Annotated in this window: 96 protein-coding genes, 1 tRNA gene and 5 pseudogenes (2 of these 102 only partly in view); 38 read left to right on the plus strand and 64 right to left on the minus strand. The window is 70.9% G+C overall.

The window, feature by feature from the left end; all coding sequences use genetic code 11:
- The 7 genes in view from tkt to QF037_RS09890 are tightly spaced (at most 19 nt apart) and all read left to right on the plus strand, a layout consistent with a single transcriptional unit that may run on beyond the window.
- On the plus strand, nt 1–1,567 hold the 3' portion of the coding sequence (gene tkt, locus QF037_RS09860; RefSeq protein ID WP_307023694.1) for a transketolase. 509 nt of this gene lie to the left of the window's left edge; the window shows 1,567 of its 2,076 coding nt (coding positions 510–2,076); its start codon lies off the left edge, out of view; it ends in the stop codon at nt 1,565–1,567.
- 19 nt (nt 1,568–1,586) lie between these two features.
- The gene (gene tal, locus QF037_RS09865; RefSeq protein WP_307023695.1) at nt 1,587–2,756 is read left to right on the plus strand and encodes a transaldolase; all 1,170 of its coding nucleotides are present in this window, start codon (nt 1,587–1,589) and stop codon (nt 2,754–2,756) included.
- Nucleotides 2,753–4,372: a glucose-6-phosphate dehydrogenase gene (zwf, locus tag QF037_RS09870; RefSeq protein ID WP_307023696.1), complete on the plus strand. Its 1,620-nt coding sequence runs from the start codon at nt 2,753–2,755 to the stop codon at nt 4,370–4,372. Before tal ends, zwf begins: the two co-directional genes overlap by 4 nt.
- The gene (gene opcA, locus QF037_RS09875) at nt 4,369–5,295 is read left to right on the plus strand and encodes a glucose-6-phosphate dehydrogenase assembly protein OpcA (protein ID WP_307023698.1); all 927 of its coding nucleotides are present in this window, start codon (nt 4,369–4,371) and stop codon (nt 5,293–5,295) included. Before zwf ends, opcA begins: the two co-directional genes overlap by 4 nt.
- Entirely contained in the window at nt 5,295–6,941 is a 1,647-nt protein-coding gene (pgi, locus tag QF037_RS09880) for a glucose-6-phosphate isomerase (protein ID WP_307023700.1), read from the plus strand. The genes opcA and pgi overlap by 1 nt, the downstream gene beginning before the upstream one ends.
- A gap of 10 nt (nt 6,942–6,951) precedes the next feature.
- On the plus strand, nt 6,952–7,830 hold the full coding sequence (gnd, locus tag QF037_RS09885; protein WP_307037080.1) for a phosphogluconate dehydrogenase (NAD(+)-dependent, decarboxylating): 879 nt from the start codon (nt 6,952–6,954) through the stop codon (nt 7,828–7,830).
- A gap of 6 nt (nt 7,831–7,836) precedes the next feature.
- Nucleotides 7,837–8,424, plus strand: a complete 588-nt coding sequence (locus QF037_RS09890) for a histidine phosphatase family protein (protein WP_307023702.1) — start codon at nt 7,837–7,839, stop codon at nt 8,422–8,424.
- Between the two features lie 89 nt (nt 8,425–8,513).
- Here the strand turns inward: QF037_RS09890 and QF037_RS09895 are convergent, their stop codons facing one another.
- Together QF037_RS09895 and QF037_RS09900 are read right to left on the minus strand one after the other, a co-directional pair.
- Nucleotides 8,514–10,307 carry a bifunctional sugar phosphate isomerase/epimerase/4-hydroxyphenylpyruvate dioxygenase family protein gene (locus QF037_RS09895; RefSeq protein ID WP_307023704.1) on the minus strand — a complete coding sequence of 598 codons (1,794 nt, stop codon included), beginning with the start codon at nt 10,305–10,307 and terminating at the stop codon, nt 8,514–8,516.
- Nucleotides 10,308–10,640: 333 nt separating this feature from the next.
- Entirely contained in the window at nt 10,641–11,519 is an 879-nt protein-coding gene (locus QF037_RS09900; protein WP_307023705.1) for a shikimate dehydrogenase, read from the minus strand.
- Between the two features lie 145 nt (nt 11,520–11,664).
- Here QF037_RS09900 and QF037_RS09905 point away from each other — a divergent pair, with 145 nt between their 5' ends.
- Entirely contained in the window at nt 11,665–12,330 is a 666-nt protein-coding gene (locus QF037_RS09905) for a TetR/AcrR family transcriptional regulator (RefSeq protein WP_307023707.1), read from the plus strand.
- Nucleotides 12,331–12,530: 200 nt separating this feature from the next.
- Nucleotides 12,531–13,871 (plus strand): MFS transporter, encoded by a 1,341-nt coding sequence (locus QF037_RS09910; RefSeq protein ID WP_307023708.1) that lies wholly within the window; start codon nt 12,531–12,533, stop codon nt 13,869–13,871.
- A gap of 68 nt (nt 13,872–13,939) precedes the next feature.
- Here the strand turns inward: QF037_RS09910 and QF037_RS09915 are convergent, their stop codons facing one another.
- A complete protein-coding gene (locus tag QF037_RS09915) occupies nt 13,940–14,281 on the minus strand; it encodes a VOC family protein (protein WP_307023710.1) in 342 nt (113 codons plus the stop codon).
- Nucleotides 14,282–14,390: 109 nt separating this feature from the next.
- Between QF037_RS09915 and QF037_RS09920 the strand changes: the two genes are divergently transcribed.
- Together QF037_RS09920 and QF037_RS09925 are read left to right on the plus strand one after the other, a co-directional pair.
- On the plus strand, nt 14,391–14,798 hold the full coding sequence (locus QF037_RS09920) for a VOC family protein (protein WP_307023712.1): 408 nt from the start codon (nt 14,391–14,393) through the stop codon (nt 14,796–14,798).
- Nucleotides 14,799–14,897: 99 nt separating this feature from the next.
- A complete protein-coding gene (locus QF037_RS09925) occupies nt 14,898–17,285 on the plus strand; it encodes an excinuclease ABC subunit UvrA (RefSeq protein ID WP_307023714.1) in 2,388 nt (795 codons plus the stop codon).
- Nucleotides 17,286–17,613: 328 nt separating this feature from the next.
- Here the strand turns inward: QF037_RS09925 and QF037_RS09930 are convergent, their stop codons facing one another.
- Together QF037_RS09930 and QF037_RS09935 are read right to left on the minus strand one after the other, a co-directional pair.
- The gene (locus QF037_RS09930) at nt 17,614–18,024 is read right to left on the minus strand and encodes a VOC family protein (protein WP_307037082.1); all 411 of its coding nucleotides are present in this window, start codon (nt 18,022–18,024) and stop codon (nt 17,614–17,616) included.
- Nucleotides 18,025–18,310: 286 nt separating this feature from the next.
- On the minus strand, nt 18,311–18,760 hold the full coding sequence (locus QF037_RS09935; RefSeq protein ID WP_307023716.1) for a PPOX class F420-dependent oxidoreductase: 450 nt from the start codon (nt 18,758–18,760) through the stop codon (nt 18,311–18,313).
- A gap of 86 nt (nt 18,761–18,846) precedes the next feature.
- On the opposite strand from QF037_RS09935, the gene QF037_RS09940 reads away from it, so the two are divergent.
- The 3 genes from QF037_RS09940 (at nt 18,847) to QF037_RS09950 (ending at nt 22,003) form a co-directional block, all read left to right on the plus strand.
- On the plus strand, nt 18,847–19,422 hold the full coding sequence (locus QF037_RS09940; RefSeq protein WP_307023718.1) for a TetR/AcrR family transcriptional regulator: 576 nt from the start codon (nt 18,847–18,849) through the stop codon (nt 19,420–19,422).
- The gene (locus QF037_RS09945) at nt 19,419–20,711 is read left to right on the plus strand and encodes an MFS transporter (RefSeq protein WP_307023720.1); all 1,293 of its coding nucleotides are present in this window, start codon (nt 19,419–19,421) and stop codon (nt 20,709–20,711) included. Before QF037_RS09940 ends, QF037_RS09945 begins: the two co-directional genes overlap by 4 nt.
- 65 nt (nt 20,712–20,776) lie before the next feature.
- Nucleotides 20,777–22,003: a serine hydrolase domain-containing protein gene (locus QF037_RS09950; RefSeq protein ID WP_307023722.1), complete on the plus strand. Its 1,227-nt coding sequence runs from the start codon at nt 20,777–20,779 to the stop codon at nt 22,001–22,003.
- On the opposite strand, the gene QF037_RS09955 is transcribed toward QF037_RS09950, so the two are convergent.
- The 4 genes from QF037_RS09955 to ribA form a co-directional block, all read right to left on the minus strand.
- On the minus strand, nt 22,004–23,158 hold the full coding sequence (locus QF037_RS09955) for a saccharopine dehydrogenase family protein (protein ID WP_307023724.1): 1,155 nt from the start codon (nt 23,156–23,158) through the stop codon (nt 22,004–22,006).
- Nucleotides 23,151–24,212: a saccharopine dehydrogenase gene (locus QF037_RS09960; protein ID WP_307023726.1), complete on the minus strand. Its 1,062-nt coding sequence runs from the start codon at nt 24,210–24,212 to the stop codon at nt 23,151–23,153. The genes QF037_RS09955 and QF037_RS09960 overlap by 8 nt, the downstream gene beginning before the upstream one ends.
- Nucleotides 24,209–25,354, minus strand: coding sequence for an NAD(P)/FAD-dependent oxidoreductase (locus QF037_RS09965; protein WP_307023728.1), 1,146 nt, complete (start codon nt 25,352–25,354; stop codon nt 24,209–24,211). Before QF037_RS09965 ends, QF037_RS09960 begins: the two co-directional genes overlap by 4 nt.
- Before the next feature lie 64 nt (nt 25,355–25,418).
- On the minus strand, nt 25,419–26,078 hold the full coding sequence (gene ribA, locus QF037_RS09970) for a GTP cyclohydrolase II (RefSeq protein ID WP_266820573.1): 660 nt from the start codon (nt 26,076–26,078) through the stop codon (nt 25,419–25,421).
- Between the two features lie 41 nt (nt 26,079–26,119).
- Between ribA and QF037_RS09975 the strand changes: the two genes are divergently transcribed.
- Nucleotides 26,120–26,890 carry a creatininase family protein gene (locus QF037_RS09975; RefSeq protein WP_307023732.1) on the plus strand — a complete coding sequence of 257 codons (771 nt, stop codon included), beginning with the start codon at nt 26,120–26,122 and terminating at the stop codon, nt 26,888–26,890.
- Nucleotides 26,891–26,928: 38 nt separating this feature from the next.
- Here the strand turns inward: QF037_RS09975 and QF037_RS09980 are convergent.
- The 5 genes and pseudogenes from QF037_RS09980 to QF037_RS10000 all read right to left on the minus strand — a co-directional run.
- Nucleotides 26,929–28,146 (minus strand): annotated as a pseudogene (locus QF037_RS09980) (lysylphosphatidylglycerol synthase transmembrane domain-containing protein); the annotation flags it as partial.
- Nucleotides 28,143–29,186 carry a class I SAM-dependent methyltransferase gene (locus QF037_RS09985; RefSeq protein WP_307023734.1) on the minus strand — a complete coding sequence of 348 codons (1,044 nt, stop codon included), beginning with the start codon at nt 29,184–29,186 and terminating at the stop codon, nt 28,143–28,145. The gene QF037_RS09985 and the pseudogene QF037_RS09980, both read right to left, overlap by 4 nt.
- Nucleotides 29,183–30,373, minus strand: coding sequence for a glycosyltransferase family 4 protein (locus QF037_RS09990; RefSeq protein ID WP_307023736.1), 1,191 nt, complete (start codon nt 30,371–30,373; stop codon nt 29,183–29,185). The genes QF037_RS09985 and QF037_RS09990 overlap by 4 nt, the downstream gene beginning before the upstream one ends.
- Nucleotides 30,370–30,768: a 6-pyruvoyl trahydropterin synthase family protein gene (locus QF037_RS09995; protein ID WP_307023738.1), complete on the minus strand. Its 399-nt coding sequence runs from the start codon at nt 30,766–30,768 to the stop codon at nt 30,370–30,372. Before QF037_RS09995 ends, QF037_RS09990 begins: the two co-directional genes overlap by 4 nt.
- A gap of 116 nt (nt 30,769–30,884) precedes the next feature.
- The gene (locus tag QF037_RS10000; protein ID WP_307023740.1) at nt 30,885–31,868 is read right to left on the minus strand and encodes a zinc-dependent alcohol dehydrogenase; all 984 of its coding nucleotides are present in this window, start codon (nt 31,866–31,868) and stop codon (nt 30,885–30,887) included.
- Between the two features lie 107 nt (nt 31,869–31,975).
- Between QF037_RS10000 and QF037_RS10005 the strand changes: the two genes are divergently transcribed.
- Entirely contained in the window at nt 31,976–32,734 is a 759-nt protein-coding gene (locus QF037_RS10005; protein WP_266885840.1) for a CDP-alcohol phosphatidyltransferase family protein, read from the plus strand.
- A gap of 1 nt (nt 32,735) precedes the next feature.
- Here QF037_RS10005 and QF037_RS10010 read toward each other — a convergent pair whose 3' ends face one another.
- The 4 genes from QF037_RS10010 to QF037_RS10025 are packed head-to-tail and all read right to left on the minus strand — an operon-like array spanning nt 32,736 to nt 37,824.
- Complete coding sequence (locus QF037_RS10010) at nt 32,736–33,965, minus strand: MDR family MFS transporter (protein ID WP_307023744.1); 1,230 nt, start codon at nt 33,963–33,965, stop codon at nt 32,736–32,738.
- Nucleotides 33,962–35,788, minus strand: a complete 1,827-nt coding sequence (locus QF037_RS10015) for an ABC transporter permease subunit (protein ID WP_307023746.1) — start codon at nt 35,786–35,788, stop codon at nt 33,962–33,964. The genes QF037_RS10010 and QF037_RS10015 overlap by 4 nt, the downstream gene beginning before the upstream one ends.
- Nucleotides 35,789–35,791: 3 nt before the next feature.
- Nucleotides 35,792–37,282 (minus strand): ABC transporter substrate-binding protein, encoded by a 1,491-nt coding sequence (locus QF037_RS10020; RefSeq protein ID WP_307023748.1) that lies wholly within the window; start codon nt 37,280–37,282, stop codon nt 35,792–35,794.
- Between the two features lie 5 nt (nt 37,283–37,287).
- Nucleotides 37,288–37,824, minus strand: coding sequence for a GNAT family N-acetyltransferase (locus tag QF037_RS10025; RefSeq protein ID WP_307023751.1), 537 nt, complete (start codon nt 37,822–37,824; stop codon nt 37,288–37,290).
- Between the two features lie 143 nt (nt 37,825–37,967).
- Between QF037_RS10025 and QF037_RS10030 the strand changes: the two genes are divergently transcribed.
- Entirely contained in the window at nt 37,968–38,912 is a 945-nt protein-coding gene (locus tag QF037_RS10030) for an ATP-binding protein (RefSeq protein WP_307023753.1), read from the plus strand.
- Between the two features lie 54 nt (nt 38,913–38,966).
- Nucleotides 38,967–39,359, plus strand: coding sequence for an SCO5389 family protein (locus QF037_RS10035; RefSeq protein WP_307023755.1), 393 nt, complete (start codon nt 38,967–38,969; stop codon nt 39,357–39,359).
- A gap of 47 nt (nt 39,360–39,406) precedes the next feature.
- On the opposite strand, the gene QF037_RS10040 is transcribed toward QF037_RS10035, so the two are convergent.
- The 7 genes from QF037_RS10040 to fusA all read right to left on the minus strand — a co-directional run bounded on the left by QF037_RS10040 (nt 39,407) and on the right by fusA (nt 49,520).
- Nucleotides 39,407–41,734 carry a DUF4132 domain-containing protein gene (locus tag QF037_RS10040; RefSeq protein ID WP_307023757.1) on the minus strand — a complete coding sequence of 776 codons (2,328 nt, stop codon included), beginning with the start codon at nt 41,732–41,734 and terminating at the stop codon, nt 39,407–39,409.
- Between the two features lie 36 nt (nt 41,735–41,770).
- Nucleotides 41,771–42,610: an alpha/beta fold hydrolase gene (locus tag QF037_RS10045; protein ID WP_307023759.1), complete on the minus strand. Its 840-nt coding sequence runs from the start codon at nt 42,608–42,610 to the stop codon at nt 41,771–41,773.
- A gap of 146 nt (nt 42,611–42,756) precedes the next feature.
- Complete coding sequence (locus QF037_RS10050; protein ID WP_307023761.1) at nt 42,757–44,115, minus strand: GH1 family beta-glucosidase; 1,359 nt, start codon at nt 44,113–44,115, stop codon at nt 42,757–42,759.
- A gap of 20 nt (nt 44,116–44,135) precedes the next feature.
- A complete protein-coding gene (locus QF037_RS10055) occupies nt 44,136–44,975 on the minus strand; it encodes a carbohydrate ABC transporter permease (RefSeq protein WP_307037086.1) in 840 nt (279 codons plus the stop codon).
- A 7-nt stretch (nt 44,976–44,982) separates the two neighbouring features.
- Nucleotides 44,983–45,960: a carbohydrate ABC transporter permease gene (locus tag QF037_RS10060; RefSeq protein ID WP_307023764.1), complete on the minus strand. Its 978-nt coding sequence runs from the start codon at nt 45,958–45,960 to the stop codon at nt 44,983–44,985.
- The gene (locus QF037_RS10065) at nt 45,960–47,276 is read right to left on the minus strand and encodes an ABC transporter substrate-binding protein (protein ID WP_307023766.1); all 1,317 of its coding nucleotides are present in this window, start codon (nt 47,274–47,276) and stop codon (nt 45,960–45,962) included. Before QF037_RS10065 ends, QF037_RS10060 begins: the two co-directional genes overlap by 1 nt.
- 192 nt (nt 47,277–47,468) lie before the next feature.
- Nucleotides 47,469–49,520 (minus strand): elongation factor G, encoded by a 2,052-nt coding sequence (gene fusA, locus QF037_RS10070; protein WP_307023768.1) that lies wholly within the window; start codon nt 49,518–49,520, stop codon nt 47,469–47,471.
- 707 nt (nt 49,521–50,227) lie between these two features.
- Between fusA and QF037_RS10075 the strand changes: the two genes are divergently transcribed.
- The 4 genes and pseudogenes from QF037_RS10075 to QF037_RS50925 form a co-directional block, all read left to right on the plus strand.
- Complete coding sequence (locus QF037_RS10075; RefSeq protein ID WP_307023770.1) at nt 50,228–51,280, plus strand: zinc-dependent alcohol dehydrogenase; 1,053 nt, start codon at nt 50,228–50,230, stop codon at nt 51,278–51,280.
- A 46-nt stretch (nt 51,281–51,326) separates the two neighbouring features.
- Nucleotides 51,327–52,292 carry a hypothetical protein gene (locus QF037_RS10080; protein ID WP_307023772.1) on the plus strand — a complete coding sequence of 322 codons (966 nt, stop codon included), beginning with the start codon at nt 51,327–51,329 and terminating at the stop codon, nt 52,290–52,292.
- Between the two features lie 4 nt (nt 52,293–52,296).
- Nucleotides 52,297–53,622, plus strand: coding sequence for a hypothetical protein (locus QF037_RS10085; protein ID WP_307023774.1), 1,326 nt, complete (start codon nt 52,297–52,299; stop codon nt 53,620–53,622).
- 62 nt (nt 53,623–53,684) lie between these two features.
- Nucleotides 53,685–54,386: pseudogene (locus tag QF037_RS50925) on the plus strand (EamA family transporter); the annotation flags it as partial.
- A gap of 157 nt (nt 54,387–54,543) precedes the next feature.
- On the opposite strand, the gene QF037_RS10095 reads toward QF037_RS50925, so the two are convergent.
- Nucleotides 54,544–54,631: transfer RNA gene (locus tag QF037_RS10095), tRNA-Leu, on the minus strand.
- Nucleotides 54,632–54,849: 218 nt separating this feature from the next.
- The gene (locus QF037_RS10100; protein ID WP_307023777.1) at nt 54,850–55,527 is read right to left on the minus strand and encodes a GntR family transcriptional regulator; all 678 of its coding nucleotides are present in this window, start codon (nt 55,525–55,527) and stop codon (nt 54,850–54,852) included.
- A 300-nt stretch (nt 55,528–55,827) separates the two neighbouring features.
- Here QF037_RS10100 and QF037_RS10105 point away from each other — a divergent pair, with 300 nt between their 5' ends.
- Nucleotides 55,828–56,799 (plus strand): 2-dehydropantoate 2-reductase, encoded by a 972-nt coding sequence (locus QF037_RS10105; protein ID WP_307023779.1) that lies wholly within the window; start codon nt 55,828–55,830, stop codon nt 56,797–56,799.
- A gap of 258 nt (nt 56,800–57,057) precedes the next feature.
- A complete protein-coding gene (locus QF037_RS10110) occupies nt 57,058–57,483 on the plus strand; it encodes a PAS domain S-box protein (RefSeq protein ID WP_307023781.1) in 426 nt (141 codons plus the stop codon).
- Between the two features lie 72 nt (nt 57,484–57,555).
- Here QF037_RS10110 and frc (QF037_RS10115) read toward each other — a convergent pair whose 3' ends face one another.
- Together frc (QF037_RS10115) and oxc are read right to left on the minus strand one after the other, a co-directional pair.
- Complete coding sequence (gene frc / locus QF037_RS10115) at nt 57,556–58,812, minus strand: formyl-CoA transferase (RefSeq protein ID WP_307023783.1); 1,257 nt, start codon at nt 58,810–58,812, stop codon at nt 57,556–57,558.
- Nucleotides 58,813–58,841: 29 nt separating this feature from the next.
- Nucleotides 58,842–60,590, minus strand: a complete 1,749-nt coding sequence (oxc, locus tag QF037_RS10120; protein ID WP_307023785.1) for an oxalyl-CoA decarboxylase — start codon at nt 60,588–60,590, stop codon at nt 58,842–58,844.
- A gap of 257 nt (nt 60,591–60,847) precedes the next feature.
- Here oxc and QF037_RS10125 point away from each other — a divergent pair, with 257 nt between their 5' ends.
- The gene (locus QF037_RS10125; protein ID WP_307023787.1) at nt 60,848–62,431 is read left to right on the plus strand and encodes a FadD7 family fatty acid--CoA ligase; all 1,584 of its coding nucleotides are present in this window, start codon (nt 60,848–60,850) and stop codon (nt 62,429–62,431) included.
- Between the two features lie 21 nt (nt 62,432–62,452).
- Here QF037_RS10125 and QF037_RS10130 read toward each other — a convergent pair whose 3' ends face one another.
- The 5 genes from QF037_RS10130 to QF037_RS10150 form a co-directional block, all read right to left on the minus strand.
- On the minus strand, nt 62,453–63,385 hold the full coding sequence (locus QF037_RS10130; protein WP_307023789.1) for a LysR family transcriptional regulator: 933 nt from the start codon (nt 63,383–63,385) through the stop codon (nt 62,453–62,455).
- Between the two features lie 168 nt (nt 63,386–63,553).
- Nucleotides 63,554–63,766: a formate dehydrogenase subunit delta gene (locus QF037_RS10135; protein WP_307023790.1), complete on the minus strand. Its 213-nt coding sequence runs from the start codon at nt 63,764–63,766 to the stop codon at nt 63,554–63,556.
- A gap of 1 nt (nt 63,767) precedes the next feature.
- Entirely contained in the window at nt 63,768–66,584 is a 2,817-nt protein-coding gene (fdhF, locus tag QF037_RS10140; protein ID WP_307023792.1) for a formate dehydrogenase subunit alpha, read from the minus strand.
- Nucleotides 66,581–68,260: a formate dehydrogenase beta subunit gene (locus QF037_RS10145; protein WP_307023793.1), complete on the minus strand. Its 1,680-nt coding sequence runs from the start codon at nt 68,258–68,260 to the stop codon at nt 66,581–66,583. The genes fdhF and QF037_RS10145 overlap by 4 nt, the downstream gene beginning before the upstream one ends.
- A 2-nt stretch (nt 68,261–68,262) precedes the next feature.
- Complete coding sequence (locus QF037_RS10150) at nt 68,263–68,736, minus strand: NAD(P)H-dependent oxidoreductase subunit E (protein ID WP_266820658.1); 474 nt, start codon at nt 68,734–68,736, stop codon at nt 68,263–68,265.
- 302 nt (nt 68,737–69,038) lie between these two features.
- Here QF037_RS10150 and QF037_RS10155 point away from each other — a divergent pair, with 302 nt between their 5' ends.
- Nucleotides 69,039–69,728 (plus strand): GntR family transcriptional regulator, encoded by a 690-nt coding sequence (locus QF037_RS10155; RefSeq protein ID WP_307023795.1) that lies wholly within the window; start codon nt 69,039–69,041, stop codon nt 69,726–69,728.
- A gap of 42 nt (nt 69,729–69,770) precedes the next feature.
- On the opposite strand, the gene QF037_RS10160 is transcribed toward QF037_RS10155, so the two are convergent.
- On the minus strand, nt 69,771–70,559 hold the full coding sequence (locus QF037_RS10160; protein WP_307023797.1) for an acyl-CoA dehydrogenase family protein: 789 nt from the start codon (nt 70,557–70,559) through the stop codon (nt 69,771–69,773).
- A gap of 217 nt (nt 70,560–70,776) precedes the next feature.
- Between QF037_RS10160 and QF037_RS10165 the strand changes: the two genes are divergently transcribed.
- Nucleotides 70,777–71,469 (plus strand): GntR family transcriptional regulator, encoded by a 693-nt coding sequence (locus tag QF037_RS10165; RefSeq protein ID WP_307023799.1) that lies wholly within the window; start codon nt 70,777–70,779, stop codon nt 71,467–71,469.
- Nucleotides 71,470–71,564: 95 nt separating this feature from the next.
- Here the strand turns inward: QF037_RS10165 and QF037_RS10170 are convergent, their stop codons facing one another.
- The 6 genes from QF037_RS10170 to sucC form a co-directional block, all read right to left on the minus strand.
- Complete coding sequence (locus QF037_RS10170; protein ID WP_307023802.1) at nt 71,565–71,798, minus strand: hypothetical protein; 234 nt, start codon at nt 71,796–71,798, stop codon at nt 71,565–71,567.
- A gap of 31 nt (nt 71,799–71,829) precedes the next feature.
- Entirely contained in the window at nt 71,830–72,366 is a 537-nt protein-coding gene (locus QF037_RS10175) for a beta-class carbonic anhydrase (RefSeq protein ID WP_307023804.1), read from the minus strand.
- Between the two features lie 101 nt (nt 72,367–72,467).
- Nucleotides 72,468–73,700, minus strand: coding sequence for a formyl-CoA transferase (gene frc, locus QF037_RS10180; protein WP_307037088.1), 1,233 nt, complete (start codon nt 73,698–73,700; stop codon nt 72,468–72,470).
- 82 nt (nt 73,701–73,782) lie between these two features.
- Entirely contained in the window at nt 73,783–75,339 is a 1,557-nt protein-coding gene (locus QF037_RS10185) for an aldehyde dehydrogenase family protein (RefSeq protein ID WP_307023806.1), read from the minus strand.
- A 136-nt stretch (nt 75,340–75,475) separates the two neighbouring features.
- A complete protein-coding gene (gene sucD, locus QF037_RS10190) occupies nt 75,476–76,378 on the minus strand; it encodes a succinate--CoA ligase subunit alpha (protein ID WP_307023808.1) in 903 nt (300 codons plus the stop codon).
- A gap of 11 nt (nt 76,379–76,389) precedes the next feature.
- Nucleotides 76,390–77,520: an ADP-forming succinate--CoA ligase subunit beta gene (gene sucC, locus QF037_RS10195; RefSeq protein ID WP_307023810.1), complete on the minus strand. Its 1,131-nt coding sequence runs from the start codon at nt 77,518–77,520 to the stop codon at nt 76,390–76,392.
- A 181-nt stretch (nt 77,521–77,701) separates the two neighbouring features.
- On the opposite strand from sucC, the gene frc (QF037_RS10200) reads away from it, so the two are divergent.
- The 3 genes from frc (QF037_RS10200) (at nt 77,702) to QF037_RS10210 (ending at nt 81,874) form a co-directional block, all read left to right on the plus strand.
- On the plus strand, nt 77,702–78,934 hold the full coding sequence (gene frc / locus QF037_RS10200) for a formyl-CoA transferase (RefSeq protein ID WP_307023812.1): 1,233 nt from the start codon (nt 77,702–77,704) through the stop codon (nt 78,932–78,934).
- A 128-nt stretch (nt 78,935–79,062) separates the two neighbouring features.
- Nucleotides 79,063–80,451 (plus strand): OFA family MFS transporter, encoded by a 1,389-nt coding sequence (locus QF037_RS10205; RefSeq protein ID WP_307023814.1) that lies wholly within the window; start codon nt 79,063–79,065, stop codon nt 80,449–80,451.
- Between the two features lie 34 nt (nt 80,452–80,485).
- Complete coding sequence (locus QF037_RS10210; protein WP_307023816.1) at nt 80,486–81,874, plus strand: OFA family MFS transporter; 1,389 nt, start codon at nt 80,486–80,488, stop codon at nt 81,872–81,874.
- Nucleotides 81,875–81,940: 66 nt separating this feature from the next.
- On the opposite strand, the gene QF037_RS10215 is transcribed toward QF037_RS10210, so the two are convergent.
- The 18 genes and pseudogenes from QF037_RS10215 to QF037_RS10300 form a co-directional block, all read right to left on the minus strand.
- Complete coding sequence (locus tag QF037_RS10215) at nt 81,941–82,981, minus strand: sugar phosphate isomerase/epimerase family protein (RefSeq protein ID WP_307023818.1); 1,041 nt, start codon at nt 82,979–82,981, stop codon at nt 81,941–81,943.
- Nucleotides 82,982–83,080: 99 nt separating this feature from the next.
- Complete coding sequence (locus QF037_RS10220) at nt 83,081–84,553, minus strand: nucleotide pyrophosphatase/phosphodiesterase family protein (protein WP_307023820.1); 1,473 nt, start codon at nt 84,551–84,553, stop codon at nt 83,081–83,083.
- A complete protein-coding gene (gene eboE, locus QF037_RS10225) occupies nt 84,550–85,749 on the minus strand; it encodes a metabolite traffic protein EboE (RefSeq protein ID WP_307023822.1) in 1,200 nt (399 codons plus the stop codon). Before eboE ends, QF037_RS10220 begins: the two co-directional genes overlap by 4 nt.
- Nucleotides 85,750–85,752: 3 nt before the next feature.
- Nucleotides 85,753–86,601, minus strand: a complete 849-nt coding sequence (locus QF037_RS10230; RefSeq protein WP_307023824.1) for a TatD family hydrolase — start codon at nt 86,599–86,601, stop codon at nt 85,753–85,755.
- Nucleotides 86,601–87,287 (minus strand): EboA domain-containing protein, encoded by a 687-nt coding sequence (locus QF037_RS10235; RefSeq protein WP_307023826.1) that lies wholly within the window; start codon nt 87,285–87,287, stop codon nt 86,601–86,603. Before QF037_RS10235 ends, QF037_RS10230 begins: the two co-directional genes overlap by 1 nt.
- Complete coding sequence (locus QF037_RS10240) at nt 87,284–88,168, minus strand: sugar phosphate isomerase/epimerase family protein (protein ID WP_307037090.1); 885 nt, start codon at nt 88,166–88,168, stop codon at nt 87,284–87,286. The genes QF037_RS10235 and QF037_RS10240 overlap by 4 nt, the downstream gene beginning before the upstream one ends.
- Nucleotides 88,169–88,350: 182 nt before the next feature.
- Nucleotides 88,351–88,587, minus strand: a pseudogene (locus QF037_RS10245) (inositol-3-phosphate synthase); the annotation flags it as partial.
- A gap of 111 nt (nt 88,588–88,698) precedes the next feature.
- The gene (locus QF037_RS10250; RefSeq protein ID WP_307023828.1) at nt 88,699–90,036 is read right to left on the minus strand and encodes a ThuA domain-containing protein; all 1,338 of its coding nucleotides are present in this window, start codon (nt 90,034–90,036) and stop codon (nt 88,699–88,701) included.
- 187 nt (nt 90,037–90,223) lie between these two features.
- A pseudogene (locus QF037_RS10255) lies at nt 90,224–91,223 on the minus strand (sugar phosphate isomerase/epimerase family protein).
- Between the two features lie 15 nt (nt 91,224–91,238).
- Nucleotides 91,239–92,441: a Gfo/Idh/MocA family protein gene (locus QF037_RS10260; RefSeq protein WP_307023830.1), complete on the minus strand. Its 1,203-nt coding sequence runs from the start codon at nt 92,439–92,441 to the stop codon at nt 91,239–91,241.
- An 82-nt stretch (nt 92,442–92,523) separates the two neighbouring features.
- On the minus strand, nt 92,524–93,561 hold the full coding sequence (locus QF037_RS10265; protein WP_307023831.1) for a substrate-binding domain-containing protein: 1,038 nt from the start codon (nt 93,559–93,561) through the stop codon (nt 92,524–92,526).
- Nucleotides 93,562–93,578: 17 nt separating this feature from the next.
- Nucleotides 93,579–94,598, minus strand: a complete 1,020-nt coding sequence (locus QF037_RS10270; RefSeq protein WP_307023833.1) for an ABC transporter permease — start codon at nt 94,596–94,598, stop codon at nt 93,579–93,581.
- A complete protein-coding gene (locus QF037_RS10275) occupies nt 94,595–96,112 on the minus strand; it encodes a sugar ABC transporter ATP-binding protein (RefSeq protein WP_307023835.1) in 1,518 nt (505 codons plus the stop codon). Before QF037_RS10275 ends, QF037_RS10270 begins: the two co-directional genes overlap by 4 nt.
- Nucleotides 96,113–96,249: 137 nt before the next feature.
- Nucleotides 96,250–97,431, minus strand: coding sequence for an ROK family transcriptional regulator (locus QF037_RS10280; protein ID WP_307037092.1), 1,182 nt, complete (start codon nt 97,429–97,431; stop codon nt 96,250–96,252).
- Nucleotides 97,432–97,645: 214 nt separating this feature from the next.
- The gene (locus QF037_RS10285) at nt 97,646–98,326 is read right to left on the minus strand and encodes a GntR family transcriptional regulator (protein ID WP_307023837.1); all 681 of its coding nucleotides are present in this window, start codon (nt 98,324–98,326) and stop codon (nt 97,646–97,648) included.
- Nucleotides 98,327–98,464: 138 nt separating this feature from the next.
- Nucleotides 98,465–99,412, minus strand: a complete 948-nt coding sequence (locus QF037_RS10290; protein ID WP_307023839.1) for a beta-ketoacyl-ACP synthase III — start codon at nt 99,410–99,412, stop codon at nt 98,465–98,467.
- 149 nt (nt 99,413–99,561) lie between these two features.
- Entirely contained in the window at nt 99,562–99,699 is a 138-nt protein-coding gene (locus tag QF037_RS10295) for an MFS transporter small subunit (protein WP_199924543.1), read from the minus strand.
- Entirely contained in the window at nt 99,665–101,002 is a 1,338-nt protein-coding gene (locus QF037_RS10300; protein ID WP_307023842.1) for an OFA family MFS transporter, read from the minus strand. The genes QF037_RS10295 and QF037_RS10300 overlap by 35 nt, the downstream gene beginning before the upstream one ends.
- 222 nt (nt 101,003–101,224) lie before the next feature.
- Between QF037_RS10300 and QF037_RS10305 the strand changes: the two are divergent.
- Both QF037_RS10305 and fdhD read left to right on the plus strand, forming a co-directional pair.
- Nucleotides 101,225–101,341 (plus strand): annotated as a pseudogene (locus QF037_RS10305) (2Fe-2S iron-sulfur cluster-binding protein); the annotation flags it as partial.
- A gap of 7 nt (nt 101,342–101,348) precedes the next feature.
- Nucleotides 101,349–102,197, plus strand: coding sequence for a formate dehydrogenase accessory sulfurtransferase FdhD (gene fdhD, locus QF037_RS10310; RefSeq protein ID WP_307023844.1), 849 nt, complete (start codon nt 101,349–101,351; stop codon nt 102,195–102,197).
- A 48-nt stretch (nt 102,198–102,245) separates the two neighbouring features.
- Here fdhD and QF037_RS10315 read toward each other — a convergent pair whose 3' ends face one another.
- A complete protein-coding gene (locus tag QF037_RS10315) occupies nt 102,246–102,773 on the minus strand; it encodes an isochorismatase family protein (RefSeq protein ID WP_307023848.1) in 528 nt (175 codons plus the stop codon).
- Between the two features lie 170 nt (nt 102,774–102,943).
- On the opposite strand from QF037_RS10315, the gene QF037_RS10320 reads away from it, so the two are divergent.
- The gene (locus tag QF037_RS10320; RefSeq protein ID WP_307023850.1) at nt 102,944–104,200 is read left to right on the plus strand and encodes a DUF4185 domain-containing protein; all 1,257 of its coding nucleotides are present in this window, start codon (nt 102,944–102,946) and stop codon (nt 104,198–104,200) included.
- On the opposite strand, the gene QF037_RS10325 is transcribed toward QF037_RS10320, so the two are convergent.
- Nucleotides 104,136–105,191 (minus strand): bile acid:sodium symporter family protein, encoded by a 1,056-nt coding sequence (locus QF037_RS10325; RefSeq protein ID WP_307037094.1) that lies wholly within the window; start codon nt 105,189–105,191, stop codon nt 104,136–104,138. The genes QF037_RS10320 and QF037_RS10325 overlap by 65 nt on opposite strands.
- 162 nt (nt 105,192–105,353) lie before the next feature.
- On the opposite strand from QF037_RS10325, the gene QF037_RS10330 reads away from it, so the two are divergent.
- Nucleotides 105,354–106,217, plus strand: a complete 864-nt coding sequence (locus QF037_RS10330; RefSeq protein WP_307023852.1) for a LysR substrate-binding domain-containing protein — start codon at nt 105,354–105,356, stop codon at nt 106,215–106,217.
- 28 nt (nt 106,218–106,245) lie between these two features.
- On the opposite strand, the gene QF037_RS10335 is transcribed toward QF037_RS10330, so the two are convergent.
- On the minus strand, nt 106,246–107,229 hold the full coding sequence (locus QF037_RS10335) for an Lrp/AsnC family transcriptional regulator (RefSeq protein WP_307023854.1): 984 nt from the start codon (nt 107,227–107,229) through the stop codon (nt 106,246–106,248).
- 109 nt (nt 107,230–107,338) lie between these two features.
- Between QF037_RS10335 and QF037_RS10340 the strand changes: the two genes are divergently transcribed.
- The 3 genes from QF037_RS10340 (at nt 107,339) to QF037_RS10350 (ending at nt 111,874) form a co-directional block, all read left to right on the plus strand.
- Nucleotides 107,339–108,838 (plus strand): MFS transporter, encoded by a 1,500-nt coding sequence (locus tag QF037_RS10340; RefSeq protein WP_307023856.1) that lies wholly within the window; start codon nt 107,339–107,341, stop codon nt 108,836–108,838.
- Between the two features lie 263 nt (nt 108,839–109,101).
- Nucleotides 109,102–110,928 (plus strand): AMP-dependent synthetase/ligase, encoded by a 1,827-nt coding sequence (locus tag QF037_RS10345; protein WP_307023858.1) that lies wholly within the window; start codon nt 109,102–109,104, stop codon nt 110,926–110,928.
- 109 nt (nt 110,929–111,037) lie between these two features.
- On the plus strand, nt 111,038–111,874 hold the full coding sequence (locus tag QF037_RS10350; RefSeq protein ID WP_307023860.1) for an aldo/keto reductase: 837 nt from the start codon (nt 111,038–111,040) through the stop codon (nt 111,872–111,874).
- Nucleotides 111,875–111,923: 49 nt separating this feature from the next.
- Here the strand turns inward: QF037_RS10350 and QF037_RS10355 are convergent, their stop codons facing one another.
- A complete protein-coding gene (locus QF037_RS10355) occupies nt 111,924–112,673 on the minus strand; it encodes a helix-turn-helix transcriptional regulator (RefSeq protein ID WP_307023861.1) in 750 nt (249 codons plus the stop codon).
- Nucleotides 112,674–112,817: 144 nt separating this feature from the next.
- On the opposite strand from QF037_RS10355, the gene QF037_RS10360 reads away from it, so the two are divergent.
- Nucleotides 112,818–113,438, plus strand: a complete 621-nt coding sequence (locus QF037_RS10360) for a calcium-binding protein (protein ID WP_307023862.1) — start codon at nt 112,818–112,820, stop codon at nt 113,436–113,438.
- Here QF037_RS10360 and QF037_RS10365 read toward each other — a convergent pair.
- A protein-coding gene (locus QF037_RS10365) for a DMT family transporter (protein WP_307023863.1) crosses the window boundary here: on the minus strand, nt 113,435–113,889 show its 3' end. Its footprint extends 493 nt past the window's final position; 455 of the gene's 948 nt are visible here — the last part of the coding sequence; its start codon lies off the right edge, out of view; it ends in the stop codon at nt 113,435–113,437. The genes QF037_RS10360 and QF037_RS10365 overlap by 4 nt on opposite strands.

A 113,889-nucleotide genomic window follows, 5' to 3' on the forward strand; every position in this document is an offset into this window, starting at 1 on the left:
CGACCTGGAGGAAGGCGTCTCCGCCGAGGCCTCCTCCCTCGCGGGCCACCAGAAGCTCGGCAACCTGGTCTTCCTCTACGACGACAACCACATCTCCATCGAGGGCGACACCGCGACCGCTTTCTCCGAGGACGTCCTGAAGCGGTACGAGGCCTACGGCTGGCACACCCAGCGCATCGAGCCCGCCGCCGACGGCGACATCGACGTGGCCGCCCTCCACGCGGCCCTCAAGGCCGCCCAGGGCGAGACCGAGCGGCCCTCCATCATCGCGATGCGCACGATCATCGCCTGGCCCGCCCCGAACGCGCGGAACACCGAGGCCTCCCACGGCTCCGCCCTCGGCGACGACGAGATCGCGGCCACCAAGCGTCTCCTCGGCTTCGACCCGGCGCGCTCTTTCGAGGTCGCCGACGAGGCCCTCGCCCACAGTCGCCGGGCCCTGGACCGGGGCGCCGAGGCGCACGCGGCCTGGGACAAGCAGCTCGACGAGTGGCGCGGCGCCCAGCCGGAGCGGGCCGAGCTCTTCGACCGCGTGGTCGCCGGCCAGCTCCCCGAGGGCTGGGAGTCCTCGGTCCCGGTCTTCGAGGAGGGCAAGGCCGTCGCCACCCGCGCCGCCTCCGGCAAGGTGCTCCAGTCCCTCGGCGCGGTCCTGCCCGAGCTGTGGGGCGGCTCCGCCGACCTGGCCGGCTCGAACAACACCACCATCGACAAGAGCTCCTCCTTCCTCCCCGAGGGCAACCCGCTGCCCGAGGCGGACCCGTACGGCCGTACGGTCCACTTCGGCATCCGCGAGTTCTCGATGGCCGCCGAGATGAACGGCATCGCGCTGCACGGCAACACGCGGATCTACGGCGGCACCTTCCTGGTGTTCTCCGACTACATGCGCAACGCCGTCCGGATGGCCGCGCTGATGCAGCTGCCCGTCACATACGTGTGGACGCACGACTCCATCGGCCTCGGCGAGGACGGCCCCACCCACCAGCCGGTCGAGCACCTCGCGTCGCTGCGGGCCATCCCGGGCCTGAACGTCGTCCGCCCGGCGGACGCCAACGAGACGGCCGTGGCCTGGGCCGAGATCCTGAAGAGGCACGCCACCAGCCCGGCCCCGCACGGCCTCGCGCTCACGCGTCAGGGTGTGCCGACCTACCCCGTGAACCCCGACGCGGCGAAGGGCGGGTATGTGCTGAAGGACTCCTCGTCCGCAGCCGTGGACGTCGTGCTGATCGCCACCGGCTCCGAGGTGCAGCTCGCCGTGGCCGCCCGGGAGCTGCTGGAGGCCGAGGGGCTCGGCACCCGCGTGGTGTCGATGCCGTCCGTGGAGTGGTTCGAGGAGCAGCCCCGCGCGTACCGCGAGAGCGTGCTGCCCCCGGCCGTGAAGGCGCGTGTCGCGGTCGAGGCCGGGATCGGACTGACCTGGTACCGGTACGTCGGTGACGCCGGACGCATCGTCTCCCTCGAGCACTTCGGCGCCTCCGCCGACGCCAAGACCCTCTTCGCCGAGTTCGGCTTCACCGCCGAGAACGTCGCCGCAGCAGCCAGGGAATCCCTCGCCGCCGCGCGCGGTTGATCCGATCGCCAGAAAGAAGATGATCACTGTGACCGAAGCAACCGCGACCGCGGGAGCACTCAAGCGCCTGTCCGACGAGGGCGTCTCCATCTGGCTGGACGACCTGTCACGGCGGCGGATCGAGTCCGGGAACCTCGCCGGGCTCGTCGAGAACAAGAACGTCGTGGGTGTCACCACCAACCCGTCCATCTTCCAGGCCGCCATCGGCTCCGGCGAGGGGTACGAGGAGCAGCTGACCGACCTCGCGCTGCGGGGCGTCACGGTCGAGGAGGCCGTCCGGATGATGACGACGGCCGATGTGCGTGCCGCCGCCGATATCCTGCATTCCGTATACACGGCGTCGAACGGCCGCGACGGCCGGGTCTCCATCGAGGTCGACCCCCGCCTCGCCCACAACACGCCGGCGACCATCGCCGAGGCCAAGCAGCTCGCCTGGCTCGTCGACCGCCCGGGCGTCATGGTCAAGATCCCGGCGACGAAGGCCGGTCTCCCCGCGATCACCGAGGTCATCGGCCTCGGCATCAGCGTCAACGTCACGCTGATCTTCTCGCTGGAGCGCTACCGCGAGGTCATGGACGCCTACCTGGCCGGTCTGGAGAAGGCCGCCGCGAACGGCGTCGACCTCTCGACCATCCACTCCGTCGCCTCCTTCTTCGTCTCCCGCGTCGACTCCGAGATCGACAAGCGGCTCACCGTGCTGGGCACGGACGAGGCGCTCGCCCTCAAGGGGAAGGCCGCGCTCGCCAACGCGCGGCTCGCCTACGAGGCGTACGAGGAGAGGTTCGGCTCTGCCGACAATTCGATACGCGGCGGGGAGCGCTTCACCGCCCTCGCCGGCGCCGGGGCCAACAGGCAGCGCCCGCTGTGGGCCTCGACCGGTGTGAAGGACCCCGCGTACAAGGACACCCTGTACGTCGACGAGCTGGTCGCGCCCGGCACCGTCAACACGATGCCGGAGGCGACGCTGAACGCCACCGCCGACCACGGCGAGATCACCGGCGACACCGTCACCGGCGGCTACGACCGGGCGCGCGCCGACCTGGCCGCCGTAGAGGCGCTCGGGATCTCCTACGACGAGGTCGTGCAGCAGCTGGAGGACGAGGGCGTCGCCAAGTTCGAGGCGGCCTGGAACGACCTGCTGGCCACCGTCACCAAGTCGCTGGACAGCAAGGGGGTGGACGCGGAATGACCGGGACTCCTGCCATCGAAACTTCTGCCATCGAGACTTCTGCCGCTGAGGCCCTCGCTGCGGCCACCGAGGCCGTCGCGGCCACCGAGGCCGCCGAGTGGGAGAACCCGCTCCGCCACCCCCAGGACCGGCGTCTGCCCCGGATCGCCGGTCCGTCCGGGCTCGTCATCTTCGGTGTCACCGGCGACCTGTCCCGCAAGAAGCTGATGCCGGCCGTGTACGACCTGGCCAACCGCGGCATGCTGCCGCCGGGCTTCTCGCTCGTCGGGTTCGCCCGGCGGGACTGGGAGGACCAGGACTTCGCGCAGGTCGTGCACGACTCGGTACGCGAGCACGCGCGGACGGAGTTCCGTGAGGAGGTCTGGCAGCAGCTCGCCGAGGGCATGCGGTTCATCCCCGGCGACTTCGACGACGACACCGCCTTCAAGCAACTGCGGTCCGCGGTCGACGAGTTGGACGCCTCCCGGGGCACCAGCGGCAACTACGCCTTCTATCTCTCCGTACCGCCGAAGTTCTTCCCGAAGGTCGTCCGGCAGCTGAAGAAGCACGGACTGGCGAAGGCCCCGGAGGGCTCCTGGCGGCGCGCGGTGATCGAGAAGCCGTTCGGCAGCGACCTGGCCAGCGCGCGGGATCTCAACGCGCTCGTGCACGACGTGTTCGACCCGGAGCAGGTGTTCCGGATCGACCACTACCTGGGCAAGGAGACCGTCCAGAACATCCTGGCGCTGCGCTTCGCCAACCAGATGTACGAGCCCGTCTGGAACCGGTCGTACGTGGACCACGTGCAGATCACGATGGCCGAGGACATCGGCATCGGCGGCCGGGCCGGCTACTACGACGGCATCGGCGCCGCCCGTGACGTCATCCAGAACCACCTCCTCCAGCTCATGGCCCTCACCGCCATGGAGGAGCCGATCGCCTTCGACGCCGAGTCGCTGCTCACCGAGAAGCTCAAGGTGCTGAAGTCGGTACGGCTGCCGGAGAAGATCGGCGAGCACACCGTGCTGGCGCAGTACGCGCAGGGCTGGCAGGGCGGCGCGAAGGTGCCCGGGTACCTCCAGGAGGAGGGCATCGACCCGCAGTCGAAGACCGACACGTACGCGGCCATCAGGCTGGAGGTCGACAACCGGCGCTGGGCGGGCATCCCGTTCTATCTGCGCACCGGCAAGCGCCTGGGCCGCCGGGTCACCGAGATCGCGGTCGTCTTCAAGCGCGCCCCGCACTCCCCCTTCGACTCCACGGCCACCGAGGAGCTCGGGCAGAACGCCATCGTCATCCGCGTCCAGCCGGACGAGGGCATGACGGTGCGGTTCGGCTCCAAGGTGCCGGGCACCTCGATGGAGATCCGGGACGTCTCGATGGACTTCGCCTACGGCGAGTCGTTCACCGAGTCCAGCCCGGAGGCGTACGAGCGACTCATCCTGGATGTCCTCCTGGGCGACGCCAACCTGTTCCCCCGTCACCAGGAAGTGGAAGAGTCCTGGAAGATCCTCGACCCGATCGAGGCGTACTGGGCACGGCACGGCAAGCCCGCGCAGTACGCGTCGGGCAGCTGGGGTCCGAAGGAAGCCGACGAGATGCTCGCACGAGACGGACGGAGCTGGCGCAGGCCATGAAGATCGACCTGACCGACACCACGGCAAGCAAAATCAACAAGGCGTTGGTGCAGGGACGCCGCGCCATCGGCACTCCTGCCGTGGGCATGGTCCTGACGATGGTCATCGTCACGGACGAGGAGAACGCCTACGACTCGATCAAGGCCGCCGAGGAGGCCTCGCACGAGCACCCCTCGCGCACCCTGGTCGTCATCAAGCGGCACGCCCGCACCCCGCGCGACCGCACCAGCTCGCGCCTGGACGCCGAGGTCCGGGTGGGCGCCGACGCCGGCACCGGCGAGACGGTGATCCTGCGGACCTACGGCGAGGTGTCCGACCACGCCGACTCCGTCGTACTGCCGCTGCTGCTGCCGGACGCGCCGGTCGTGGTGTGGTGGCCGGTGGAGGCCCCGGACAACCCGGCGAAGGACCCGCTGGGCGCGCTGGCACAGCGCCGGATCACCGACCTGTACGCCGTGGAGAACCCCCTGGACGTACTGAAGGCCCGGGTCCGCTCCTACGCGCCCGGCGACACCGACCTCGCCTGGACCCGGCTCACGCCGTGGCGTTCGATGCTGGCCGCCGCCCTCGACCAGGCCCGCGCGAAGATCACCTCGGCGGCCGTGGAGGCCGAGGAGGAGAACCCGGCCGCCGAGCTGCTGGCCCGCTGGCTGGAGGCCCGCCTCGGCGTCACGGTCGACCGCGTGGTCACCGACGGTCCGGTCGTCACGGCTGTCCGGCTGGGCACCGCGCACGGCGAGATCGTCATCGACCGCCCCGAGGGCCCGCTGGCCACGCTGTCGCTGCCCGGCCAGCCCTCGCGCACCCTCGCGCTGAAGGTCCGCACCACCTCCGAACTGATCGCCGAGGAGCTGCGGCGCCTCGACGCGGACGAGATGTACGCCGTCGCCCTGCGGGGCGAGGCCACCAAGGAGAACGGCTGATGTCCGACACCCCGAACCTCACCCGGCGGCCCGAGTGGACCGCCCTGGAGGACCACCGCGCCGAGGGGCTCGCGCAGCTGCGGGAGTTGTTCGCGACGGACCCGGGACGCGCGGAGCGCTACGTGGTACGCGTCGGCGATCTGCGAGTCGACTACTCCAAGCACCTGATCACGGACGAGACACTGGCCCTGCTCCAGGAACTGGCCACCGCCACCGACGTGTTCGGCCTGCGTGACGCCATGTTCCGCGGCGAGAAGATCAACCTCACCGAGGACCGGGCCGTCCTGCACACCGCGCTGCGCGCCCCGGCCGACGCGGTCGTCGAGGTCGACGGCGAGAACGTGGTGCCGCAGGTGCACGCCGTGCTCGACAAGATGGGCCGCTTCGCCGACCGGGTCCGCTCCGGCGAGTGGACCGGCCATACGGGCCGTCGTATCCGCAATGTCGTCAACATCGGCATCGGCGGCTCCGACCTGGGCCCGGCGATGGCGTACGAGGCGCTGCGCGCGTTCACGGACCGCTCGCTGACCCTCCGGTTCGTCTCCAACGTCGACGGTTCCGACCTTCACGAGGCCGTGCGCGACCTGGACCCGGCGGAGACGCTGTTCATCGTCGCGTCCAAGACGTTCACCACCATCGAGACGATCACCAACGCCACCTCGGCCCGCTCCTGGCTGCTCAACGGCCTGGGTGGCGAGGAGAAGGCGGTCGCCCGGCACTTCGTGGCGCTGTCGACGAACGGCGGCAAGGTCACCGAGTTCGGGATCGACCCGGACAACATGTTCGAGTTCTGGGACTGGGTCGGCGGCCGCTACTCGTACGACTCCGCGATCGGCCTCTCGCTGATGATCGCCATCGGCCCGGACCGCTTCCGGGAGATGCTCGACGGCTTCCGCATCGTCGACGAGCACTTCCGCACCGCCCCCGCCCAGGCCAACGCCCCGCTGCTCCTGGGCCTGTTGGGTATCTGGTACGGCAACTTCCTGGGCGCCCAGTCGCACGCGGTACTGCCGTACAGCCACTATCTGTCGAAGTTCACGGCGTACCTCCAGCAGCTCGACATGGAGTCCAACGGCAAGTCGGTGCAGCGCGACGGCCGGCCCGTCGAGTGGCAGACCGGACCGGTGGTGTGGGGCACGCCCGGCACCAACGGGCAGCACGCGTACTACCAGTTGATCCACCAGGGCACCAAGCTGATCCCGGCGGACTTCATCGGCTTCGCCAAGCCCGTGGCCGAGCTGAGCGACGAGCTCAAGGCGCAGCACGACCTGTTGATGGCCAACCTGTTCGCGCAGGGGCAGGCGCTGGCGTTCGGCAAGACGCCTGACGAGGTGCGCGCCGAGGGTGTCCCGGAGGAACTGGTCACCCACAAGACGTTCAAGGGCAACCACCCCACCACGACGATCCTGGCGAAGGAACTGACCCCGTCGGTCCTCGGTCAGCTGATCGCGCTGTACGAGCACAAGGTGTTCGTCCAGGGCGCCGTCTGGAACATCGACTCCTTCGACCAGTGGGGCGTCGAGCTGGGCAAGGTGCTCGCCAGGCGGGTCGAGCCCGCCCTCACCGAAGGCGCCGAGGTACCCGGCCTCGACGCGTCAACCGCCGCCCTCGTGGCCGCATACCGTGAACTGAAGGAAGTGCGCTGACATGACGTCGATGCAGCTCGGCCTCATCGGCCTCGGCAAAATGGGTGGCAACATGCGCGAGCGGATCCGCCGCGCAGGGCACACCGTCATCGGATACGACCGCAACCCCGAGGTCTCCGACGTGGCGAGCCTCGCCGAACTCGTCGAGAAGCTCGAAGCCCCCCGCGTGGTCTGGGTGATGGTGCCGGCCGGGGGCCCGACCCAGTCCGTCGTCGACGAGCTCGGCGACCTCCTCTCCCCCGGCGACACGGTCGTCGACGGCGGCAACTCCCGCTGGACGGACGACGAGAAGCACGCCGAGGAGCTCGCGGCCAAGGGCATCGGCTTCGTCGACGCCGGCGTCTCGGGCGGCGTGTGGGGTCTCACGAACGGCTACGCCCTCATGGTCGGCGGCGACGCCGAGCACGTCGCGAAGGTGCAGCCGGTCTTCGACGCGCTCAAGCCCGAGGGCGACTTCGGCTTCGTCCACGCGGGCAAGGTGGGCGCCGGGCACTTCGCGAAGATGGTCCACAACGGCATCGAGTACGCGATGATGCAGGCCTACGCCGAGGGCTGGGAGCTCCTGGAGAAGGTCGACTCCGTCACCGACGTGCGCGAGGTCTTCCGCTCCTGGCAGGAGGGCACCGTCATCCGTTCCTGGCTGCTGGACCTGGCGGTGAACGCCCTGGGCGAGGACGAGCACCTGGACAAGCTGCGCGGCTACGCGGAGGACTCCGGCGAGGGCCGCTGGACCGTCGAGGCGGCCATCGACAACGCCGTACCGCTGCCCGCGATCACCGCGTCCCTGTTCGCGCGGTTCGCGTCCCGCCAGGACGACTCGCCGCAGATGAAGATGATCGCGGCGCTGCGCAACCAGTTCGGCGGCCACGCCGTCGAGTCGAAGGAGTAGCGCACCGTGGGGGATCTCCTGCTGGTCCGCCACGGAGAGACGGAGTGGAGCGTGTCGGGCCAGCACACCAGCTGGACCGACCTGCCTCTCACCGCGCACGGTGAGGAACAGGCCAAGTCCCTCGCTCCGCTTCTCTCCGGGCGGACCTTCGCCTCCGCGCTCAGCAGTCCGCTGGACCGCGCGATACGCACCGCCGAACTCGCCGGTCTGTCAGGGGTGTTGCCCTATGACGACCTCCACGAGTGGGACTACGGCGGCTACGAGGGCGTCACCACCGTCGACATCCACCGGACCCGGCCCGACTGGTACCTGTGGACCGACGGCGTGCCGCCCGGCCCCGAAGGACACCCCGGCGAGTCGCCCGCCGAGGTCGGGGCACGCGCCGACCGGGTGCTGGCCCGGGTGGACGCGGCGCTCCCGGACGGGGACGTGGTCCTCGTGGCGCACGCCCACTTCCTGCGGGTCCTGACGGCCCGCCGGCTGGGCCTGGTGCCCGCCGACGGACGGCTCTTCCAGCTGGCGACGGGCACGGTCAGCCGGCTGTCCACGGAACACGGCCGACCGGTCATCGCCGAGTGGAACACCCGGCCGTAGCGGTCGGACGACGCGGCCCGGGCCACCACGTGGTGGCCCGGGCCGCGTCGTCGAAGGAGCGGCCGGAGTCCCGCTCTGTCACCGGTATGTCAGACGCCGGTGACGCCGTGCTGGGCGGCCAGCCGCACCGGGGCGTTCTGGGCGCCGTAGCCGCGGTAGCCGTCGCGCTGGACGAGTTCGAAGAAGACCCGGCCGACCGTGCGGGTGTAGCAGTGGCGGAACTCGCCGTACGCGTCCCGGTCGTAGAGGATGCCGAGCTCGCGGTACGTCTCCAGCTCACCGTCGGCGAACTCGAAGCGGGCGGCGAGGTCGTCGTAGTAGTTCGCGGGGATCGGCAGGACGCGACCGCCCGCGTCCCGGAACCGACGTGCCGTCATGACCACGTCGTCCGTGGCGAACGCGATGTGCTGGGCGTGCACCGTGTCGTCCGTGGGTGCCGCGCCGACGCTCAGGGCGATCCGGACGCTGCCGTCCGGGTTCGTCACCGCCCGGCTGCGCATCAGCCCGTACGGGTCGGCGACGTCCACGCTCTCCTGGGCCTGGAGCCCGAGCACGCTGCGGTGGAACAGGGCCGCCTCGTCGAACTGGTGCCAGGGCTGGACCAGGGCCAGATGGTCGATGCGCCGCACGCCCGCCGCCCCGGTTTCGTGCGCCACGTCCGCGAAGTCGGCCCGCCAGTCGGGCAGTTCGGGACGGCCGGTCGCGCAGAAGAAGAGTTCCGTGCCGTCGGGCGCCGCGACGGCGTCCAGCGGGGCGTCCTCCGCGGCGCGGCGGCGGGGCAGGACCGGGGCCAGCAGGGATTCGGCGCGCCGGGCCGCGCCCGCCGGGTCCGGGGACTCCAGGCCGATCGCGGCGAGGCCGGTGCCGTCACGGCGTCCGGCGGGCCCGGTGTTGACCAGCAGTCGGGCCTCGCCCTGCTGCCACAGGTCCACCGGCTTGCTGCGGTGGCGTGCGGTGCGGGCGAAGCCCAGCGCGCCGAGCACCGCCGCGACCGGTCCGGCATCGGGTGTGACCAGCTCGGCGAAGGCGACGCCGGTGGGGACGACGGGCTCGGGCAGGGGTGCGACGCCGACCGCCTCCTGGAGCGCCAGCAGCGAGCGGTGCGCGTCCACGGCCGTCGGTCCGGCGTCGGCCTGTCGGTAGACGTCGTTGAAGACTTCGAGAGAGAGCGGACCGTTGTAGCCGGTATGCAATACACGGCGTACAAGATCCGCCACATCGAATCCACCCTGCCCCGGGAAGCAGCGGTAGTGGCGGCTCCACTGCAGGACGTCCATCGCGAGCAGTGGGGCGTCGGCGAGCTGGAGGAAGAAGATCTTCTCGCCGGGGATGTCCGCGATGGCTTCGAGGCTCTTGGGTTCAGAGCCCCGCGAGAGGATGTGGAAGCTGTCCAGGCAGGTGCCGAGCGCCGGGTGGTCGGCCGCGCGGACGATCTGCCAGGCGTGGTCGTACGTGCTCACGTGGCGGCCCCACGCCAGCGCCTCGTAGGCGACCCGGACGCCGAACTGCTGGGCCAGGTCGGCCAGTCGGCCCAGCTGTTCGGCGGCGAGGGCGTCGTCGTCCACGGCAAGGGGGTGGACGCTGGAGCAGACGAGGACCGTGTCGGTGCCGAGCCGCCCCATCAGCTCGAACTTGTGCCGGGCCCGGCGCAGATTGTTCGCGAACTGCTCCTCGGGCACCGCCTCCATGTCCCGCATCGGCTGGTAGAGGTCGATGCCCAGACCGAGGTCGGCGCAGCGGGCGCGGATCTCCTCGGGGGTGAGGGGGCTGGCGAGGAGGTCGTTCTCGAAGATCTCCACGCCGTCGAAGCCGGCCCGGGCGGCGGCCGTGAGCTTCTCGGTGAGGGACCCGCTGAGGGAGACGGTGGCGATGGACGTACGCATGGGGCAAGCTCCTTCGACCTGCGGTCCTACAGCGCCCCGTCAGGGGCGCGGGGCTGTGTACATATGCGGCTCCGCCGCGGGGCGCGACCAGCCATTGACGGCCCGCAGCATCGATACGACCTAGTGCCGCGGCAGGCAACGTTTGCCCGTCAAGGAGCGGCGTCGTGGGGGTCCCTCCCGCCCGAGCCGTGCGAAGCGCGGTTCGAGGGTGGGGGAGCGTGCTCTCGGCGTGCCGGCCGGAAGCCCTCGTACTGGACGTACTTGGGCTTTCGGCCGGTGCGGCGAGAGTGCGTGCCGGGCGTCGCGACGGGGCAAACGTTGCCTGCCGCGGCACTAGCCCGCCGAGCTCTCGACAACCCCAGCCATCTCCGCGATGTCGGCCAGCATGCGAGCACTGTCGGGCTCCCGCCCGGTGAAGAGACGGAACGCGTCCGCGGCCTGGAACACGGCCATTCCGCCCCCGTCCAAGGTGGCGCAGCCCAACGCGCGGGCGGTGCGCAGGAGTTCCGTCTCGAGGGGGCGGTAGACGACCTCGGCGACCCACAGGCCGGGGTGCAGGAGTTCGGCGGCGAAGGGGAGGCCGGGGTGGGCGGCCATGCCGGTGGGGGTGGCATGGACGATTCCGTCGGCGCTCGCGAGCAGTTCCGGGAGCCGGTCCGGGGTCGCGTGGGCGGCCCGGCCTTCGCCGAAGTGGCGGTTCAGGGAGGCGGCGAGGCCGGCGGCCCGGTCGGTCAGCGCGTCCACGACCGTGACCCGCTCCGCGCCGAGGGTGAGCGTGGCGTGTGCGACGGCCGCTCCCGCGCCGCCCGCGCCCAGCTGGACGACCTTCTCCAGCGGCACGTCGGGCAGGCCGCGGGCGAAGGAGGCGGCGAAGCCGGTCACGTCGGTGTTGTGGCCGATGGCCCGGCCGTCCTCGAAGACGACGGTGTTGACCGCGCCGAGCGCCTCGGCCTGCGGGGAGAGCGCGTCGAGGTGCTCGATGACGAGCTGCTTGCAGGGGTGCGTGATGTTGAGCCCGTCGTAACCCGTGTCCCGGGCGGACCGCAGCAGATCGCCGACCGCCCCGGGGCCGACGCCGAGGACGTCGATGTCGATGAGCCGGTACAGATAGCGCAGACCCTGGCGGTCGGCCTCCCGCTCGTGCAGGCCCGGGCTGAGCGAGGGGCCGATGCCCGTACCGATCAGTCCGACGAGATACGAGTCCTTGGCCACGCGGACCTCCTGAGCGGCTCACTAATGTACGAACTAGTGAGTTAGTCATAGCACCCGGAAAGTGCGCTTGGGAAGCCCTGACCCGTCGCGGGGTGCGAGCGGGCTTCTAGAATCGCGGCACTGGCCGCACACCCGAAGGAACCCGATGACCAGCGTGGAAGAACCGGCACGACCCAACGGGCGCACCCGTGACGCCGCGCGCACCAAGGCCGAGATCCTGGACGTCGCGACCCACGAGTTCGCCCGGGTCGGTTTCGCGGGGGCCCGGGTCGACGACATCGCCGCCCTCACCAGCACCACGAAGCGGATGATCTACTACTACTTCGGCGGCAAGGAGCAGCTGTTCACGGCCGTCCTGGAGCGGGCGTACGGCGTGATCCGGGAGGCCGAGCAGGAGCTGGACGTCGAGCATCTGGACCCGGTCGCGGCCATTCGCAAGCTCGCCGAGGTCACCTTCGACCACCATGAGCAGCACCCCGACTTCATCCGCCTGGTCAGCATCGAGAACATCCACGAGGCCGAGCACATCGCCGCCTCCGAGAAGCTCGGCAAGATCGGCTCGCCCGCCCTGGACGTGATCCGCCGGATCCTGGAGACGGGCCAGAAGTCCGGCCTGTTCACGGCCGACGTGGACGCCGTCGACCTGCACGCGATGATCAGCTCCTTCTGCTTCTTCCGGGTCGCCAACCGGCACACCTTCGGCGCCCTGTTCGGCCGCGACCTCGTCGCCCCCGCACAGCGCGAGCACTACCGGAACATGCTGGGCGACATGGTGATCGCCTACCTGACGGCGGAGCGCACCGCCGACTGAAGATCCTTCGGCAGGGCCTCTTGACACGTGGGAAACGCGGGCGCAACATCCCTACCCAAGCGCTACTAACTACCTAGTGGGTTAATTAACCGCAGCCCTCGAGGATCTCAGCGCGGCCGACCCAGCACCCCAGGGCTCAGGCACCTTCTCCCCTGCCGCTCACTCCGCATACGTTGGAGTTCCCTCGAAGGAGCACGCTCGTGTCCGTCCCCGCCGAAGCCGTCGGGCAGCCGAAAAAGGCGGCCACTGCCGCTTGGATCGGCAGCGCGCTGGAGTACTACGACTTCTTCATCTACGGCAGCGCGGCCGCGCTGATCTTCCCGGAGATCTTCTTCGACAAGTCCGACCCGGCCACCGCGACCCTGCTGTCGCTGGCCACGTTCGGTGTGGCTTATGCCGCCAGGCCGATCGGCGCGCTCTTCCTGGGCCACTTCGGTGACAAGGTCGGCCGCAAGAAGATCATGGTCTTCACGCTGATCCTGATGGGCCTGTCGACCTTCCTCATCGGCTGTCTGCCCACCCGCGACCAGGTCGGCACGCTCGCACCCGTCCTGCTGGTGCTGTGCCGTGTCCTCCAGGGCATCTCCGCCGCCGGCGAGCAGGCGAGCGCCAACTCCATGACGCTGGAACACGCGCCGCCGAACCGGCGCGGCTTCTTCACCAGCTTCACCCTCAGCGGCACCCAGGGCGGCCAGCTCCTCGCCACGCTGGCCTTCATCCCGATCGCCGCGCTCCCCGAGGACCAGTTGCTGTCCTGGGGCTGGCGGATACCGTTCTTCCTGAGCATCGCGGTCGCCGTCGTCGGCTACGTCATCCGCCGCAAGCTGGAGGAGACCCCGGCCTTCGAGCAGCAGACCGCCTCCGAGGGCGTCGCGAAGATGCCGCTCGCGTTCCTGGCCCGCAACCACTGGGCGGATGTCCTGCGGGTGATCGCGGGTGCACTGATCGCCTCGGTCTCGACGATCTTCACGGTCTGGGCGCTGGCGTACGCCACCAGCGACTCGGTCGGGATGAGCCGCTCCTCGATGCTGTGGGTGGGCGCGCTGGCCAACCTCGTCGCCCTCGGCACGATCCCGGCGTGGGCCACGCTCTCGGACCGTATCGGCCGCCGCCCGGTCTACCTGATCGGCGCCGCGGGCAGCGCGGTCATGATGTTCGTGTACCTCTGGGCGATCTCCACGGGCAACTACCCGCTGACCCTGGTACTGGGCATCGTCACCTTCGGTGTCGTCTACAGCGCCGCGAACGGGGTGTGGCCCGCCTTCTACGGCGAGATGTTCTCGACCCGCGTCCGGCTGTCGGGCATGGCGATCGGTACCCAGATCGGCTTCGCCGTGGCCGGGTTCGCGGTCACCTTCGCCGCGCAGATCGCGGGCCCCGACGGCAGCGACTGGTCGGCGGTCGCGTTCTTCACCGCAGCGCTGTGCGTCCCGCCGGTCATCGCCGTCCTCACGGCCCGCGAGACCCACAGCATCCCGACGGAGCAGCTCGGCGAGCGCACGCCGAAGCCGGCGGCGGAGCGGGAGACCGTGACCGCCTGATCCCCGCTCGCAGGACGCACGGGTCCCCGGACGCCGTAACGGCTCCGGGGACTCGGGCTTTCGCCCGCCTAGGCGCGCGGATGACGCGGTTCGTACAGGCCGACCTCGGCGCCGCCCGGAAGCCGGAAGCCGGTCACCCGTCCCCAGGAGGCGTCCTGGAGCGGGCGGGTGAACCCGACGCCCCTGTTCTCGAGTTCGGCGGTCGTTGCCTCGATGTCGTCGCACATCAGCATCAGCTCGTACGCCGCCGCCCCCTCCGTGGGATGGCAGGCGACCTCCGTCGGAGGTGCCTTGAAGATCAGCCAGCCGTGCCCGGCGTCGACGTGGGACCAGCCCAGCACCTCCCGCAGGAAGTCACGGTCCGCCTCGGCGTCACGGCTGTGAATCACCACATGTGCCCCATTGATCACGCGCGGAGGCTAGTGAGGCGGGGCCCGGCAGGCAAGCACCGCCGCCTCCGCCACGGCCCGTCAGTTTTCGAGAAGCACCCGCCCCGGGGGCGCGCCTAGCGTGAGGTCCATGGACCTCACCCTTCACGCGAGCTTCCTCCCGCAGGACGACCCGGACGCCGCGCTGGCCTTCTACCGCGATCTCCTCGGATTCGAGGTGCGCGGTGATGTCGGCAAGGGCTCGATGCGCTGGATCACGGTCGGTCCCGTCGGTCAGCCCGGCACCTCGGTCGTGCTGCATCCGCCGGGCATCGACCCCGATGTCACCGAGGACGAGCGCCGCACGATCTTCGCGATGATGGCCAAGGGCACCTACGCGGGCATCGTGCTGGCCACCGCCGACCTCGACGCCGTGTTCGACCGGCTTCAGGCGAGGGCCGATGTGGTCCAGGAGCCGATCAAGCAGCCGTGGGGCGTGCGTGACTGTGCCTTCCGTGACCCCGCGGGCAATCTGGTCCGTATCCAGGAACGGAACTGACCAGGCGCGAAACGACGCGGAACGCTTTGTTCCCGCAGGGAAATCGGACCTAATGCTCGGAGCCGGTGAGATCGAGCCGAACGATGGAGAGCAGTCAGCATGGCCACCAAGAGGACGACCCCCCAGCCGACCACGCCGCACCCCGCCGACAGCCACGATCTGATCCGCGTGCACGGCGCGCGCGAGAACAATCTCAAGGACGTCAGCATCGAGATCCCCAAACGCAGGCTGACGGTGTTCACCGGTGTCTCCGGGTCGGGCAAGAGCTCGCTGGTGTTCGACACGATCGCGGCGGAGTCGCAGCGGCTGATCAACGAGACGTACAGCGCCTTCGTCCAGGGCTTCATGCCGACGCTGGCGCGGCCCGAGGTCGACGTACTGGACGGACTGACCACGGCGATCATCGTCGACCAGGAGCGGATGGGGGCCAACGCCCGCTCGACCGTCGGCACCGTGACCGACGTCAACGCGATGCTGCGCATCCTCTTCAGCCGGCTCGGCACGCCGCACATCGGCCCGCCCAACGCGTACTCGTTCAACGTGCCGTCGGTGTCGGCGAGCGGAGCGATCACCGTGGAGCGCGGTGGCAAGACCAAGGCGGAGAAGGCCACGTTCCATCGGCTCGGCGGCATGTGTCCGCGCTGCGAGGGCATGGGCTCGGTCAGTGACTTCGACCTGACGGCGCTGTACGACGACAGCCTCTCGCTCAACGAGGGCGCGCTGACGATCCCCGGCTACAGCATGGACGGCTGGTACGGCCGGATCTACCGGGGCTGCGGCCTCTTCGACCCGGACAAGCCGATCCGCAGGTTCACCAAGCGGGAGATGCACGACCTGCTCCACAAGGAGCCGACCAAGATCAAGGTCGAGGGCATCAACCTGACGTACGAAGGACTGATCCCGAAGATCCAGAAGTCCTTCCTGTCGAAGGACGTCGACGCCCTCCAGCCGCACATCCGTGCCTTCGTGGAGCGGGCGGTGACGTTCCAGACCTGTCCCGAGTGCGACGGCACCCGGCTCAGCGCGGAGGCCCTGGCCTCGAAGATCAAGGGCAGGAACATCGCCGACGTCTGCGCCATGCAGATCGACGATCTGGCCGACTGGGTCCGTGACCTGAAGGAGCCGTCGGTGGCGCCGCTGCTGGCCGCGCTGGGGCACTCGCTGGACTCGTTCGTCGAGATCGGGCTCGGCTACCTCAGCCTCGACCGCCCCTCGGGCACCCTCTCCGGCGGCGAGGCGCAGCGCACCAAGATGATCCGCCACCTCGGGTCCTCGCTCACGGATGTGACGTACGTCTTCGACGAGCCGACGATCGGGCTGCACCCGCACGACATCCGCCGGATGAACGAACTGCTGCTGCAACTGCGCGACAAGGGCAACACCGTGCTGGTCGTGGAGCACAAGCCGGAGGCGATCGAGATCGCCGACCATGTCGTGGACCTCGGCCCGCGCGCCGGCACCGCGGGTGGCGAGGTGGTCTTCGAGGGCACCGTCGAGGGGCTGCGGTCCAGCGACACGCTCACCGGACGGCACCTGGACGACCGGGCCTCGCTGAAGCCCACCGTACGCAAGCCGTCGGGGGCACTGAAGGTACGCGGCGCCGCTGCGAACAACCTCCAGGACGTCGACGTCGACATCCCTCTGGGCGCGCTGGTCGTCGTCACCGGGGTAGCCGGTTCCGGCAAGAGCTCGCTGATCCACGGATCTGTGTCCGGGCAGGACGGCGTGATCACGGTCGACCAGACGGGGATCCGCGGCTCGCGGCGCAGCAACCCGGCGACGTACACCGGCCTGTTGGAGCCGATCCGCAAGGCGTTCGCCAAGGCCAACGGCGTGAAGCCGGCCCTGTTCAGCGCCAACTCCGAGGGCGCCTGCCCGACCTGCAACGGCGCGGGCGTCATCTACACCGACCTGGCGATGATGGCCGGGGTGGCTTCCACCTGCGAGGAGTGCGAGGGCAAGCGGTTCCAGGCGGCGGTCCTCGAATACCACCTCGGTGGCCGTGACATCAGCGAGGTGCTCGCGATGCCGGTGTCCGAGGCGGAGGAGTTCTTCGGCGCGGGCGAGGCGCGTACGCCGGCCGCGCACAAGATCCTGGAGCGGCTCGCGGACGTCGGGCTGGGCTATCTCACCCTCGGGCAGCCGCTGACCACGCTGTCGGGCGGTGAGCGGCAGCGGCTGAAGCTGGCCACCCACATGGGCGAGAAGGGCGGGGTCTACATCCTCGACGAGCCGACGACCGGGCTCCATCTCGCGGACGTGGAGCAGCTGTTGGGCCTGCTGGACCGGCTGGTGGACTCCGGGAAGTCGGTCATCGTCATCGAGCACCACCAGGCGGTCATGGCGCACGCCGACTGGATCATCGACCTCGGCCCCGGCGCCGGCCACGACGGCGGCCGGATCGTCTTCGAGGGCACCCCGACGGAGCTGATCGCGGACCGCTCCACACTCACGGGCCAGCACCTGGCGGAGTACGTCGGGGCCTGAACGGGCGGGGAGTCGGGCCGGACGGCCGCGTGTCGGATCGGCTCGATTCCTGTCGGGCGTCCCCGCGTCGAACCGAGGCGGGGACGCCCACGAACCGGACTGGTCCACAGGCGAGTCGGGCCGGTGGTCGCGCAAGTCGATACGGTGAGACCACGAGTCGGACCGACGCTGCGCGAGCCGAGGCAGCGCGCCCACGAGCCGGGATACCCGGCGGCAAGGCGGTCCGGGGAGGCCTGGGCCGGGCCGCCCCTGAGCCAGGTCGGGCCCGGGCCACGCCGGACCCCCGGCCAAGTGGCCCGACGCCCTTCGCACAGCCGGGCCGGCTGCCCTACGAGTTGGACCACGCCCGCTCGCACAGCACCAGCCGGTATCCGTCCGGGTCCTCGATCGTCACGCCCCACTCGTTCCAGTAGGGGTTGGGCGAGGGGACCCGCTTGCCGCCGTGCTGTTCGAGTCGGGCGACCAGGTCCTGCGGCACGGGACCGTCGACGTAGACGACCAGGAGGTCCTCCTCCGTGGGCCGGGGTTCGACGGGGTGGGCCGGGTCGTGGACGAGTTCCAGGTGCCAGCCGGCGTCGGGCCAGCCGAGCATGAGCAGGTCGTGGTGGCCCGGTTCGGTGCCGCCCTCGGCCCGCCACACGACGGCCAGACCGAGCCCGTCGGCCCAGAAACGCTCGGCCGCGGCGAGGTCGCGGGACGGGCGGGCGATACGGATGTGACTGCGGCCGTGGACCGGCATCATGACCTCTTCCCGAGCGTGGCGTCTCCTCGGGCAGCCTAGGCAGCGCGTGATCGCGAAACCATCGGTCGTCCGCCCTGCGCCCCGGGTCCTAGGACCACGCGAACCGCTCCACCCCGTTGACAGTTGACGTTTTCGGCAAGAACATCGGCCGGAACGAGCAGAAAAGAACAGGCGCTCGTCGCGCGCAGCCGGTCCGGGGGGGGGAGGGCTCCGCGCGTACCGGCCGGATTCAGGGGCGGCCGGTACGCGCGGAGATGACGGCCCGACCGCGACGCCCAGTGCCTCAGCCCAGGTCGGCTCCCTTGGGGATCCCGTACGCCCGCTCCACCTTCAGCCGCAGCACCAGCCGCCGGTCGCGGACCATCGCGGCCCGGAAGTCTTCCCAGTCGGGGTGCTCGCCCACGACGTCGCGGTACAGCCGGACGAGCTCCTCGACGGTCTCGTCGTACGGGTCCCGCGCCACCGGCGTGAGCTCGGCCGTCCCCTCGGCGACCGTGTACGCCCACCGGTCCGCGGCGGTCACGTGGTAGGACGCCCTCGGATCGCGGCGCAGGTTGCGGGTCTTGGCGCGGTCGTCCGTGATCGAGACCCGGATGATCCGCTCGTCGGGGTAGTAGGCGTGACTGACGTTCGACAGCTGGGGCCGGCCGTCGCGCTTGAGGGTGACCAGCACCCCGCCGTGGCCCTCGGAGAGCAGCCCGAGCAGTGCGTTCTGCGTCGCGTCCTGAGTCATGCATGGGTCAACCGGCACAGGGGGTGCGCGCATTCCCGGCAAGGAAGCGGGTAGACACTGTCTACGGACCCTGGTAGACAGTGTCTATGCATGAACCGGAGAGCGGGCTGCGGGCCAGGCTTGTCGAGGTCGGAGTGGAGTTGGTGGCCCGGGAGGGCGTGCAGGCGCTGACCCTGCGGGAGATCGCCCGCCGGGCGGGCGTCTCGCACGGTGCGCCTCGCCGCTACTTCCCGACCCATCTGGAGCTGCTGTCGGCCATCGCGCGCCACGGCTTCGGCGAGCTGGCGCAGAGGGCGGGGGCGGCCGACGACGGCGCCGCGAGCCCGCGCGACCGGCTCACGGAGCTGGGGCGGGTCTATCTGCGGTTCGCGCTGGACAACCGCGGCATGTACGAGCTGATGTTCCGTCACGATCTGCTGGAGAGCGGTCATCTGGGCCTGCGGGACACCAGTCTGCCGCTCTTCGGCCGCCTGGTGGAGCTGGTCGCCCTGACCCGCCCGGACGCGGACGCCCGCCTCGTCGCCGGTGCGTTGTGGGCGAACCTGCACGGCATCGCCCAGCTGTGGGGCTGGGGCAGCCTCCAACTGGCCACAGGCGCCGACGACTTCGCGCCCCTCCTGCGCAACGCCCTGGACGCGCACCTCGGCCGGGAGGACGGGTGAACCCTCGTCTCGTCCTCGCGGGCAGCGTGACCGGAGCCGTGATCGTCGCCCTCGACGGCACGGTCCTCACCATCGCCCAGCCCACCCTGCAAAGGGACCTGGGCACCTCCTTCGCCCAGGTCCAGTGGACCAGCACCGGCTATCTCATCGCGGTGGCGAGTCTGCTGGTGTTCGCGGGACGGCTCGGCGACCGCTACGGGCACCGGCGGCTCTTCGGGATCGGCATGCTCGGCTTCGGGGTGGCGTCGGCGGGCATCGGACTGGCGCCCGGCGTCGGCTGGGTGATCGGACTGCGGGTCGTCCAAGGGGTGTTCGGGGCGCTGCTGCAACCCGCGACCCTCGGCATGCTGCGCGTCGCCTACCCGCCGGACCGGCTCCGGGGGCCCATCGCCGTGCGCACCGCGGCGATCGGGGTGGCCGCCGCGGTCGGCCCGCTGGTCGGCGGAGTACTGGTGGCCGGGTCCGGGTGGCGGGCGGTGTTCTTCGTCAACGTCGTGCCCGCGCTGGTGTTCGGCGTGCTCGCCCTGGCGGTGCGGGAACCGGAGCGGGCCACCGGGGTCCGTCTGGACCTGCCCGGTGCCGCGCTGCTCGCGGTGGCCCTGGGGTTCCTGGTCCACACGCTGGTCTCCCCGCACTGGCTCGGCCTGGTGGTGACCGCGGTGACCGGCGTCGCCTTCGTACGCCACGAGCGCCGCACCGCGAGCCCGCTGATACCGCGCACCGTCCCCGGCGCACCGCTCGGCGTCCTGGTCGCCGCGTCGGCCGCCCTGTCGGGCACGCTGTTCGTGAGCACCTACACCCTGCAGTACACGCTCGGCCTCGACCCCTTCCAAAGTGCCCTGCGCTGCCTCCCGCTGGCGGTGGCGATGGTGGCCGCCGCCGCGATGTGCCCCGTGCTGCTGCGCCGCGCGGGAGCCCGCCGCACGACGACGAGCGCGACGGCGGTTCTCGCCGCCGGGATCCTGCTGCTCTCCCACGCGTCCGGCGCGCTCGCGCTGGGCGCCGGATTCGCCCTGCTGGGGGCGGGGTTCGGGACCGTCATGGTGGCGGCCACCCATGTCGTCGTGCGGGAGAGTCCGCTCGGGTCGGCCGGGGTGGCGGGCGGGCTGCAGCAGACCGCGATGAACGTCGGGCCGACGCTCGGGGTGGCCCTCGCCGCCACGGAGGTGTCACTCGTCACGTTCGCGGCTGTCGCGCTGGCAGGCGTGGTGCCGACGGCGGGTTTCCGTGCCACGATCACCGATCGAGGTCGGCCGGGCAATCGTTCGGAGATTCCTGCGCGACGATGAGGTCTGAGGTCGTCGCGGCGGGGTATGCCGGATCGCACCTCGACGAACGCGAGCGGAGGAGAGCGATGGCACAGCTGCGGCAGGAAGTCGACCCGGGTGAGGCCGGACTGGACGCGAAGGCGCTGGACCGCCTCGACCAGCACCTCGCCCACTACGTCGACGAGGGACGCATGCCCGGCTTCCTCGTGGCCGTCGCCCGCGGCGGCCGCGTCGCCCACCTCACGGCGCACGGCCACCGCGATCTCGCCGCCGGACTGCCCGTCGAGCCGGACACCCTGTGGCGGATCTACTCCATGACCAAGCCCGTCACCGCGGTGGCCGCGCTGATCCTGGTGGAGGAGGGGAGGCTGTCGCTGGACGACCCGGTCGCCCGGTATCTGCCGGCCTTCGCCGACGCCCGGGTCCATGTCAGCGGCTCGGGCTCCGGCATGGTCACCCGGCCCGCCGGACAGCCCATGCTGATACGGCACTTGATGACCCACACGGCCGGTCTGACCTTCGCCTTCTACCACTCCCACCCGGTCGACGCCCTGTACCGCGAGGCCGGTCTGGAGTCGTCGGTGGTGCCGGGCACGACCCTGGCCGAGACGGTCGACGTGTACGCGAGCCTTCCGCTCCAGTTCGAGCCGGGCACGCAGTGGAACTACTCGGTCGCCTCCAATGTGCTCGGCCGGGTCATCGAGGTGGTCTCCGGGAAGCCGCTGGACACCTTCTTCGCCGAGCGGGTCTTCGGACCGCTCGGCATGACCGACGCGGGCCTGAGCGTCACGGACGAACAGGCGGTCAGGCTCTCCGAGTTGTACGGCGAGAAGGACGACGGCGGCATCGAGCCGGTCCCCGGGCTCCCGCTCCGCGGCCGGCCCCGGTTCCTCTCCGGCAGCGGCGGCATGGTGGCCTCCGCGCACGACATGCACCGCTTCATGGAGATGCTGCGCCGTCGCGGCGAACTCGACGGCACCCGCCTGCTCGCCCCCGAAACGGTGGACCTGATGGCCAGGAACCACCTTCCCGGCGGAGCCGACCTGCGCGCCTTCGGCAGCAGACCGGCCCACGACGAGCCCAACAACGACGGTGTCGGCTTCGGTCTCAGCGTCTCCGTGGTGATCGACCCCGCCCGGACCCTCGCGCCCACGAGCCCGGGCACGTTCGGCTGGAGCGGAGCCGCTTCCACGACCTTCTGGGTCGATCCCGGCCACGATCTGACCGTGCAGTTCTACACCCAGGTACGGCCGAAATCCCTGAAGCTCAACCCGGACCTCAGACGGCTGGTGCACGAAGCCGTGGTCGAGTGATCAGGCGTCCACCCGCAGCGTGAACTCCATGCCCTCCAGGGCGAGTTCCCGCAGCCACTCCTCCGACCGTGCCGCCGTCTCGGCGGCCCGGCTGAGGCCGGGCGGCAGCGAGCCGTCCAGGACGTGGCCCACGCCGAGGGCGAGGGTGCGGGAGACACAGCGGGCCATCGCGCTCTCCTCCTCGTCCCCCACCAGGTCCAGCAGATAGCTGCCCGACCACGCCTGCCCCGCCGGGCCCCGCACATCCAGCGACACGGCGAGCACGACCCGGTCCCGGTCGGTGTCCGTGGTCGGATAGGCCGCCGCCAACTCCCGTGCCAGCGCGGCGATCCGGGCGTCGTCACCGCCCTTGAGCTCCTCGAAGACGGCGTCCCAGGCCCGCAGCCACCCCTCCAGCCGCAGGGTGCCCCGCACGAAGGACCGCGCCTTCCAGGCGGGCGGCATCCCGTACTGCTCGACGAACGGCACGCTGTCGCGGTTCGGATAGACCTCGAAGCCCTCCCCGTCGACGACATGGCGCCGGGTCGCCTCCCACGGCCGCGCGGCGGTGGTCTCGGCACCGTCCTCGATGTACCGGGCGGGCGAGCGCAGGGCGCCCAGGACTCCGAGGGGCGCCCAGCTGAAGCGGTACCGGAAGTCGTTCGGCACCGCGGGGATACCGCCGCAGTAGGAGGTGAGGCGGTACGAGGCCGCCGTACCGTCGCCGATCGCGTCCCGGGCGCGGGCGACGAGGCTGTGCGCGAAGAGGTGGTCGATGCCCGGGTCGAGCCCGGCCTCGGTGAGGACGACGACCCCGGCGGCGAGGGCCGCGGGCACCTGTTCCAGCACGGCGTCCGACACATAGCTGGAGCAGGCGAAGTGCGCCTTCCGCGCGACGCACGCGGCCAGGATCCCGGCGTGCTCCGGTGCGGGCAGCATCGACACGACGACGTCCCCGGGCGCGAGCTGCGCCGTCAGCGCGGGAAGGGTGTACGCGCGGGGCTCGGCACGACCGGTGAGCCCCAGCCGTTCCAGGGCCTCGGCCGCGCGCTCCTCGGTGCGGTGCCACACCCGCACCCGCTCGGCCGCCTCGCACACCCGGGCCAGCCCGCTGCCCGTGGACAGTCCGGTGCCGATCCAGTGGACGGTGCCGCTCGCCGGAACCAGCTCAGACATGGCGCGACTCCCCTTCCACGATGCCGAGTTCCCGGCAGGCCGCACGGAACCGGTCCAGGCAGCGCCCCCACGGGCCACCGGTCCCGAAGTCCAGCAGCAGCGGCAGCAACTGTCCCGAGAAGCCCTCGCTGGACTCCTTCGGCAGCAGCGACGGCAGGTTGTCGATGGCGATGAGGTCCAGCGGCGGCTCCTTGCGGAGCCGGCGTACCGGCTCGTCCCACTCGGTGGTGCGGTCGTAGACCTGCAGGACGTTCAGGGGCGAACCGACGTCACAGGTGACATCGCAGAGGGTGCGCAGCCGGCGGGCGGGGTCGTCCAGGTCCGTCTCCCGGAGGAAGGGCGGGACCGGGGTGGTGGCGAGGACGCAGTTCACCATCGCGTCGTGCGCCAGCAGGGCCGCGCGGTCCAGGTCGCGGGTCTCCTCCAGGTCCCAGCAGGTGGGGTCGAGCCCGGCGGCCCGGAGGGCGACGTGGGCGCCGCGTCCGCTGCGGCCCAGGGCGCCGATGACGAGCGCGGTGAACTCCTCGTCCCCGGCAGCGGGCCGGAGGGTCTCGTCGAGCTCCTCCTTCGAGGTGGGCGTGAGCGGTGCGACGAGCCGGCCCCGATGCTGGAGCACCGCCAGGGCCGCGCCCAGATAGCCCGCCCAGTACCCGAAGGCGGCGAGCCGGCGCCCGTGGTCGTCGACCAGGTACTCCAGGTCGAGGAGCGCCCCTCCCCCGGCGGCGAACCGGCGGAGCAGGTCCGCGGCGCCCGGCTGCTGCTTGTAGGCGTGCCCGAAGAAGATGTGCCGGTGCGTCAACTCGGCCGGCGCGTCGGGGAGTTCCTTCAGACCGAGGACGACCGCCGCCGGCGGCGCCGCCACCCATGAGCCCGTGGGCGCGACCCGGGCGCCGACGGCCTCGTACTCCTCGATCGGGAAGATCCGCTGCGGGGACTCCTCGACGGTCAGGGTCCCCCCGCTCTCGACGAGCCTGCGTGCGTCGGACGGCACGATGGGTGTGCGCCGTTCGGTGGGACGGTCCTCGTGGCGCAGCCACAGATGGAGCTCGGTCATACGCAGTTGGCCTCCGGGCGCGGGGCGTCGGCCGCGAACCGGCCGGCGTTCAACGGGCTGACGTCCACGAAGGGTACGCGGCCCAGGCACAGGTCACGGACGACCTCGCCGACGGCCGGTCCCTGGAGGAAGCCATGCCCGGAGAAGCCGGTCGCATACAGAAATCGGGATACCGAAGTCGCCTCGCCGATCAGGGCGTTGTGGTCCGGGGTGACCTCGTACAGGCCCGCCCAGCCGCCGGTGCGGCGCAGGTCCAGGAGGGCGGGGGCGCGGTGCTCCATGGCGGCGGCGAGGCGGGGGATCCAGCGGTCGTGCGTGTCGGTGGCGAAGCCGGGGCGCTCGTCGGGGTCGGACATGCCCAGCAGGAGGCCGGGGCCCTCGCGGTGGAAGTAGAGGGTGCTGCTGAAGTCGATGGTCATCGGCAGGCCGGGCGGCAGACCCTGGACCGGCTCGGTGACCGCGATCTGGCGGCGCAGCGGCTCCACCGGCAGATCCACACCGACCATCCTCCCGATCGCGCGCGACCAGGCGCCGGCCGCGCAGACCACCGTGTCGGTGAAGATGGTGCCGAGCGTCGTCTCGACGGCCCTGATGGTGTCGCCCCGCACGGTGATGCCGGTGACCTCGGTGTGCCGCAGGACGCGGGCGCCCAGGGCGCGGGCGGCGGAGGCGTAGCCGTGGACGACGGCCTCGGGGGTGCAGTGGCCGTCGTCCGGCGAGAAGGCGGCGGCCAGCAGCCCGTCGGTGGTGATCAGCGGGGAGAGCTTGCGGGCCTCCTTCGGGGTGAGCATGCGGCTGGGCACGCCGAGGGAGTTCTGCAGGCGCGCCCCCGCCTCGAAGGAGGCCACGTCCTCGGGCGTCGACAGCAGGAACAGATAACCGACGCGGTGCAGGCCGATGTCGTGACCGATCTCGTGGTGGAACCGGCCGAACGCCTCCAGGCTGCGCGCGCCGAGCTGCACGTTGAGGGCGTCGGAGAACTGGGCCCGCACCCCTCCGGCCGCCTTCGAGGTGGACCCGGAGGCCAGTTCGTCGCGTTCGACGAGGACGACGTCGCGGACACCGGCGGCGGCGAGGTGGTAGGCGATGCTCGCGCCCATCACTCCGCCGCCGATCACCACGGCGTTTGCCTGCGTCCTCACGAGCGAGCCTCCCAGGGGTGTCGGGGCCGGTCCCCTCTTCCTGTCCGGACTCCGGTGCCCGTAATCAGGACAGGTGGGCCACCGCGTCCAGATGCGGCAGGTGGTGGTCCAGCCGTTCCCGCTTGGTGCGCAGGTAGGTGATGTTGCTCTCGCACGGCGCTATCAGCAGCGGGACGGTCTCGGCGACCTCGATGCCGTGGCGCACCAGCGCCGCGCGCTTGTCCGGGTTGTTGGACATCAGCCGCACCGAGCGCACGCCGAGGTCGTGCAGCATCCCGGCGGCGACACCGTAGTCACGGGCGTCCACCGGCAGGCCGAGGGCGAGGTTCGCCTCGACGGTGTCCAGTCCCTCCGCCTGCAGGGCCATGGCGCGCAGCTTGGCGAGCAGTCCGATGCCGCGGCCCTCGTGGCCCCGCAGATAGACGACGATGCCGCTGCCCTCGGCGACGACGGCCCGCAGCGCCGAGTCGAGTTGTTCGCCGCACTCGCAGTGCCGGGAGCCGAAGGCGTCACCGGTCAGGCATTCCGAGTGCAGCCGGGTCAGGACCTCGTCCGTGCCGATCTCGCCGTAGACCAGGGCCACTTGCTCGTCACCGCGATCGTGGTCGAGGTAACCGACCGCCCTGAATTCACCGTACACGGTGGGCAGCGGAGCATTCACGACGCGTTCCACGCCCGTACGCTGTGGAGTCTTCTTGCCGAGTACGCCAACTTTTTCTGTCATGATTCTCGAGTTCCTAAGCAGAGACGAAAGGCCGTGAAAGAATGAGTGGTTCGCAAACGCGGTCGGCGGAGCACGGTACGTTGCCGGCGGACACCACGGAAGACGTACGGGCGCGGGGCGAGGGTGTCTCACGACAGGTCGCCGTCCTTCCCGTCGGGAGCTTCGAACAGCACGGCCCGTACCTTCCGCTGGCGACCGACACGCTCGTCGCCTGCGCCGTCGCCCGGGAGATCGCCGCGGCATATCCGGTACACCTTCTCCCTCCCGTGACGATCTCCTGCTCGCACGAGCACGCGGCGTGGGCGGGAACCGTCAGCATCTCCTCGGTGACCCTTCACTCGGTGATACGGGACATAGCGTCTTCGCTCCGCCGGTCCGGCGTCGAGACCCTGGTCGTGGTCAACGGGCACGGCGGAAACTACGTACTGGGCAACGTCGTTCAGGAATCCTCCGCCCGCGGCGAGCGAATGGCGCTGTTCCCGGCCCCGGAGGACTGGGAGGCGGCCCGGGAGCAGGCGGGGGTGGTCACCTCGCTGCTCACCGACATGCATGCGGGGGAAATCGAGACCTCCATCCTTCTGCACGCTCATCCCGAATTCGTCCGACCCGGTTATGCGGCATCCGATTTCGTCGCCGACGACCGACGTCATCTGCTCACCCTCGGTATGTCCGCCTATACCGATTCCGGTGTCATCGGCCGTCCTTCGCTGGGTTCGGCGGAAAAGGGCAAAGCGCTCCTTGCGAGCCTGGCGGATTCCTTCGGCACGTATTTCTCACTGCTCACCTCCGACGGCGATTCGGCGCGCGGATAGCGGGCGAGCAGGACGATGACGCCGGGCAGGCTGGCCGCGAGCGAGAGCACCCCGTAGACGACGGCGACGGCCAGCCCGCTGCCGGCGCCCAGACCGGCGGCGCCGAACGCCCAGGCGGTGACGCCCTCGCGGGGGCCCCAGCCGCCGACGTTGAGCGGCAGGCCCATGGCGAGCAGGGCGAGCACGGCGATCGGCAGCAGGACGGCGACGGAGGCGGCGGAACCGGCGACGCGGGCGGCGAGCACGAACATTCCGAGGTGTCCGGCGAGGACGACGGCGGAGGACAGGGCCACTCCGGGCCCGTTCTGCCGCGACAGCAGCCCCTCGCGGGCCTCGCGCAGGGCCTTGCCGGCCCGTGAGGGCGCCCGGTTCATCCGCAGGGCGAGCACGACGGCCAGCGCGCCCAGCGTGGCGAACACGAGCAGCGGCGCGAGATGGCGGGCCTGGGCGAGCACCGGTGACGGCATGGTCAGCAGCACCGCGGCGCCGACGACCGCCAACGCGAGCTGCCCGGCGATCCGTTCGAGGACGACGGCCCGCACACAGCGCCCGAGTTCATGGGTGCTGCGTCCGTGCCGTACCGCCCGATGTACATCGCCGAGAACGCCGCCGGGCAGGGCGGCGTTGAGGAACAGGGCCCGGTAGTACGAGGCCACGGCCGCACCGAGCGGCAGCCGGATCTTCAGGCTCCGGGCGACCAGTTGCCAGCGCCAGGCGCTGAAGACGGTGGTGACCACGCCGATCCCGAGCGCGGCGAGCAGGGTCGCCCCGTCGATCCGGCGCAACCCGTCGAGGAAGACGCCGGTGCCGAGCCGCCACAGCAGAACGGCGAGGATGATCACGCCGACGGCGCTGCCGACGTGGGTGCGTACGGCGGGGGACTTGAGGCGGGCGAGAACGTTTCGCCACCAGGAGGCGCCGGGGGCGGCCTGGGCGGTGGCGGGCCGCGGGGCGGAGACGATCACGCCGATGCGGTCCCCGGAGACGGCGACGGGGGGTGGCGGGACGGCCTTGGCGGGCGGGAGGGCGACGGCGGCGGTACCGGCCTCGGGACGTGCCGCACCGGTAGCCGTGTCGGCGTACCGTTCCTCCACCGCCGTACGGGCCGGGAAGCCGGCCACGCCCAGCACCGACGCGGTCGCGTCCACCGGCGTCACCGCGACGCGGCCGCGCCCCCGTGTCACCCCGGCCCAGCGCCTGCGTCGGCCCGGCCCCCGCAGGCCCGCGTGGGCCGCCCGTACCGTCTCCACGCTCATGCCGCCCCGCCCGTCGGGCGGGACAGTGCCAGCAGGTCGGTGTGGTGGACGACCACGCTCAACTCGCCCGCCTCGCAGGCCTCCAGGCGGGCGCGGAGGTAACGGTCCGCGCGCTCGCGCAGCTCCGGGCGCTGTTCCACCGCGGCGCCGACCCAGCCGCGCAGCCACTGTGCCGTGAGCGCGGACTCGGCGGGGCCCAGCCGCCAGGGGCTCGGGTTCAGCCGTACCGTCGCGCCGAGTTCGGAGAAGGCCTCGCAGGCCACCGTGACCGCGTCCGGGCCGAGCAGGCCCGAGCGCCGCTGGTGGGCGTTGAACGCCTCGGCGATCTCGGTGTCCATCGGGTCGGACGGGGAGAAGTCGACGCGGCCGGCCACGGAGAGCGTGAGCAGGGCCGGGCAGCCGGCACCGGTGCAGGCGGCTGCCAGGGTCTCGATCTCCTCGCGGGTGAGGACGTCCAGAAGTGCGGAGGCCGTCACCAGGGAGGCGCCCGCGAGGGCGTCCGGGGTCAGCCGGCCGACGTCACCGCGCCGGGTCTCGACGGTGACCCGGCTGCCGTCCGCGGCGACCCGCGCGGAGGCGACGGCCGCGAAGTGCAGCAGGTAGGGGTCGCGGTCGTGCAACACCCAGTGCTGAGGGCCGTCGAGGCGGGGTGCGAGCCAGCGGCCCATCGACCCGGTACCGCACCCGAGGTCGTGCACGGTCACCCCGGCCTTGCCGGGCAGGTTGGCGAGCCGGATCCGCAGCGGGTCGAGCAGATCGATCGAGCGCGCGCCGGCATCGGCGGGCTCCCGCAACTCCAGCCACTCGGGCGCGTACCGGGGCTGCTCCTCGGGCCCGTCCTCGCGCAGCCGTACGGTGGGCCGCTCGCCGGGGCGGGCCGCGGGGCCGGCGCCGGGGATCACGGACTCCGCGTCGGTGCCGGGGCCCGCGGACGCCGATGACGTCGGGTTCCCCATCTCGGACTCCACTCCTGCCACGTCCCTCGGTCCCGCCTGCGCCGGAATCCTTCCCGCGCGCTGTGTCGTAGCCGTCTTCCTCATGCCGCCCTCCAGGGTTCGCTCGGCAGTCGGCCCAGTACTCCGGCCAGGCTGCGGGCCGTGGTCGCCCAGCCGTCCAGGGCGGCCCGCCGGCCCCGGGCAGCCGCCTTCAGCCGGCGTCGTACGTCCGCCTCGCCGAACCAGCCGCGCAGCTCCGCGGCGAGGGCGGCGGGGTCCTCCGGCGGGACGAGGATGCCGGGCACGCCGCCGTCGGGGGCGCGGCCGACCGCCTCGGGCAGCCCGCCGACGTCGGTGGCCAGCACCGGGATGCCGCGGGCGAGGGCCTCGGTGACCGCCATGCCGTAGGTCTCGGCGTAGGAGGTGAGGACCATCAGGTCGGCGGCGGCGTAGCTGGCGTCGAGTTCGGCGCCGGCCTGCGGTCCGGCCAGGTGCAGTCGGTGTTCCAGGCCGTACTTCGCGATCAGGGCCCGCAGGTCCGCCACGTACGCCGGGTCCTGGGCGAGGCCGCCCACGCACACGCAGCTCCACGGCAGGTCCCGGACCGTGGCCAGCGCCTCCACCAGGCGGTGCTGTCCCTTGCGGGGTGTCACCGCGGCGACGCACAGCAGCCGGGACAGGCCGTCGGTGCCGGAGGCGAGGGGGGCGATGTCGGCGCCGGGGGCGGCGACATGGACCCGGTCGGGGGCGAGGCCGTGGTGGGAGACGAGGCGGCGGACCGCCCAGTCGCTGGTGGCGACGACGGCGGGGACCGCGCGGAGCACCGCGCGCTCCTTCGCGTCCAGCTCGGCGGCCAGGACGGGATCGAGGCCGGTCTCGTCGCCGAGCGGAAGGTGGACAAGGACCGCGAGCCGCAGCCGCTCCGCCTCCGGTACGACGATCTCCGGGACTCCGCAGGCGACCAGGCCGTCCATCAGGACCACGGTGTCGTCCGGCAACCCCCGCAGCACACCGGCCAGTTCCGCTCGGGCCGAGGCACCCGGCCGGGGCCACTCGCCCGCCACCGCGTGCTTGTGGACCTGCCAGCCGAAGCCCGGCAGGTCCAGACTCACGCGCCGGTCATAGGCGTTGCCGCCGCTCGGCGCGGTCGGGTCGTCGACACCGCCGGGCATGACGAAGTGCACGGTGCGCAGAGCCATGGGGACGATGTCCGCGTTCCTGAGAGCCGAATGCTGCACGGGCACATAGCCCAGGGCCGCCTGCGGGGCCTTCTCCAGGGTCACGTCGGTCACAGCGCACGCTCGTAACTCGCCCACGCGACATGGGACTCGTGCAGGGTGACGGCGATCGCGGCGATGCCCCGGGCGCCCTCGCCCAGCCCGCCCTTCTCGATCCGCTCGGCGAGCCGGTCGGCGATGACCTTGGCCAGGAACTCCGTCGACGTGTTGATCCCGGCGAAGTCGGGCTCGTTGTCGAGGTTTCTGTAGTTCAGCTCGGCGGCGACGGCTCCGAGTTCCTGCGTGGCCAGTCCGATGTCGACGACGATGTTGTCGTCGTCCAACTGCTCCCGCCGGAAGGTGGCGTCCACGAGGAACGTCGCTCCGTGCAGGCGCTGCGCGGGTCCGAAGACCTCGCCGCGGAAGCTGTGGGCGATCATGATGTGATCGCGGACGGTGACACTGAACAACGGACGACCCTCCAGGTGCGGCACGTCTGATCCCCCCGGCTGATCGCCGGCGGGGATGCCGAGTAGTACGGCCCTTCGCTTCCCCGCGTTCAGCCGTCTCTCACTCTTTTCTCAGGTCAGGCGCTCTTGCCATACCTCACGCGGTGACAAAGAGCGGGAATTTCCCCGGAAGTGAGCCTGGGCATCACCTGCGGCAGCTCCTCGAACGCGCTTTCCCCTGTAATGAGCGCGTCAAGCGCCGGGTCGGCGAGCAGTTCCAGGGCGAGGGCCAGCCGGTCGGCATACGTGCGGCTGGAGCGGCGGGCCGGGGAGACGGTGCCGACCTGGCTGCTGCGGATGACGAGTCGCCGGGAGTGGAAGGCCTCACCGAGCGGAAGGCTGACCTTCCGGTCGCCGTACCAGCTGAGTTCGAGGACCGTGCCCTCGGGCGTCAGCAGCTCCAGGGAGCGGGCCAGACCCTGCTCGGTGGCGCTGGCGTGGACGACGAGGTCGCACTCCCCGAGCGCGTCCCGCGGCAGCGCGAAGTCGACGCCCAGGGCCTTCGCGACGTTCGCCCGCGCCGGGTCGGCGTCGACCAGCTGGATCCGTACGCCGGGGAAGCGGGCCAGCAGTGCGGCGACCGAGCAGCCGATCATGCCGCCGCCGACCACGGCGATCCGGTCACCGACGAGCGGCGCCGCGTCCCAGGCGGCGTTGACGGCGGTCTCCACCGTGCCGGCGAGGATCGCCCGTTCGGCGGGCACGTTCTCGGGCACCGGGGTCACGGCGGTCACCGGGACGACGTAGCGCGTCTGGTGCGGGTAGAGGCAGAAGACCGTACGGCCCACGAGGTCCGCCGGGCCCTCCTCGACCTCTCCGACGCTGAGGTAGCCGTACTTCACGGGTGCCGGGAAGTCGCCCTCCTGGAACGGCGCCCGCATGGCGGCGTGCTGGCTCTCGGGGACCCCGCCGCGGAAGACGAGCGTCTCCGTGCCGCGGCTGACGCCGGAGTACAGGGCGCGGACCAGCACGTCCCCCTCGGAGAGAGCCGGGAGGGTGACCTCACGTATCTCACCCGCACCGGGGCCGTTGAGCCAGAAAGCACTCGCGGTGCGCTTCATCGGCATCCTCCTGAACGCTTGGGAAGTGGTTCACGTACCGAGGTGTGCACAGGTCGCGCACAGTACGCGGCGTTGATCGACTCTGTCACACGGCCGGAGGATGTTCGGTGGCCCTGAACAACACTTACGACGCAAGGCTGGTCCAGCAGGAGACCGCTGTGGGAGCGGGTCTGCAGATCCTGTTGCTGGCTCTGCTCGGGACGGCGATCGGCATGGGACCGGCGGGCTGGCTGACCGGCCTCGTCTTCGCCGTCGCCACCTGGGCGGTGCTCTCCCGGGCCCTGCACCGCCACCGTCCGCGTTCCTTCGGCCCCGCCAACCGGGTCACGCTCGGCCGGGCCACTCTGGTCGGCGGGGTCACCGCCCTGGTCGCCGACTCCTTCCAGAGCTCACCGCCGGTCACTCTCTTCGTCGGTCTGACGGCCGTGGCCCTGATCCTCGACGGCGTCGACGGCAAGGTCGCCCGCCGCACCGGCACCTCCACCCCGCTCGGCGCCCGCTTCGACATGGAGGTCGACGCCTTCCTGATCCTGGTGCTCAGCGTCTACGTGTCCATGGCGCACGGCCCGTGGGTCCTGCTGATCGGCGGCATGCGCTACGCCTTCGTCGCCGCCGCCCGTGTCTGGCCGTGGCTGAACGCCCCGCTCCCGCCGAGCACGGCCCGCAAGACGGTGGCCGCCCTCCAGGGTGTGTTCCTGCTCCTGGCCGCCTCGGGCCTGCTGCCGTACGCCCTGGAGTTCGGGGTCGTCGCGACGGCGCTGGGCGCGCTGGTGTGGTCGTTCGGCCGGGACATCCTGTGGCTGCTGCGCACCTCCCGGATCGAGGAGGTCCTGCTGGAGGACGTGCGCGAGCTGGTCGCGGGATGACCTACGGACGGCGCGGCAGCAGCGTGATCGCCGCGGCCGGTACGGCGGCCAGCACCAGCCATGGCACGGCCGCCGGCAGCCCGCTGTCGAGGAGTGTGCCGGTCAGTGAGCTGCCGGCCAGCACGATCAGACCGGAGACCGAGGACAGCGCGCCGGTGTAGAGGCCGAGCCGCCCCTCCTCGGCGAGGTCGGGGACCCAGGCGCGGGCGACGGGGGCGACGAGCATCTGGCCGAGGGTGAGCAGCACGACGAACCCGGCCGCGGGCAGCAGCCCCGCCGTCCCGGTCCAGCCGGCCGGCCGGGCGAGCGCCACGACCGCGAACCCGGCGGCGATGAGCAGCAGTCCGGCCGCCATCGAGCGGCGCAGGGCGAGCCGGTCCCCCACCCAGCGGGTGACGGGCAGCTGGGCGGTCACCACCAGCAGCGAGGACAGGGCGAACAGCCAGGCCAGCGCGGACTGGGAACCGGTGGCCCGCTCCACCTCGGCGGGCAGCGCGAGATAGAGCTGGTTGTAGGCGAGCAGATAGGCGCCGTACGCGCAGCACAGCGCGAGGAAGCGCCGGTTGCGCACCAGCACCCGTATCCCGCCCTTGACGTGGACCCGCTGGCGTCCCGGAATGTGCTGCGGCAGCAGCCACGCGTGCCCGGCGAGGACGAGCACGAAGATCCCGGCACCGGCGAGGCACACGCTCCGGAAGTCCACCGACAGCAGCAGCGCGCCGAGCAGCGGCCCGACGAACGCCCCCGCCTGTCCGGCCACGGTGAACAGTGCGAGCACCCGGGTACGGGACCCGCCGCCCTGCTCCTCGTGGACGACGGCCTGCCGGGCCACCTCGGACTCGACCGCGGGCGAGAACAGCGCGGCGGCGAACCCGATCAGCAGCACGGCCCCGATGACCGCCCCGGTCGCCTCGGCGTACCCGAGCCAGGCGAACCCGGCGATCCGCAGCGCGCATCCCGCGAGCACGACCGGTCGGATCCCGTACCGGTCGGCGAGCGCCCCGCCCACCACGAACAGCCCCTGCTGGCTGAAGGTCCGCAGCCCCAGCACGAACCCGACCGTCCAGCCCGCCATGCCCATCGCCGTGCCGAGGTGCTCGGACAGGAACGGCAGCACCGCGAAGAAGCCGACGTTGAAGGCGAGTTGGGTGAGGATCAGCAGCCGCAGCAGGGGCGTGAGGCGGGTACGGTCCGGGGTCGCGCGCAGGGCGGTCGACAGCGAGCTGCTCATCGGGCTTCCACCAATTCCCTTGTACGAGGCTGCTGTTCGGGTTCGGTCACGGGTGGGCGCGGGGTGCGGCGCGGCCTGCGCGCTCCTCCCCCAGCCTTCGGCCGGGGGGACCCCCATCTCGCTCCGCTTCCCGCGGTGACCGCCAGCGCGCCGAGCAGGGCGAGTACGGCGGCCGGGGCGAGGACGGCCCAGGGGGCGCGCTCGGCGTAGGGCTGGTTCTCGGCGAGCAGCAGGCCCCATTCGGGGGAGGGCGGCTGGGAGCCCAGGCCGAGAAAGGCGAGGGAGGCCAGGGCGAGGGCGATGCCGGGGAGCCGTAGCAGGGCGTGGCGGGTGACGGGCGGCAGGACGGCGGGCAGGAGTTCGTGGCGCAGCAGGTGCCAGGGGCCGGCGCCCAGGCCGAGGGTGGCGGTGATGTGCAGGGCGGCGCGTTCCTGGCGGAGCAGTGCGGAGGTGTGGGCGGCGAGGGGTGCCCAGGCGACGGCGGTGACGGCGAGCGCGGGGGTGGCGGGGCCGCTGCCGGCGACGGCGGTGACGAGGAGGGCGACGAGGACCGGCGGCAGTGCGGTGACCGTGTCGACGAGCGGGCCGGACAGACGGGGCAGCAGTCCGAGCAGGACGCCGATGAGCAGTGCGGCCGTGCCGATCGCGAGGGCGAGCAGCAGGGTTTCCAGGGCGCCGTGGCCGACGCGGGCGAGGATGTCGCGGCCGAGCGCGTCGGTGCCGAAGGGGTGCGCGCGGGACGGGGCTTGGAGGCGCTGCTGCGTGTCGAGGGCGAGCGGGTCGCGGGGCAGACCGAGCGCGATGACCACCGCCGGCAGTCCACCGTAGGCGATCGGCTGTATACCGCGTACCGGCGGCTTCGGTCCGTGGAGTGACGGCAGGGCACCGTCCCGGAGGGCGGTGCCGATGAGCAGGCGGGTGGCGAGGGCGGCGAGGCCGGCGCAGGTCGCGGCGAGGAGGACGAGGGCGAGGGTGCCGGCCTGGAGGACGGGGAGGTCCTGGGCGAGGGCGGCCTGGAGGGTGGTGCGGCCGAGGCCCGGTATGTCGAAGATCTGCTCGACGGCGACCGAGCCGCCGGTGAGGCCGACCGCGAACAGGCCGGTGTTCGGCAGGAGTCCGGGCAGACAGCGGCGCAGTGCCTGGCGGGCGATGGCGCGGCCGGGCAGTCCGCGCGCGGCGGCGGCCGGCGCCCACGGTTCGGCGAAGGCTCCGGGCAGCAGGTCGTCGAGGAGGCGGCCGAGCACGGCCCCGGCGGGCAGGCCGAGGGCGAGGGCGGGCAGGATCGTCCACTGCGGCCCGTACCAGCCGAGGGCGGGCAGCCAGCCGAGCTGGACGCCGACGACGGTGGCGAGCACGGACGCGGTGAGGAACTCGGGCAGCGCGGCGAGGACCGCGGACCCGCTGCCGCCGGTCCCGCGGCCGGCGAGCCGGTGGTGCGCGCCGAGCCACAGGGTGCGGGCGCAGATCAGTGCGGCGGTGACGGTGGCGCACACGAGGGCCACCGCCATCAGCAGCAGGGACGCCCCCAGGGCGTTGAGCAGGGCGGGGGTGACCTCGGTGCCGGAGATCCACGACTGTCCGGCGTCCCCGCGCCACAGTCCGCCCAGCCACTGCCCGAGGAGGCGGAACGGGCCGTCGTCCAGGCCCAGTCGGGTCCGGATGTCGGCCAGCACCTGCGGATCGGGGTCGCGTTCGGCCGAGCGGGCCTTGAGCACGGTCAGTGCCGGGTCCGTGCGCGTGAGCCAGGGCAGCAGGCCGATGGCGCACACGAGGGTGGCGGCGATCCCGGCCCGCCACAGGAGCGTGGCCGCTTGCTGCCGCACGCGTCAGCGCCGGGTGCCGAGGCCGACGAGGGTGCGCTCGTACGGGTCGAGGAGAGCGCCGCCGACCTTGGGGCCGACGCCGGTGATGACGCGCTGGTGGACCAGCGGGACGACGGCGTCGGTGCCGAGGATCTTCGCCTCGGCCGCCATGGCGGCGTCCTGGCGCCCGGCGGTGTCGGTGACGCGCTCGGCCTTCCGCACCGCCTTGTCGACGTCCTTGTCGCACAGCAGCGCCAGGTTGTAGCTGCCGTCGCAGGTGAAGTCGCCGGCGAGGAGCGAGACGGGGTCGCCGGTGTCGAGGAGGCTGTTGCGGGCACCGACGAAGGCGTCGAATGTGCCCGCCAGCACATCGCTCTCCAGCCGCGAGTACTCGCGCACCTCCAGCTTCACCTCGAAGCCGGCCTTCTCCAGCTGCTGCTTCAGCACCTGGGCGGCCTCGGGGAGTTCGGGCCGGTTGTCGTACGTCGCGAGGGTGATCGTGGCCCCGTCCGGATCCGTGGCCTTCGCCCGGCCGGCCGGCTCGGTCCGCTTGCCCTCGGCCCAGGTCACGGCGGGTCCGTAGAGGCCGGTGCCGGCGTCGGCGTACCCCTCGTAGACGCCCTCGGCGAGTGCGGAGGTGTCGACCGCCTGCCGTGCCGCGGCCCGGAGGCCGACGTCCTGGAACACATCCGACTCGGTGTTGAGGAGCAGACTCGTGGTGCGGGTCGTGGCGGTGGCCTTGCGGATGCCCTTGTCGAGGGTGGCGGCCTGGGCGACGGGGATTGCCTCCGCGAGGTCGACCTGGTCGGTGCGGAGCGCGCTCGCACGGGCGGTGCCGTCGGCGACGAACTTCACGTCGATGCCCGGAGCCTGGGCGCGGCCTCCCCAGTAGTCGTCGTAGCGGTCGAGGGTGGCGGCGGTGGCGCCCATGACCTTGGTGAGCTCGAAGGGGCCGGTGGCGTGGCCGACCGGGTCGACGCGGTCCGTCCTGCCGTAGGCCTTCGCGGAGAGGACGGCGAGGCTGGGGCTGGACAGCCGCAGCGGCAGTACGGGGTCGGGGTCCTTCGTGGTGACCCGGACGCCGGTGGTGCCCTCGGTCTTCGCGGTGAGGGTCACGCCGGAGAGGGCGGCGGGGGCCGGCCGGGCCTCGGTGGCGTGGGTGAGGGCAGTGGCGACGGTGGCCGGGGTGACGTCGGTGCCGTCCTGGAAGACGGCCTCGCGCAGGGTGAACAGCCAGGTGCGGTCGTTCTCCCGGGTCCAGGACGCCGCTAGCGCGGGGGCCGCGGCGCCGTTGGCGTCCAGGGCGGTCAGGCCCTCGGTGACGCCGAGGCGGCTGAGGAGGGTGGCGTCGGCGCCGTACGGGGAGAGGTTCTCGGCGGGCGGGAAGGCGAGGGCGACCCGCAGCCGGGAGCCGTCACCGACGTCGTCGGACGAACCGCCCGAGCCCTCGGACGCGAAGCAGCCGGTGAGGGCTGGGGCGATGAGGAGGGCGAGGAGGAAGCGCGGTCGGGTCATTCGGGTCATCGCCCCATCGGGATCTCGAAGTGCAGGACGCCGGACGCGCCCTCGGGGTCCTCGCGCTCGTCGTGCACGAGCTTGCCGAGCGATCGCCAGAAGGCTTCGGCGCCCGGGACGGCCGGGTCGGTGTGCAGATACACGGAGCGGTAGCCGCCCTCGGCGACGGCGAACTCCGTCAGCTCCGCGACCAGCCGCCGGGCGAGACCGCGCCTGCGGTGCTCGGGTCGGACGTAGACGCGGCGCAGTTGTGCGGTCCGCCCCGAGGGGTAGCGCTCGGCGACATGGCGCGGATTCGGCGGGTGGGCCGGGCCCCGGGAGTCCAGGGCGCCGGTGGCGACGACCTCGCCGCTGTGCGGGTCGAGCGCCACGAGGAGGGTGTGGCGCTCCGGGACGAGGTAGGCGGTGGCCGGGTCGATGATGTCGCCGTGCCAGCGGGGCACATATCCGGAACCGAAGTCGCGGTAGACGGTGTCGAGCATCACGGCTCGCGCACCGTCGAGGTCGTCCGGGCCCGCGGCCCTGATGCTGTAGTCACGCACTTGCGCATCATATGCATTAAGCGGAGGGGCTTGATCACCGCCTCCCGGGGGTGGCGGTTTGACAGCGCCGCGGTGACGCCCTACAAATCTACCGACATGACATCCATTTTCAAAAAGCGCTTATCCGAAAGGGCGGGGTGCTGATGCGCATCGCTTTCGTCGGCAAAGGTGGCAGCGGCAAGACCACCCTGTCGGCACTCTTCTCCCGTCACCTCGCGCGGTCCGGCGCTCCCGTGCTCGCCGTGGACGGGGACATCAACCAGCATCTGGCCGAGGCGCTGGGCCACGACGGGGAACTGCCGGCCGCCCCTCCGCTGGGCGCACACCTGAACGCCGTCAAGGACCACCTGCGCGGCACCAACCCGCGCATCGCCTCCGCCGAGGCCATGATCAAGACCACTCCGCCGGGCCGCGGCTCCCGGCTGCTGACCCTGCTCGGCGACGACGAACTGCACACCCGGCACGTCCGGCACGTCGGCGACGTGCCGCTGATGGTGACCGGCGAGTTCGAGGAGAGCGACCTCGGGGTGGCCTGCTACCACTCCAAGCTCGGCGGGGTGGAGCTCTACCTCAACCATCTCGTCGACGGTCCCGGCGAGTATGTGGTGGTGGACATGACGGCGGGCGCGGACGCGTTCGCCTCCGGTCTCTTCACCCGCTTCGACCTCACGTTCCTGGTGGCGGAACCCACCCGCAAGGGCGTCTCGGTCTACCGCCAGTACCGCGACCACGCCCGTGAGTTCGGCATCCGGATCGCCGTCGTCGGCAACAAGGTGACCGGCGAGGACGATCTGCTCTTCCTCAAGGAGGAGGTGGGGGACGACCTGCTGACCCACCTGGTCCACTCACCGTTCGTACGGGCCGTCGAACAGGGCCGCGCACAGGGCGGCCCGGAGTCCCTGGAGCCGCACAACCGGCATGCCCTGAACATTCTGCGCGAGGCGGTGGACGCCTGTCCCCGCGACTGGGCGACGCTCCATCGCCACGCCGTCGAGTTCCATCTGCGCAACGCCCGGGCCTGGGCGGGCGAGGACCTGGCAGCCCAGGTCGACCCCGACTTCGTACCGGGTCCCGCTTCCCTCCTCTGACACCCCCTTCCCCCTCACCCCCCCACTCAACGCACAGACAGGACACGCACCTTCATGTCTCTCGACGTCTCCCCGAAGCTCCTCGCCGAAGCCGAGAACGGCGCCGTCCGCGAGGAGGACTTCGTGGACACCGTCCGCACGTCCCTCCCGTACGCCTACGACCTGATCGCCTCTCTCGCCGTCGAACTCCACGACGGCAAGGCCGAGTTCACCGACAACCAGACGCCCCCGCCGTCCGAGAAGGAGCGCGGTCAGCTGCTGCGGGCCCTGGCCAGCGACGCGATCCGCGGCAGCCTGGAGCGGCACTTCGGGGTGGCCCTGGCCTTCCAGAACTGCCACCGGGTGGCGGCGTTCCGGCCGGGCGCGCAGGACAGCGAGACCTACGCGCGCTTCACCTCGACGCGCTCACAGATCCTCAACCAGTCGCCGGAGTTCAGGGACTGCTGACCCGCCCGCGCGGAACCGTCGCCCCCCGACGGCGGTTCCGCGCCCCGTCAGCCCGCTCTCCCCTTCCCCACCTGCATGAGGATGGACGGGTCGGTGATCTCGGTGTCGGCGGCCAGCAGCAGGGCCTTGCTGAGGATCACGGTGAGCCGGTCGTCCTCGAACGGCAGGAAGACCTTGCCGGCGGCCTTGCCGCGTGAAGGGACGATGCACAGATAGGAGTTGTCGGGCTCCATCAGGATGTTCGCCGAGCCGAGATGGATGCGGTACGTGCGGAGGCCGCCGCGGACCACCAGGAAGCGGCCGTCGAGGGTGCACCGGTCGGCGATCTTCAGGCGCGGCAGGATCCGCGCGAGGGCGTCGCGGCGGGCCTCGGCGCTCTCGCTCAGCTCGGCGAACCCGGCCCGTTCCCAGTAGGCGCGGGCCGGTCCGTGCTCGGTCCAGTCGGGGTCGGCGGCGATCGAGGTCACGCCGACGAAGAGGTCCACGTCGCGCATCGCCTCGCTGAACACCAGCGGCGGCACCTCCGCGAGGGGCGCCTCCCGCCAGGCGCCGGCCACCCGGCGCTCGAAGCGAACCCGGTCGGTCGAGGCCACTCCGTCGCCGTCCGCCCAGTCCACGTAGGTGTGGAAGAAGGCGGCCCGCCACTCCCCCGCGCCCAGGGCCCGCAGGGCCGCGTCCCCGTCCCCGGCGTCCCACGGTCCGAGCAGCCGGCTCGTCCAGCCCCGGGCCCGGAACAGCGCGAACATCCGGCGGTAGTGCACGAGATGGGCGGCGAAGCGCAGGGAGTGGACGCGGGTCTCCTCCTCCGCCGGGGTGAGCCGGTAGATCTCCCGGAACGCCTGCTTGAACGGCTGTCTCAGCTGCCCGTCGACGAGCCGGTCCCGCCAGGCCCGTACGGTGTCGGCGTCGGAGCGGATCGGGTGCCACAGCCGGACGGAGGCGTCGTCGGGCGCGTCGGGGAGGTCCTCGGTCGACGGAAGGACCGCCCGCCACCGACCGGGCGCGACCTCGATCTCCCAGATCAGCCGGCGTACGACGGACCGGGCGAGCGGATGCCCGGCCAGTTCCGCGCGCCACCAGCCGTACGGGTGGACGGCGTCGACGGTGAACCCGCCCTCCAGCGCCCGGGCGAGGGTGCCGAGCTGGATGTCCACCCGCTTCACCAGGTCGCGCAGCTCCTTGACCAGGCCGGCGTGGTCGCGACGGACGGGCGCGGGGACGCTCTTCAGAGGGCGGCCGTCCTTCTCCCAGGTCAGGTGGGCGGTCTCGGTGACCGTGACGACGGCCGTGTACCCGCCGCCCGCCTCTCTGCGCAGGACACCGTCGTCGTCGAAACCCTCCCTCGACAGCCGCAGGGCCACCTCGTTCCGCTCGGCCAGGGCCGGCTCGACCTGCTTGAGCAGCTTGTCGAGCTGCCGGGGAATTCCGGCGTGGCGGGTCACCGAGCGGGCGGTGCGGATCGCGGTGACCAGTTCCGGCGTCGGGAAGTCCCGTGCGGCGCGGACCAGTTCGTACAGCAGGGCCTGCGAGGGGACCGTCTTCGCGGACGTCGGGGCGACGGCGATGCCGGGCAGCAGCCGGTCGAGGAGGTCCGGCAGCCAGGGCTCGTCGCGCAGCAGGGCCATCCGGGCGGCCTGTCCGAGCATGTCGACCTCGCGGGGCGTGAACGCCTTGTCGGCCCGGTAGGGGACCTCGCCGCGCTGGAGGGCGTCGGCGCGGTCGGCCGCCGCTTCCAGCGCACGGCGGGCGAAGGCGACGTAGGCCGGGATGCCGGCCACCTGCCGCCAGAGGTCCGGTGCGTTCGGCGGGGGGTCGTAGGTGTTGAGCCCGTCGACCTGCACGAGCACTGTCCGCTCGGCGGGAGTGAGGCCGATGACGACATCGATCCCGTCCATGGCTATGGCTCCGCCGTCGCGTCGCAGGAGGTCGGCCGCCGTCCGCAGCGCCTCGCCGCCCCCGAGACTCGCCACCATGAGCAGCGAGTACGGATGGGTGGCGTCCCCCTTCTCCACCAGGAAATCGGTCAAGGCACGGGCCGGGCCGGAAAGGTCGGGCCATGGCCCCGTGCAGTGCGTCAGCGCGTCCACGACCGGCCGGAGGCTCACCACGTCGTCAGGGTCCTCGCTACAGGCGACGACCGCCTCGAACATCCGGCGGCACGCGTCGGGCGTGTAGCGCGGTTCGCTGTCCCTGACCGCCTGGTGCACCGCCACCCGCGCCCCCTTCATTGCGTCCGTGGCCCCGCGCCGGGCCCGGTAGGCCGCCGCGAGCAGATCACCGACCTCCTCGTCGGAGAGTCCCGAGAGGTCGGCCGCGCGGACGTCGAGTGCGAAGTCAGGGTCGGTCAGCGCCCGGACCACGTCGTCGTAGAGCATGTCCCGGATCATGACAGGCAGCACTGACAACGCGATCTACGCGAAGAACCTCGCGGTCTCCGCCACGAACCGCCGTGCGTCGTCCAGCCAGGGGAAGTGCGCCGCCCCCTCCTGGACCACCGACTCGGCCTCCGGGAAGAGCCCGGCGTACTCGGCCAGCGCCCGCGGGGGCCCGGCCACGTCCACCTCCCCGGCCAGCACCAGCACCCGCCCGGCGAACCCGGCCAGCGCCGCCCGCGTCGCCTCCGGGTCGAAGGCGCCCTCGGAGCCGTAGACCGCCGCCGCCTCGTCGTTGCGCTGCTGGTCCTCGGCCGCGCGGACCGCCTTGGCCGCCTCGTCCCAGCGGGCGAACCAGAAGGGGGCGACGGCCTGCCAGGCGCCGGGGGCGGGACGGCCCGCGTTGAGGGATTCCAGGGCCGCGTACGCCGGGGCGAACCACTCCTCGTCACGGCGCAGACGGGCCGTGCTCAGGCGGTCCTCGGCGGTGACGGCGATGCCGACCGCGTAGACGCTCGGCGTGATCAGGGCGAGGCGTGCGACGCGGTCGCGATGGCGGGCCGTGTAGAGGGCGGCCAGGTTGGCGCCCGCGCTGTGGGCCAGTACGTCCAGGCGGTCCAGGCCGAGTTCCTCGCGCAGTGCCTCGACGTCGTCGACCTGACGGTCGCAGCGGTACGACGCCGGGTCCCCGGGGATCGCCGAGTCGCCGGTGCCTCTGAGGTCCAGGCGGATCAGGGTGCGGTGGGCGCTGAGGCCGCCGAGGTCGCCGAGGTAGGCCGAGGCCTGCATCGGGCCGCCGGGGAGGCAGACCAGGGGCGGTCCCTCGCCGGTCGCGAGGTAGGCGAGGGTGGTGCCGTCGGGGGTGGTGAAGGTGGGCATGGCGTGAGGCTTTCATCAGGCCTGGCCTGCGGCAACGTATTAAGTGTGGCTCCGGCGGCACCGGGGACGGCAGAGCCCCGGGGCGGGGGTGCGACCCCGCCCCAGGGCCCCTTGGCCGAGGGCCTCCGTCCCCGCCGCCCGCCTGCTCAGGCCGCGTGCCGCGCGCGTCCCCGATGGGCACGGATGATCTCCGCGTACCGGTGTCCGGAGCCCTTGACGGTACGGGCCTGGGTCCGGTAGTCGACGTGGACCAGGCCGAAACGCTTGTCGTAGCCGTAGGCCCACTCGAAGTTGTCCAGCAGCGACCAGGCGAAGTAGCCGGCCAGCGGGGCGCCCCGGCGGGCGGCGGAGGCGCAGGCGGCGAGGTGGCCGGCCAGGTAGTCCTGCCGCTCGGGGTCGTCGACGGTGCCGTCGGGGCGTACGACGTCCGGGTAGGCGGAGCCGTTCTCGGTCACGTACAGCTTGCGGGCGCCGTACTCGTCGGTGAGGCGGAGCAGCAGGGTCTCGATGCCGCTCGCGTCGATCTCCCAGTCCATTCCGGTGCGGGGCACGCCGAGGCGGCGTACGGAACGGGCGTGCGGGGCCGGGCCGCTGGGGTCGTCGGCGACGGTGGCCGGGAAGTAGTAGTTGAGGCCGAGCCAGTCCAGCGGGGCGGCGATCGTCTCCAAGTCGCCTTCTTTTGAGGGCAGTTCGACGCCGTACAGGTTCCGCATGTCCTCCGGGAAGCCGCGGCCGTGGATCGGGTCCAGCCACCAGCGGTTGGTGTGGCCGTCCATCCGGCGGGCGGCCTCGATGTCCTCCGGACGGTCGGTGGCCGGGTGCACGGTGGAGAGGTTGTTGACGATGCCGACCTCGGCGGCGGGGACGGCCGCCCGGATGGCCTGGGTCGCCAGTCCGTGGCCCAGCAGGAGGTGGTACGAGGCGCGCACCGCGGCGGTCAGATCCGTGAGCCCGGGGGCCATCTTGCCTTCGAGGTGGCCGATCCAGGCGGAGCACAGCGGTTCGTTGAGCGTGGTCCAGTGGCCGACCCTGTCGCCCAGACGCGCGGCCACGACCGAGGCGTACGCGGCGAAGTGCTCGGCGGTCTCCCGCTCGGGCCAGCCGCCCCGGTCCTGGAGCGCCTGGGGCAGGTCCCAGTGGTAGAGGGTGACGGACGGGGTGATGCCCGCGTCCAGCAGGCCGTCGATCAACTCGTCGTAGAAGTCGAGGCCCTTGGCGTTGACCGGTCCGTCGCCGCCCGGCAGCACGCGCGGCCAGGCGATCGACAACCGGTAGGCATTGGTGCCGAGTTGACGCATGAGCGCGATGTCCTCGCGCCAGCGGTGGTAGTGGTCGCAGGCGACGTCGCCGTGGTCGTTGCGGGCGATCTTCCCGGGGGTGTGCGAGAAGGTGTCCCAGATCGACGGCGAACGGCCGTCCTCCGCCACGGCTCCCTCGATCTGGTACGCCGAGGTGGCCGTGCCCCACAGGAAGTCGTGCGGGAGTGCGGTGAGGTCGATGGTCACGAAATCCCTTTCGAGGTAAGTCACTTGACGGCACCCGCCGTCAGCCCCGCGACGAGGTAGCGCTGCAGGAGCAGGAAGCCGGCCACCACCGGCACGCTGACGACCAGCGAGGCGGCCATGATCTGGTTCCAGTACACGTCGTTGAGCGTGGAGTAGCCCTGGAGTCCGACGGCGAGCGTGCGGGTGGTGTCGTTGGTCATCACCGACGCGAACAGCACCTCGCCCCAGGCGGTCATGAAGGCGTAGACGGCGACCGCGACGATGCCGGGGATCGCGGCCGGCACCACGACCCGGAACAGCGCCCGCAGCGGCCCGCAGCCGTCGACCAGCGCCGCCTCGTCCAGGTCGCGCGGCACCGAGTCGAAGTACCCGATCAGCATCCAGATCGAGAACGGCAGGGAGAAGGTCAGATACGTCAGGATCAGACCGCCGCGCGAGCCGAACAGGGCGATGCCGGTGGCGTTGCCGATGTTGACGTAGATCAGGAACAGCGGAAGGAGGAAGAGGATGCCCGGGAACATCTGCGTCGACAGGACGGTGACCGTGAAGACGCGTTTGCCGCGGAAGTCGTAGCGGCTCACCGCGTACGCGGAGAAGACCGCGATCACCACCGAGCAGACCGTCGCCGCGCCCGCCACGATCAGCGAGTTCACGAAGTACCGGGCGAGCGGGACCGTGGACCAGATGTCGATGTACGGGCGGATCGTCAGCTCGCTCGGTATCCAGCGGAACTCGCCGGTGACATCCGCGAGGGGCTTCAGCGAGCTGGAGACCATCACGTACACCGGTACCAGCACGAAGCCGCCGAGCAGGGTGAGGAAGATCCGCCGGGACCAGAGGAACGAACGCGGCGGCGCCATCGGGGAGTTACGCACGCGAGGCCCTCCGTCCGCGCGAGGTGACGGTGAGGTAGACGCCCGTCACGAGCAGCAGGAACAGCAGCAGGAGTACGGACATGGCGGAACCGGTGCCGAAATTCCAGGTGACGAACGAGGCTTGGTAGATGTGCACCGAGACGAGGTCCGCGGCCTCGGGGGCGGTCCTGCCGAACAGGACGTACGGGGTGTTGAAGTCGTTGAACGTCCACAGGAACAGGACCAGGATCAGCACCTGGTTGACGGCGCCCAGCGACGGCAGGGTGATGCGGCGGATCTGCTGCCACACACCGGCGCCGTCGAGGGCGGCCGCCTCGTACAGCTCCCGGGGGATGTTCTGGAGTCCGGCCATGACGATGAGGAAGGCGAACGGCCAGCCCTTCCACACCGACACGATCAGCAGGGCGTAGAAACTGTTGTCGCCGATGAGCCAGAAGGACGGCTTGTCGGTGAGGTGCAGCTGGTCGTGCAGGACGTGGTTCACCAGGCCGTTGTCGTGCTGGAACATGAACACCCAGGTGATGACGGCCGCGTAGACCGGCAGGGCGTACGGCACCAGGAACAGCGCCCGCAGCAGGCCCCGGCCGCGGAAGGTGTCCTGCATGAAGACCGCGGCCGCGGTGCCGATCAGCCAGCACAGGGTGACTGACAGCAGGGTGAAGGCGACGGTGACGAGGAAGGAGTGCAGCAGGGCCTCGCCGACGGGGGCGTCGAAGTCCACCGACACCTTGAAGTTGTCGAGTCCGGACCAGGGCGCGGTGCCCCAGTCGCGGATGTAGAACTGCGTGAGCGCCTTGAAGCTCATCACGATGCCGACGCCCATCGGCACCAGGTGGACCAGGAGTTCGAGGAGCAGAGCGGGCAGCAGGAGCAGATACGGCAGTCCGACGCGGCGGATGCGGCCGGGGCGCGGGGTGCGCTTCTCGCCGGACGGCGCCTTGGGTTCGGCGCATTCCAGAGTGGTGGTCATCAGGCGGCCGGCATCTGCTGCTGGGCCTTCTCCAGCGCCGCCTTCACCGAGTCGGTGGTGATGGCGCGTCCGGCGGCCGCGTCGGCGAACAAGCCCTTGACGGCGGTGCCGACCGCCGTCTCGAACTGCGACTCGTCGGCGACCTGGGGCAGCGCGGCGGCGCTCTTGGCGAGGGTGTCCTTCAGGACGGCGTTGGCGGGCGTGTTGAAGGCGCCGTCCGTCTGGGCCGTCTTCACCGGCGGTATCGAGCTGTACGCGGTGTTGAGGATCTTCTGCTCCGCGTCGCCGGTCATGAACTTCACGAACTTCGTGGCGCCGTCGAGGTTGTCGGTGTTCTTGAAGACGGCCAGGTTGATGCCCGCGACCATGGAGTTGACCTGCGCGCCGGTGCCCGGAGTGCCGGACTGCACGGGCACGGGGGCGATGCCGTAGTCGTCCTCGCTCATGCCCTGCGACGTGAGGTTGGCGGAGGCGGACTGCCACAGGAGCATCGCCGTCTTGCCCTTGGCGAAGTCGCTGACGGACTGGTTCTGGGCGTACTCGGCGTTGCCGGGCGCGATGACCTTGTCCTTGGCCATCAGATCGACGTACTGCTTGACCGCGGTGACGACCCCGTCGCTGGTGAAGTCGGGCTTGCCGTCGGCGGTGAAGAAGTCGGCGCCGTGCTGCCGGGCGAAGACGAAGACGTGGTGGATGTTCTCCGACGGGTTCGAACCCTCCGCTCCCAGGCCCCACTTGCCGTCCTTGGAGAGCTTCTTGCCATCGGCTGCCAACTCCGCCCAGGTGGCCGGTGGTTGTGCGATGCCCGCGTCGGCGAACATCTTCTTGTTGTAGTAGAGGGCGTACGCCATCGAGTACAGCGGCACCGCGGAGGGGTCCTTGCCCTCGGCGCCCGTCGAGCCGAGCGCCGAGTCGACGAAGCGGTCCCTGCCGCCGATCTTCGCGAAGTTCTCGGCGTCCCACGGCAGCAGTGCGCCGGTGGCCTGCAGCGAGGCGCTCCAGGTGTTGCCGATGTTGAGGACGTCGGGGCCCTGGCCCGAGGTGGTCGCGGTGAGGATGCGGTTGAGCAGGTCCGACCAGGGCACGACCTCCAGTTTCACCTTGATGCCGGTCTGCTTCTCGAACTTGTCGAGTTCGGGCTGGAGGACCTTCTTGTCGACCTCGATGCTCGCCCCCTGGTTGGAAGCCCAGTAAGTGAGCGTCTTCGGCGAGTCGTTGGACCCGCCGCCGTTCGACGAACCGCCTCCGCAGGCCGATGCGGCCAGGGCGAGAGACAGGGTGACGGCGCCTACGGCCGCGGCTCGGATGCTGCGCATGGCTCCTGGTGTCCCTTCAGGGAATGCACTCACGGCTTAATTTAGGACGTGAGTTAACTGCCACGGGTTCGGGACGTCAAGGGGTTGAGCGGCGGGAGTTCGACGGATCGTGCGGCTCGGTTCCGGGTCGTTCATTTCCTGAACGGAGCGGGCGGTCCCCTCCCCTGCGGGAGAGGGACCGCCCTGGTACCGCTACCTCTGGGCCGGTGCCACGGTCGCCGGCGCCGGCGCGTACCCGGTGGGCCGGGCCGTGAAGGTGCCGCGGCCCTGGGTCCGGCTGCGCAACCGGGTCGCGTAGCCGAAGAGCTCGGCCAGCGGCACGGTGGCGGTGACGACCGCCGAGCCGGCCCGCGTCACCGAGCCGGAGACCCGGCCGCGCCGAGCCGCCAGATCGCCGAGGACTCCCCCGACGGCGGCGTCGGGCACCGTGACCGTGACCTCGGCCACCGGCTCCAGCAGGACCATCGCGCAGGCGCGCAGCGCCTCCCGGAGTCCGAACCGGCCCGCCGTGCGGAACGCCGTGTCGGAGGAGTCCTTCACATGCGTCGCCCCGTCGGTGAGGGTGACCCGCAGCCCCGTCACCGGGTGCCCGCCGAGCGGCCCCTCGGCCAGCGCGTCCCGGCACCCGGCCTCGACCGCCCGGACGTACTCCTGCGGCACCCGTCCACCGACCACGGCCGAGCGGAACTCGAACCCGGCGTCGACGTCCAGCGGCTCCACATCGAGGACGACATGGGCGAACTGCCCCGCGCCACCGTCCTGTTTGACGTGCCGGAAGACATGTCCGCTCACGCCGCGCCCGACGGTCTCGCGGTGCGCGACCCGGGGCCGGCCGGCGTTGACGTCCAGCCCGTGGTCCCGCCGCGCCTTCTCCAGCGCGACCTCGAGATGCAGTTCGCCCATGCCGGACAGCACGGTCTGCCCGGTCTCCGGGTCGGTCCGCACGACCAGCGACGGATCCTCCTCGGCGAGCCTGGCGAGCGCCGAGGCCAGGCGGTCGGTGTCGGTGGACCTGACGGCCTCGACCGCGACGGAGACGACCGGTTCGGCGACGCTCGGCGGTTCGAGGACGAGCGGGGCGTCCGGCGCGCAGAGGGTCGACCCGGCGCGGGCGGACTTCAGCCCGACGACCGCGACGATGTCACCGGCGACCGCACGGTCCAACTGGGCGTGCCGGTCGGCCTGTACGCGCAGGATCCGTCCGACGCGCTCGCCGCGCCGCGCGCCCGCGTCCATCACCATGTCTCCCTTCTCGATCGTTCCGGAGTACACCCGGAGGTAGGTGAGCCGCCCGGTCGGCGTGGCGTTCACCTTGAACACCAGCGCCGCGAACGGCGCCGCCGGGTCCGCGGGCCGTTCCTGCCGGGTGTCGCCGAGGGTGCCGCGCACGGGCGGCACGTCGAGCGGCGACGGCAGATACGCCACGACCGCGTCCAGCAGCGGCTCGATCCCGCGGTTGCGGTAGGCCGAGCCGCACAGCACGACGACGGCGTCGCCGGTGCGGGTGAGGTCGCGCAGGGCGTCGACGAGCGTCCTCGTGTCGAGCGTCGACCGCATACAGAATTCCTCCAGCGCGGCCGGATGCAGTTCGGCCACCCCCTCCTCCAGCAGTCGACGCCGTCGCCGCGCCTCTTCCCGAAGGTCCTCGGGAATGTCCGCCACGACCATGTCACCGCCGTCGGTCCAGGTCAGCGCCCGCAGGTGCACGAGGTCCACGACCCCGCGGAACGCGTCCTCCGTGCCGATGGGCAGCTGCAGGACCAGCGGGGCCGGGTGCAGTCGCTCCCGGATGGACTCGACGGCGGTGTCGAGGTCGGCGCCCGCGCGGTCCAGCTTGTTGACGAAGGCGATCCTCGGTACGCCGTACCGGTCGGCCTGCCGCCAGACCGACTCGCTCTGCGGCTCGACGCCGGCGACGGCGTCGAACACCGCGACCGCCCCGTCGAGCACCCGCAGTGAACGCTCCACCTCGTCGGCGAAGTCGACGTGTCCCGGGGTGTCGATCAGGTTGATCCGGTGGCCGTCCCAGGCGCAGCTGACCGCCGCGGCGAAGATCGTGATGCCGCGGTCGCGCTCCTGCGGGTCGAAGTCGGTGACGGTCGTGCCGTCATGGACCTCGCCCCGCCGGTGGGTGGTTCCGGTGGCGTAGAGGATCCGTTCGGTGACGGTGGTCTTGCCGGCGTCGACGTGGGCGAGGATGCCCAGGTTGCGGACGACGGCGAGGGTGTCGAGGTTGATGCGCACGGCCCATGGCCTTTCGGATGACGTGTGACAGGGCGGCGCGATTCCCGGGACGGGCCGGACTGATCTGACGGCACGCCAATACATGGGCGTGCGAGGTCAGTTGATGGCCAGGCGGGTGTCCGGGGCATCCGGTACCGGCCGCGCAGCGGGCACCGGACGGAGCAGGACACGAGGATCACGTCGTCGTACGACGACGGGGGAACGAGAACAGCGGCGCGGTCACACACGGCCGGTCTCCCCTCACTCGTCGGTCCTCGTCATGTCACGCGCACCGGCCCGGTGGGGGCGGTGTGCGACGCGTGGCGAGTGTAGGGAGACGGGGACGGGCGGGTCATCCGGTTTTCCGTCCCCCCGGTGAGGGCGGCTGCACGGCAGCGCCCGACGGTCAGGGCCAGGGCTCCGTCGTCGGTCGAGTCGTCCCCTAGCGGATCCGCAGAGAATCCAAGTGAACGCTCCAGCGGATCCGGGTGCGGCGAGGGACCCCGCACCTGCCGGCGTCCGGACAAGGCGTCGGGATCCGCGTGCCGTGAATGCCGGGCGGCGGCGGTCGCCGGCCGCACCCCCACCCCGCGGTGCGCCGGTCGCGTACGAGCAGCGCACGGTGCGCGCGCACCGTCCCCGGTTCACCGATCAGGCATGCCACAAGAGCTGTTCGCGCTACCCCGGGCCCGGACCGAAGCCCTCCCCGACCTCCTGGAGCACCGACCATGGCCGAAGAGGCACGCATGAAAGTCGCCGCACTGGACGGACCCGGCGTCAGCCGGATCATCGAGAAACCGTTGCCGCGCATCGCCGAGGACTACGTCCTGGTGAAGGTGGTCGCGGCCCCGATGTGCAACGAGCATCTGGCGTACGAACACGGGGACTTCCGCGACCGCAACCGCTGGGACTCCCTCGGGCACGAGGCGGCCGGCGAGGTGGTCGAGGCCCGTGTCGGCAGCCCGTTCCGGCCGGGTGACCGGGTGGTCGTGCTCAGCGGCTATCCGTGCGGGCGCTGCGCGCTGTGTGTCTCCGGGCGGTACGCGCACTGCGCCGACACCGAGGACCCCCTCGCGGTGTGCTCGGGCGAATCGGGTGAGTGCGGCTTCGCGCAGTACATGATCAAGCGGGAGCGTCTGCTGCTGCGAATCCCCGACGGGATGCCGTACGAGCATGCCGCGATGGCCTGTTGCGGGATGGGCGCGACGTACACGGCGATGGAGAACATGGGGGTCGCCGCCGGCCACACGGTCCTGGTCACCGGGCTCGGTCAGGTGGGGCTCGGCGCCGTGATCAACGGGCAGGCCAGAGGTGCCCGGGTGATCTGCGCCGGCCGCAGCCCCTACCGCCGGGAGCTGGCACGGCAGTTGGGCGCGGAGCTGATCGTCGACCTGGGGACACCGGACGCGGCCCTGGCCGCCGTACGGGACTTCACCGGGGGCAAGGGCGTCGACCACGTCATCGACTGCTCGGCGCAGGCCGGCCACCAGCGGTTCGGGCTGGACGCCGCGGGGCGCGGCGGGCGGGTCACCTTCCTCGGGGAATCCGGCGAACTGTCGCTCCACGTCGACCAGGACCTGATCCAGAAGGGCGTCACCCTCTACGGCAGCCTCGATCTGTATCTGCAGCACGCGCCGGGAATGCTCGACGTCATTTCCCGTACGGGACCGCTCATCGACCGGTTCATCACGCACACCTTTCCGCTCGACGAGATCGAGCAGGCCTGGAAACTCCAGCTCACCAGAGAATGCGGAAAGATCATTCTGCATCCGTGGCGCTGAACGCCCGACCGGAGCCGAACGGCCGTACACCCACGGAGGTTTGAGGATGCCCGAGAACAACGAGACCCACGACCCGAACACACCGCTCTATGTCGGCACCCGGAAGTTCCTCGGAAGGCGTGACCTGGTCCTGTCGTTCTACACGACGAAATGCCAGTTCCAGTGCACGTATTGCGCGCTGCCGAGCCGCTCGGCGTCGTTCGAGGTGACGGCCGAGCAGATCAACAACCAGATCGACCACGTCTTCGACTCCAGGGCCGGTGAACTGGACGGCTTCCGCCAGCTGTGCTTCGGCAACGAGGGCTCCGCTCTCGATCCGAGGCGCTTCCACCGCGAGTCCGTCGACCATCTGCTGCACCGCGCCCGGGAGATGGAGAACCTGGAGGTCCTCTCCATCGAGACGCGCCCCGAGTACGTCAAGCGTGACTACCTGGAGCACATCGCCAGGACCACCCACGCCCCCCGGATCGACGTGACGGTCGGCTTCGAGACACAGGACGACTTCATCCGGCAGACGGTCCTGAAGAAGAAGATCTCCCGCCGGGTGATGGAGGACCGGGTCGCGCTCCTCGGCGAGTTGGGGATCCGGCTCACCTCGTACGTCCTGATCAAGCCGGCGCCGCGGATGACGGACGAACACGGGGTGCGCGAGGCCGTCGCCACGATGGAGTACCTGAAAGAGCTCTGCGACCGTCACGGCACCGAATTGGTGATCTATCTGACGCCCACCTATGTGGCCGAGGGCTCCTATCTTCAGCAGACCACACAGCCGGGCGACTGGACCCCGCCCACCATTCAGGGAATCTTCGATGTCGTGGTGGCCGGACATTCCATGGGGCTGCCCGTCTACACGGGCCTGTGGAGCGAGGAACTCGCCGACGAGAGCACCGACTTCCGCGGCCGCGAGGGCTACGACCCCGAACTGCGCAAGGCCATGGTCCGCTTCAATCGCGACCATGACTTCAGCCACCTGCTGCCTTTCACGCCGGCGCAGTTGGCGCTGGCGGGGTAGGGCCGTGCGCGCGTACCGTAATCTTCTCAAGCAACTGTCCGAGGACGCCCCCGAGAAGCTCACCCGGCTGTCCGCGGAATTCCTCGCCGCGCAGACGCGATGGCTGCTCGAAAGGGATGAGATATACGTCCTCGAGCAGGTGAACAAATACGTTCCCGTCATGACTGGACTGTCCACGGAGGCCGTGGCCCGCGCGGCCGACCGGGCACTGGAGCGGGGTGTGGTCGACGACTTCTGCTTCCTGTACGCGCACCTGCCGTCGGCCGGGCGTCCGGATCCCGCCCGCATCGACCGGGCCTGTGCCCGGCTGGCGCGACGCGGCAACGCGGGCGGCATCGAGCAGATCATCGGGGCGACCGGGGTGCGCCCCGCTCTCGACGAGGAAACGGTCCTGCGGTCGTACAACGTCCTGGTGGCCGCCGGCCGCCTCGGCGCCGTGGACTACATGCGTCAACTCTCCGGCGTCCCCGTCCGGTTCGACGCGGACGCCGCGGCCACCGGCATCCGCGCGCTCCTGGCGAGCGGCCGCCACGGCCCGCTGCGCAAGCTGGCCCGCCTCGCCGACGTCGAGGTCCGCCTCGACGCCCGGGAGATCCACCGAGCCGTCGCCGAGGCCGTCACCGACGGCACTCTGCACGACCTGGCCGCGGCCCTCGCCAGTCTGCGCCCCGCTCCTCGTATCGAGGGCTTCACCGCGGTGTTCCGACGCCTGGTGTCCGAGGCGCGCTTCGCCGAACTGCCCGCCCTGTTCACGGTGTTCGCGGACGCCGACTGGCAGGCCCTCGATGCCCGCATGTGGCACCTGCTGCTGACCTCGGGCAGCGCGCCCGCCGTACGCTTCGCCTTCGAGCGCTGCGAGGACGCCGGCCTGCTCGCCCGACAGGCCCCGGACGCCTATGCGTTGGGTGTCTCGTCCGGCGACCGTCTCCTGGTCAGGCTGGCGTGCGAGCGCGGCGGACTACCGCTGCGCACCGAGGACGCGCGGGGGTTGCTCGGCGACGCCCTGGAGGACGGGGACGCCCCGTGGCTCGACTTCGTCGCCGCCCGGCGCACCAGGCTGCCCGCCGTCGACCCCGATCGCGCCCAGCTCTACCTCGCCCGGCAGGCGGCCACCCGACCGCAGCGCGTGCGGCGCGACGCCGAGGCACTGGGCGTGCCCTGGATCCCCGAGGCCGGCGCGTGGCTGCTCGCCCTCGCCGAAGGCCGCCACGAGGCGGCCCTGGCGGGCCTCGGGGACGCCGGCGCGCACCCGGTCGCCGCCCTGGTCGCCCACCTGCCGGACCCCGCCGATCCCGCAGGCCTCCCAGCCGACGGAGCGCACGCCTCATGAAACTCCCGCACGACCCGGACACAGGTTCCCGCTACCGGGGGACGGCCCTCGCTCTGGTGGCCATGGCCAGCGTGCAGACCGGGGCCGGCACCTCCAGTCACCTCTTCGACAAGTTCACGCCCGCGGGCACCGCCTGGCTGCGCCTGACCTGGGCGGCAGTGGTCCTGTGGCTCATCGCCCGGCCCCGCCTGCGCGGCCGCGACCGTCGTGAGGTCGGCACCGCCTTGCTGCTCGGTGCGGTCAGCGGACTGCTCACCCTGCTCTACTTCGAGGCCGTGGTGCGCATCCCGCTCGGCACCGCCACGGCCCTGGAGTTCCTCGGCCCGCTGGGGGTGGCCGTGGCGGGCCTGCGGCGCCGGATCGACGTGTTGTGGCCGCTGACCGCGGCGGCCGGCGTGCTCGCCCTGACCCGGCCCTGGAGCGGTGAGGTCGATCTGGCCGGAGTCGGCTTCGCGCTCGGGGCGGCGGCGGGCTGGGCCGGCTACATCCTGCTGACCAAACGGGTCGGCGCCCAGTTCACCGGTCTCGGCGGCCTGGCCGTCTCCATGGCGGCGGCCTCCGCGGTGACCCTGCCGTTCGCCGACGCCGGTCACATCGTCAGTCACATGGACCCGCAGGCCTTCGCCCTGTCCGCCCTGGCGGCACTGCTGCTGCCGATCCTGCCGTACGCCGCCGAGATGGTCGCCCTGCGCAATCTGCCCACGCCGGTCTTCGGCACCCTGATGAGCCTGGAACCCGCCATCGGAACCGTCGTCGGCTTCGCACTCCTTGCCGAACAGCCCTCGTGGGCCCAGAGCGCGGGCATCGTGCTGGTCACCGTCGCCGGGATGGGGGCGGTGCGCAGCGAGGCCCGACAGGCCGTGGGCGACATCGGCAGTCCTGGGCCAAAGCAAAAGACCCCTGATGAACAGGGGTCTCAGCTGGTGTCCGAGGGGGGACTTGAACCCCCACGCCCGATAAAGGGCACTAGCACCTCAAGCTAGCGCGTCTGCCATTCCGCCACCCGGACTAGGTGTCTGCCGCCTGGCCGGGGTGTTCCCCCGCGGCGACATGGACAACAATACCAAGCTTTGGGAGTGCCTTTCACCTGCATATCCGTGCCTCGGGCGGCGCTTCCGGGCCCCGGTGCGGAGCGCTTCCGAGGGCTCACCAGGAGCGACGGAATGATGACGCGGGGTCTCTGATCGTCGGGCATGCGGGGACCTGTACCCGGGGTCGGTCGGACCCTTACTTGTCGCGCCCGTGGTACATCTTCCGCGTGTGTTCCGTGTGGGCCCGCATGACCGCCGTGGCGCGCTGCTCGTCGCGGTCCGCGATCGCCGCGATCAGCTCACGGTGCTCGATCCAGGACTGCTGTCCGCGCTGCCGGGCGACCGGCGTGTAGTACCAGCGGACCCGGCGGTCGACCTGTGCCGCCAGCTCGGCGAGGACGGCGTTGCCGGCCAGTTCCATGATCTTCGCGTGGAGCCGGGCGTTCATCGCGACAGCGCGGTCCACGTCGTCGTCGGCGACCGCGCGCTCGCCCTCCGCGCACATCTCCTCGAGCACACCGATGGCGGCCTTGCCCGCGTCGGCCGCGGCGAGCCGGGCGGCTTCGGCCTCCAACAGCGTACGGACGGTGAGGAGTTGGTCCGCCTCCTCCTCGGTGGGTTCATGCACGAACGCCCCCTGGGCGGGCCGCAGATCGACCCATCCCTCGGTGCTGAGGCGTTGCAGTGCCTCGCGCACGGGCTGCCGGGAGACGCCGAGGTGGCCGGCGAGCTCGCTCTCGACCAAGTGCTGGCCTGGCTGGAGCGCTCGGGTCGTGATGAGTTCGAGCAGCGCCTCGTAGACACGGTCGCGCAGTGGGCCGGGGCGTTCGAGCTTGGGCACCGCACCCTGCGGCAGTCCTGTCATCGACAACATCACGGGCCCTCCTCAGCAGCGTCATCGCTGTATGCGAGAGCCAAGTATGGATTGGCTTTCGCCTACAGTCTACGGCGCACAAACCGCTGGACACCCGGGAGTTGGGCCTTTCCCGGCGGGCCGTACCAGCAGCTCACGAGCGCGGATGAGCAAACAACCCGTGCTTCCCACGCGCCACGGACGGCCGTCGGAGTGCCGTCCCAAACTCTTGCTGGCGCACGTTCCATCCTGTAGACAATATTTCGTCGACAGATTTCGACAGTTCCGCGGTACACCCTCGACCGAACGGAGCGCCACCCAGTGAAAGTCGCAGTCCTCGGCGCCGGAGCCATCGGCGCCTACGTCGGCGCCGCCCTGCACCGCGCAGGCGCCGACGTCCACCTCATCGCCCGTGGACCGCACCTCGCGGCCATGAGGCGCAACGGTGTACAAGTCCTCAGCCCCCGCGGGGACTTCACCGCCCACGCCCACGCCACCGACAACCCACAGGAGATCGGGCCCGTCGACTACGTCTTCCTCGGGCTCAAGGCCAACTCGTACGCGGCGTGCGGGCCGCTCATCGAGCCGCTCCTGAACGACACCACGGCCGTCATCGCCGCCCAGAACGGCATCCCCTGGTGGTACTTCCACCACCACGGCGGATCCCACGACGGACAGCGCATCGAGAGCGTCGATCCGGGCGGGGCGGTCAGTGCGGTGCTCGCCCCCGAACGCGCCATCGGATGCGTCGTCTACGCCGCCACCGAACTCGAAGGCCCCGGCGTCGTCCGCCACCTGGAAGGCACCCGCTTCTCCATCGGCGAACCCGACCGGTCGGCCTCCGAGCGCTGTCAGGCCTTCAGTGAGGCCATGCAGGCCGGTGGACTCAAGTGCCCCGTCGAGAAGGACCTGCGCAACGACATCTGGCTCAAGCTGCTCGGCAACATCAGCTTCAACCCGATCAGCGCCCTGTCCCGCGCCACCATGCGCCAGATGTGCCACCACGGCGGCACCCGCCAAGTCATCGAAACGATGATGCGGGAGACCCTGGCCGTCGCCGAGGCACTCGGCTGCGACATCGGGATCTCCATCGAACGCCGGCTGGCCGGCGCCGAACGCGTCGGCGACCACCGCACCTCCACCCTCCAGGATCTGGAGGCGGGCAAGCCTCTCGAACTCGACGTCCTGCTCGCCGCGGTCGTGGAACTGGCCGACATCACCGGCGTCGAGGTGCCCACCCTGAGAACCGTCCACGCCATCAGCGACCTCCTCGCCCACCGGACCGCCGCTTGAGACGGCCCGACTCGCCGCCACAGGACGGCACTCCCATGAACGTGCACGCGGATGCGGATCGCATCGCCCTGCGGGGCGCGGCCACCCAGGGCTGACCGGCCCTCCGCTGCACGACGGCGGGACCTCTACCGGCGGGGAGCGCCCCCTGCGTCGGAGGGGTCCCGCCTCAGTTGTTGAGACCTGGATCCTGTATACGATCCTCTGTATACTGCCGACCTGTACTCGATCACCATCCAACGGCCCCGGCTCGGAGGCGACATGGAAGATCTGAACCCCGATGTGGTGCTGGGCATGGCCGCCCAGGCGCCCGACGGCATAGTGATCGTCGACGGCGAGGGACTGATCCGCTACTGGAACCGGGGTGCGGAGCGCATCTTCGGGTTCTCGGCGGCCGACGTGGACGGTCGCAGCCTGGACGTCATCATTCCCGAGCGACACCGCAAGCGGCACCAGGAGGGCTTCGATGAGGCCATGGAGCGGGGGTACAGCAAGTACGGGGACGCGGACCTGCTGAACGTGCCCGCGCTGGCGGCGGACGGCCGCAAGCTGTCCATTGAGTTCAGCGTGGTGCTGCTGCCGGGCCCCGACGGCAGCACGTATGTCGGTGCGGTCATCCGGGACGTGACCGCTCGCCGTGAGCGGGAGCGGGAGTTGATGCGGCGACGGGCCGAGGCCTCGGTCTGAGCCCCGGCGGACCGCATACCGAAGCGGCCGTGGCCCGAAGGCCACGGCCGCTTCCGCGTCGTCGGACTCAGGTCAGACGATGACGCCGCTCTCCTTCAGCCGGCCGATGGTCTCCTCGTCGTAGCCGAGCTCGACCAGGACCTCGGAGCTGTGCTCGCCGAGCAGCGGGGCGCCGGTGACGTCCGGCTTGAAGGAGGAGAACTTCACCGGGCTGCCGACCGTCAGATAGGTGCCGCGCTCCTTCTGCTCGACCTCGACGACGGTGCCGCTGCGGCGCAGGCCCTCGTCGTAGGCGATCTCCTTCATGCTCATCACGGGGGCGCAGGGCACCTCCCACTCCCGCAGGATGTTGACGGCCTCGTACTTGGTCTTGTCCGCGAGCCACTTCTCGATCTCCTCGAAGATCTCGAAGATGTGCGACTGCCGGGCGCGCGCGGTGGCGTACTCCGGGTCCTCGGCCCACTCGGGGTGGCCGATCGCCTCGGCGGTGCGCTTCCAGTTCTGCTCCTGGACGGTGAAGTAGATGTACGCGTTCGGGTCGTTCTCCCAGCCCTTGCACTTGAGCACCCAGCCGGGCTGGCCACCGCCGCCCGCGTTGCCGCCGCGCGGCACCACGTCGGTGAACTCGCCGTTCGGGTACTGCGGGTACTCCTCCAGGTAACCGACCCGCTCCAGCCGCTGCTGGTCGCGCAGCTTGACGCGGCAGAGATTGAGAACGGCGTCCTGCATGGAGACGGACACCTTCTGGCCCTTGCCGGTCCTGTTCCGGTCGATGATCGCGGTGAGGATGCCGATCGCCAGGTGCATACCGGTGTTGGTGTCGCCGAGGGCGGCACCGGAGATGGTCGGCGGGCCGTCCCAGAACCCGGTGGTGGAGGCGGCGCCGCCCGCGCACTGGGCGACGTTCTCGTAGACCTTGAGGTCGTTCCAGGAGGACTGGTCGTTGAAGCCCTTGACCGAGCCGAAGATCAGGCGCGGGTTGAGCTCCTGGATGCGCTCCCAGGTGAAGCCCATCCGGTCCAGGGCGCCCGGACCGAAGTTCTCCACCAGGACGTCGGCGCCCTCGATGAGCTTCTCCAGGACCTCCTTGCCCTCGGCGGTCTTGGTGTTGATGGCGAGGGAGCGCTTGTTGCTGTTGAGCATCGTGAAGTAGAGCGCGTCGAGGTCCTCGATGTCCCTGAGCTGACGGCGCGTCACATCGCCGCCGTTGGGACGCTCCACCTTCAGGACGTCGGCGCCGAACCAGGCGAGCATCTGGGTGCAGGCGGGACCGGCCTGGACCCCGGTGAAGTCGATCACCTTGATTCCGGCGAGCGGCTTGTCACTCATGTGTGCTTCCTTTTCGTGAAGTTGCGTGGTCACTTCTTGGCCGGCGTGATGTTGCCGACGGTGATGCCCTTGGGGTTGAGGTGGGAGATGTGGCCGCTCTCGGTGCCGGCCGACGGGTCGATCACGCAGTCGATGAGCGCCGGACCGCCGGAGGCGAGGGCCTCGGTCAGGGCGGCGGTGACCTCGGCGGGGGTGGTGGCGCGGTAGCCCTTGCCGCCGAACGACTCGATGAGCAGGTCGTGGCGGGCCGCCGACATCAGGGTGGTGGGAGAGGGCGCGTCGTCGTACGGGTTGACGTCGTCGCCGCGGTAGACACCGCCGTTGTTCATGATCACGGTGACGACGGGCAGCCGGTAGCGGCAGATCGTCTCGATCTCGATGCCGCTGAACCCGAAGGCGCTGTCGCCCTCGATGGCGACGACCGGTGCGCCGCTCTCGACGGCGGCGGCGATGGCGTACCCCATCCCGATGCCCATGACACCCCAGGTGCCGCTGTCCAGACGGTGGCGCGGCACATGCATGTCGATGACGTTGCGCGCGATGTCCAGGGCGTTGGCACCCTCGTTGACGATGTACGTCTCCGGGTGCCGGCGCACGACGTCGCGTACGGCCTTGAGGGCGCCCATGAACTGCATGGGTTGCGGGTCGGCCTCCAGGCGCTTGGCCATCTTGGCGACGTTCTGCGCCGAGCGCTCCCCCAGTTCGTCGCGCCAGGCCGAAGGGGCCTGGATCTGGCCGGGCTTGGTGCGTTCGGCGAGCACGTCGAGCACCGACTCGATGTCCCCGACGAGGGGGGCGGAGATGGGCTGGTTGCTGTCCATCTCCTTGGGGTCGATGTCGATCTGGATGAACTTGGCGTCGGGGTTCCACCCCGTCTGCCCGTGGCCGAGGAGCCAGTTGAGGCGGGCGCCGACGAGCATCACGACGTCGGCCTTCTTCAGCGCCAGGGAACGGGCGGTGGCGGCCGACTGCGGGTGGTCGTCGGGCAGCAGGCCCTTCGCCATCGACATCGGTACGTAGGGGATGCCGGTCGACTCGATGAACTCCCGTACCTTGGCGTCCGCCTGGGCGTACGCCGCGCCCTTGCCGAGCACCACCAGCGGGCGTTCGGCGGAGGCCAGCAGCTCGATCGCGCGGTCCACGGCCTCCGGCGCGGGCAGTTGGCGCGGCGCGGGGTCGACGAGACGGCTCAGCGTGCGGTCGCCCTCGGCCTTGGGCATGATGGCGCCGAGTACCGCGGCGGGGATGTCGAGGTAGACACCGCCGGGGCGTCCGGAGATCGCGGTGCGCAGGGCGCGGGCGATGCCGCGGCCGATGTCCTCCACGCGGCTGACCCGGTAGGCGGCCTTCACGAAGGGCTGGGCGGCGGCGAGTTGGTCCATCTCCTCGTAGTCGCCCTGCTTGAGGTCGACGAGGTGGCGCTCGCTGGAGCCGGAGATCTGGACCATGGGGAAGCAGTTGGTGGTCGCGTTCGCCAGCGCGACCAGGCCGTTGAGGAAGCCGGGGGCCGACACCGTCAGGGCGACGCCGGGCTTCTTGTTGAGGTAGCCGGCGATGGCCGCCGCGTGTCCGGCGTTGCTCTCGTGACGGAACCCGATGTAGCGGATGCCCTGGGCCTGGGCGAGGCGGGCCAGGTCGGTGATCGGGATGCCGACCACGCCGTAGATGGTGTCGACGTCGTTCATCTTGAGCGCGTCGACGACCAGGTGGTACCCGTCGGTGAGCTCGGTCGGAACGTCGGCTGCTGCCGCGGTCTCCAGTGGCGAGGGGGCGGTCATGGTCCGAGGTCCTCCTTGGGCAGATCCTGCCGGAGCGGCTACTGCTCTCACCATCCGCAGCGCGTCCGCCGGCGTCCAAGACCCATCGGCGACCAGCCGATAACCAACTTCTATCGACGGCCGCCCAGGGCCCTCGCAACTGCCTTGATAGACGCCTGCTATCGGCCGTTCGCCAGTGGGTATTGGACGTGCGTCGCAGGTCACCGCAGGCTCGCAGAGGACCGAAGCATCGGACCTGGGCGCGAGGGGGTGGGGTCATGGCCGTTCCGGCCGCGGCATCCGTGCGCGACGCGAACCGATACCGGCCTCCGGCGGTCACGGGCCTCGTCGATCTCCTCGACGCGCAGGTGCGTGAACGCCCGTACGCCCGGGCCCTGGTGGTCACCGGGGAGCGAGTGCACCTGTCCTACCGGGGTCTCGCGGCCCTGGCGGACGGCGTGGCGGCGCGGCTCGGCGGTACGGGGTTGCGCCGCGGTGACGCGGTCGGCCTGATCTGCGCCAACACCGCGGAGTTCGTCGTCGCGCTCCTGGGAGCGGCGCGGGCCGGTCTGGTGGCGGCCCCCTTGGACCCGGCATTGCCCGCGCCCCAACTCGCGGCGCGTGTACATGCGTTGGGGGCGCGGGCGGCCCTGCTGGGACCGGCCGCGACGAACGCCGCCCCGCTGCCGGTTCCGGCCTGGCCGCTGCGCGTGGACGTCTCCCGCGCGGGGACGGCGGCCGTCGCGTTCGAGCCCGGCACGTGCGCGGCGCCCCAAGGCAGTGGGGCGGCAGGTGAGTTGTCCTCCCAGGACGCGCTCGTTCTCTTCACCGCCGGTACCACCGAGCGGGCGAAGATGGTTCCGCTCACCCATGCCAACGTGGCCGCGTCCGTCCACCGCCTGTGCCTCACCTACGAGTTGGGGCCTGGCGACGCCACGGTCGCGGTGATGCCGTTCTTCCACGGTCACGGGCTGTTCGCGGCACTGCTGGCCTCCCTGGCCAGCGGAGGCTGTGTGCTGCTGCCCGAGCGGGGCCGGTTCACGGCAGGCACGTTCTGGAACGACATGCGCGCCGTGGGCGCCACCTGGTTCACCGCGGCCCCGGCCATCCACGAGATCCTGCTGGACCGGTCGGAGCGGGAGTACCCGGGCCCGCAGGCGCAGGCCCTGAAGTTCGTACGCAGTGGCAGTGCTCCTCTCAACCCGGCGACCCAGCGGGCGCTGGAGCGTACGTTCGGGGCGCCATTGCTGTCCGCGTACGGGATGACGGAGTCCTCGCACCAGGCGGCCAGCGAGCCGCTGCCGGGGCGGGGTGTGCTGAAGCACGGTTCGGTCGGGCGGCCGACCGGTGTGGAGATCCGCGTGCTCGACCGCGGTGGGCGGGCCTGCCCGGTGGGTGTCGAGGGCGAGTTGTGGGTGCACGGCCCCACCGTCGCGCGCGGCTATCTCGGCGACCGGGAGGAGACGGCGTACACCTTCGTCGACGGCTGGTTGCGCACCGGCGACCTGGGCATTCTGGACGCGGACGGGTACCTGTCCCTGACCGGTCGTATCAAGAACCTCATCAACCGCGGCGGCGAGAAAATCTCGCCCGAACATGTCGAGGACATCCTCACCGGGTGCCCGGGGGTCGCCGACGCGGCCGTGTTCGCCGTGCCCGACACGGTGTACGGGCAGCGGGTGGGCGCCGCCGTGGTGGTGCGGGAGAGCGAGGGCGTGGGGCCCGGGGAGATCCTGCGGTACTGCCGTGACCGGCTGGCCGCGTTCGAGGTGCCGGACCGGCTCGAGCTGGTCACCGCGCTGCCGTACACCGCGAAGGGCGGGCTGGACCGAAAGGCGGTGCAGGCGCGTTTCGCACCCTGACACCGGCTTCGGACGGCGGGCTCAGCGCACGCGGTGCTCGCTGGGCAGCGGGCGGGCGAAGAAGTCGTCCAGGGACAGGCCGGTCGCCGCGTTGACGAAGGCGCGGGCGGCGACCGAGCCGGGGGTCGCGGCGTGGATCGCCACGGACACCTGCGCGCCGGCCTCCGGGTCGACCAGGGGCAGCGCTCTGGTCCGGCCGATGACGGGCATCGCCCGCAGCCAGGTGTGCGGCACGATGCTGGCCCACTCGCCGCCGCCGACGTGCGCGTAGAGGGAGGCGATGGAGTCCGTCTCGACCTGTGGGGTGACCACGAGCCCCTTCTCGGCGAACACGGTGTCCACGATCTGCCGGATCCGCATGTCGGGCGTCAGCAGCGCGAGCGGCAACTGGGCCGCGTCCGCCCATGTCACGGTCGAGGACTGCGCCGCCAGATGGTCGTCGGACACCAGCAGCATGTAGCGCTCCTGGTAGAGGGGTACGACCTGGAGGCCCTCCTGGTCGTCGGGGTCGAAGTGGGCGATCGCCACGTCGAGTTCGTAGTCGCGCAGCTGACGGTGGAGCTCCTTCGTCGACAGCCGGGAGCGCACCTGCACCTTGGCGAGGGGGTGGGCGGCGCAGAACGCGGCCACGGGGAGCGCCAGGGTCGTGGACGCCGTGGGGTCCGTGCCGAGCCGCAGCGTGCCCGTGATGCCGGACTGCACGGCGGCCACCTCCGCCTTGAACGCGTCCTGTTCGGCGAGAATCCGTTTGGCCCATACGACGAGCCGCTCGCCTTCGGGAGTGAGGCCCTGGTAGTTGTGCCCGCGGTTGATGAGCGTGACGTTCAGCTCCCGCTCCAGCTTGGCTATCGCCGCCGACAGCGCGGGCTGGGAGACGTAACAGGCTTCCGCCGCCCGGGCGAAGTGGCGTTCCCGCGCCACCGCCACGAAGTACTCGAGCTGCCGGAACAGCATGAACGACTCCTCTCTGCCCGAGGCCGCCCCACCTAGCTCCATACTGTATGCAGTATTTGGGATATGTACAGGGGAGAAAGTCGGGCCCGGTGCACGAACTGTATGCCGACCGGCATGAGAGCGCCTGCGCCCGCCGCACGTCCCCGCAGCGGGCGCAGGCGCGGTCCTTCAGCGCAGGAGCTTCACCGCGGCCACCACCAGGGGGTCGAGGCCCTCCGCGCCGGCGTCCACGAACTCGTACAGTCTGGTGCGCATGCGCGGGTCCCAGAACCTGCCGATGTGCCCCGCGATCTCCTCGGCAGCCCGCTCCCCCGGCAGATGGCCGAGGTTGCGGGCGATGTCGTTCGCCATCCGGAGCTCGGACGGCACGGTCGCTGTCATCTCAGTCCACCACCGTCACGAGGTCGTTCTCGGCGACTTCACCCTTGCCGGCCCGGTCCGGGCGGGCGAGCCCCACCTGGACGGCGGTCACCTTGTACTCGGGGCAGTTGGTGGCCCAGTCAGAGTTCTCCGTGGTCACCACGTTGGCCCCGGTCACCGGGTGGTGGAAGGTGGTGTAGACGACGCCGGTCGGCATCCGGTCGGAGATCTCCGCGCGCAGGGTCGTCTGCCCGACGCGGCTGGCCAGGGTGACCATGTCACCGTCCTTGATCCCGCGGTCCTCGGCGTCGTGGGGGTGCAGTTCCAGGATGTCCTCGGGGTGCCAGGCGACGTTGCCGGTACGCCGGGTCTGCGCGCCGACGTTGTACTGGCTGAGGATCCGTCCGGTGGTGAGGACCAGCGGGAAACGCCGGGTGCTGCGCTCGTTGGTGGGCACATAGGAGGTGACCACGAACTTGCCCTTGCCGCGCACGAATTCGTCCACGTGCATGATCGGCGTCCCCTCCGGAGCCTCCTCGTTGCACGGCCACTGGACGCTGCCGAGCTTGTCGAGGAGGTCGAAGGAGACGCCGGTGAACGTCGGGGTGACCGAGGCGATCTCGTCCATGATCCGGCTCGGATGGTCGTAGGCCATGGGATACCCCATGGCGGTGGCGATCTCGCTGACGATCTGCCACTCGTGCTTGCCGGTCTTGGGTTTCATGACCGCACGGACGCGGTTGATACGGCGTTCGGCGTTGGTGAAGGTGCCGTCCTTCTCCAGGAACGAGGCCCCGGGCAGGAAGACATGGGCGAACTTGGCCGTCTCGTTGAGGAACAGGTCCTGTACGACGACGAGTTCCATGGCCTTCAGCGCGGACGTGACGTGCTGGAGGTTGGGGTCGGACTGGGCGATGTCCTCGCCGTGGACGAAGAGTCCGCGGAAGGTTCCGTCGATGGCAGCGTCGAACATGTTGGGGATGCGAAGTCCCGGTTCCGCGAGGAGGGTTCCGCCCCAGAGGTTCTCGAAGACGGTGCGTACCGCGTCGTCGGAGACATGCCGGTAGCCGGGCAGCTCGTGCGGGAACGAGCCCATGTCGCAGGATCCTTGGACGTTGTTCTGTCCTCGCAGCGGGTTCACGCCGACGCCGTCGCGGCCGATGTTGCCGCACGCCATCGCCAGGTTCGCCATTCCCATGACCATGGTGGAGCCCTGGCTGTGCTCGGTGACGCCGAGACCGTAGTAGATGGCGCCGTTGGGGGCCTCGGCGTACAGCCTTGCGGCGGCGCGGAGTTCGGCGGCCGGGACGCCGGTGACGGGTTCCACCGCTTCCGGGCTGTTCTCCGGCCGGGCGATGAACTCCGCCCAGTCGTCGAAGCCTTCGCACCTGGCGTCCACGAAGGAACGGTCGACCAGGCCTTCGGTGACGACGACGTGGGCCATCGCGTTGACCACGGCCACGTTGGTGCTGGGCCTGAGCTGAAGGTGGTGCCGGGCCTCGACGTGCGGCGAGCGCACGAGGTCGATGCGGCGCGGGTCGACGACGATCAGCTTGGCGCCCTCGCGCAGCCGGCGCTTCATCCGGGAGGCGAACACCGGGTGCCCGTCCGTGGGATTGGCGCCGATCACCATGATGACATCGGCCTCGGCGACCGAACGGAAGTCCTGGGTGCCCGCCGACTCGCCGAAGGTCTGCTTGAGGCCGTACCCCGTCGGGGAGTGGCAGACGCGGGCGCAGGTGTCGACGTTGTTGTTGCCGAAGGCCGCGCGGACCATCTTCTGGACGACGTAGACCTCTTCGTTGGTGCAGCGCGAGGAGGTGATGGCGCCGACGGAGCTCGTGCCGTACCGGTCCTGGAGCTCGCGCATCCGCCGGGCGACGGTGCCGATCGCCTCGTCCCACTCGACCTCGCGCCAGGGGTCGGTGATCCTTTCGCGGACCATGGGCTTGAGTTGACGGTCGGGGTGGGTGGCGTAGCCGAAGGCGAAGCGGCCCTTCACACAGGAGTGGCCCTCGTTCGCACCGCCGTCCTTGTACGGCACCATGCGCACGAGTTCGTCGCCGCGCAGCTCGGCCTTGAAGGAGCAGCCGACACCGCAGTACGCGCACGTGGTCACAACCGACCGTGTCGGCATGCCGAGTTCGACGACCGAGCGCTCCTGGAGCGTGGACGTCGGGCATGCCTGGACACAGGCGCCGCAGGAGACGCACTCGGAGTCCATGAAGGACTCACCGGCGCCCGCCGAGACCTTGGAGTCGAAGCCGCGGCCCTCGATGGTGAGGGCGAAGGTGCCCTGGACCTCGCCGCAGGCGCGGACGCAGCGGGAGCAGGCGATGCACTTGGCGGGGTCGAAGTCGAAGTAGGGGTTGGAGGTGTCCTTCTCGGCGTCGAGATGGTTCTCGCCCTCGTAGCCGTAGCGGACCTGCCGCAGGCCCACCACGCCTGCCATGTCCTGGAGTTCGCAGTCGCCGTTGGCGGGGCAGGTGAGGCAGTCCAGGGGGTGGTCGGAGATGTAGAGCTCCATGACGCCCTGGCGGAGCTTCTCCACCTTCGGCGTCTGGGTGGTCACCTTCATCCCGTCGGAGCACGGGGTGGTGCAGGACGCCGGAGTGCCGCGCCGCCCGTCGATCTCCACCACGCACAGGCGGCAGGAGCCGAACGCCTCCAGACTGTCCGTGGCACACAACTTGGGTATCTCGACACCGGCCTGCGCCGCGGCGCGCATCACCGAGGTGCCCTCGGGGACGTTCACCGCCAGGCCGTCGATCTCCACCGACACCGTTGCCGGGCCGGGCTGTTCCGGGGTTCCGTAGTCGGGTTCCTTGAGAAGGCTCATGCAGTGCCCTCCGTCCTCACGCCAGTGGCGTTCACGGGTTGGATCTCCAGGAGCCGGCGGCCGCCGTGGAAGTCGTCGGGGAAGTGGGTGAGGGCGCTGCGCACGGGCATCGGGGTCAGTCCGCCCATCGCACACAGCGAGCCGTCGGTCATCAGGTCGCAGAGGTCTTCCAGCAGGGCCAGGTTCTCGTCCCGGTGCGTGCCGGCGACGATCTTGTCGATCACCTCGACACCGCGGACCGAACCGACCCTGCACGGAGTGCACTTGCCGCAGGACTCCTCGGCGCAGAACTCCATGGCGAAGCGGGCCTGGGCGGCCATGTCGACGGTGTCGTCGAAGACCACGATCCCGCCGTGCCCGAGCATCGCACCGGCCTCGGCGAACGCCTCGTAGTCCATCGGCAGATCGAACAGCGAATCGGGCAGATACGCCCCGAGCGGCCCGCCGACCTGCACGGTACGGACCGGGCGGCCCGTGTGGGTGCCGCCTCCGTACTCCTCGATGAGCTCGCGCAGAGTGATACCGAAGGCCGTCTCCACGATGCCGCCGCGGGCGATGTTGCCGCCGAGCTGGAAGACCTGGGTGCCGCGGGAGCGGCCGACTCCGAGGTCCTGGTACGCCTTGGCTCCGTTTGCGAGGACCGTGGGGACGGTGGTGAGGGTCAGCACGTTGTTCACCACGGTCGGCTTGCCGAACAGGCCCTCGATCGCCGGGATCGGCGGCTTCGCGCGGACCATGCCGCGCTTGCCCTCCAGGCTCTCCAGCATGGAGGTCTCCTCGCCGCAGATGTACGCGCCCGCCCCGACGCGTACGTGCAGGTCGAAGTCGAGCGCGGAGCCGAGGACGCCCTTGCCCAACCAGCCTTGGCCACGGGCGAGTTCGATCGCCTCGCGCATCGTGGCGATCGCGTCCGGATACTCGGAGCGGATGTAGAGGTACCCCTCGCTCGCGCCGACCGCGTGCGCGGCGATGGTCATGCCCTCGATGAGCAGGAACGGGTCGCCCTCCATGACCATGCGGTCGGCGAAGGTCCCGCTGTCGCCCTCGTCGGCGTTGCAGCAGACGAACTTCAGCTCGTCGGCGCAGTCCAGCACCGTCTTCCACTTGATACCGGCCGGGAATCCGGCGCCGCCGCGCCCGCGCAGTCCGGACTCGGTGACCTCGGCGACCACGTCCGCAGGGGCGAGTGCGAGGGCGGCGCGCAGTCCGGCGAGGCCGCCGTGCTCGACGTAGTCCTGGGGCGAGAGGGGGTCGATGACGCCGACTCTGGCGAAGGTGACCCGGTTCTGGCGGGCCAGCCAGGGCAGTTCGTCGACGAGGCCGAGCCGCAGCGGGTGGTCCGCACCGTCGAGCAGGCCGGCGGCCAGGAGTCCGTCGACGTCCTCGGGGGTCACCGGGCCGTAGCCGACGCGGCCCCGTGGCGTCACGACCTCGACCATCGGCTCCAGCCAGAGCATGCCACGCGACCCATTGCGTACGACGTCGATGGCGAAGTCCCCGCGCGTGGCAGCACGTTGGAGGGCGGCGGCGACCTCGTCGGCGCCGACGGACCTGGCCGCCGAGTCGCGGGGGACGTAGACCGTCGTCGCGCAGTGCGAGGGGGCGCCGGCCGGGATGTCCGCCGGGCTGCCGGCCGGAACGCCGACCGAGGCGGCGGCCGGGGAGGAGTTGTTCATGATCAGACCGTCCCGTTGAGGATCGAGCCCAGCCGGGCCGGGCCCACTCGTCCGTACAGCCGTCCGTTCGCCTCCACCGACGGCCCCAGCGCGCAGTTGCCCAGGCAGAAGACCTGCTCGACGGTCACGGAGCCGTCGGGCGTCGTCTCGCCCAGGGTGAGTCCGGCCTCGCGTGTGTAGCTCACCAGGCGGTCGGCGCCCAGCGCCTGGCAGGCTTCGGCGCGGCAGATGCGGACCGTGGTGCGGCCCGCGGGCTCACGGCGGAAGTCGTGGTAGAAGGTCACCACTCCGTGGACGTCCGCCCTGGAGAGGTTGAGCTCGTCTGCGAGCACCGGAACCGCTTCCTGCGGCACATGGCCCAACTCTGCCTGTACGGCGTGCAGTACGGGCAGCAGCGCGCCGCGCTGACCCCGGTGATCGGCCACCACCCTCCGGACCACGCTCTCGACCGTCACATCGCTCCCGCTGGTCGTCATGATCGCTTCGCCTTCCATCACACGGGTCCCCGGCGAGGGTTGCAGGAGACTGAGACAATACCCCATACAGGCTTCTGTATACAGACGACAGTCGTAAAGATGCCCAGCACCGAATCCCGTCCGCGAGGCCCAAGAGGCCCACGAGGCCCACGAGGCCCGGAGCCTCAGTCGAGCCCGGCCTGACAGTCAACAGCAGACACCATGTTGCATACCAAAACCTGTATGCTGAAGCCGCCGTCGGCAACCCACTCGGCGGCCACCACTTGGCAAAGCCGTCGGCCCGGCGGCAGAACGGGACAACCATGCGCGAGGCACTCACGGCCGCAGCGTCCCGGCGCGTCACCCGCCCGGCACCACTGCGCCAGGCCGTGTACGACGCCCTGACCGAGCTGATCATCAACGGCTCCCTCAAGCCCGGCCAGCACCTGGTCGAGGCCGAGCTCGCCGAACACCTCGGCGTCAGCCGCCAGCCGGTCCGCGAGGCCCTGCAGCGACTGCAGACGGCCGGCTGGGTCGACCTGCGCCCCGCCCAGGGCGCTTTCGTGCACTCCCCCACCGAGGAGGAGGCCGCCCAACTCCTCGGCGTCCGCTCGGTACTGGAGACCTACTCGGCCCAGCTCGCCGCACAGAACGCCCGGCCCGAGGACATCGAACGTCTCGGTGAGCTCCAGCAGGAAGGCGTCGACGCGCTCGCCGAGGGTGACGTCGACCGCCTCGTCGCGGCCAACACCGCCCTGCACGCCTTCGTCACCTCCATGGCCGCCAACGACGTCCTGGCCGAACTGCTCGCGCAGGTGGGCCAGAAGGTGCGCTGGTACTACACCCCCATCGCCAAGCCCCGCGGCAAGGAGGCCTGGAACGAGCACACCCAGCTCATCAAGGCCATCGCCAAGGGCGACGCGGACCGCGCGGGCGAGGTGATGCGCAAGCACACCGAGCGCACGAGCGACTTCTACCGCAAGCAGATCGCGTCCGGCTCGAACCAGGCCTGACCGCACGGGCCGCCGCTGAACGGGCTTTCCCCGGGCGGGAGTTCAGGACGGGGCGAGGGATTCGACGGGCCGGCGCACCACGTCGGCGGCCACGAGACGCGGCCCCTCCGCGCCGGCGGCGGCCCGCAGCTCCAGCAGCCAGGGCAGGACCGTGCGCAGCACGATGTCGAGCCCGCCGCCGTCCTCGCCGAGCATCGCGTCGGCGGGCACCAGCACCGGATCGGCGAGCACGGTGGAGGTCGCGCTGCCGGAGCGCCCCACGGCGTCCGGCCGGGCCGGGACGAACAGGTCCGGGGCGTGCGCCGGAACCCCCCAGAGACTCAGGCCGTCCCGCGCACCGAGCGGGCGGGAGGACCAGAGGTAACTGTCGGCCTCCCCCGCCGCGACCACCTGGCGTTTGCGCGCACGCAGCGCGACCACGCCACCGGAACGGACCGCGGTGCAGCGTGACGTGAGGAGTTGGGCCTCCTCCCCGTACCCGCCCGTGCCGTCCTCGGCGAGGGCGAGGCTGCTGAGGTGGCGTCCGGCGGCGATTTCTCCGCGCACCCAGGCACTGCCGTACGACTCGATGACGGCGACCGCCGTGTAGTGGGCCTGGAGCACGGTCGCCGTGGCGGGGCAGACGCACGCGGTCCGCGCCACCACCTCGGCGGCTTCCGGCAGCCCGAGGCCGGCACCGCCGAACTCGGTGGCGACGGTGAGTCCCAGCAGCCCGGTGGCCCCGAAGGCCGTCACGGCGCCACGGGGGAACCTGCCTTCCGCACCGGTCAGTTCGGCGCAGGGCGCGACGGCACGGGTGAGGACTTCAGCGAGCGTGGTGCGGTACGACACGGAGTGACCCCCTCGGGAGCGGTGTCCGGTCCGCTGTCAGGCGGCGACGAAGATTGCATACAGTATTTTGCATCCTTCGCCCGGTCGACACCAGAGGTGCGCCGAGGCAATTTCCGGGAGCCCGCGACGCAGGCCACACGGGAATGGCTATTGCATACTAAACTCAGTATCCCGTAGTCGATGCTTGCCGACCGCCGTCGAACGAGGGAGAGGGTCCATGCCCGACACACCCACCGTGGCAGCCCGCGGCCCGATCGCCCGGCCCGCCCCGCTGCGCCAGGCGGTCTACGACGCCCTGACCGAGCTGATCATCAACGGCTCGCTCAAGCCCGGCCAGCACCTCGTCGAGGCCGACCTCGCCGAGCACCTCGGCGTCAGCCGTCAGCCCATCCGTGAAGCTCTCCAACGGCTCCACACCGCCGGCTGGGTCGACCTGCGCCCCTCGCAGGGCGCCTTCGTCCACTGCCCCACCGCCGAGGAGTGCGCCCAACTCCTCAGCGTCCGGGCCGTCCTGGAGACCCACTCCGCGCGCGGGGCCGCCCAGCACGCCACGCCCGCCGACGTCGCCCGGCTGCGGGAACTGCAGCGGACCGGCCTCACCGCGCTCGCGGCCGGTGACGCCCGGGCCATCGTGGAGGCGAACGCCGCCCTCCACGCCCACATCACCCACCTCTCGCGCAACGCGGTCCTCGCCGAGCTCATCCCCCAGGTGGACCGGCGTGTGCGCTGGTACTACATGCCCATCGCCAAGCCCCGCGGCACGGACGCCTGGAGCGAGCACGCCCTGATCATCGAGGCCATCGCCGACGGCGACCCCGACGGCGCCGAGGAGCTCATGCGCCGGCACACCGCGAACACCACCGACTTCTACTGTGAGCAGATCGCCGCGGTGGCCGGCCGGGGCGCGTGACGACGGGGCGAGGGTCAAGGCCGGCCCGGCTTCGAAGACAGGGGCGAGCCGGGAGGGCCGGGTGGGCGGACCAGCACGGCACTCCCGCCGAGCGCCTACCGACGGCTTCCGGCTCCCGGTCCGCACCGAGTGGACCAGCTGCCTTCCGCCGTCAGCCGCGCTCCGCAGGGCCGTGCGACGACGAGGGCACCGCCCTCGAACCCGATGCGATCACCGGCGGTCACGAAGAGCGGGCGCACCAGTTCGAAGGCGTAGCCGTCGTCGGTCTCGAGAACCTCCACCCACACCGACCGCGGGATCGGCGTGGCCCCGTCAGCTGTCAGGCGCATGCCGGGATACTCCCACAGCCCCTGGACCGGTTCAGGCGCCCGCGTCTATCTCCCGCAGCAGTCCCGACGTCACGTCGAAGACGAAACCGCGCACATCATCGGTGTGCGGCAGGAACGGGGAGGTGCGCACCCGCCGTATGGACTGCCGTACGTCCTGGTCGACGTCCCGGAAGGCCTCCACCGCCCACGCCGGCCGCTGCCCCACCTCCATCTCCAGCTCGTGCCGGAACTCCTCGGTCAGCGTCTGCAGACCGCAGCCGGTGTGGTGGATGAGGACGACACTGCGGGTTCCCAGGGCCCGCTGACTGATCGTCAGAGAGCGGATGGTGTCGTCGGTGACCACACCGCCGGCGTTGCGGACGGTGTGGCAGTCGCCGAGTTGCAGGCCGAGCGCGGCGTGCAGATCGATACGGGCGTCCATGCAGGCCACGACGGCCACGCGCAGGACCGGACGGGCACCCATGCCCGGGTCCACGAACCCTGCGGCGTAGGCGCGGTTGGACTCCACGAGCCGGTCGATGACGGAGTCGCCGACGGGCGGGGCGATACGGGATGCGTGGGTCGACATGCTGGGCTACCTCACTCCGGTTCGGGTACTCACGGAAACCGTCCCGGGGAGCGGTCGCGGCTCGCCCGGGACGGAGTGGAAGCGGCGTGGACCGCCGTCGGTCAGATCACGCCCTGTGCCTTGAGGAGCGGCAACTCCGCTTCTTCGATGCCGAGTTCGCCGATGAGGATTTCTTCGGTGTGCTGGCCCAGGAGGGGGGAGGGGGTGATGTGGGTGGGGGAGTCGGAGAGTTTGAGGGGGTTGCCGACGGTGGTGAAGGTGCCGCGTTCGGGGTGGTCGACCTGGACGACGATCTCGTTGGCGGCCAGGGAGGGGTCCTCGATGATTTCTTTGGTGGACAGGATCGGTCCGCAGGGGATGTTGTGTGCGTTCAGCTGGTGCAGGACCTGCCATTTGGGCAGGGTGGTGGTCCATTCCTCGATCAGCTGGAACATTTTGGCGAGTTTGGGCAGCCGGGCCTCGGGGGTGGCCCATTCCGGGTCGGTGGCCAGTTCGGGGCGGCCGATCAGGTGGGCCAGGGGTGGCCAGCCGACGGGCTGGACGATGACGTAGACGTAGTCGTTGGGGCCGCCGGGCGCGCATCTGACGGCCCAGCCGGGCTGCCCGCCCCCCGAGGCGTTGCCGGAGCGCGGGACCTCGTCGGAGAAGTCGTCGCCGGGGTATTCGGGGAGCGGGCCGTGGGTGAGGCGTTGCTGGTCGCGGAGTTTGACCCGGCACAGGTTCAGCACGGCGTGCTGCATGGCCACATTCACCCGTTGTCCGCGTCCGGTGTGCTCGCGCTGGAACAGGGCCGCCAGGATGGCGGCCACCGCGTGGATGCCGGTGCCCGAATCGCCGATCTGCGCGCCGGTGGCCATCGGCGGCCCGTCCGCGAACCCGGTGGTGGCCATCGACCCGCCCATCGCCTGGGCCACCACCTCGTAGGCTTTGAAGCCGGTGTAGGGGCCTTCGCCGAAGCCCTTGATGGAGGCGTACACGATCCGCGGGTTGATCTCCCTGATCCGTTCCCAGGTGAACCCCATCCGCTCCACCGCACCGGGCCCGAAGTTCTCCACCATCACATCCGAACGCCGGATCAGCTCGGTCAGCAGTTCCCTGCCCCGCTCGGACTTGGTGTTCAGCGTGACACTGCGCTTGTTGCAGTTGAGCATCGTGAAATACAGCGAGTCCACACCCGGCACATCCCGCAACTGCCGCCGGGTGATGTCCCCGCCCGGCGCCTCCACCTTCACCACGTCCGCACCCAGCCACGCCAGCAACTGCGTCGCCGACGGACCCGACTGCACATGCGTCATATCCAGCACCCGCACACCCTCAAGAGCCCTCGTCATGATCGCCACCTCATTCGTACGTCGACGTCTGCACACGCTGTCCCGAGGACGGCGCCCTCGCACGGGCGCCGCCCTCGGCCGCCGGTCACGGCATGAGCTGGTACTCGGGGAAGTTCCCGGGCAGCCGCTCCCCCGCCGGGCCCTGGGTCACGGCGCGCACCAGCAGCTCGCCGCCGACGAACGCGCCGCGCCAGGACGCGCCGAACCCGCCGAACAGTTCATCGCGGTCGCCCCGCGAGCGCGGCGTGCCGTGGCCGACCTTGAACGCCCGGATCTGCGGGGCGAGCCGGTCGAAGGTGGACCGGTCGTCCGTGGACAGCGTCGCCACCAGTGCGCCGTTGGAGGCGTTCATCGCGGCCAGCAGCTCCGCCTCGGTGTCGACCAGGACGATGGTGTCGACCGGACCGAACGGTTCCGCGTGGTGCAGCGGTGAGGACGGCGGCGGGTTGAGGAGCGTGACGGGCTGGACGTACGCCGAGGTGTCCTGGCCTGGCAGGAAGCGGGCGTCGCTCTCACTGGCCCGGTGCAGGGGGACGGCGCCGCGGGCGATGGCCTCGGCGACCTGGTCGTGCAGATCCTTCGCCTTGGCCGCGTTGATCACCGGGCCGAAGTCCAGTGCCGGGTAGGGGTCGTCGGCCCGGGCGACGGCGAGCGGGTGGCCGACCTTGAGGGTGCGCACCGCGGGGAGGTAGGCGGCCAGGAAGTCGTCGAACAGCTCCCGCTGGACGACGAAACGCGGGTACGCCGTGCAGCGCTGCTTGCCGTAGTCGAAGAGCTTGGGGATGACGGCGGTGAGGGCGTCCCAGTCCGAGTGGTTCCAGATGCCCCAGGTGTTGAGCCCCTCCTGTTCGAGGACATGACGCTTGCCGAGGTCGGCGACGGCGGTGGCCACGGCGGCGCCGGTGTCGCGGCCGCCGACGAAGGAGACGCAGCCGATCTCGGGCGCCCGCACCAGCGCCTCGGACAGCTCGCTCCCGCTGCCGCTGACCAGGGTGACGGGGATCCCCTCGCGGGCGGCGAGCGCGCAGGCCAGGGTCAGACAGGCGACACCGCCGTCGGTCGGGGTCTTGGCGATGACCGCGTTGCCCGCCAGGGCCTGCACCAGCATGGCGTGGACGAGCACGCTCATCGGATAGTTCCAGCTGGCGATGTTGGAGACCGGGCCGTCCAGCGGAGCCCGCCCGGCGACCATCGGCTCGATGCCGTCGACGTACCAGCGCACCCCGTCGATGGCCCGGTCGACGTCCGCCTGGGCGAGCCGCCACGGTTTGCCGATCTCCCAGACGAGCAGCAGGGCGAGGAGTTCGCGGTGCTGGGTGAGGGCGTCGAGGGTGGCCGCGACACGGGCTCGGCGCTCTTGGAGCGGGATGTGCCGCCAGGCGCGGTGCTGGTCGAGGGAGGCGCGGACGGCCTGGTGGGCGGCTTCACGGTCCAGCCGCGGCGGGCCGGCGATCGGGCTGCCGTCGACGGGGCTGGTGGCGGGCAGGGCCCGGCCGTCGGCCCGCCAGGCGGCGTTCCAGAGGTTGAGGGCCCGGTCGTCACGGAACGCCTCGGGGGCGGCCGCGAGACAGCGCCGCCAGGCGTCGTCCCAGGTGGTACCGGACTTCACCACGAGGGGGGTGGAGTTGAGGGTGGTTGTCATTCGGTGTCTCCGCTCTCGGTGCACAGTCGGGGGCGGGGGTGCCTGGCATCCACGGAAGGTGCTGCGGAACCGCGGAGGGCAGGTCCATGCGACGAGTGGTCGCGTGTACAGGGAGGAACTCGGTGGCGCCGCGCGATCAAACCCTGCGGGTCGCGTCGCGGTCGGCCGCCAGCAGGTCGAGCACGAGGCGGGCCGTCTCGGTCGGGGTGTCGCCGACCTTGACACCGACCGCTTCCAGCGCTTCCTTCTTGGCCTGCGCCGTGCCCGAGGAACCGGACACGATGGCGCCCGCGTGTCCCATGGTCTTTCCCTCGGGCGCGGTGAATCCGGCGATGTAGCCGACGACGGGTTTGCCGACGTGCTGCTCGATGTACGCGGCCGCGCGTTCCTCGGCGTCGCCGCCGATCTCCCCGATGAGCACGACGAGTTCGGTGTCGGGGTCGTCCTGGAACGCGGCCAGGCAGTCGATGTGGGTGGTGCCGACGACGGGGTCGCCGCCGATGCCGACACAGGTCGTGAAGCCGATGTCGCGCAGCTCGTACATGAGTTGGTAGGTGAGCGTGCCCGACTTGGAGACCAGGCCGATGCGCCCGGGTTTGGCGATGTCGGCCGGGATGATGCCCGCGTTGGACTGTCCGGGGGTGATCAGGCCCGGGCAGTTGGGGCCGATGATCCGGGTGCCCTTCTCCTTCGCGTACGCGGTGAAGGCGACGGAGTCGTGGACGGGGATGCCCTCGGTGATGACGACGGCGAGCCCGATGCCGGCGTCGGCTGCTTCGATGACGGCCGCCTTGGCGAAGACGGGCGGTACGAAAACGACGGTGACATCGGCTCCGGTCGACTGTATACCGTCGGCAACCGACCCGAAAACAGGTACGGCACGATCGTCGAAGTCGACGGTCCGGCCGGCCTTGCGCGGGTTGACGCCGCCGACGACGTTCGTGCCGGCCGCGAGCATGCGGCGGGTGTGCTTCATGCCCTCGCCGCCGGTCATGCCCTGGACGAGGACCTTGCTCTCCTTGGTGAGGTAGATCGCCATGTGCCGCCTCCTCAGGCTGTGTCGGCGAGTCGGGCGGCCCGGCGGGCGGCGCCGTCCATGGTGGTGGCCTGCTGGACCAGCGGATGGGCGTGCGCGTCGAGGACGGCGCGCCCGCGGGCGGCGTTGTTGCCGTCGAGGCGTACGACGAGCGGTTTGGTCAACTGGACGGTGTCCAGGGCCCGTACGATCCCGTCGGCGACCGCGTCGCACGCGGTGATCCCGCCGAAGACGTTGACGAACACCGACTTGACCGCCGGGTCCGAGAGGATGACGGACAGCCCGTCGGCCATCACCTGGGCGGACGCCCCGCCTCCGATGTCGAGGAAGTTGGCCGGCCGGGCGCCGCAGCCGGCGACCACGTCGAGGGTCGACATGACCAGACCCGCGCCGTTGCCGATGATGCCGACCTCGCCGTCGAGCTTGACGTAGTTGAGGCCCTTGGCAGCCGCGGCCGCCTCCAGCGCGTCCCCGTACTCCGCCTCCTCGACGCCCCAACGGGCTTGCCGGAAGCGGGCGTTGTCGTCGAGTGTGACCTTGCCGTCGAGGGCGAGGAGCTGTCCCTGCCGGGTGCGGACCAGCGGATTGACCTCGACGAGGACGGCGTCCTCGCGGACCAGTACCTGCCACAGCCGTACGAGGACGTCGGCGGTCTGCGGCGGGAGGCCCGCGGCCTCGGCGATCTCTGCCGCCTTGGCGGAGGTGACCCCTTCGGCCGGGTCGATGTGTATACGGGCGACCGCCTCCGGGCGAGCGGCGGCGACCTCCTCGATCTCCATGCCGCCCTCGGCGGAGGCGATGGCGAGGAAGCGGCCCACCGCGCGGTCGAGGACGTACGAGACGTAGAACTCGGCCTCGATGTCCACCGGTTGGGCCAGCATGACCTTGCCGACGGTGTGGCCCTTGATGTCCATGCCGAGGATCCGGCGGGCCGCCAGTTCCGCCGCGGCCGGGTCGGCCGCGAGCCGCACACCGCCGGCCTTGCCCCGCCCCCCGGTCTTGACCTGCGCCTTGACGACGGCGGGGCCGCCCAGCCTGCGCGCGATCTCCCGCGCCTCCTTGGGCGAGTCGGTGACCTCCGCCCTCGGCACGAGGATGCCGTGTTCCTCGAAGAGCCCGCGGGCCTGGTGCTCGTACAGGTCCATGATTCGGCTCCCGTCTCGATCGGGTCGCGTCTGAAAAGTGGTGCACGACCCCTGGACATCACCCACGGGATGCGGGATAACAATCTTCATACAGTATTCGTCGACTGTATGCAATCTACCGAACACGGCTCAGGATCAGCGCCGCCATCACGCTCAAGGCAACGGACAAGCGAGGTGACCTGTGACGACGAGGGCTCTTGAGGGTGTGCGGGTGCTGGATATGACGCATGTGCAGTCGGGTCCGTCGGCGACGCAGTTGCTGGCGTGGCTGGGTGCGGACGTGGTGAAGGTGGAGGCGCCGGGCGGGGACATCACCCGGCGGCAGTTGCGGGATGTGCCGGGTGTGGACTCGCTGTATTTCACGATGCTCAACTGCAACAAGCGCAGTGTCACGCTGAACACCAAGTCCGAGCGGGGCAGGGAACTGCTGACCGAGCTGATCCGGCGTTCGGATGTGATGGTGGAGAACTTCGGGCCCGGTGCGGTGGAGCGGATGGGGTTCACCTGGGAACGGATCAGGGAGATCAACCCGCGGATCGTGTACGCCTCCATCAAGGGCTTCGGCGAAGGCCCCTACACCGGCTTCAAAGCCTACGAGGTGGTGGCCCAGGCGATGGGCGGGTCGATGGCCACCACCGGGTTCGCGGACGGGCCGCCGATGGCCACCGGCGCGCAGATCGGCGATTCGGGCACCGGCATCCACGCGGTGGCCGCCATCCTGGCGGCCCTGTTCCAGCGCGAGCACACCGGACGCGGACAACGGGTGAATGTGGCCATGCAGCACGCCGTGCTGAACCTGTGCCGGGTCAAACTCCGCGACCAGCAACGCCTCACCCACGGCCCGCTCCCCGAATACCCCGGCGACGACTTCTCCGACGAGGTCCCGCGCTCCGGCAACGCCTCGGGGGGCGGGCAGCCCGGCTGGGCCGTCAGATGCGCGCCCGGCGGCCCCAACGACTACGTCTACGTCATCGTCCAGCCCGTCGGCTGGCCACCCCTGGCCCACCTGATCGGCCGCCCCGAACTGGCCACCGACCCGGAATGGGCCACCCCCGAGGCCCGGCTGCCCAAACTCGCCAAAATGTTCCAGCTGATCGAGGAATGGACCACCACCCTGCCCAAATGGCAGGTCCTGCACCAGCTGAACGCACACAACATCCCCTGCGGACCGATCCTGTCCACCAAAGAAATCATCGAGGACCCCTCCCTGGCCGCCAACGAGATCGTCGTCCAGGTCGACCACCCCGAACGCGGCACCTTCACCACCGTCGGCAACCCCCTCAAACTCTCCGACTCCCCCACCCACATCACCCCCTCCCCCCTCCTGGGCCAGCACACCGAAGAAATCCTCATCGGCGAACTCGGCATCGGCGACGAGGAATTGCGCCTGCTCAAGTCGAGCGGGGTGATCTGACGTGACATGACCGAACAAGGGGCCGACCGACGGTGCGCGTCGCCCGGCCCCGGGACCCGTGCGCGCACGAAAGGCATTTGGACAGGGGGCGCTGGCCAGATCTTTCGACGCAAGGAGTGCTTGAGCAGATGACAACGATCGACTACTCGACGTCCGTCCCGTATCGGGAGGTGACGGACCACAACGGCCGCGTGTACCGCGTCGGTGAGACCGACATCGACATCATGGGCCGTAAACGCAAGTGGATGGTCATCCTGCCGTGGGTCGGCATGATGGGCATCAGCTCGGCGGAGTACGCGTTCGCGTCTGCCGAGGACACGCTGCACATCGCACACGGCTGGAACGACGGACACATCTTCTGGATGCTCGGCGTCTGGGTGTTCTTCCAGGCCGCCGTCGCCTTCCCGGCCGGAAAGCTCAGGGAAAGCGGCAAGCTACCCGCGCGTTGGGCGATGATCCTCGGCGCGATCGGCACCCTGCTCGGATATCTGTCTCTCGCGTTCGCGCCGCATGTGGTCGTCGCGTACGTCGGGTTCGGCATGTTCAGCGGTATGGGCGCCGGAATGGTCTACGCGACCTGTGTGAACATGGTCGGCAAATGGTATCCGGAGCGAAAGGGAGGCAAGACCGGGTTCGTCAACGGAGGATTCGCCTACGGTTCCGTGCCGTTCGTCTTCCTCTTCACCAGCTACATGGATCTGACGAACTTCCGCTGGGTGCTCGTCGCGGTCGGTGTCTTCCTGGCCACGGCGGTGGCTGTGGCCGGCTCCTTCTTCAAGGACCCGCCGAAGAACTGGTGGCCGGCCGAGGTCGACCCGCTGCGCCCGCCGACCGACCCCCGTGCCCGGCGTGCCATGGCCATGAACCCGCCTGCCGTGCGGCAGTACACCCCGGGCGAGGCCTGGCGTACCGGGCGGGTCGCGCTGATGTGGTTCTGCCTGCTGTGCACCTCGGGCGTGAACATCTTCGGTATCGCCTTCCAGGTCGACATAGGCGAGGAGGCCGGCTTCGCGGGCGGAATCGTCGCGACGGCCATGTCGATGAAGGCCATCGTCAACGGCACCGGGCGCGGTGTGATCGGCTGGCTGTCGGACCGTTACGGGCGAAAGCGGTGCCTGATCTTCGTCTGCATCGTCCTCGGTCTTTCGCAGTACGGCATCCTGTGGTCCGCCGACATGAAGAACCTCCCGTTGTTCCTGCTCTTCTCCAGCATCTCCGGGTTCGGCGGTGGCGCCATCTTCCCCATGTTCGCGGCGATGACGGCGGACTACTTCGGCGAGAACAACAATGCCTCCAACTACGGGCTGGTCTACAGCTCCAAGCTGGTGTCCGGACTGCTTGGAGCCGGAATGGGCAAGGTCGTCGTGGACCACTGGGGACACAGCGGCGCATTCACGCTGGCCGGCTCGATCTCTCTGTTCGCCGCGTTCATCGCACTGTTCCTGACACCGCCGGGCCGGCCCAAGAAGAAGAACACCTCTCCCAACCCCCAGCCGCTCGGCGAGGAAATGGCCTGACCCCAAAGGCCTGACACAAAGGAATTGCGCTGCAATGACGGCAGATCCCATCGCAACGAACAGCTCGTCGACCCACCCCGACGCCGCACACCGTCCCTACCGAGAAGTGACCGACACGCGCGGCCGCGTCTATCGCGTGGGCGAGACCGACCGGGACATCCTCGGTCACTCGCGCAAGCTCATGGTGTATCTGCCGTGGATCGCCATGATGGCCATCAGCGTCTTCGAATACGCGTACGGCTCGGCGGAGGACACCCTGTCCCACGCCCATGGCTGGACGCAGAGCAACACCTTCTGGATCCTCAGCGTCTGGGTCTTCTTCCAGGCCGGTGTCGCCTTCCCGGCGGGCTGGCTGCGGGAGAAGGGCGTCCTGACGGCCCGTAAGGCCATGTACATCGGCTCAGGTCTGTGCCTCGTCGGGTTCCTCGCCCTGTCGCACCTGAGCAACGTATGGCTGGCGATCCTGGGCTTCGGTGTCGTCGGGGGGATCGGCGCCGGGCTCGTGTACGCGACCTGCATCAACATGGTCGGCAAGTGGTTCCCGGAACGCCGGGGCGCCAGAACGGGGTTCGTCAACGGGGGATTCGCGTACGGGTCACTGCCGTTCATCTTCATCTTCAACTACGGCTTCGACACCGCGAACTACCACCGGGTCCTGGACCTGATCGGCTGCTACATCATGATCGTGGTCTTCGGATCCGCGTTCTTCTTCAAGGATCCGCCGAAGAACTGGTGGCCCGCGGACATCGATCCGCTGGAGTTCTCCGGCGACGGGAAGAACGCGACGAGCCTCGCCAAGAACCCTCCGGCGGTGAAGCAGTACACACCCAAGGAGGCCATCAGGACCGGCATGCTCCCCCTGATGTGGCTCTCCATCGTGCTGACCGCGGGGGTGTCGATCTTCGGGATCTCCTTCCAGGTCGACTACGCCAAGGAGGTGGGCTTCGGCCCGCTGGTGGCGGCCTCCTCGATGGGTGTCATGGCCGTCATCAACGGCATCGGCCGGGGTGTCGTGGGCTGGCTGTCCGACAAGTGGGGCAGAAAGTCCACCCTGGTGTTCGTCATCGTCGTGCTGGGCCTGGCCCAGTTCGGCGTGATCTGGGCGGGCGACGTGAAGAGCGAGACGCTGTTCCTGTTCTTCGCCTTCCTCTCCGGCTTCGGCGGCGGCGCGTTCTATCCGCTGTTCGCGGCTCTCACCCCGGACTACTTCGGGGAGAACTACAACGCCTCCAACTACGGGCTGGTGTACAGCGGCAAGCTGATCAGCGGTCTGTTCGGCGGCGGACTCGGCTCCATGGTGGTCGCCGCCTGGGGGTATGACGGGGCGTACGCCCTGGCCGGCGCCGTCTCCATGGTGGCGGCGGTGATCGCCCTGCTGCTGCGGCAGCCCGGGCGGACGGCGGTGCCACAAACCGCCGGCTGACGGCACGCGCGCGTGAGGAGGCCCTCCCGGGATTCCGGGAGGGCCTCCTCATGTGTGCGGGGCCGGTCAGCACTTCTCGCGCAGCGAGTGCAGGTGTTCGCTGGAGCGCCGCGCGAACGTGAAGGAGTCGGTCGGCTGGTCGTGCTCGGCCTGCCAGTGGTGGGCGAACCGCTCACCGCGCAGCCTGGTCACGGCGGAGATGAACCGCTGGTAGTCGATGTCGCCGTCGCCGACGTCGGTCATGCGGTAGCCATAGGTGTTCGCGGGGTCGCTCACACCGTCCTTGACGTGGAACAGCGGATAGCGGTGGGGTTGCTTGAGGACGTAGTCCAGCGGCTCGAACGGTGCCGCCGTGCCGTCGGGGCGCTTGGAGAAGCGGAACTGGCCCGAGTACGCCCAGAAGATGTCCATCTCCAGGAACACCAGGTCGGGGTCGGTCTCGGCGAGCAGGACGTCGTAGAGCCGGACCTTGGGGTTGTCGGTGGCGAAGGAGAACTCCTCGGAGTGGTTGTGCTGGTAGAACTTCATGCCGCGTGCCCTGGCGGCCGCGCCGTAGGTGTTGAACTCCTCGGCCGCGCGCTTCCAGGCGTCGACGGTGGAGCCGTAGCGGAACGGTCCCGAGGCGGTGCCGATGTGCTTGAGGCCGAGGGCCTGGGCGTCGTCGAGGACCTTGGTGAGGTTCTGGGCGAAGGTGTAGGCGTTCGGGTCGTCGGAGTAGTAGCCGACGTGGCTGCCGATCGGGTTCAGGCCGTGGTTCCTGGCCAGCCGCTTGAGCTGGGCGAGGGTGATCGGGCCGGCCGAGCCCTGGGTGTATCCGGCGAACTCGACCTCGTCGTAGCCGTACTTCGCGAGCTCGGCGAAGACGGGCGCGAAGCCGAGGGTGGAGACCTTGTCGCGCAGGCTGTAGAGCTGGATGCCGAGCCGGCCGGGCGGCAGGACGGGACGGCCGCGGCCCGCGCTGCCGGAGGCGGCCTCGGTGGCGGCGCCTGCGGGGGTCGCGGCGGCGCCCACGAGAGCGGCGGCGGTGGCGCCCGCGGCCACACCGAGCATGCCTCGTCTGGTGAGGCGGTGGGTGAGTTCCGGGTCGGGCTGGGAGATGCGGCTCATGCCTGAACTCCTCGATGTCGGAGGCGTTGTCAGTGGTGGGTGCTTCACTGGTGATCAGTCGGAAGAGGCCGGTCGTGCGGGGCCGGTGGGGTGGGCCGGTCAGCCGAGACCGGCCAGTCGGAGCAGGAGTGCTTTCACATCGGTGGCCGCGACGCGGTCGCCGACAGCACGGGAGGTGGAGCAGATGAGAAGCGGACCGTCGTCGTCGCTCGCCGGGAGGCGGCCGTGGCTGCCGCGGACAGGTGAGGGATCCAGCGGCACGACCGCCATGCGGTAGCGCAGGCCGAGTTTCTTGCGGGCCAGTGCGGTGGCCGCCTTGACCTTGACGTAGGGGTCGCGGGGATCCATGAAGAGTTCGACCGGGTCGTAGCCGGGTTTGCGGTGGATCTCGACGAGTTGCGCAAAGTCGGGCGCGCGGGCGTCGTCGAGCCAGTAGTAGTACGTGAACCAGGCGTCCGGCTCCGCGACGGCGACGAGCTCTCCGGAGCGCGGGTGGTCGAGGTGGTGGGCCTTCTTGCCCTCGTCGTCCAGGAGTTGCTCGATGCCGGGCAGTCCGGCGAGGGCGTCCCGGGTCGCCTCCAGGTCTTCGGGGCGGCGCACATAGACATGGGCGATCTGGTGGTCGGCGACCGCGAAGGCGCGTGAGGCCATCGGGTCCAGGTACTCCATGCCGTCCTGGGTGTGCACCTCGAGCAGTCCTGCGCGGCGCAGGGCGCGGTTGATGTCGACGGGCCGGCTCACCCCGGTGATGCCGTACTCGGACAGCGCGACGACGGTACGGCCCTCCGCGCGGGCGTCGTCAAGCAGCGGGGCCAGGGCCCGGTCCAGGTCGGCGGCCGCCTTCAGGGAGCGGGGGTCGTCGGGGCCGAAGCGCTGGAGGTCGTAGTCCAGGTGCGGGAGGTAGCACAGCGTCAGATCGGGGTGCCGGGTGCTGATGATGTGGCGGGTCGCGTCGATGATCCATCGGCTGGAGACGAGGTCGGCGCCGGGGCCCCAGAAGTGGAAGAGGGGGAAGGTGCCGAATTTCGCGGTGAGTTCGTCGTGCAGTGCCGGAGGGCGGGTGTAGCAGTCGGGTTCCTTTCGGCCGTCGGAGTAGTAGACGGGACGGGGGGTGACGGTGAAGTCGGTGTCGGCGCCCATGGCGTACCACCAGCAGATGTTGGCGACGGTGTAGCCGGGATGGGCGCGGCGGGCGGCGTCCCACAGCTTGTCCCCGGCGACCAGGCCGTTGTGCTGGCGCCACAGGAGTACGTCGCCCAGGTCGCGGAAGTACCAGCCGTTGCCGACGATGCCGTGCTCGGCGGGGTGGGTGCCGGTCAGGAAGGTGGACTGGGCGGCGCAGGTGACGGCCGGCAGGACGGTTTCGAGAGGAGCGTGGGAGCCCGACCGGGCGAGGGTCTTGAGGTGGGGCATGTGGTCGAGGAGACGAGGGGTGAGGCCGACGACGTCGAGAACGAGGAGCGGAGTGGGACGCGGACCGGCCCGGTGGGGGTCCGTGGCGGCATCCGGGTCCCCGGCGGCTTCGGCGGCCGTCGCGGCTTGCGGGTCCCTGGCGGCTTTGTGGGTGCTCATGGGAGTTCCTTCAGGCCGAGGTCCGTCAACAGGTCGCGGGCGAGGGTGAGTTCGGCGGCGATGCCGTCGGCGAGCTGGGTCCGGCCGCGGGGCCGCAGTTCGGGCGGGAGGGCCTGCCAGGTGTAGGTCTCGACCTCCAGGTGCCGGGTGAGCGGGTGCGGGCCGCCGACCAGCCGGGTCAGCGCGGCCCGGAGGACGGGGAGAGTGGAGGTGAGGGGCGCGGCGGGGGCCGCGTGCAGGGGGACGTGGAAGTGGGCGCGCCAGGGGCTCGCGTCGGGCAGGGTGTCGCCGCCGAGTGCCTCGCCTAGGTCGTCGGTGCCGCGCAGGCCGGCGGCGATGGGGGCCCCTCCCGCTCGAACGGAGTTGAGAGTGGGGGACGTGCGGGTCTGGTGCAGGAAGCGGGGTTCGTCGAAGGCGGCGAGGGCCGTGCGGACCTCCGGCAGATGGGGGTGCTCGGCGTGCAGGGCCGCCGAGAGCTGGGACTTGACAACGGGGACACCGGCCGCGGTGAGGACGTCGAGGGCGGTGTGCGGATCTTCGAAGGAGGTGGCGAGGTGGCAGGTGTCGACGCAGATGCCGATCCGGTGGTGGGCGATCGCGGACAGGGGGGCGAGGGCGTCGTGGGTGGTCTCGACGACGCAGCCGGGTTCCGGTTCGAGGCCGATGCGGATGGACCGTCCGGTCAGCTCCTCCAGGGCGTCGAGGCGTTCGGCGAGCGTACGCAAGGCCTTCTCGTGGCGTCCGGTGCCGTGGGCGGCGGTGCGCCACGCCAGCGGCAGTGTCGAGATGCTGCCGTCGGTGACGTCGTCGGGGAGGAGTCCGGCCAGGACCCGGGCCAGGGCGGTGGTGTGCTCCAGGCGTTCGGGGTCGGCCCAGTCCGGCCGGTAGACGCGGTACTTGACCTCCTCGGCGCCGAACCCTTCGTAGGGGAAGCCGTTGAGGGTGACCACTTCCAGGCCGCGCCGGTCGAGTTCGGCGCGCAGGGCGCGCAGTGCGGACGGGTCGGAGTCCAGGGCGCGGGCGGCGTCGGCGGCCAGCCACAGGCCGATGCCGAGGCGGTCGCGGCCGAGGCGGCGGCGGACGGGCTCGCAGTGGTCGCGGAGCTGGGCGACTACGCCGCCGAGGGTCTCCGCGGGGTGGACGTTGGTGCAGTAGGCGAGGTGGACGGTGGAGCCGTCGGGGTGGCGGAAGCGCATGCCCTACTCGCCCCCGCGCAGGATGGAGTTGCCCTCGTGGGTGGCCGCGGTCGCGGTGGCGTCGAGGGCGAGGCGGCCGCTGAGCCCGTAGAAGGCGACGGGGTTGCGCCACAGCACCAGGTCGACGTCGTCCTCGGTGAAGCCGTTCGCCAGCATGGCGTCGGCGACCCTGCGGGTCTTGAGGGGATCGCTCCTGCCCCAGTCCGCTGCGGAGTTCACGAGCACCTTCTCCGGGCCGTACTCCTTCAGGATCGCGACCATCCGCTCCTCGTCCATCTTGGTGTCGGGATAGACGGAGAAGCCCAGCCAGCAGCCGCCGGCCTTGGCCTCCTTGACGGTGGTCTCGTTGAGGTGGTCGACCAGGACGTGGTCCGGGGGCAGCGCGGACTCCCGGACGACGTCGAGGGTGCGGCGCAGGCCGGCCAGCTTGTCGCGGTGCGGGGTGTGCACGAGGGCGGGCAGTTCATGGTCGGCGGCGAGCTGGAGCTGGGCGGCGAGGGCGGTGTCCTCGGCGGGGGTCATGGAGTCATAGCCGATCTCGCCGACGGCAACGACCTGGTCCTTGACGAGATACCGGGGCAGTTCGTCGAGGACGGGCACACAGCGCGGGTCGTTGGCCTCCTTGGGGTTGAGGGCGAGGGTGCAGTGGTGGGCGATGCCGTACTGGGCGGCGCGGAAGGGCTCCCAGCCGAGGAGGGAGTCGAAGTAGTCGAGGAAGGAGGAGGGCGAGGTGCGGGGCTGGCCGAGCCAGAAGGAGGGTTCGACGACGGCGCGGACACCGGCCGCGTGCATGGCCTCGTAGTCGTCGGTGGTGCGGGACGTCATGTGGATGTGGGGGTCGAACAGGCGCATCAGGACTGCTCCTTGGACTCGGTCGGCGTCGCCTGGGTCAGGGCCAGCGCGCGATGGAGGTCTTCGGGCACTTCACGCCCCGCCGCGGTGCGTTCGGCGGCGTAGTCGCCGAGCATGCGGGCGAGTTCCGCGTCGGCGGCGGCCCGGCGGTCCAGGCCGGCCACCGCGTCGACGGGCACGCCGGTGAACAGGCACTTCAGGACGGCGTGCCGCCACTGGTGGGGGTCCAGGTGGCGGGCCGCGTAGGGGCCGACAGCGGCGGTGAGGAGCCGGGTGTCGTTGGTGCGCAGGGCGTCCTCGACGAGCGGGAGCGCGTCCGGGCCGGGCACGAGGTGGGGCAGGGCGTGCAGGACGGCGCGGCGTTCGTCGGCGGTGCCCTGCCGGTAGACGCGGGTGAGGGCGTCGATGTCGGCGTGGGCCGCGTGCAGGATGAGGACGCGGGCGGCGTCGGCGTGCTCGGGCCCGCAGCGGCGGCCGGCCTCGGCCAGGCGCAGTTCCCATACGGAGATGGGACCGTGGACGCCGGGATGGGCGGCGGCCTCGTCGAGGGCCTGGTCGAGCCAGGCGCGGGCGGCTCCGGCGAGGCGGGTGTCGAGGTGGGCGTGCAGGGTGGTCGGCGGGGTGTGGGCGAGGGCGTCGGGGTCCACCGTGGGGGTGTCCGGGGTGGAGTGGGCGGCGCGGGTCATGTGGTGCTCCCTTCAGGGGTGGCGGAGGGATCGCCGGGAGGTGCGTGGGTGGCCGCCGCTCGGCGGAGGAAGGGGAGGGACTGTTCGGCGAAGTGGGGGCCCACGTGGGAGTGGCGGGGCAGTTCGACGACGGTGAGTCCCCGGTAGCCGGTGTCGGCCAGGGCGGTGAGGACGTCAGGGAAGTCGATCTCTCCGTCGCCGAGGGGAAGGTGTTCGTGGACGCCGCGGCGCATGTCCTCGATCTGGACGTGCCGCAGCCAGGGGGCGGCGGCGCGTACGCAGGCCGCGGGCGGGAGCGGTTCGAGGCACTGGCAGTGGCCGATGTCGAGGGTGAGGCCGAGGGGTTCGGGGTCGCCGAGTTCCCGGCGCAGGCGGTGGAAGTCGGCGAGGGTGGCGAGGAGGTGGCCGGGTTCGGGCTCGACGGCGAGGGGCACGCCTGCGGTGGCGGCGGCGTCGAGGACCGGGGTGAGGGTTTCGGCGAGGCGTTTCCAGGCCGTGTCCTGGTCGGTGCTCGTCGGGGTGATCCCGCTGAAGCAGTGCAGGGCGTGTGCGCCGAGGTCGGCGGCGACCCGGACGGCACGGATCAGGAGGTCGACGCGGCGGGCCCGGTCGTCGGGGTCCGGGTCGAGGAGGGAGGGCCCGTGTTTGCGGCGCGGGTCGAGGACATACCGGGCGCCCGTCTCCACGGTGACGCCCAGGCCCAGCGCGTCCAGCCGCCGGGCGACGCGACCGGTGCGGGCGGCCAGGTCCGGGGCGAGCGGGTCGAGATGCATGTGGTCGAGGGTCAGGCCCAAGCCGTCGTAGCCGAGGTCGGCGAGCAGGCCCAGGGCGTCGTCGAGCCGGAGGTCGGTGAGGCCGTTGGTCCCGTAGCCGAAACGCAGGGGCGTGCCGTTGCGGGATCGGGCGGGGGCGGCGGCTGCCGGGTTCGTGGGACGCTCACCGGACTCGCGAAGTGAGCCAGCCGGCCTGGGCGCACCCGCTCCCCTCCCCTGCCTCACCGCTCCTCCCCTCGCTCTGTGCGGACGGCGCCCTCTTCCGGCCCGTCGCCGGGTCTCGCCACGGTCAGCCCATCCGCGCGTGTGGGCAGCGGGCAGTCATCCGTGTCGTGGCCGCCGAAGACGAGGGAGGACAGGGCGGGCAGGCCGCTGTCGGCGAAGGCCGGGGTCTCGGTGACCAGGCCGGTCGGCGGTCGCAGGCCCGCGGTGACGGCGGCGCAGCCGGTGACGGCGGTCGTGGCGACGGAGCCGCGCGCCCCGATCAGCCAGACACCGACGTGTGGCGAGGAAACGGACGCGGGCATGGGCAGCCTCCTTGTCGAACGCGTCGCGGGTGAACCCCTGGTGGGGAATCCCCCGGCGAGGCAGTGGAAGAGACGGCGGGCGGAGGTCCGGCGTCCCCCGCCCGTCGCCGCTCAGCTGCCCTTGACGGGCAGTTCCTTGACGCGGATGTTCCGGAAGGACACCTGGTCGTCGGCTCCGTGGTTCTGGATGCCGAAGTGACCGTCGGTGAGGCTCCGGGCCGGGTCGGTGTTGGTGAAATCGTTGATCTTCACGCCGTTGAGCCAGACGCGGAGGCGTTCGCCCTCCACGCGGATCTCGTACGTGTTCCACTCCCCCGGCGGGTTCAGCGCGCGGTCGCGCTTCTTCAGGTCGGCGGAGCGGAAGCCGTAGACGGACCCGGTCGTCTTCTCGGGCACGTCCGTGGCGTCGATCTGGATCTCATAGCCGTTGTTCACGGCCGACCAGGGGTCGTCCGAGGGCGGGAATCCCGCGAACACACCGGAGTTGTCGTCGCCGGCCGTCCTCCAGTCGAGCTTCAGCGAGTACGCGCGGAAGTCCGACGCGGCGTACCAGAGCATCCCCATGCCGCCGGACGAGGTGATGGTGCCGTCGTCGTCCAGGGTGAAGGAGCCCGGACCGGCCTGCCGCCAGCCGCCCAGTGACTCCGCGGTGCCGTCGAACAGCGGACGGTATCCGTTCTCCGGTCGGCAGTCGGCCTGCGCCTCACCGATCGCATACAGGATGCCGCCGACCAGATGCTGTCGGAAGGCGGGGTCCGCGTACGACTCCTTCGTGTGGCCGCCGCCCGTGTAGAAGGCCCGGCCGCCCTGGTAGTTCTGGCACCAGGCGATCGGATGGTCCCCGTTCATCGTGCCGCCGGTGTACGACGACTCGTCGAGCGAGGCGAGGACATGGGCCCGTTCCCGGGGGTTGGAGCGGTAGTTGTACCACTCGTCGGTCCGGGTCCAGGTCGGCCCCAGTGCCGAGGTGGCGGGGTGGGCGCGGTCCTCGACGACGACCGTCGCGGGCTGGATCGCCGGGTGCGACTGGAAGTAGGCGCCGGCGAGGCCGCCGTAGAACGCCCAGTCGTACTCGGTGTCGGCGGCGGCGTGGATGCCGACGTAGCCGCCGCCCTTGCGGATGTAGCCCTCGAAGGCCTTCTGCTGGGCGGCGTCCAGGACGTCGCCGGTCGTCGACAGGAAGACGACCGCGTCGTAGCGCCGGAGGTGGCGGGAGGTGAAGGCGCCGGCGTCCTCCGTGGCGTCGACCGTGAAGCCGTTCGTATCGCCGAGTTCCTTCAGGGCGGTGACGCCGTCGGGGATGGAGTCGTGCCGGAAGCCGGCCGTCTTGGAGAAGACCAGAATGCGTTCCCCGTCCCGCCCGCCCTGTGAGGCGGCGGGGCCGGAGACGCAGCCCAGAAGCACGGCGGCTCCGACAACTGCCGTGGTCAGTCGGCTCGTTGAGCGCATCGCAGGTTCCTCCTGTCAGCCGGTCGTGCAGGTGAAGTCGGCCATGTCGAGCAGGGCCCCGGACCCGGTGCTCCCCTTGAGGACCGGGCAGGGCGTGCTGGCGCCCCTCGGTGCGCGGGACAGGGGCCGGGCGTACGGGCGGGTGCGTACGCCGGGGTGCGCGTCATCCCGGCGTGCCGACGGGCGGTCAGTTGCCGAACGCCGCGTCGAAGGAGGCCGACGGCGGCTCGAAGTCGTATGCCTTGAGGCTCTTCAGTGCCTCGGGGGCGCCCTGGAGCCGGTCCATGCCGGCGTCCTCCCACTCGACCGAGACGGGACCCTGGTAGTCGATGGAGCGCAGCATCCGGAACACGTCCTCCCAGGGGACGTCGCCGTGTCCGGCGGACACGAAGTCCCAGCCGCGGCGCGGGTCGCCCCAGGGCAGGTGGGAGCCGAGGCGGCCGTTGCGTCCGTCGAGGCGCTTGCGGGCCTCCTTGCAGTCCACGTGGTAGATGCGGTCGCGGAAGTCCCAGAGGAAGCCGACGGGGTCGAGGTCCTGCCAGACGAAGTGGCTGGGGTCGAAGTTGAGACCGAACGCCGGTCGACGGTCGATTGCATCCAGTGTGCGGACGGTCGTCCAGTAGTCGTAGGCGATCTCGCTGGGGTGGACCTCGTGCGCGAACCGCACACCCTGCTCGTCGAAGACGTCGAGGATGGGATTCCAGCGGGTCGCGAAGTCCTCGTAGCCGCGCTCGATCATCGACTCGGGGGCGGGCGGGAACATGGCGACCAGGTGCCAGATGGCGGAACCGGTGAAGCCGATGACGGTGTCGACGCCGAAGGCGGCCGCGGCCCGCGCGGTGTCCTTCATGCGGTCCGCCGCGCGTCGCCGGACCCCTTCCGGGTCGCCGTCGCCCCACACCTCGCTCGGCAGGATGGCCTGGTGGCGTTCGTCGATGATGGCGTCGCAGACGGCCTGACCGACCAGGTGGTTGGAGACGGCCCAGCACTTCAGGCCGTATTTCTCCAGGAGTTGGTGGCGCGAGGGGAGGTACGTCGGGTCGGCGAGGGCCTTGTCGACCTCGAAGTGGTCGCCCCAGCAGGCGAGTTCCAGTCCGTCGTAGCCGAAGTCGCGGGCCAGACGGCAGACCTCTTCGAGGGGAAGGTCGGCCCACTGGCCGGTGAAAGAGCGTGAATGTGCGCGGCATGTCGCTTGCGCCTCCTCAGACGGCTATGGGTGTGTAGACGGAGTTCTTCTCGGCGCTCTCCTCGACGGCCGCGAGAACGCGCTGGATCTGGAGTCCGTCGGTGAAGGAGGGTTCGGGGCGGCGGCCCTCGGCGACGGCGTGGACGAGGTCGCGGGCCTGGTGGACGAAGCTGTGCTCGTAGCCGAGGCCGTGGCCCGGCGGCCACCAGGCGTCCAGGTAGGGGTGGTCGGGTTCGGTGACGAGGATGCGGCGGAAGCCGGCGTGCGCGGCGGGCTCGGTGCCGTCGTGGTACGAGAGTTCGTTGAGGCGCTCCAGGTCGAAGGCCAACGAGCCGCGCTCGCCGTTGAGTTCGATGCGCAGGGCGTTCTTGCGGCCGGTGGCGTACCTGGTCGCCTCGAAGGAGGCGAGGGCGCCGGAGGTGAAGCGGCCGGTGAACAGGGCGGCGTCGTCGACGGTGACCTGGCCGGTACCGGCCGACGTCACCGCGGACAGTCCGCTGGTGGCGCCGACGGGCAGGGGCCGTTCCCGGACGAAGGTCTCGGTGAGGGCGGAGACCCCCGCGAGCCGCTCCCCCGCCAGGTACTGGGCGAGGTCGATGATGTGCGCTCCGAGATCGCCGAGCGAGCCCGAGCCGGCGTGTTCCTTGCGCAGCCGCCAGGTGAGGGGGAACTCGGGGTCGCCCAGCCAGTCCTGAAGGTACGTCACCCGCACGTGCCGCAGCTTCCCGAGACGGCCCTCGGCGACCATGTTCCGGGCGAGCGCGGTGGCGGGCAACCGGCGGTAGTTGAAGCCGACCATCGCCAACTTCCCTCGCCCGTATGCCTCTTCGGCCGCCTGTGCCATCACCGCGGCTTCCTCGACCGTGTTGGCGAGGGGCTTCTCGCACAGCACGTGCTTCCCCGCGGCGAGAGCGGCGACGGCGATCTCGGCGTGGCTGTCGCCGGGGGTGCAGATGTCGACGAGGTCCACGTCGTCCCGGGCTATCAGCGCACGCCAGTCGGTCTCGGCCGCCGCCCAGCCGTGCCGCTCGGCGGCGGCCCGCACGGCTGCCGGGTCGCGGCCGCAGATCGCGGACAGGACCGGCTGCCTGGGCAGGTCGAAGACGCGGCCCACGGTGCGCCAGCCCTGGGAGTGGGCGGCGCCCATGAAGGCGTAGCCGACCATGCCCACCCTCAGGGGCGGTTTCTCGGCCCCTTCTGACTGCTGCGGCTGTGCCATGCGCAATGTCCTCCTCGTCGTCGTGGCGCGGTGGGGGGTGCCTTCCGCCCGACGGGCCCTGCGGCCTGCCGGGCGGAACGCCTCACTTGAAGCCGGTGGACATGTACTGGTCGATGTTGGTCTTGTCGACGACGGCCGAGTAGAGCGTGAGCGAGGCCGGGATCTCGAACTCGGCGAGGCCGCCGATGCCCTTGCTCTGACCGAGGGCGCGGGCGAGGTCGATCGCGGAGGCGGCCATGGTCGGCGGGTAGAGGACGGTCGCCTTGAGGACGCCGTCGTCCTTCTTGATGGCCTGGAACGCGGAGAGCGCGCCGGCGCCTCCGACCATCAGGAAGTCGTCCCGACCGGCCTGCTCGATGGCCCGCAGCGCGCCGACCCCCTGGTCGTCGTCGTGGTTCCACAGGGCGTCGAACTTCGACTGGGCCTGGAGGAGTTGGGCCATCTTGGCCTGCCCCGACTCCACAGTGAACTCGGCGGCCTGGCGGGCCACCTTCTTGACGTTGGGGTAGTTCTTCAGGGCGTCGTCGAAGCCCTTGGTGCGCTGCTGGGTCAGCTCCAGGTTGTCCAGGCCGGCCAGTTCGATGACGCGGGCGTCCGACTTCCCCTTGAGCTTCTCGCCGATGTAGTGACCGGCGTTGAGGCCCATGCCGTAGTTGTCGCCGCCGATCCAGCAGCGGTACGCCTGCGGGGTGTTGAAGATCCGGTCGAGGTTGACGACCGGGATGCCCGCGCGCATCGCCTGCAGGCCGACCTGGGTGAGCGCCTTGCCGTCGGCGGGCAGCACCACCAGGACGTCGACCTTCTTGTTGATCAGTGTCTCGATCTGGCCGATCTGCGCGGCCGTGTCGTTGGAGCCCTCGGTGATCTCCAGGGTGACGTCCGAGTACTTCTTCGCACGCGACTTGGCGTTGTCGTTGATGGCGTTGAGCCAGCCGTGGTCGGCCTGCGGTCCGGCGAAGCCGATAGTGACCTGCTTGCCGGGCTTGTCGTCGGCGGCCGGCTGGTCGTTCGCGGCCGGTTCGTCGTCCGAGTCGTTACTCGTGCAACCCACGAGGAGGGCACCGGCTCCTACGGCGGCGGTCCCGAAGAGCAGCCCTCTGCGGCTGGTGAGCTCTGGCATGGCGGTGAACCCTTTCCTCAGGTCGTGCTTGCGGTACGGCGCTGGACCAGCACGGCGGCGACGATGATCGCGCCCTTCGCGATCTGCTGGACGTCGCTCTGCAGGTTGTTCAGGGCGAAGATGTTGGTGATCGTGGTGAAGATCAGGACCCCGAGCACGGAGCCGGTGATGGTGCCGCGGCCGCCGCTGAGCAGCGTGCCGCCGATGATCGCGGCGGCGATCGCGTCGAGCTCGTAGAGGTTGCCGTTGGTGTTCTGGCCCGAGCCCGAGAGGATGATCAGCAGGAAGGCGGCGATGCCGCAGCACAGCCCGGACAGCAAGTAGAGGTAGAGGCGTTGGCGGCGGACGTCGATGCCGGCCAGGCGGGCAGCCTCCGCGTTGCCGCCGACCGCGACGGTGCGGCGGCCGAAGGTGGTGCGGTTGAGGACCAGCCAGCCGATGATCGTGACGACGGCGAAGACCATGACGAGCGGCGGGATCCCGAGGACGTACGCGTCGCGCAGCCCGAGGTCCAGGACGCTGTCGACGGTGACGATCTGCGTCTTGCCGTCGGTGATCTGCAGGGCGAGGCCGCGCGCCGAGGCGAGCATGGCGAGCGTCGCGATGAAGGGGACCATCCCGCCGTACGCGATGAGCAGTCCGTTGACCAGGCCGCAGCCGAGGCCCACCAGGACCGCGGTGAGGAGGATGCCGCCGAAGCCGTACTCCTGGGTGGCGACCGTGGTCGCCCACACGGAGGCCAGGGCGACGATCGCACCGACGGACAGGTCGATGCCGCCCGACATGATCACGAAGGTCATGCCGACCGTGACGACGCCGATCACCGAGCCCTGGGTGAGGACGAGTTGGAGGTTGCGGGTGTCGAGGAACTCGTCCGGTTTGGTGACGCCGCCGACCACGATCAGTGCGGCCAGGACTCCGAGCAGGGAGAGGGTGCGCAGGTCGACTCGGGCCAGCAGCCCTCGCCAGACGGGTGGTTGGTCCACGGGGGCGGTCTTTCCGGTGCCGTCCCGGGGCGGGGAGACGTGCTGCGTCATGACGCCGGGCTTCCTTCCATGACGAGGTCCAGTACGCGGGATTCGTCGAGCTCGCGGGCGGGGGCCGTGTGCACGACACGGCCCTCGCGCAGTACGAGGACGCGGTCGGCGAGGCCGAGCACTTCGGGCACCTCGCTGGAGACGAGCAGAACGGCGAGGCCTTCGTCGGCCAGTCGACGGACGACTGCATACAGTTCACTGCGGGCACCGACGTCGACGCCGCGGGTCGGCTCGTCCAGGAGCAGCACCCGGCAGCCGCGCAGGAGCCAGCGGGCGAGGACGGCCTTCTGCTGGTTGCCGCCGGACAGGGTACGGACCGGGACGGACGGGTTGTCGGGCCGCAGGGACAGCTCGCGGGTGGCCGCCCGCGCCGCGCCGAGTTCGGCGCCGCGGTCGATCCAGCCGCCGCGCGAGAAGCGGGACATGGTGGAGACCGAGACGTTGCGGGTGACGGACTCCAGCATCAGCAGGGCCTGCGCCTTGCGCTCCTCGGGGGCGAGGCCGAGCCCGGCGCGGACGGCGGCGCGGACGCTGCCGGGCTTGAGCGGTCGGCCGTCGACCAGGACCTGCCCGGAGGTCGGCTTCCGTGCACCGTATACAGTCTCCAGGATTTCGGATCGGCCGGATCCGACGAGGCCGGCCAGTCCGACGATCTCGCCGGGGTGCAGGGTGAGGTCGAAGGGCTCGAACTCGCCCTCCCGGCCGAGGCCTCTGACCTCCATGACCGGGGTGCCCGTGGGAGGCGACACGGGACGGTCGGGGAAGACGTACTCCACGTTCCGTCCCGTCATCAGCGCCACGACCTCACGGGTCGGGGTCGTCTTGGCGGGCAGCCCGCCCGCGACGGCCCGTCCGTCCTTCAGCACGGTGACGCGGTCGCCGATCCGCCGGATCTCCTCCAGCCGGTGGGAGATGTAGACGACGGCGACGCCGTCCGCGGTGAGGTCGCCGACGATCCGGAAGAGGTTGTCGACCTCGTCCGGGTCGAGGGCGGCGGACGGTTCGTCCATCACGATGAGCCGTACGTCGTGGGAGAGGGCCCGCGCCATGGAGACGATCTGCTGCTGGGCCGCGGACAACTCGCCGACCAGGCGGGCCGGGTCGATCTCGGGGTGCCCGAGCCGCTTGAGCAGCAGGCCGGTCGACGCGCGGGCCGCCTTGCCCCGTACGACGAATCCGGCCGTCGTCGGTTCGTGGCCGAGGTGGACGTTCTCGGCGACCGACAGGTGCTCCACCAGGTCGAGTTCCTGGTAGATGGTGGCGATGCCGAGGCGCATGGCGGCGATCGGCGAGCGCAGGGTGACCGGCTCGCCGCGCCAGGTGATGGTGCCGTCGTCGGGCTGGTGGGCGCCGGCCAGGACCTTGATGAGGGTGGACTTGCCGGCCCCGTTCTGGCCGAGCAGACAGTGCACTTCACCGGCCTGGACGTCGAGGTCGACGCCGTCGAGGGCCCGGACTCCGGGGAACGACTTGGTGATGCCGGACATGCTGAGGAGCGGTGGTTCTGGTGCCATGCGTGGTTCCCCTCGGCTGGCGTGCGGGCCGTTTCAGGGCAGGGCGAGGCAACGGGTCGTGCCGGTGGGCTGTGCCGGACCAGTGGCTTGCGGGGACTTGCGTGGGCCTCTTCCGGCTCACGCAGGCCTGTTCGGGTCTACGCGGGTGAGAACAGGTGGTCGCTGATCAGCCGGGCCGCGCCGATGACTCCGGCGGTGGGGCCCAACTCCCCCAGAACGATGGGCAGGTTGCCGGTCGCGAGGGGCAACGACTGGCGGTAGACCTGGGTGCGGATCGCGGCGAGCAGGGTGTGGCCGAGGCCGGTCACCCCGCCGCCGATCACCACCAGGCCGGGGTTGAAGAAGCTGACCAGGCCGGCGATGACCTGGCCGGTGCGGTTGCCGCCCTCACGGATGAGGTCGAGGGCGGTGGCGTCGCCGGCGGCGGCCGCGGCCGCGACGTCGATGGCGGTCAGGGTGCCGTTGGTCTCCAGCCGGGCGGCGAGTTCGGCGGAGTGTCCCTGCTGGGCCGCCTCGATGGCGTCCCGGGCGAGGGCCGCCCCGCTGAAGTGGGCTTCCAGGCAGCCCTGGTTGCCGCAGGCGCAGGGGCGGCCACCGGGCACGGCCTGGATGTGCCCGATGTCGCCCGCACTGCCCGTCGCACCGCGGTGGACCTCACCGCCGACGACGATGCCGCACCCGATACCGGTGCCGATCTTGACGCAGAGGAAGTCGCCCACGGAACGCGCGACGCCCGCGTGCTGCTCCCCCATCGCCATCAGGTTCACGTCGTTGTCGACCATGACCGGGCAGCCCAGGTCCTGGCTCAGCGCCTCCCGGACCGGGAACCCGTCCCAGCCCGGCATGATCGGCGGAGCCACCGGAACACCCTCGGGAAAACGGACCGGCCCCGGCACGCCGATGCCGGCACCGTCGAACCCCTCCGCCAGCCCCGTCGCCCTCAACTTCGCGGCCATGGACAGGACTTGCTCGAAGACCGCGACCGGGCCCTCGCGCACGTCCATGGGCTGGTTGAGGTGTCCCAGGATCTCCAGCTCGGCGTTGGTGACGGCGACGTCGACCGAGGTCGCGCCGATGTCCACGCCGAGGAAGCGCAGATTGGGGGCGAGCCGGATGTTGTGGGAGCGGCGGCCGCCGCGCGAGGCGGCGAGTCCGTCGGCCACGACCAGGCCCGTCTCCAGCAGCCGGTCCACCTCCACGGCCAGTTTGGACCGCGACAGGTCGACCTGATCGCCGAGCTGCGCACGGGAGTTGGGACCCCCGTCACGCAACAGCTTGAGCAGCCGGGCCTGATGAGAATTCGCGGGTCGCGCCGTCATCCGTCTCACGAGCCCCTCCCCGCCTCACTCGGCCGCCTGCCGTCGTGCTTTCGAGGGGAACGTAGCAGCGGCTGCCCGACCTGGGAAGAAGCTGTGCATGAATTGGTGCCGACTTTCTCCACTCGCAGGACAAAGGAGAGAGTCGAGCACCATGGACTGCCGAACGCGTCGGCTCAGCAGGTTCGGACGCGTCGGCTCAAGGGGTCGGCGGGACTCAGGACTTGGCCCGGGCGTGGTACGAGCGCCGCGTGTGTTCCGTGTGCTCGCGCATGAGCTGCGTGGCGCGGGTCTCGTCACGGTCCATGATCGCGCCGATCAGCTCCCGGTGTTCGTCCCAGGACTGCTGTCCGCGCTGCCGGGCGATGGGCGCGTAGTACCAGCGGACGCGCCGGTCGACCTGAGCGGCCAGCTCGGCGAGAACGGCGTTGCCGGCCAGTTCCATGATCTTCGCGTGGAAACGGGCGTTGAGCAGGACCGCGGCCTCCACATCGTCCGCGGCGACGGCCCGCATGCCCTGCTCCTGGATGTCGCGCAGGGCCTCGATGCCGGCCTTGGGCGCGCCCGCCGCGGCGAGCCGGGCGGCTTCGGCCTCCAACAGCGTACGGACGGTGAGGAGCTGGTCGGCCTCCTCCTCGGTGGGCTCGTGCACGAACGCGCCCTGCGCGGGCCGCAGATCGACCCACCCTTCCGTGTTCAACCGCTGCAACGCCTCGCGCACGGGCTGCCGGGAGACGCCGAGATGTCCGGCGAGCTCGCTCTCGACCAAGTGCTGGCCGGGCTGCAGCGCTCGGGTCGTGATGAGTTCGAGCAGCGCCTCGTAGACACGGTCGCGCAGCGGGCCGGGGCGTTCCAGTTTGGGCACCGCACCCTGTGGCAGTCCTGGCGTCGACAACATCGGTCGGTCCCCCTCCTGGCAGCGCGAGACGACTGCGGTCCGAAAGTCGGTATGGATTGTCTTTCGTCTACAGCCTACGGCGCACCGTAGCCAGTCCGTCACGGAGTCGACCGCGTCACACCTCGTGGTACGGGCAGGTCACGGGCAGCGGACGACCTGTCCCGCGTACGACAGGTTGCCGCCGAACCCGAAGAGCAGCACCGGGTCCCCGGTGGAGAGGGCGCCCTGCTCGACGAGCTTGGAGAAGGCGAGGGGGATGCTGGCCGCGGAGGTGTTACCCGATTCGGCGACATCCCGTGCGACGACGGCGTTGACGGCGCCGATCCGCTCGGCGAGCGGCTCGATGATCCGCAGATTGGCCTGGTGCAGGACGACCCCGGCGAGCTCCTCGGGCGCGAGCCCCGCCCGCTCACAGGCCTTGCGGGCCAGGGGCGGCAGCTGGGTGGTCGCCCAGCGGTACACGCTCTGCCCCTCCTGCGCGAACCGCGCGGGCTGCCCCTCGATCCGCACCGCGTTCCCCATCTCGGGCACCGAACCCCACAGCACGGGCCCGATACCGGCCTCGTCGCCCGGCCCGCAGGCCTCCACCACGGCGGCCCCCGCCCCGTCGCCGACGAGCACACACGTCGTGCGGTCGGTCCAGTCGGCCACGTCGGACATCTTGTCGGCGCCGATGACCAGCGCCCGGGTCGCGGCACCGGCCCGGATGGTGTGATCGGCGGTGGCCAGCGCGTGCGTGAAGCCCGCGCACACCACGTTGACGTCCATCGCCGCCGGCGAGGGGATACCGAGCCGGGCCGCGACCCGGGCGGCCATGTTCGGGGAGCGGTCCACGGCGGTGGACGTGGCGACCAGGACCAGGTCGATGTCGTCGGGCGCGAGACCGGCGGCGGCGAGCGCCTTGGCTGCGGCGTGCGAGGCGAGCTCGTCGACGGGCTCGTCGGGCCCCGCGATGTGACGCGTGCGGATGCCCACCCGGCTCCTGATCCACTCGTCACTGGTGTCGACCAGGCCCGCCAGGTCCTCGTTGGTGAGTACCTTGGCGGGCTGGTAGTGGCCGACGGCGGCGATGCGCGAGCCGTTCATTGGGTGGTCCCCCTCGTTGCCTTGGGTAGCGGGATCCACCAGTCTGATCAGTGACTCGCGGGTACGACGCCACCCAAGGCGACAGGAAACCGTCGCCCAGGTTGTCGGCTTCTGTCAGGCCCTCGGACGCCCGAACACTTCCGGGACGCTCACTTGGTGAAGAGCTGCGTCGCCTTCTGCACGAGTTCGTACAGGCCGTAGGCGAGCGGTGCCCCCACCCACAGCCAGGCGAAGGCGATCAGCGGACGCCGGTCAGGCGGGCTCTGACTGCTGTCGTTCTGCGACATCGGCGGCCTCCCTCGGTGCGGGGATGTGGTGACGGACATGGACGGGCCGGACCAGTTCGTTGGCGACGAACCCGATCGCGAGCAGCCCGATCATGATGAAGAGCGACATGGTGTAGAGGGAGGAGCCGTCCTTGCCGGCCTCCTCCTGCCGGTCGGCGATCCAGTTCACGATCAGCGGTCCGAGGACACCGGCCGTGGACCAGGCGGTGAGCAGCCGGCCGTGGATCGCGCCGACCTGGTACGTCCCGAAGAGGTCCTTCAGATAGGCGGGGATCGTGGCGAAGCCGCCCCCGTAGAACGAGAGGATCACCAGGGCGCACAGGATGAACACCGGCTTGGACGAGTCACCGACCAGCGCGATGAGCAGATACATCAGCGCGCCCGCGCCCAGGTAGAGGCGGTAGATGTTCTTGCGGCCGATCAGGTCCGAGGTGGACGACCAGCCGATACGGCCCGCCATGTTGGCCGCCGAGAGCAGCGCGACGAAACCGGCCGCGGCCGACACCGACACCGGCGTCGAGGTGTTCCTGAAGAAGTCCGTGATCATCGGGGCGGCCTTCTCCAGGATGCCGATGCCCGCGGTCACGTTCATGCAGAGCACGACCCACAGGCACCAGAACTGCGGAGTCCGCACCGCATTGCGGGCGGAGACCTGCGGCCCCGCGAGAATGCTCGGCCCGCTGTCGCCGATGGGCTTCTCCGTGCGCGGCACCCGGACGAGCAGGACGCCCAGCGTCATGAAGACCGCGTACGACAGACCGTGCACGAGGAACGCCGCCGCGATCCCGGAGCTGTCGGAGCCGAACGACTCCAGCATCTGCGCCGACCAGGGCGAGGCGATCAGCGCACCGCCTCCGAAGCCCATGATGGCGATGCCGGTGGCCATGCCCGGCCGGTCCGGGAACCACTTGATCAGTGTCGACACGGGTGAGATGTAGCCGATGCCCAGGCCGATGCCGCCGACGAAGCCGTAGCCGAGGACGATCAGCCAGTACTGCTCGGTGTACGCGCCGAGCGCGGAGAGCAGGAACCCGGACGAGAAACAGATCAGGGCGACGGTCATCGCCCAGCGCGGTCCGTTGCGTTCCACGAGCGTGCCGCCGAACGCGGCCGACAGGCCGAGCATGACGATGCCCAGCTGGAAGGGCAGCGCGCTCTGCGTACCGCTGAGGCCGAGCGCGGACTCCAGGGGCGGCTTGAACACGGACCAGGCGTACGCCTGACCGATGGAGAGATGGACCGAGAGCGCGGCTGGGGGTACGAGCCAACGGCTCCAGCCGGCGGGGGCGACGGGGGGACTCATGATCCCGGACGGTAGGGAGAACCAAGGGAGTTGAGAAGGCGGCGCGTCGAAGGTATGCGATGAACGGTATGCAGCACGCGCCGAACGGTCGGACCGTCCGGTTTCCGTGTCGCACCCACCACTGTGCGTACTCTTGTCGACACCTCGGCCATACTGTAGACAATATGGGGTCGACGGCATTCGGCATCGCACATCCCGCGGGGTGGGCCGCGGCCTGACCGGCACGTGCAGGACAATGACATCGTGGGGGTCACCGCGCCGCACGACGGCCCGGTGGTCCGGGGCAACCTCTGCATCAAGGGCCGTTTCGGCTACCAGCACGTACAGAACCGGGGCTGATCAGGACATGGGACGAGTCACGGAACGACGCAAGGTGATCCGCATCCGGGACGGGGCCGTCTCCTCCCGCCCGGACACACTGGTCGCCGAGGAGCCGCTGGAGATCCGGCTGAACGGCAAGCCGCTCGCGATCACCATGCGCACACCGGGTGACGACTTCGCCCTGGCGGCCGGTTTCCTGGTCAGCGAGGGTGTACTGGCGGCCGGATCCGATCTGCGGAACATCGTCTACTGCGCGGGCGCGACCGTGGACGGCTCCAACACCTACAACGTGGTGGACGTGCGGACCGCCCCCGATGTGGTGATCCCCGACATCACCCTCGAGCGCAACGTGTACACCACCTCGTCCTGCGGCCTGTGCGGCAAGGCGAGTCTCGACGCGGTCCGTACGACGACCCGCTGGCCCATCTCCGACACTCCCCCGGTCCGCCTCGAACCCGATCTGCTCGCGGGCCTCCCCGACCGGCTGCGCGCGGCTCAGCGGGTCTTCGACCGGACCGGGGGCCTGCACGCCGCCGCCCTCTTCACCGAGGACGGCGAGCTCCTCGACATTCGCGAGGACGTCGGCCGGCACAACGCCGTCGACAAGCTGGTCGGCCGCGCTCTCCAGAACGACGACCTGCCCCTGTCCCGCGTCGTCCTGCTCGTCTCCGGCCGGGCCTCCTTCGAGCTCGCCCAGAAGGCGGTCATGGCCGGCATCCCCGTCCTGGCCGCCGTCTCCGCACCCTCGTCCCTCGCCGTCGACCTCGCCGTCGAGACCGGCCTCACCCTCGTCGGCTTCCTGCGCGGCTCGTCCATGAACGTGTACGCGGGAGAGGGCCGGATCGCCCTGCGGACCACGGCCGCTCAGGGCTGACCGCACCCCTCGCGGCACACCGGCGAGCCCGGGGACCCCGCCCCGAGGTCAGCCCCGGCCGAGGGTCAGCTCCGCCGCGCGTACCACCGACCCCAGCCGCGGGAAGTCCAGCCGTACGGACGCCTCGTGCTCGGCCGCCGTGAGCGCGGCCATGGCGTCCTCGACGAAGACGAGGTCGTAGCCGAGGTCGCCGGCGGCGCGGGCGGTGGACTCCACGCCGAGGTTGGTGGCGATGCCGCCGAACACGAGGGTGCTGACGCCGAGTTCACGGAGACGGTCGTCGAGGCCGGTGCCCTGGAAGCCGCCGATGGTCCGCTTCACGATCTCGACGTCGCCGTCCTGGGCGAGGCCGCTCACCAGCCCGCTGCCGGGCGGCTGTTCGGCGGCCCCGGGGCGTTCGACGCGGATGAGGACGACGGGGGCGCCCGCCGAACGGAAGGCGGTCGCCAACTCCTGGGCGGCGACGAGGACTTCGGTGCCCTTGCGGGGCTCCAGGGGCAGCGCGACGATCCGGTCCATCAGATCGACGAGGACGAGGGCGCTGCGCGCCGGATCGAGGGTGACGGGTTCGGTCATGACGGAACGTTATCCGCCGTCAGCCCTCCGTACCGGAAATCCGGATCAACAGGCCCTGGAAGCGCCCGCGTTCGGCGACGCCGTAGGCCGGCCACAGGTCGCCCCGTTCGGCACCACGTTCCTCCGACTCCCCATGGACCGGACGAGCAAGAGCCACTAACGTCCCGTGGGTGCCCGAGGACATACGAGCACGACAGCGGACGGGAACGGGGCTCGGCCTGTTGCTGACCCTGGTTCTCGGGGCCGTGCTGCTCACGGCCCTGCCCAAGGACGACGATCGACAGGATGCGGGCGACTGTATACCGCACACCGTCGGCGCGTGGTCGTCGGACGACCGGCTCACCGGCGAGTTCGCCCGCTACGGGGACGACGCCACCCGCGCCGACGACTGGACCGGCGGTGACGGCACCCACTCGGTGCGGCTGCCGGACGGCCGGGTGCTGTGGCTGTTCTCGGACACCTATCTCGGCCAGGTGTACGCCCCGCCCAACCCGGTCGGCGAGTCCTTCGCCTGGCGGGACACCACCGCCCCCCTGGTCCGCAACTCGGCGGTGCTGATGCGCGAGGGCCGGCTGGAGACCACCCTGCCGGCCCCGCTCTTCCCCGACCCGGCGCCCAACCAGTGGCGGTGGCCGGTCGCGGCGCGGGTCGAGCCGCGTGAGCCCGGGTCGGACGAGCGGGTCGTGCGGGTGCTGCTGTGGGTGCGGACGGCTGGGGCGGCGCCGTGGATCTACGGAATGCCCACCGCCACCGAGGTGGCCACGCTCTCGCTGCCCGATCTGCGGGTCGAGTCCATCACCAAGGTGTTCGACCAGCAGCTGGTCCCGGACGCCTCCCGGCGTGTCCTGTTCGGCACCACGCTGATCAAGGAGGACGGCTGGACGTACGTCTTCGGCGGCGACGACGGCCAGGCGGCGTCCCGGCCGGTCTCGTCGGCCTATGTGGCCCGGGTCCCGGAGGGCAGGCTCGGGGAGCCCGCGGCCTGGCAGTACTGGAACGGCTCCACCTGGGCGTCCGGAGCCCGCCCGGCCCCGGTGCTCGGCAACCAGCACAAGCGCACCGGGGTGGGCAGCGCCTTCTCCGTGGTGCGCAAGGACGGCACGTACGTCCTGTTCACCATGGCGGCGGGCACCGCGGGACTGACCACCGTCACCTCGTACTGGGCCTGCTCCCCCACCGGACCGTGGCACGGACCGACCAGGCACCTCAATGCCGCGCTGCCGGACGGCGAGGTCGCGGCGTACAACCCGCAGGTCCACCCTGCTGTATCCGACAGCGCCTCCGGCGCGGGGAACGGCGGCGGGCGGCTGGTGCTCAGCTACGACGTGAACTGGCTGGAGCCGGCCGCCGCGGCGGCGCAGCTCAACCGGAACGTGTCCCTGTACCGACCGAGGTTCGTGACGCTGACACTGGAGCCACGGAAGTGACCTCGGCCCCCGGCCCCTCCCCCGGCCCCTCCCCCGGCCGCTCCTGCGCGCCCGGGTCGTGGGAGCGGCGCTTGGCGATCACCGCGCACACCATCAGCTGCATCTGGTGGAAGAGCATCAGCGGCAGTACCGCCAGCGACGCGTGCGCGCCGAAGAGCACGCTCGCCATGGGCAGTCCGGAGGCGAGGGACTTCTTCGAGCCCGCGAACTGGATCGCGATCCGGTCCTCGCGGCCGAAGCGGAGCGCCTTGGCGCCGTACCAGGTCAGCGCCAGCATCACGGCGAGCAGCACGGCCTCGACCACGAGCAGTCCGGCCAGCCTCATCGGGCTCACCTGGTGCCAGATGCCCTGGACCATCCCCTCGCTGAACGCGGTGTAGACGACGAGGAGGATCGAGCCGCGGTCGACCAGGCCGAGGACCTTCTTGTGCCGGGTGACGAAGCCGCCGATCCAGCGGCGCAGCAGCTGCCCGGCGACGAACGGCACCAGCAGCTGGAGCACGATCTGGACGAGCGAGTCGGCGGAGAACCCGCCGGCGGTGCTGCCGAGCAGGGCTGCGGCCAGCAGCGGGGTGATGACGATGCCGACCAGCGAGGAGAACGAGCCGGCGCAGATCGCCGCGGGCACGTTGCCGCGGGCCATGGAGGTGAAGGCGATCGACGACTGGATGGTCGAGGGGACGAGCGTGAGGAAGAGCAGGCCCTGGTAGAGCGGTTGGGTCAGCAGCACCGGGACGAGGCCGCGGGTGGCCATGCCGAGCAGCGGGAAGACCAGGAAGGTGCAGGCCAGGACCGTGACGTGGAGCCGCCAATGCTTGACCCCCTCCAGCGCCTCACGGGTGGAGAGGCGGGCACCGTAGAGGAAGAAGAGGAAGGCGATCGCGGCGGTCGAGGCTCCGGAGGCGACGTCCGCGCCCGTCCCACGCGCCGGGAGGAGGGCGGCGAGGCCCACCGTTCCCAGGAGCAGCAGGATGTACGGGTCGATCGGCATCCAAGTCGGCCAACGCAGGCGTTTCACGGTGCTCCATCTAGCTGGTGTCTGTCGGCGGTACCGGGGCCGCAGGGCCCCCCTTCATCGTCCTCCTCCGGACCGCGATCGGGAATCCGGCATACGGCACTGACTGTCATCACGTTCCGCGATAAGATCCGGCTCATGTACGACCCGTCCCAGTTGCGTACGTTCCTGGCGGTGGCGCAGACGCTGAGCTTCACGCAGGCGGCCCGGCGGCTCGGGCTGCGCCAGTCGACGGTCAGCCAGCACGTACGGCGGCTGGAGAATGCCACGGGGCGGCAGTTGTTCACCCGGGACACCCACTCCGTGGAGCTGACGGAGGACGGCGAGGCGATGCTCGGCTTCGCGCGCCGGATCCTGGACGTGCATGAGCAGGCGTCGGCATTTTTCACGGGTACCCGGCTCCGCGGCCGGTTGCGCTTCGGCGCGTCGGAGGATTTCGTGCTGACCCGGCTGCCGGAGATCCTGGAGGGCTTCCGCCACGACCATCCCGAGGTCGACCTGGAGCTGACCGTCGAGCTCTCGGGCACCCTGCACGAGCAGTTGGAGGCCGGGAAGCTGGATCTCGTGCTGGCGAAGCGGCGGCCGGAGGATCCGCGCGGTGAACTCGTCTGGCACGACAAGCTGGTGTGGATCGGCGCGGAACGGCTCCGCCTCGAGGCGGACCGCCCGGTTCCGCTGATCGTCTATCCCCCGCCGGGCATCACCCGCGCCCTCGCCCTGGAGGCTCTGGAGCGGCAGGGCCGCGAGTGGCGCATCGTCTGTACCAGCGGCAGCCTCAACGGCCTCGTCGCCGCGGCCCGTGCCGGTCTCGGCGTGATGGCCCACTCCCGCGGTCTCGTCCCGCCGGGCCTGGTCCGCATGCCGGACCGCGCGGGCCTGCCCGAACTCGGCCGGGTCGACTTCGTCCTGGTCCACGGCCGCAGACGTACGGCGGCCCAGGGCGCGGCGGACGCGCTCGCGGGGGCCATCCTGACGGGCGGGGACCGGCTGCACCGGCGGTGAGCGCTCCCGTCGATCAGCCGGGCCGGCGTCAGCGGCCGGGCAGCTCGTAGGTCAGCTGCTTCACCCTCCGCAGGAACGGCGTCGCCTCCACGTGCTGGACCCCCTCCAGCCGGCCCAGTGGCCCGCTGAGGTAGGCGTACAGCCCCGCCGTGTCCCTGACGACCGCGGTCACGACGAGGTTGGAGGGGCCGGCGGTGGCGCTGGCGAAGGCGACCTCGTCGTGGCCGGCGAGGGCCCTGCCGACGGACGTGAGGGCGCCGGGTGCGGCGGTGATCCACAGGGACGCGGCCCGCGGGTAGCCGAGCGCCTCGGAGTGGTACTCGATGTCGATGTAGAGGGCCCCGGAGGCGAGCAGTGCGGCGAGGCGGCGCTTGACGGCCGACTCGGAGCGCCCGGTGGCGCGCTGGAGTTCCGGAGAGCCCGCCCGTCCGTCCCGCCGCAGGACGGCGAGCAGGGGTTCGTCGTCCGGCTCGACACGGGCCGGGCCGGTCCCGGGTTCCGGGCGCGGGCGCAGGGCGGCGATCTGCTCGTCGTCGAGCGCGCCGAACTTCCTCGACCAGCCGGCCGGGCCGCCGTAGAAGCGATGGAGCAGCTGGTGGGCGCGGATGTCCACGACGCCCGGGGTGCGGGGCAGCTTGCCGAGCAGCAGTGCGTCGTGGTCGCCGGGGCCGCGCGGCCGGGTCATGCAGACGATCTCGGTGCCCCCGGAGGCCAGTCCGATCCAGGCCGTGTCCGGCCGCTTGGCGAGCGCGTCGGAGATGGCCGCCGCGCTGTCGGGCGCGCAGCGGAACCGCAGGATCCACTGGTCCTCGCCGAGGACGTGGGGATCGCGGAGGGCGAGGACCCGCAGTCCCGCCTCGGCGCACAGCTTGCGGTAGCGGCGGGCGATCGTCTGGTCGGAGGCCCCGAGCACGGCGCCGAGACGGCTGAACGAGGCGCGGCCGTTGACCTCGAGCGCCGACAGCAACTGGAGGTCGAGAGCGTCCAGAACGGTGGATTCCAGCGTCAACATGCCTTCTCCTGTCGAGTTCCGGCGCTCGGACACCCATCACCGGTGGGATCGTCCGCACCGGAGCCATCGTACGAAGTACTACGCAGCCCACGGACGAGGAGTTGAGGACATGCGTACATGGGGGCCGCTCACCGCGGTGTGCCTGGGCACGTTCATGTTGTTGCTGGATGTCACGATCGCGATCGTCGCGCTACCGGACATGGCACGGGCGCTGGACGCGTCACTGAGCGATCTGCAGTGGGTGATGGACGGGTACGCGCTGGCGCTGGCCGCGCTGCTGCTCGGGATCGGCGCCGCGGCCGATGTGCTCGGGCATCGGCGGGTGCATGTGGCGGGTGTCGTGCTGTTCGCGGTGGCGTCGCTGCTGTGCGGCCTCGCCTCCGGGCCGGGGACGCTGGTCGCGGCCCGGGGGTTGCAGGGGGTGGGCGCGGCGGCGATGTTCGCGACGACGCTGCCGCTGCTGGGCTCGGTCTACCAGGGGCGGCGGCGGTCGGTGGCGCTCGGTGTGTGGGGAGCGGTGAGCGGCGGGGCGGCCGCGGTGGGGCCGGTGCTCGGCGGGCTGCTGACCGACGGGCCGGGCTGGCGGTGGATCTTCTACGTCAATCTGCCGGTGAGCGTGGCCGCGGTGTGGCTGACGCTGCGGCTCGTGCCCGAGTCGCGGGCGGCGCGCGGGCGCCGGGTGGACTGGGCGGGCACGGTGACGTTCGCGGGCTTCGCGGGCGGGGTGACGTACGGGGCGGTGCGGGCCGGCTCGCACGGCTGGACCGCGCCCGGCACCCTCGCCTCGTTCGGGCTCGCGGCACTCGCGCTGGTCTGCTTCGTCGTGGTGGAGCGGCGGGTGGCCGATCCGCTGCTGGATCTGCGGCTGTTCCTGCGCCCCGCGTTCTGCGGGGTGATGGCGGGGGCGCTCGCCTACAACGCGGCGGCGTTCGGGGTGATGGCGTACACCTCGATCTGGCTGCAGACCGTGCTGGGGATGAGTCCGGTGCGCGGCGGGCTGGTGTTCCTGTGGATGTCGCTGGCCGCTTTCGTGGTGTCCGCGGCCGGCGGGCGGCTGCTGCACGGGGTGCCGGTCCGGATCACCGTCGGGGGCGGGCTGCTGCTGATCGGATCGGGGCAGTTCTGCATGGCGGTGCTGGACGCGGGGTCGGGTGCCGCGGCTCTGGTGCCGGGGCTGCTGCTGGTGGGCTTCGGTACGGGGCTGGTGGCGCCCGGTATCGCGGGGGCCGCGCTGGCCGCCGTACCGCCGGAGCGGGCGGGGATGGCGGGCGGCGCGGTGAACACCTTCCGGCAGCTCGGGTACGCGCTCGGGATCGCCGGTTTCGGTACGGCGCTGACCTCCCGGATGCGGGACACGCTGCCGCACGAGGCGGCGCACACGCTCGCGGGCGGCGGTGCCGGGGCGCTGCGGGGCGTCTTCCCGGAGCAGGTGCTGCGGGCCGCGTTCGCCTCGGGGCTCAACACGGCGGCGGTGACCGCGGGTGCGCTGGCGACGGTCGGCGGGGCGCTGGTCCTCGCCCTGGTCCGGGCGCCGGGTGCCGGCGAGGCGGGTGTGACGGATCCGGCCGCGAAGACGCTGACAGAGGAGACGGCAACGCCGCGGAACTGATCCTTCCGCGAGCCGCCGTGAGCCCTGCCCGGGTCCGTAGCCGGGTCGTACAGATTCGGTGGAGATTACGGGACCGAAACTTACTCAACCGTCAGTTTTCTGTCCGACCCTTCCCCATGTGAGCGCATTTTCCGGCGCTGACCAGTGCGTACCTGAACCGGGCTCGGATCCGCACCCCCTCCCGCCCCGTCCCCGGGTGGGGTAGCTTTCACGGCGCTGTGCGGAGCCACCAGGAACGGGGACCAGGGAGCGGGGAGCGGGGTTTGCGCGAGTTCACCAACCCTCCGTTGGCGTTGCCGGCCCCCGTGGGGGGACTGGCCGACGTCGTCTTCCGGCGTGCCCAGGAGGACCCGCAGCACATCGCGCTCGGCCGCAAGGACGAGCAGGACCAGTGGCGTGACGTCTCCTCCGCGGAGTTCCGGGACGAGGTGCTCGCCCTCGCCAAGGGGCTGCTCTCCCAGGGCATCCGGTTCGGCGACCGGGTCGCCATCATGTCCCGCACCCGCTACGAGTGGACCCTCTTCGACTACGCCCTGTGGACGATCGGCGCCCAGGTGGTGCCGATCTACCCCACCTCCTCGGCCGAGCAGTGTTTCTGGACGCTCTACGACGCCGAGTGCACGGCCGCCGTCGTGGAGCACGAGGACCACGCGATGACGATCGCCACCGTCATCGACCGGCTGCCGCAGCTGCACCGGCTGTGGCAGCTGGACGCCGACGCCGTGCACGAGCTGTACGACGCGGGCGCCGCCCTCGACGACGACGTGGTGCACCGGCACCGGCAGGCGGTCACCCCGGACTCGGTCGCCACGATCATCTACACCTCCGGCACCACGGGCCGCCCCAAGGGCTGTGTCATCACCCACGGCAGCTTCATGTGGGAGGCGGACACGGTCGCCGAGCGCTGGGAGCCGGTGTTCCACTCCAAGAAGGGCGACGAGGCGGCGACCCTGCTGTTCCTGCCGCTCGCGCACGTCTTCGGGCGGATGGTGGAGGTCGCCGCGATCAGCTGCGGGGTCCGCTTCGGCCACCAGCCGCAGCTCAACGCCGCCGCACTGCTGCCGGACCTGGCCGCGTTCAAGCCGACGTTCATCCTCGCCGTGCCGTACATCTTCGAGAAGGTCTTCAACGCCGCCCGCCGCAAGGCCGAGAAGGAGGGCAAGGCCGGGCCCTTCGAGAAGGCCGTCGAGATCGCCGTGAAGTACGCGGAGGCCGTCGAGGCCAAGGCCTGGGGCATCGGGCCCGGTCCTTCGGCGGGTCTACGCGTGCAGCACCAGCTCTTCGACAAGCTCGTCTACGCCAAGGTGCGGGCCGCGATGGGCGGCCGGATCCGCAACGCGATGTCGGGCGGCTCGGCGATGGACCGCCGGCTCGGCCTGTTCTTCGCGGGCGCGGGCGTGCAGATCTACGAGGGCTACGGCCTGACCGAGTCGACGGCGGCGGCGACCGCCAACCCGCCCGGGCGCACCCGCTACGGCACGGTCGGCCAGCCCATCCCGGGCGTCACCGTGCACATCGCGGACGACGGCGAGATCTGGCTGCACGGCCCCAACATGTTCCAGTGTTACCTGAACAACCAGAAGGCCACCGACGAGACCCTGCACGACGGCTGGCTCGCCACCGGCGACCTGGGCTCCCTGGACGAGGACGGCTTCCTCACGATCACCGGCCGCAAGAAGGAGATCCTGGTCACCTCGGGCGGCAAGAGCGTGGCGCCCGGGCTGCTGGAGGAACGCGTCCGGGACCATCCGCTGGTCGCCCAGTGCATCGTCGTGGGCAACGACCGCCCGTACGTCGCCGCCCTGGTCACCCTCGACCAGGAGGCCGTCGAGCACTGGCTGACGATGCGCGGCAAACCTCAGCTGACCGCGGCCGAGCTGGTGACGGACGCGGACCTGGAGGCGGAGGTCAGACGGGCCGTGGTCGCCGCCAACACGCTGGTCTCGCAGGCCGAGTCGATCCGTACGTTCCGTATCCTGGCGCAGCCGTTCACCGAGGAGCACGGGCTGCTGACACCGTCGCTGAAGCTGAAGCGCAAGGCGATCGAGACGACGTACGCCGGCGAGGTCGAGGCCTTGTACCGGGCCTGAACTCGTTTCCGGCGGATTCTGTCGGATTCAGCGGTCAGGAATGCATCGGGGCGGTTGATCGTTGACGATGGGAGTACCACTTGTCGGCAACCGTAAGGATCAAGAGCTCGTGAGCAGCAAGGTCCCCCCGATCATCCTCAACAACGGCGTGGAGATGCCCCAGCTGGGGTTCGGAGTCTGGCAGGTGCCGGACGACGAGGCCGAGCAGGCGGTCAGCACCGCTCTGGAGGCCGGGTACCGCAGCATCGACACAGCGGCGATCTACGGCAACGAAGAGGGCACCGGCAAGGCGATCGCCGCCGCCGGTCTCCCGCGCGAGGACATCTTCGTCACCACCAAGCTCTGGAACAGCGACCAGGGATACGACGCGACCCTGCGTGCCTTCGACACCTCGCTGGAGAAGCTCGGCCTGGACTTCGTGGATCTGTACCTCATCCACTGGCCCACCCCTGAGCGGGACTTGTACGTCGACACGTACAAGGCGTTCGAGAAGCTGCACGCCGACGGCCGGGTCCGCGCCATCGGTGTGTCCAACTTCGAGCCCGCGCACCTCGAGCGGCTGATCGCCGAGACGTCCGTCATCCCGGCCGTCGACCAGATCGAGCTGCACCCCCACCTCCAGCAGCGCGCGGCCCGCGAGTACCACGCGGAGCAGGGCATCGCCACCGAGGCCTGGTCGCCGCTCGGCCAGGGCAAGGGCCTCCTGGAGGTCCCGGCGGTCGTGGCCATCGCGCAGAAGCACGGGCGCACTCCGGCGCAGGTCGTCCTGCGCTGGCACCTTCAGCTGGGCAATGTCGTGATCCCCAAGTCCGTGACCCCGTCCCGGATCAAGGAGAACATCGAGGTCTTCGACTTCAGCCTGGACACCGAGGACCTCGCGGCGATCAGCGCGCTGAACGAGGACCGGCGGCTGGGCCCGGACCCGTCGACGTTCAACGGGGCCTGACGGTACGGCGTTCCGAGGCCCGGGTGGTGGTTTGCCGCCCGGGCCTTCGTCATGTCCCCGCCTCGGGCTCGGGGAACAGCCGCGCGAGGGCGGCGGTACGGCTGGAGACGCCGAGCTTGCGGAAGGTGTTCTCCAGGTGCTTGCGGATCGTGCTGGGCGCGACGACGAACTGCCGCGCGATGGCCTCGGTGCCGAGCCCGTCCGCGACGGCCCGCATGACGTCGAGTTCCCGGACGGTGAGCCGCACCGGCGCCTGCCGCCGTAGCGCGGCCTCCCGGTAGACCGCGTACAGGTGCGGACGCAGCAACTCCAGTACGAGACGGTCGCGTTCGCTGAAGCGGCGTGAGGTCTCCCGGGAGAAGTTGTACGTGCGGATGCGGCCGGGCGCGCTGGGCAGCATCACGAAGAGCGTGTTGACGACGGGCTTCAGATACTCGGTGTAGAAGGCCTGGTTCCGTATCTCCCGTGCGGACTGGTAGTCCAGGTTCTGGGCGACCGGGAGACGGCCGCAGGCCTGGTCGGCCAGTCGGCAGTGCGGATGCTGGTGCCGCCAGCGCCAATAGGCCTCGACGTGCGGATCGTCGCCGTAGTCGCCCGCGTACAGCTCCTCCTGGAGGTGCAGATACCGGCGGGTGGGATTGTCGACCTCGTCGAACCCGGCCAGGTCGCAAGGGATCAGCCGGCCCAGCCCGCTCAGGAGACTGCGGGGCGGGAACTCGTCCCCGTCGTCGTGCCGAGCCTCGTCGAGGACGTCGAACATCGTCCGCAGGTCGTGTGTCGTGATCGAGTGACGGCTCATGTCCGCCTCCTGTCGCCGGACTCCTTCGACGGTACGCCTCCGGGGTCGAGGGCCCCTGATGATTCGTCAAACAGCGAATGGTGGCGGGAGCTTGGTGAGTCCACCGTGGTCTCCAGGTATCCGAACCAGAAACGGGGTTCAGCAATGAAGGCACGAACACGAACAAGGACGTTCGCAGCGGTCAGCGCGGCGGTTGCCCTCGCGGGCGGGATGGTCGTCGCGGCGCAGACGGAGGCGGCGGCCGCGACGCCGCGGTGCTACGGCTTGTACGCCACGGTGTGGGGCAGCAACGGGCCGGACACCCTCAACACCGCGGGCGGCAAGGACGTCGTCGTCGGCCTCGGCGGGAGGGACACGATCCACGCCGGCGGCGGCGCCGACGTCATCTGCGGGGACGCAGGCGATGACCGACTGATCGGCGGCGACGGCGACGATCTGGTCGCGGGAGAGGAAGGCAACGACGCCATCAAGGGATACGGGGGCGCCGACCGCCTGCGTGGGTTCTGGGGCAACGACTCACTGCGGGGCAACGAGGGCGCCGACGCACTGGACGGCGGCGACGGCCATGACTTCACCCGGAACTGGGGCAACGACACACTGACCGGAGGCCCCGGCAAGGACGCCCTCAGGGGCAGCGCAGGCCGCGACACGTTCTACGCCCAGGACAACGAGCGGGACGTGATCCACGCGTACGGGGGGCGCGACGTCTGCTACGTCGACCGGATCGACGAGACGCACGGCTGCGAGGTCAAGGTGTTCGGCTAGGCGTCACGAGGGGCGTCCTCCTCCGGGGAGGGGGCGCCCCTTCGGCCGGTCACCGTGGCGTACGCGCTGACCAGGATGAGCGCGGCGCCGGCCCACTGCGCAGGGGAGGGCCGCTCGCCCAGTATCAGCGCCCCCAGGGCCAACGCGCCGACGGGCGTGAGGAGCAGCAGGACCGCGCCGACGTGGCTCGGGAGCCGGGGCGAGTAGACGGCGACCATGAGCCAGCCGATGATCCCGCTGGTGAGCGCCGCCAGGGCGAGCCAGGCCAGGGTGCCCGCGGGCGGGGCGAGGTCGAGGGCGCCCCAGGCCCAGCCGCCGAGGGCCGAGGCGACGGTGGCCGAGAAGACGACCGCGGTGTATGTCGTGCGGACGTGGCCGTGGAAGCCGCCGCGGCGCAGGAGGAACAGGAAACCCGAGTAGCTGAGAGCCGCCAGGATCGCGTGGAGGGTGC

The sequence above is a fragment of the Streptomyces canus genome (assembly GCF_030815415.1).
GTDB lineage: Bacteria > Actinomycetota > Actinomycetes > Streptomycetales > Streptomycetaceae > Streptomyces > Streptomyces canus_F.

What these genes read in the sequence shown, in the direction of transcription:
- zwf (WP_307023696.1), top strand. Translation starts at nt 2,753, where the DNA reads ATGACCGGGACTCCTGCCATCGAAACTTCTGCCATCGAGACTTCTGCC.
- QF037_RS10230 (WP_307023824.1), bottom strand. Translation starts at nt 86,601, where the DNA reads ATGCGCCTGTTCGACCCCCACATCCACATGACGTCCCGCACCACCGAC.
- gnd (WP_307037080.1), top strand. Translation starts at nt 6,952, where the DNA reads ATGCAGCTCGGCCTCATCGGCCTCGGCAAAATGGGTGGCAACATGCGC.
- QF037_RS10270 (WP_307023833.1), bottom strand. Translation starts at nt 94,598, where the DNA reads ATGACGCAGCACGTCTCCCCGCCCCGGGACGGCACCGGAAAGACCGCC.
- QF037_RS10215 (WP_307023818.1), bottom strand. Translation starts at nt 82,981, where the DNA reads ATGAGCCGCATCTCCCAGCCCGACCCGGAACTCACCCACCGCCTCACC.
- QF037_RS10100 (WP_307023777.1), bottom strand. Translation starts at nt 55,527, where the DNA reads ATGTTGTCGATGACAGGACTGCCGCAGGGTGCGGTGCCCAAGCTCGAA.
- QF037_RS09920 (WP_307023712.1), top strand. Translation starts at nt 14,391, where the DNA reads ATGGACCTCACCCTTCACGCGAGCTTCCTCCCGCAGGACGACCCGGAC.
- QF037_RS10055 (WP_307037086.1), bottom strand. Translation starts at nt 44,975, where the DNA reads ATGGCGCCGCCGCGTTCGTTCCTCTGGTCCCGGCGGATCTTCCTCACC.
- QF037_RS10080 (WP_307023772.1), top strand. Translation starts at nt 51,327, where the DNA reads ATGCCCGAGAACAACGAGACCCACGACCCGAACACACCGCTCTATGTC.
- QF037_RS09905 (WP_307023707.1), top strand. Translation starts at nt 11,665, where the DNA reads ATGACCAGCGTGGAAGAACCGGCACGACCCAACGGGCGCACCCGTGAC.
- oxc (WP_307023785.1), bottom strand. Translation starts at nt 60,590, where the DNA reads ATGACCGCCCCCTCGCCACTGGAGACCGCGGCAGCAGCCGACGTTCCG.
- QF037_RS10265 (WP_307023831.1), bottom strand. Translation starts at nt 93,561, where the DNA reads ATGCCAGAGCTCACCAGCCGCAGAGGGCTGCTCTTCGGGACCGCCGCC.
- QF037_RS09895 (WP_307023704.1), bottom strand. Translation starts at nt 10,307, where the DNA reads ATGCGTACGTCCATCGCCACCGTCTCCCTCAGCGGGTCCCTCACCGAG.
- QF037_RS09985 (WP_307023734.1), bottom strand. Translation starts at nt 29,186, where the DNA reads ATGAGGAAGACGGCTACGACACAGCGCGCGGGAAGGATTCCGGCGCAG.
- fdhF (WP_307023792.1), bottom strand. Translation starts at nt 66,584, where the DNA reads ATGAGCCTTCTCAAGGAACCCGACTACGGAACCCCGGAACAGCCCGGC.
- QF037_RS10135 (WP_307023790.1), bottom strand. Translation starts at nt 63,766, where the DNA reads ATGACAGCGACCGTGCCGTCCGAGCTCCGGATGGCGAACGACATCGCC.
- QF037_RS10235 (WP_307023826.1), bottom strand. Translation starts at nt 87,287, where the DNA reads ATGACCCGCGCCGCCCACTCCACCCCGGACACCCCCACGGTGGACCCC.
- QF037_RS10205 (WP_307023814.1), top strand. Translation starts at nt 79,063, where the DNA reads ATGACAACGATCGACTACTCGACGTCCGTCCCGTATCGGGAGGTGACG.
- QF037_RS10285 (WP_307023837.1), bottom strand. Translation starts at nt 98,326, where the DNA reads ATGTTGTCGACGCCAGGACTGCCACAGGGTGCGGTGCCCAAACTGGAA.
- QF037_RS10020 (WP_307023748.1), bottom strand. Translation starts at nt 37,282, where the DNA reads ATGACCCGACCGCGCTTCCTCCTCGCCCTCCTCATCGCCCCAGCCCTC.
- QF037_RS10035 (WP_307023755.1), top strand. Translation starts at nt 38,967, where the DNA reads ATGTCTCTCGACGTCTCCCCGAAGCTCCTCGCCGAAGCCGAGAACGGC.
- QF037_RS10355 (WP_307023861.1), bottom strand. Translation starts at nt 112,673, where the DNA reads ATGAGCCGTCACTCGATCACGACACACGACCTGCGGACGATGTTCGAC.
- QF037_RS10145 (WP_307023793.1), bottom strand. Translation starts at nt 68,260, where the DNA reads ATGAACAACTCCTCCCCGGCCGCCGCCTCGGTCGGCGTTCCGGCCGGC.
- QF037_RS10290 (WP_307023839.1), bottom strand. Translation starts at nt 99,412, where the DNA reads ATGAACGGCTCGCGCATCGCCGCCGTCGGCCACTACCAGCCCGCCAAG.
- QF037_RS10000 (WP_307023740.1), bottom strand. Translation starts at nt 31,868, where the DNA reads ATGAAGCGCACCGCGAGTGCTTTCTGGCTCAACGGCCCCGGTGCGGGT.
- eboE (WP_307023822.1), bottom strand. Translation starts at nt 85,749, where the DNA reads ATGCGCTTCCGCCACCCCGACGGCTCCACCGTCCACCTCGCCTACTGC.
- sucC (WP_307023810.1), bottom strand. Translation starts at nt 77,520, where the DNA reads ATGGACCTGTACGAGCACCAGGCCCGCGGGCTCTTCGAGGAACACGGC.
- QF037_RS09950 (WP_307023722.1), top strand. Translation starts at nt 20,777, where the DNA reads ATGGCACAGCTGCGGCAGGAAGTCGACCCGGGTGAGGCCGGACTGGAC.
- QF037_RS10275 (WP_307023835.1), bottom strand. Translation starts at nt 96,112, where the DNA reads ATGGCACCAGAACCACCGCTCCTCAGCATGTCCGGCATCACCAAGTCG.
- tal (WP_307023695.1), top strand. Translation starts at nt 1,587, where the DNA reads ATGATCACTGTGACCGAAGCAACCGCGACCGCGGGAGCACTCAAGCGC.
- QF037_RS09955 (WP_307023724.1), bottom strand. Translation starts at nt 23,158, where the DNA reads ATGTCTGAGCTGGTTCCGGCGAGCGGCACCGTCCACTGGATCGGCACC.
- QF037_RS10155 (WP_307023795.1), top strand. Translation starts at nt 69,039, where the DNA reads ATGCGCGAGGCACTCACGGCCGCAGCGTCCCGGCGCGTCACCCGCCCG.
- QF037_RS10325 (WP_307037094.1), bottom strand. Translation starts at nt 105,191, where the DNA reads ATGCCGATCGACCCGTACATCCTGCTGCTCCTGGGAACGGTGGGCCTC.
- QF037_RS10065 (WP_307023766.1), bottom strand. Translation starts at nt 47,276, where the DNA reads ATGCGCAGCATCCGAGCCGCGGCCGTAGGCGCCGTCACCCTGTCTCTC.
- pgi (WP_307023700.1), top strand. Translation starts at nt 5,295, where the DNA reads ATGTCCGACACCCCGAACCTCACCCGGCGGCCCGAGTGGACCGCCCTG.
- sucD (WP_307023808.1), bottom strand. Translation starts at nt 76,378, where the DNA reads ATGGCGATCTACCTCACCAAGGAGAGCAAGGTCCTCGTCCAGGGCATG.
- QF037_RS10295 (WP_199924543.1), bottom strand. Translation starts at nt 99,699, where the DNA reads ATGTCGCAGAACGACAGCAGTCAGAGCCCGCCTGACCGGCGTCCGCTG.
- QF037_RS10110 (WP_307023781.1), top strand. Translation starts at nt 57,058, where the DNA reads ATGGAAGATCTGAACCCCGATGTGGTGCTGGGCATGGCCGCCCAGGCG.
- QF037_RS10260 (WP_307023830.1), bottom strand. Translation starts at nt 92,441, where the DNA reads ATGGCACAGCCGCAGCAGTCAGAAGGGGCCGAGAAACCGCCCCTGAGG.
- QF037_RS10040 (WP_307023757.1), bottom strand. Translation starts at nt 41,734, where the DNA reads ATGCTCTACGACGACGTGGTCCGGGCGCTGACCGACCCTGACTTCGCA.
- QF037_RS10045 (WP_307023759.1), bottom strand. Translation starts at nt 42,610, where the DNA reads ATGCCCACCTTCACCACCCCCGACGGCACCACCCTCGCCTACCTCGCG.
- QF037_RS10170 (WP_307023802.1), bottom strand. Translation starts at nt 71,798, where the DNA reads ATGCGCCTGACAGCTGACGGGGCCACGCCGATCCCGCGGTCGGTGTGG.
- opcA (WP_307023698.1), top strand. Translation starts at nt 4,369, where the DNA reads ATGAAGATCGACCTGACCGACACCACGGCAAGCAAAATCAACAAGGCG.
- QF037_RS10280 (WP_307037092.1), bottom strand. Translation starts at nt 97,431, where the DNA reads ATGACGGCGCGACCCGCGAATTCTCATCAGGCCCGGCTGCTCAAGCTG.
- QF037_RS10210 (WP_307023816.1), top strand. Translation starts at nt 80,486, where the DNA reads ATGACGGCAGATCCCATCGCAACGAACAGCTCGTCGACCCACCCCGAC.
- QF037_RS10030 (WP_307023753.1), top strand. Translation starts at nt 37,968, where the DNA reads ATGCGCATCGCTTTCGTCGGCAAAGGTGGCAGCGGCAAGACCACCCTG.
- frc (WP_307023783.1), bottom strand. Translation starts at nt 58,812, where the DNA reads ATGAGTGACAAGCCGCTCGCCGGAATCAAGGTGATCGACTTCACCGGG.
- fdhD (WP_307023844.1), top strand. Translation starts at nt 101,349, where the DNA reads ATGGGACGAGTCACGGAACGACGCAAGGTGATCCGCATCCGGGACGGG.
- QF037_RS10360 (WP_307023862.1), top strand. Translation starts at nt 112,818, where the DNA reads ATGAAGGCACGAACACGAACAAGGACGTTCGCAGCGGTCAGCGCGGCG.
- QF037_RS10130 (WP_307023789.1), bottom strand. Translation starts at nt 63,385, where the DNA reads ATGCTGTTCCGGCAGCTCGAGTACTTCGTGGCGGTGGCGCGGGAACGC.
- QF037_RS10220 (WP_307023820.1), bottom strand. Translation starts at nt 84,553, where the DNA reads ATGAGCACCCACAAAGCCGCCAGGGACCCGCAAGCCGCGACGGCCGCC.
- QF037_RS09925 (WP_307023714.1), top strand. Translation starts at nt 14,898, where the DNA reads ATGGCCACCAAGAGGACGACCCCCCAGCCGACCACGCCGCACCCCGCC.
- QF037_RS09975 (WP_307023732.1), top strand. Translation starts at nt 26,120, where the DNA reads ATGAGTGGTTCGCAAACGCGGTCGGCGGAGCACGGTACGTTGCCGGCG.
- QF037_RS10185 (WP_307023806.1), bottom strand. Translation starts at nt 75,339, where the DNA reads ATGACAACCACCCTCAACTCCACCCCCCTCGTGGTGAAGTCCGGTACC.
- QF037_RS10300 (WP_307023842.1), bottom strand. Translation starts at nt 101,002, where the DNA reads ATGAGTCCCCCCGTCGCCCCCGCCGGCTGGAGCCGTTGGCTCGTACCC.
- QF037_RS10010 (WP_307023744.1), bottom strand. Translation starts at nt 33,965, where the DNA reads ATGAGCAGCTCGCTGTCGACCGCCCTGCGCGCGACCCCGGACCGTACC.
- QF037_RS09940 (WP_307023718.1), top strand. Translation starts at nt 18,847, where the DNA reads ATGCATGAACCGGAGAGCGGGCTGCGGGCCAGGCTTGTCGAGGTCGGA.
- QF037_RS10125 (WP_307023787.1), top strand. Translation starts at nt 60,848, where the DNA reads ATGGCCGTTCCGGCCGCGGCATCCGTGCGCGACGCGAACCGATACCGG.
- QF037_RS10315 (WP_307023848.1), bottom strand. Translation starts at nt 102,773, where the DNA reads ATGACCGAACCCGTCACCCTCGATCCGGCGCGCAGCGCCCTCGTCCTC.
- QF037_RS10150 (WP_266820658.1), bottom strand. Translation starts at nt 68,736, where the DNA reads ATGACGACCAGCGGGAGCGATGTGACGGTCGAGAGCGTGGTCCGGAGG.
- QF037_RS10340 (WP_307023856.1), top strand. Translation starts at nt 107,339, where the DNA reads ATGCGTACATGGGGGCCGCTCACCGCGGTGTGCCTGGGCACGTTCATG.
- QF037_RS09960 (WP_307023726.1), bottom strand. Translation starts at nt 24,212, where the DNA reads ATGACCGAGCTCCATCTGTGGCTGCGCCACGAGGACCGTCCCACCGAA.
- QF037_RS10075 (WP_307023770.1), top strand. Translation starts at nt 50,228, where the DNA reads ATGGCCGAAGAGGCACGCATGAAAGTCGCCGCACTGGACGGACCCGGC.
- QF037_RS09930 (WP_307037082.1), bottom strand. Translation starts at nt 18,024, where the DNA reads ATGCCGGTCCACGGCCGCAGTCACATCCGTATCGCCCGCCCGTCCCGC.
- QF037_RS10165 (WP_307023799.1), top strand. Translation starts at nt 70,777, where the DNA reads ATGCCCGACACACCCACCGTGGCAGCCCGCGGCCCGATCGCCCGGCCC.
- QF037_RS09935 (WP_307023716.1), bottom strand. Translation starts at nt 18,760, where the DNA reads ATGACTCAGGACGCGACGCAGAACGCACTGCTCGGGCTGCTCTCCGAG.
- QF037_RS10060 (WP_307023764.1), bottom strand. Translation starts at nt 45,960, where the DNA reads ATGACCACCACTCTGGAATGCGCCGAACCCAAGGCGCCGTCCGGCGAG.
- ribA (WP_266820573.1), bottom strand. Translation starts at nt 26,078, where the DNA reads ATGACAGAAAAAGTTGGCGTACTCGGCAAGAAGACTCCACAGCGTACG.
- QF037_RS10175 (WP_307023804.1), bottom strand. Translation starts at nt 72,366, where the DNA reads ATGTCGACCCACGCATCCCGTATCGCCCCGCCCGTCGGCGACTCCGTC.
- QF037_RS10250 (WP_307023828.1), bottom strand. Translation starts at nt 90,036, where the DNA reads ATGCGCTCAACGAGCCGACTGACCACGGCAGTTGTCGGAGCCGCCGTG.
- QF037_RS10330 (WP_307023852.1), top strand. Translation starts at nt 105,354, where the DNA reads ATGTACGACCCGTCCCAGTTGCGTACGTTCCTGGCGGTGGCGCAGACG.
- QF037_RS10335 (WP_307023854.1), bottom strand. Translation starts at nt 107,229, where the DNA reads ATGTTGACGCTGGAATCCACCGTTCTGGACGCTCTCGACCTCCAGTTG.